Origin of the sequence: Streptomyces sp. MUM 203J (assembly GCF_022414595.1) — a bacterium.
In the GTDB taxonomy this organism is placed as follows: domain Bacteria; phylum Actinomycetota; class Actinomycetes; order Streptomycetales; family Streptomycetaceae; genus Streptomyces.
This window is the reverse complement of the sequence record NZ_JADWYO010000003.1, coordinates 1-111,530: the sequence shown is the minus strand read 5'-3', so window position 1 is coordinate 111,530 and position 111,530 is coordinate 1. Positions and strand designations below refer to the sequence as shown.

112 protein-coding genes, 1 rRNA gene and 6 pseudogenes (1 of these 119 running past the window's edge) are annotated in these 111,530 nt (G+C 71.5%); 79 read left to right on the top strand and 40 right to left on the bottom strand.

Annotation, left to right across the window (positions count from 1 at the left end; genetic code table 11):
• Nucleotides 1-9: the beginning of a hypothetical protein gene (locus tag I3F58_RS03285; RefSeq protein WP_240106630.1), read on the bottom strand. Its footprint begins 495 nt before the window's first position; 9 of the gene's 504 nt are visible here — the first part of the coding sequence; the start codon lies at nt 7-9; the stop codon falls past the left edge of the window.
• Between the two features lie 292 nt (nt 10-301).
• Here I3F58_RS03285 and I3F58_RS03280 point away from each other — a divergent pair, with 292 nt between their 5' ends.
• Together I3F58_RS03280 and I3F58_RS03275 are read left to right on the top strand one after the other, a co-directional pair.
• Nucleotides 302-628 carry a carboxymuconolactone decarboxylase family protein gene (locus I3F58_RS03280; protein WP_240106629.1) on the top strand — a complete coding sequence of 109 codons (327 nt, stop codon included), beginning with the start codon at nt 302-304 and terminating at the stop codon, nt 626-628.
• Nucleotides 629-1,293: 665 nt separating this feature from the next.
• Nucleotides 1,294-2,016, top strand: coding sequence for a hypothetical protein (locus I3F58_RS03275; RefSeq protein WP_240106628.1), 723 nt, complete (start codon nt 1,294-1,296; stop codon nt 2,014-2,016).
• Between the two features lie 185 nt (nt 2,017-2,201).
• On the opposite strand, the gene I3F58_RS03270 is transcribed toward I3F58_RS03275, so the two are convergent.
• Both I3F58_RS03270 and I3F58_RS03265 read right to left on the bottom strand, forming a co-directional pair.
• On the bottom strand, nt 2,202-3,011 hold the full coding sequence (locus I3F58_RS03270; protein WP_240106627.1) for a class I SAM-dependent methyltransferase: 810 nt from the start codon (nt 3,009-3,011) through the stop codon (nt 2,202-2,204).
• Nucleotides 3,008-4,318 (bottom strand): helix-turn-helix transcriptional regulator, encoded by a 1,311-nt coding sequence (locus I3F58_RS03265; RefSeq protein WP_240106626.1) that lies wholly within the window; start codon nt 4,316-4,318, stop codon nt 3,008-3,010. The genes I3F58_RS03270 and I3F58_RS03265 overlap by 4 nt, the downstream gene beginning before the upstream one ends.
• Nucleotides 4,319-4,477: 159 nt before the next feature.
• Here I3F58_RS03265 and I3F58_RS03260 point away from each other — a divergent pair, with 159 nt between their 5' ends.
• The 8 genes and pseudogenes from I3F58_RS03260 (at nt 4,478) to I3F58_RS03225 (ending at nt 10,496) form a co-directional block, all read left to right on the top strand.
• Nucleotides 4,478-4,684 (top strand): hypothetical protein, encoded by a 207-nt coding sequence (locus I3F58_RS03260; RefSeq protein ID WP_240106625.1) that lies wholly within the window; start codon nt 4,478-4,480, stop codon nt 4,682-4,684.
• 507 nt (nt 4,685-5,191) lie between these two features.
• A complete protein-coding gene (locus tag I3F58_RS29265) occupies nt 5,192-5,326 on the top strand; it encodes a hypothetical protein (protein WP_275678050.1) in 135 nt (44 codons plus the stop codon).
• 95 nt (nt 5,327-5,421) lie between these two features.
• Nucleotides 5,422-6,921, top strand: coding sequence for an MBL fold metallo-hydrolase (locus tag I3F58_RS03255; RefSeq protein ID WP_240106624.1), 1,500 nt, complete (start codon nt 5,422-5,424; stop codon nt 6,919-6,921).
• Nucleotides 6,918-7,787 carry a hypothetical protein gene (locus I3F58_RS03250; RefSeq protein WP_240106623.1) on the top strand — a complete coding sequence of 290 codons (870 nt, stop codon included), beginning with the start codon at nt 6,918-6,920 and terminating at the stop codon, nt 7,785-7,787. The genes I3F58_RS03255 and I3F58_RS03250 overlap by 4 nt, the downstream gene beginning before the upstream one ends.
• A gap of 47 nt (nt 7,788-7,834) precedes the next feature.
• Nucleotides 7,835-8,188 (top strand): VOC family protein, encoded by a 354-nt coding sequence (locus tag I3F58_RS03245; protein ID WP_240106622.1) that lies wholly within the window; start codon nt 7,835-7,837, stop codon nt 8,186-8,188.
• A 15-nt stretch (nt 8,189-8,203) separates the two neighbouring features.
• Nucleotides 8,204-8,839: a GNAT family N-acetyltransferase gene (locus I3F58_RS03240; RefSeq protein WP_240106621.1), complete on the top strand. Its 636-nt coding sequence runs from the start codon at nt 8,204-8,206 to the stop codon at nt 8,837-8,839.
• 1,004 nt (nt 8,840-9,843) lie between these two features.
• Nucleotides 9,844-10,185, top strand: a pseudogene (locus I3F58_RS03230) (site-specific integrase); the annotation flags it as partial.
• Between the two features lie 14 nt (nt 10,186-10,199).
• Entirely contained in the window at nt 10,200-10,496 is a 297-nt protein-coding gene (locus I3F58_RS03225; RefSeq protein WP_240106620.1) for a ribosomal protein L7/L12, read from the top strand.
• 80 nt (nt 10,497-10,576) lie between these two features.
• Here I3F58_RS03225 and I3F58_RS03220 read toward each other — a convergent pair whose 3' ends face one another.
• Nucleotides 10,577-11,338, bottom strand: a complete 762-nt coding sequence (locus tag I3F58_RS03220; RefSeq protein ID WP_240106619.1) for a phosphoglyceromutase — start codon at nt 11,336-11,338, stop codon at nt 10,577-10,579.
• 264 nt (nt 11,339-11,602) lie between these two features.
• Between I3F58_RS03220 and I3F58_RS03215 the strand changes: the two genes are divergently transcribed.
• The 3 genes from I3F58_RS03215 (at nt 11,603) to I3F58_RS03210 (ending at nt 13,744) form a co-directional block, all read left to right on the top strand.
• Nucleotides 11,603-12,886, top strand: coding sequence for an MFS transporter (locus I3F58_RS03215; protein ID WP_240106618.1), 1,284 nt, complete (start codon nt 11,603-11,605; stop codon nt 12,884-12,886).
• A 295-nt stretch (nt 12,887-13,181) separates the two neighbouring features.
• A complete protein-coding gene (locus I3F58_RS29260; protein WP_275678049.1) occupies nt 13,182-13,304 on the top strand; it encodes a hypothetical protein in 123 nt (40 codons plus the stop codon).
• Nucleotides 13,301-13,744 (top strand): NUDIX domain-containing protein, encoded by a 444-nt coding sequence (locus tag I3F58_RS03210; RefSeq protein ID WP_240106617.1) that lies wholly within the window; start codon nt 13,301-13,303, stop codon nt 13,742-13,744. The genes I3F58_RS29260 and I3F58_RS03210 overlap by 4 nt, the downstream gene beginning before the upstream one ends.
• Before the next feature lie 67 nt (nt 13,745-13,811).
• Here I3F58_RS03210 and I3F58_RS03205 read toward each other — a convergent pair whose 3' ends face one another.
• The gene (locus tag I3F58_RS03205) at nt 13,812-14,300 is read right to left on the bottom strand and encodes a YbjN domain-containing protein (protein WP_240106616.1); all 489 of its coding nucleotides are present in this window, start codon (nt 14,298-14,300) and stop codon (nt 13,812-13,814) included.
• Nucleotides 14,293-15,654, bottom strand: a complete 1,362-nt coding sequence (mshA, locus tag I3F58_RS03200; protein ID WP_240106615.1) for a D-inositol-3-phosphate glycosyltransferase — start codon at nt 15,652-15,654, stop codon at nt 14,293-14,295. Before mshA ends, I3F58_RS03205 begins: the two co-directional genes overlap by 8 nt.
• A gap of 379 nt (nt 15,655-16,033) precedes the next feature.
• Between mshA and I3F58_RS03195 the strand changes: the two genes are divergently transcribed.
• The 3 genes from I3F58_RS03195 (at nt 16,034) to I3F58_RS03185 (ending at nt 19,608) form a co-directional block, all read left to right on the top strand.
• Nucleotides 16,034-16,864: a trans-aconitate 2-methyltransferase gene (locus I3F58_RS03195; RefSeq protein WP_240106614.1), complete on the top strand. Its 831-nt coding sequence runs from the start codon at nt 16,034-16,036 to the stop codon at nt 16,862-16,864.
• Nucleotides 16,865-17,041: 177 nt separating this feature from the next.
• Nucleotides 17,042-18,142 (top strand): C40 family peptidase, encoded by a 1,101-nt coding sequence (locus I3F58_RS03190; protein ID WP_240106727.1) that lies wholly within the window; start codon nt 17,042-17,044, stop codon nt 18,140-18,142.
• A gap of 176 nt (nt 18,143-18,318) precedes the next feature.
• Complete coding sequence (locus I3F58_RS03185) at nt 18,319-19,608, top strand: PP2C family protein-serine/threonine phosphatase (protein ID WP_374207897.1); 1,290 nt, start codon at nt 18,319-18,321, stop codon at nt 19,606-19,608.
• 27 nt (nt 19,609-19,635) lie between these two features.
• Here the strand turns inward: I3F58_RS03185 and I3F58_RS03180 are convergent, their stop codons facing one another.
• The 4 genes and pseudogenes from I3F58_RS03180 to I3F58_RS03165 form a co-directional block, all read right to left on the bottom strand.
• A complete protein-coding gene (locus I3F58_RS03180) occupies nt 19,636-19,971 on the bottom strand; it encodes a DUF2516 family protein (protein WP_240106612.1) in 336 nt (111 codons plus the stop codon).
• 137 nt (nt 19,972-20,108) lie between these two features.
• Nucleotides 20,109-20,594 (bottom strand): annotated as a pseudogene (locus I3F58_RS03175) (hypothetical protein); the annotation flags it as partial.
• Nucleotides 20,595-20,643: 49 nt separating this feature from the next.
• Nucleotides 20,644-21,012 (bottom strand): annotated as a pseudogene (locus I3F58_RS03170) (helix-turn-helix domain-containing protein); the annotation flags it as partial.
• 460 nt (nt 21,013-21,472) lie between these two features.
• Nucleotides 21,473-21,826, bottom strand: a complete 354-nt coding sequence (locus I3F58_RS03165; RefSeq protein ID WP_240106610.1) for a helix-turn-helix domain-containing protein — start codon at nt 21,824-21,826, stop codon at nt 21,473-21,475.
• Between the two features lie 85 nt (nt 21,827-21,911).
• On the opposite strand from I3F58_RS03165, the gene I3F58_RS03160 reads away from it, so the two are divergent.
• The gene (locus I3F58_RS03160) at nt 21,912-22,799 is read left to right on the top strand and encodes an NAD(P)-dependent oxidoreductase (protein ID WP_240106609.1); all 888 of its coding nucleotides are present in this window, start codon (nt 21,912-21,914) and stop codon (nt 22,797-22,799) included.
• Nucleotides 22,800-22,888: 89 nt separating this feature from the next.
• Here I3F58_RS03160 and I3F58_RS03155 read toward each other — a convergent pair whose 3' ends face one another.
• From I3F58_RS03155 to I3F58_RS03145, 3 genes are all read right to left on the bottom strand, one after another.
• Nucleotides 22,889-24,058: an ATP-grasp domain-containing protein gene (locus I3F58_RS03155; RefSeq protein ID WP_240106608.1), complete on the bottom strand. Its 1,170-nt coding sequence runs from the start codon at nt 24,056-24,058 to the stop codon at nt 22,889-22,891.
• 216 nt (nt 24,059-24,274) lie between these two features.
• Nucleotides 24,275-25,537 (bottom strand): GNAT family N-acetyltransferase, encoded by a 1,263-nt coding sequence (locus tag I3F58_RS03150; RefSeq protein ID WP_240106607.1) that lies wholly within the window; start codon nt 25,535-25,537, stop codon nt 24,275-24,277.
• Between the two features lie 63 nt (nt 25,538-25,600).
• Complete coding sequence (locus I3F58_RS03145; RefSeq protein ID WP_240106606.1) at nt 25,601-26,263, bottom strand: ABC transporter substrate-binding protein; 663 nt, start codon at nt 26,261-26,263, stop codon at nt 25,601-25,603.
• A gap of 119 nt (nt 26,264-26,382) precedes the next feature.
• Here I3F58_RS03145 and dtd point away from each other — a divergent pair, with 119 nt between their 5' ends.
• On the top strand, nt 26,383-26,808 hold the full coding sequence (gene dtd, locus I3F58_RS03140; RefSeq protein ID WP_240106605.1) for a D-aminoacyl-tRNA deacylase: 426 nt from the start codon (nt 26,383-26,385) through the stop codon (nt 26,806-26,808).
• 9 nt (nt 26,809-26,817) lie between these two features.
• Here the strand turns inward: dtd and I3F58_RS03135 are convergent, their stop codons facing one another.
• From I3F58_RS03135 to I3F58_RS03125, 3 genes are all read right to left on the bottom strand, one after another.
• Nucleotides 26,818-27,798, bottom strand: coding sequence for a folate-binding protein YgfZ (locus I3F58_RS03135; protein ID WP_240106604.1), 981 nt, complete (start codon nt 27,796-27,798; stop codon nt 26,818-26,820).
• Between the two features lie 10 nt (nt 27,799-27,808).
• Nucleotides 27,809-28,291: a Fur family transcriptional regulator gene (locus I3F58_RS03130; RefSeq protein WP_240106603.1), complete on the bottom strand. Its 483-nt coding sequence runs from the start codon at nt 28,289-28,291 to the stop codon at nt 27,809-27,811.
• 80 nt (nt 28,292-28,371) lie between these two features.
• Complete coding sequence (locus I3F58_RS03125) at nt 28,372-28,944, bottom strand: FABP family protein (protein WP_240106602.1); 573 nt, start codon at nt 28,942-28,944, stop codon at nt 28,372-28,374.
• A gap of 246 nt (nt 28,945-29,190) precedes the next feature.
• Between I3F58_RS03125 and I3F58_RS03120 the strand changes: the two genes are divergently transcribed.
• Together I3F58_RS03120 and I3F58_RS29560 are read left to right on the top strand one after the other, a co-directional pair.
• The gene (locus I3F58_RS03120) at nt 29,191-29,556 is read left to right on the top strand and encodes a DsrE family protein (RefSeq protein ID WP_240106601.1); all 366 of its coding nucleotides are present in this window, start codon (nt 29,191-29,193) and stop codon (nt 29,554-29,556) included.
• A 237-nt stretch (nt 29,557-29,793) separates the two neighbouring features.
• Nucleotides 29,794-29,937, top strand: a pseudogene (locus I3F58_RS29560) (oxidoreductase); the annotation flags it as partial.
• Between the two features lie 87 nt (nt 29,938-30,024).
• Here I3F58_RS29560 and I3F58_RS03110 read toward each other — a convergent pair.
• From I3F58_RS03110 to I3F58_RS03080, 8 genes and pseudogenes are all read right to left on the bottom strand, one after another.
• Nucleotides 30,025-30,309, bottom strand: coding sequence for a DUF3099 domain-containing protein (locus tag I3F58_RS03110; RefSeq protein ID WP_240106600.1), 285 nt, complete (start codon nt 30,307-30,309; stop codon nt 30,025-30,027).
• Nucleotides 30,310-30,428: 119 nt separating this feature from the next.
• A complete protein-coding gene (locus I3F58_RS03105) occupies nt 30,429-30,716 on the bottom strand; it encodes a DUF1416 domain-containing protein (RefSeq protein WP_149181326.1) in 288 nt (95 codons plus the stop codon).
• 39 nt (nt 30,717-30,755) lie between these two features.
• Complete coding sequence (locus tag I3F58_RS03100) at nt 30,756-31,601, bottom strand: sulfurtransferase (RefSeq protein WP_240106599.1); 846 nt, start codon at nt 31,599-31,601, stop codon at nt 30,756-30,758.
• 184 nt (nt 31,602-31,785) lie between these two features.
• Entirely contained in the window at nt 31,786-31,866 is an 81-nt protein-coding gene (locus tag I3F58_RS29730; RefSeq protein WP_350203226.1) for a putative leader peptide, read from the bottom strand.
• Between the two features lie 199 nt (nt 31,867-32,065).
• A complete protein-coding gene (locus tag I3F58_RS03095) occupies nt 32,066-32,755 on the bottom strand; it encodes a DUF2993 domain-containing protein (RefSeq protein ID WP_240106598.1) in 690 nt (229 codons plus the stop codon).
• A 170-nt stretch (nt 32,756-32,925) separates the two neighbouring features.
• Nucleotides 32,926-34,026, bottom strand: coding sequence for a hypothetical protein (locus tag I3F58_RS03090; protein ID WP_240106597.1), 1,101 nt, complete (start codon nt 34,024-34,026; stop codon nt 32,926-32,928).
• Between the two features lie 10 nt (nt 34,027-34,036).
• Nucleotides 34,037-34,291 (bottom strand): MoaD/ThiS family protein, encoded by a 255-nt coding sequence (locus tag I3F58_RS03085; RefSeq protein ID WP_240106596.1) that lies wholly within the window; start codon nt 34,289-34,291, stop codon nt 34,037-34,039.
• 15 nt (nt 34,292-34,306) lie between these two features.
• A pseudogene (locus tag I3F58_RS03080) lies at nt 34,307-35,205 on the bottom strand (alpha/beta hydrolase family protein).
• A gap of 360 nt (nt 35,206-35,565) precedes the next feature.
• Between I3F58_RS03080 and I3F58_RS03075 the strand changes: the two are divergent.
• Nucleotides 35,566-36,384, top strand: coding sequence for a response regulator transcription factor (locus I3F58_RS03075; RefSeq protein WP_240106595.1), 819 nt, complete (start codon nt 35,566-35,568; stop codon nt 36,382-36,384).
• Nucleotides 36,385-36,408: 24 nt separating this feature from the next.
• Nucleotides 36,409-37,437 carry a LacI family DNA-binding transcriptional regulator gene (locus tag I3F58_RS03070; protein WP_240106594.1) on the top strand — a complete coding sequence of 343 codons (1,029 nt, stop codon included), beginning with the start codon at nt 36,409-36,411 and terminating at the stop codon, nt 37,435-37,437.
• 88 nt (nt 37,438-37,525) lie between these two features.
• On the opposite strand, the gene I3F58_RS03065 is transcribed toward I3F58_RS03070, so the two are convergent.
• Entirely contained in the window at nt 37,526-37,942 is a 417-nt protein-coding gene (locus I3F58_RS03065) for a hypothetical protein (protein WP_240106593.1), read from the bottom strand.
• Nucleotides 37,943-38,155: 213 nt separating this feature from the next.
• Here I3F58_RS03065 and I3F58_RS03060 point away from each other — a divergent pair, with 213 nt between their 5' ends.
• The 3 genes from I3F58_RS03060 to I3F58_RS03050 are packed head-to-tail and all read left to right on the top strand — an operon-like array spanning nt 38,156 to nt 41,409.
• On the top strand, nt 38,156-39,205 hold the full coding sequence (locus I3F58_RS03060; protein ID WP_240106592.1) for a S1C family serine protease: 1,050 nt from the start codon (nt 38,156-38,158) through the stop codon (nt 39,203-39,205).
• A 21-nt stretch (nt 39,206-39,226) separates the two neighbouring features.
• Nucleotides 39,227-39,967 (top strand): response regulator transcription factor, encoded by a 741-nt coding sequence (locus tag I3F58_RS03055; protein WP_240106591.1) that lies wholly within the window; start codon nt 39,227-39,229, stop codon nt 39,965-39,967.
• A gap of 38 nt (nt 39,968-40,005) precedes the next feature.
• Complete coding sequence (locus I3F58_RS03050) at nt 40,006-41,409, top strand: HAMP domain-containing sensor histidine kinase (protein ID WP_240106590.1); 1,404 nt, start codon at nt 40,006-40,008, stop codon at nt 41,407-41,409.
• A gap of 74 nt (nt 41,410-41,483) precedes the next feature.
• Here I3F58_RS03050 and I3F58_RS03045 read toward each other — a convergent pair whose 3' ends face one another.
• A complete protein-coding gene (locus I3F58_RS03045) occupies nt 41,484-43,322 on the bottom strand; it encodes a bifunctional UDP-sugar hydrolase/5'-nucleotidase (protein WP_240106589.1) in 1,839 nt (612 codons plus the stop codon).
• Between the two features lie 318 nt (nt 43,323-43,640).
• Between I3F58_RS03045 and mshD the strand changes: the two genes are divergently transcribed.
• Nucleotides 43,641-44,576: a mycothiol synthase gene (gene mshD, locus I3F58_RS03040; RefSeq protein WP_240106588.1), complete on the top strand. Its 936-nt coding sequence runs from the start codon at nt 43,641-43,643 to the stop codon at nt 44,574-44,576.
• Nucleotides 44,577-44,944: 368 nt separating this feature from the next.
• On the opposite strand, the gene I3F58_RS03035 is transcribed toward mshD, so the two are convergent.
• Nucleotides 44,945-45,457: a hypothetical protein gene (locus I3F58_RS03035; RefSeq protein ID WP_240106587.1), complete on the bottom strand. Its 513-nt coding sequence runs from the start codon at nt 45,455-45,457 to the stop codon at nt 44,945-44,947.
• A 47-nt stretch (nt 45,458-45,504) separates the two neighbouring features.
• Between I3F58_RS03035 and I3F58_RS03030 the strand changes: the two genes are divergently transcribed.
• The 4 genes from I3F58_RS03030 to I3F58_RS03015 all read left to right on the top strand — a co-directional run bounded on the left by I3F58_RS03030 (nt 45,505) and on the right by I3F58_RS03015 (nt 48,821).
• On the top strand, nt 45,505-46,434 hold the full coding sequence (locus I3F58_RS03030) for an oxidoreductase (protein WP_240106586.1): 930 nt from the start codon (nt 45,505-45,507) through the stop codon (nt 46,432-46,434).
• A gap of 88 nt (nt 46,435-46,522) precedes the next feature.
• Nucleotides 46,523-46,945, top strand: coding sequence for a GntR family transcriptional regulator (locus tag I3F58_RS03025; protein ID WP_240106585.1), 423 nt, complete (start codon nt 46,523-46,525; stop codon nt 46,943-46,945).
• On the top strand, nt 46,942-47,850 hold the full coding sequence (locus tag I3F58_RS03020) for an ABC transporter ATP-binding protein (RefSeq protein ID WP_240106584.1): 909 nt from the start codon (nt 46,942-46,944) through the stop codon (nt 47,848-47,850). The genes I3F58_RS03025 and I3F58_RS03020 overlap by 4 nt, the downstream gene beginning before the upstream one ends.
• Nucleotides 47,847-48,821 carry an ABC transporter permease gene (locus I3F58_RS03015; protein ID WP_240106583.1) on the top strand — a complete coding sequence of 325 codons (975 nt, stop codon included), beginning with the start codon at nt 47,847-47,849 and terminating at the stop codon, nt 48,819-48,821. The genes I3F58_RS03020 and I3F58_RS03015 overlap by 4 nt, the downstream gene beginning before the upstream one ends.
• Before the next feature lie 53 nt (nt 48,822-48,874).
• Here the strand turns inward: I3F58_RS03015 and I3F58_RS29555 are convergent, their stop codons facing one another.
• On the bottom strand, nt 48,875-49,894 hold the full coding sequence (locus I3F58_RS29555) for a helix-turn-helix transcriptional regulator (RefSeq protein WP_240106582.1): 1,020 nt from the start codon (nt 49,892-49,894) through the stop codon (nt 48,875-48,877).
• Nucleotides 49,895-50,163: 269 nt separating this feature from the next.
• Here I3F58_RS29555 and I3F58_RS03005 point away from each other — a divergent pair, with 269 nt between their 5' ends.
• The 14 genes from I3F58_RS03005 (at nt 50,164) to I3F58_RS02940 (ending at nt 67,781) form a co-directional block, all read left to right on the top strand.
• A complete protein-coding gene (locus I3F58_RS03005) occupies nt 50,164-50,967 on the top strand; it encodes a hypothetical protein (RefSeq protein ID WP_240106581.1) in 804 nt (267 codons plus the stop codon).
• Nucleotides 50,968-51,105: 138 nt separating this feature from the next.
• The gene (locus I3F58_RS03000) at nt 51,106-51,693 is read left to right on the top strand and encodes a GNAT family N-acetyltransferase (protein WP_240106580.1); all 588 of its coding nucleotides are present in this window, start codon (nt 51,106-51,108) and stop codon (nt 51,691-51,693) included.
• 240 nt (nt 51,694-51,933) lie between these two features.
• Nucleotides 51,934-52,518: a cysteine hydrolase family protein gene (locus tag I3F58_RS02995; RefSeq protein WP_240106579.1), complete on the top strand. Its 585-nt coding sequence runs from the start codon at nt 51,934-51,936 to the stop codon at nt 52,516-52,518.
• Nucleotides 52,519-52,547: 29 nt separating this feature from the next.
• Complete coding sequence (gene hypE / locus I3F58_RS02990) at nt 52,548-53,576, top strand: hydrogenase expression/formation protein HypE (RefSeq protein WP_240106578.1); 1,029 nt, start codon at nt 52,548-52,550, stop codon at nt 53,574-53,576.
• Between the two features lie 30 nt (nt 53,577-53,606).
• Entirely contained in the window at nt 53,607-55,988 is a 2,382-nt protein-coding gene (gene hypF, locus I3F58_RS02985; RefSeq protein ID WP_240106577.1) for a carbamoyltransferase HypF, read from the top strand.
• 4 nt (nt 55,989-55,992) lie between these two features.
• A complete protein-coding gene (locus I3F58_RS02980) occupies nt 55,993-57,345 on the top strand; it encodes a diaminobutyrate--2-oxoglutarate transaminase family protein (RefSeq protein WP_240106576.1) in 1,353 nt (450 codons plus the stop codon).
• 33 nt (nt 57,346-57,378) lie between these two features.
• Nucleotides 57,379-58,068 carry a hypothetical protein gene (locus tag I3F58_RS02975; RefSeq protein ID WP_240106575.1) on the top strand — a complete coding sequence of 230 codons (690 nt, stop codon included), beginning with the start codon at nt 57,379-57,381 and terminating at the stop codon, nt 58,066-58,068.
• A complete protein-coding gene (locus tag I3F58_RS02970; RefSeq protein WP_240106574.1) occupies nt 58,065-59,420 on the top strand; it encodes an MFS transporter in 1,356 nt (451 codons plus the stop codon). Before I3F58_RS02975 ends, I3F58_RS02970 begins: the two co-directional genes overlap by 4 nt.
• Nucleotides 59,389-60,696 (top strand): amidohydrolase, encoded by a 1,308-nt coding sequence (locus I3F58_RS02965; RefSeq protein WP_308354943.1) that lies wholly within the window; start codon nt 59,389-59,391, stop codon nt 60,694-60,696. The genes I3F58_RS02970 and I3F58_RS02965 overlap by 32 nt, the downstream gene beginning before the upstream one ends.
• Nucleotides 60,693-61,955 (top strand): acetyl-CoA carboxylase biotin carboxylase subunit family protein, encoded by a 1,263-nt coding sequence (locus tag I3F58_RS02960; RefSeq protein WP_240106573.1) that lies wholly within the window; start codon nt 60,693-60,695, stop codon nt 61,953-61,955. The genes I3F58_RS02965 and I3F58_RS02960 overlap by 4 nt, the downstream gene beginning before the upstream one ends.
• Before the next feature lie 71 nt (nt 61,956-62,026).
• Entirely contained in the window at nt 62,027-64,651 is a 2,625-nt protein-coding gene (locus I3F58_RS02955; protein WP_240106572.1) for an ATP-grasp domain-containing protein, read from the top strand.
• On the top strand, nt 64,648-65,997 hold the full coding sequence (locus I3F58_RS02950; RefSeq protein ID WP_240106571.1) for an MFS transporter: 1,350 nt from the start codon (nt 64,648-64,650) through the stop codon (nt 65,995-65,997). Before I3F58_RS02955 ends, I3F58_RS02950 begins: the two co-directional genes overlap by 4 nt.
• Nucleotides 65,994-67,352 (top strand): PLP-dependent aminotransferase family protein, encoded by a 1,359-nt coding sequence (locus I3F58_RS02945; protein ID WP_240106570.1) that lies wholly within the window; start codon nt 65,994-65,996, stop codon nt 67,350-67,352. Before I3F58_RS02950 ends, I3F58_RS02945 begins: the two co-directional genes overlap by 4 nt.
• 60 nt (nt 67,353-67,412) lie before the next feature.
• Nucleotides 67,413-67,781, top strand: coding sequence for a nuclear transport factor 2 family protein (locus tag I3F58_RS02940; RefSeq protein WP_240106725.1), 369 nt, complete (start codon nt 67,413-67,415; stop codon nt 67,779-67,781).
• A gap of 77 nt (nt 67,782-67,858) precedes the next feature.
• On the opposite strand, the gene I3F58_RS02935 is transcribed toward I3F58_RS02940, so the two are convergent.
• Nucleotides 67,859-68,080, bottom strand: coding sequence for a hypothetical protein (locus I3F58_RS02935; protein WP_240106569.1), 222 nt, complete (start codon nt 68,078-68,080; stop codon nt 67,859-67,861).
• 502 nt (nt 68,081-68,582) lie between these two features.
• Here I3F58_RS02935 and I3F58_RS02925 point away from each other — a divergent pair.
• Genes I3F58_RS02925 through I3F58_RS02915 form a run of 3 tightly spaced genes read left to right on the top strand, consistent with a single transcriptional unit; the run spans nt 68,583 to nt 72,374 of the window.
• Nucleotides 68,583-70,970 (top strand): RNA degradosome polyphosphate kinase, encoded by a 2,388-nt coding sequence (locus I3F58_RS02925; RefSeq protein ID WP_240106568.1) that lies wholly within the window; start codon nt 68,583-68,585, stop codon nt 70,968-70,970.
• Nucleotides 70,957-71,961: a CHAD domain-containing protein gene (locus I3F58_RS02920; protein WP_240106567.1), complete on the top strand. Its 1,005-nt coding sequence runs from the start codon at nt 70,957-70,959 to the stop codon at nt 71,959-71,961. The genes I3F58_RS02925 and I3F58_RS02920 overlap by 14 nt, the downstream gene beginning before the upstream one ends.
• On the top strand, nt 71,958-72,374 hold the full coding sequence (locus I3F58_RS02915) for an NUDIX hydrolase (RefSeq protein WP_240106566.1): 417 nt from the start codon (nt 71,958-71,960) through the stop codon (nt 72,372-72,374). The genes I3F58_RS02920 and I3F58_RS02915 overlap by 4 nt, the downstream gene beginning before the upstream one ends.
• On the opposite strand, the gene I3F58_RS02910 is transcribed toward I3F58_RS02915, so the two are convergent.
• Nucleotides 72,349-72,759 carry a PIN domain-containing protein gene (locus tag I3F58_RS02910; protein WP_240106565.1) on the bottom strand — a complete coding sequence of 137 codons (411 nt, stop codon included), beginning with the start codon at nt 72,757-72,759 and terminating at the stop codon, nt 72,349-72,351. The two genes, I3F58_RS02915 and I3F58_RS02910, sit on opposite strands and share 26 nt — an antisense overlap.
• Nucleotides 72,747-73,007, bottom strand: a complete 261-nt coding sequence (locus I3F58_RS02905; RefSeq protein WP_240106564.1) for a type II toxin-antitoxin system prevent-host-death family antitoxin — start codon at nt 73,005-73,007, stop codon at nt 72,747-72,749. The genes I3F58_RS02910 and I3F58_RS02905 overlap by 13 nt, the downstream gene beginning before the upstream one ends.
• Before the next feature lie 371 nt (nt 73,008-73,378).
• On the opposite strand from I3F58_RS02905, the gene pstS reads away from it, so the two are divergent.
• The 4 genes from pstS (at nt 73,379) to pstB (ending at nt 77,641) form a co-directional block, all read left to right on the top strand.
• Entirely contained in the window at nt 73,379-74,515 is a 1,137-nt protein-coding gene (pstS, locus tag I3F58_RS02900) for a phosphate ABC transporter substrate-binding protein PstS (protein WP_240106563.1), read from the top strand.
• Nucleotides 74,516-74,645: 130 nt separating this feature from the next.
• Nucleotides 74,646-75,644: a phosphate ABC transporter permease subunit PstC gene (gene pstC / locus I3F58_RS02895; RefSeq protein ID WP_240106562.1), complete on the top strand. Its 999-nt coding sequence runs from the start codon at nt 74,646-74,648 to the stop codon at nt 75,642-75,644.
• Between the two features lie 88 nt (nt 75,645-75,732).
• Complete coding sequence (pstA, locus tag I3F58_RS02890) at nt 75,733-76,809, top strand: phosphate ABC transporter permease PstA (protein ID WP_240106561.1); 1,077 nt, start codon at nt 75,733-75,735, stop codon at nt 76,807-76,809.
• A gap of 55 nt (nt 76,810-76,864) precedes the next feature.
• A complete protein-coding gene (gene pstB / locus I3F58_RS02885) occupies nt 76,865-77,641 on the top strand; it encodes a phosphate ABC transporter ATP-binding protein PstB (protein WP_240106560.1) in 777 nt (258 codons plus the stop codon).
• Between the two features lie 156 nt (nt 77,642-77,797).
• Here the strand turns inward: pstB and I3F58_RS02880 are convergent, their stop codons facing one another.
• Together I3F58_RS02880 and I3F58_RS02875 are read right to left on the bottom strand one after the other, a co-directional pair.
• Entirely contained in the window at nt 77,798-78,793 is a 996-nt protein-coding gene (locus tag I3F58_RS02880) for an inorganic phosphate transporter (RefSeq protein ID WP_240106559.1), read from the bottom strand.
• A 7-nt stretch (nt 78,794-78,800) separates the two neighbouring features.
• Nucleotides 78,801-79,421, bottom strand: a complete 621-nt coding sequence (locus I3F58_RS02875) for a DUF47 domain-containing protein (protein WP_240106558.1) — start codon at nt 79,419-79,421, stop codon at nt 78,801-78,803.
• A gap of 191 nt (nt 79,422-79,612) precedes the next feature.
• On the opposite strand from I3F58_RS02875, the gene I3F58_RS02870 reads away from it, so the two are divergent.
• Nucleotides 79,613-79,966 carry a metal-sensitive transcriptional regulator gene (locus I3F58_RS02870; protein WP_240106557.1) on the top strand — a complete coding sequence of 118 codons (354 nt, stop codon included), beginning with the start codon at nt 79,613-79,615 and terminating at the stop codon, nt 79,964-79,966.
• 46 nt (nt 79,967-80,012) lie between these two features.
• On the opposite strand, the gene I3F58_RS02865 is transcribed toward I3F58_RS02870, so the two are convergent.
• Both I3F58_RS02865 and I3F58_RS02860 read right to left on the bottom strand, forming a co-directional pair.
• Nucleotides 80,013-80,189: a hypothetical protein gene (locus I3F58_RS02865; protein ID WP_240106556.1), complete on the bottom strand. Its 177-nt coding sequence runs from the start codon at nt 80,187-80,189 to the stop codon at nt 80,013-80,015.
• Between the two features lie 113 nt (nt 80,190-80,302).
• Nucleotides 80,303-81,205, bottom strand: a complete 903-nt coding sequence (locus tag I3F58_RS02860) for a hypothetical protein (protein ID WP_240106555.1) — start codon at nt 81,203-81,205, stop codon at nt 80,303-80,305.
• Nucleotides 81,206-81,318: 113 nt separating this feature from the next.
• Between I3F58_RS02860 and I3F58_RS02855 the strand changes: the two genes are divergently transcribed.
• Nucleotides 81,319-81,486 carry a hypothetical protein gene (locus tag I3F58_RS02855; protein WP_240106554.1) on the top strand — a complete coding sequence of 56 codons (168 nt, stop codon included), beginning with the start codon at nt 81,319-81,321 and terminating at the stop codon, nt 81,484-81,486.
• A 38-nt stretch (nt 81,487-81,524) separates the two neighbouring features.
• Here I3F58_RS02855 and I3F58_RS02850 read toward each other — a convergent pair whose 3' ends face one another.
• A complete protein-coding gene (locus I3F58_RS02850; protein ID WP_240106724.1) occupies nt 81,525-82,193 on the bottom strand; it encodes a phosphatase PAP2 family protein in 669 nt (222 codons plus the stop codon).
• 136 nt (nt 82,194-82,329) lie between these two features.
• Complete coding sequence (locus I3F58_RS02845) at nt 82,330-83,331, bottom strand: bifunctional lytic transglycosylase/C40 family peptidase (RefSeq protein ID WP_275678056.1); 1,002 nt, start codon at nt 83,329-83,331, stop codon at nt 82,330-82,332.
• Nucleotides 83,332-83,506: 175 nt separating this feature from the next.
• Here I3F58_RS02845 and I3F58_RS02840 point away from each other — a divergent pair, with 175 nt between their 5' ends.
• The 11 genes and pseudogenes from I3F58_RS02840 to I3F58_RS02790 all read left to right on the top strand — a co-directional run bounded on the left by I3F58_RS02840 (nt 83,507) and on the right by I3F58_RS02790 (nt 94,937).
• Nucleotides 83,507-84,061 carry an SseB family protein gene (locus tag I3F58_RS02840; protein WP_240106552.1) on the top strand — a complete coding sequence of 185 codons (555 nt, stop codon included), beginning with the start codon at nt 83,507-83,509 and terminating at the stop codon, nt 84,059-84,061.
• Nucleotides 84,054-84,698, top strand: coding sequence for a hypothetical protein (locus tag I3F58_RS02835; protein WP_240106551.1), 645 nt, complete (start codon nt 84,054-84,056; stop codon nt 84,696-84,698). The genes I3F58_RS02840 and I3F58_RS02835 overlap by 8 nt, the downstream gene beginning before the upstream one ends.
• Complete coding sequence (locus I3F58_RS02830) at nt 84,695-89,359, top strand: putative T7SS-secreted protein (RefSeq protein ID WP_308354942.1); 4,665 nt, start codon at nt 84,695-84,697, stop codon at nt 89,357-89,359. The genes I3F58_RS02835 and I3F58_RS02830 overlap by 4 nt, the downstream gene beginning before the upstream one ends.
• A 35-nt stretch (nt 89,360-89,394) precedes the next feature.
• Entirely contained in the window at nt 89,395-89,745 is a 351-nt protein-coding gene (locus tag I3F58_RS02825; protein WP_240106550.1) for a hypothetical protein, read from the top strand.
• A gap of 121 nt (nt 89,746-89,866) precedes the next feature.
• Nucleotides 89,867-90,593 (top strand): annotated as a pseudogene (locus I3F58_RS02820) (RHS repeat-associated core domain-containing protein); the annotation flags it as partial.
• Between the two features lie 431 nt (nt 90,594-91,024).
• Nucleotides 91,025-91,468 carry a hypothetical protein gene (locus tag I3F58_RS02815; RefSeq protein WP_240106549.1) on the top strand — a complete coding sequence of 148 codons (444 nt, stop codon included), beginning with the start codon at nt 91,025-91,027 and terminating at the stop codon, nt 91,466-91,468.
• Nucleotides 91,469-91,732: 264 nt separating this feature from the next.
• Nucleotides 91,733-92,566 carry a hypothetical protein gene (locus tag I3F58_RS02810; RefSeq protein WP_240106548.1) on the top strand — a complete coding sequence of 278 codons (834 nt, stop codon included), beginning with the start codon at nt 91,733-91,735 and terminating at the stop codon, nt 92,564-92,566.
• Nucleotides 92,567-92,610: 44 nt separating this feature from the next.
• Nucleotides 92,611-93,021: a hypothetical protein gene (locus tag I3F58_RS02805; protein ID WP_240106547.1), complete on the top strand. Its 411-nt coding sequence runs from the start codon at nt 92,611-92,613 to the stop codon at nt 93,019-93,021.
• A gap of 202 nt (nt 93,022-93,223) precedes the next feature.
• Complete coding sequence (locus tag I3F58_RS02800; RefSeq protein ID WP_240106734.1) at nt 93,224-93,700, top strand: hypothetical protein; 477 nt, start codon at nt 93,224-93,226, stop codon at nt 93,698-93,700.
• Nucleotides 93,631-93,864, top strand: coding sequence for an HAD family phosphatase (locus I3F58_RS02795; protein WP_240106722.1), 234 nt, complete (start codon nt 93,631-93,633; stop codon nt 93,862-93,864). Before I3F58_RS02800 ends, I3F58_RS02795 begins: the two co-directional genes overlap by 70 nt.
• A gap of 41 nt (nt 93,865-93,905) precedes the next feature.
• A complete protein-coding gene (locus I3F58_RS02790; protein ID WP_240106546.1) occupies nt 93,906-94,937 on the top strand; it encodes a helix-turn-helix domain-containing protein in 1,032 nt (343 codons plus the stop codon).
• A gap of 266 nt (nt 94,938-95,203) precedes the next feature.
• Here I3F58_RS02790 and I3F58_RS02785 read toward each other — a convergent pair whose 3' ends face one another.
• Nucleotides 95,204-95,644: an ATP-binding protein gene (locus I3F58_RS02785; protein ID WP_240106545.1), complete on the bottom strand. Its 441-nt coding sequence runs from the start codon at nt 95,642-95,644 to the stop codon at nt 95,204-95,206.
• A 198-nt stretch (nt 95,645-95,842) separates the two neighbouring features.
• On the opposite strand from I3F58_RS02785, the gene I3F58_RS02780 reads away from it, so the two are divergent.
• The 11 genes from I3F58_RS02780 to cpt all read left to right on the top strand — a co-directional run bounded on the left by I3F58_RS02780 (nt 95,843) and on the right by cpt (nt 106,449).
• Complete coding sequence (locus I3F58_RS02780) at nt 95,843-96,697, top strand: helix-turn-helix transcriptional regulator (RefSeq protein ID WP_240106721.1); 855 nt, start codon at nt 95,843-95,845, stop codon at nt 96,695-96,697.
• Between the two features lie 11 nt (nt 96,698-96,708).
• Entirely contained in the window at nt 96,709-97,035 is a 327-nt protein-coding gene (locus I3F58_RS02775) for a DUF397 domain-containing protein (protein ID WP_240106544.1), read from the top strand.
• A gap of 53 nt (nt 97,036-97,088) precedes the next feature.
• Nucleotides 97,089-97,232, top strand: coding sequence for a hypothetical protein (locus I3F58_RS02770; protein ID WP_240106543.1), 144 nt, complete (start codon nt 97,089-97,091; stop codon nt 97,230-97,232).
• A gap of 281 nt (nt 97,233-97,513) precedes the next feature.
• On the top strand, nt 97,514-97,648 hold the full coding sequence (locus I3F58_RS29250) for a hypothetical protein (protein ID WP_275678047.1): 135 nt from the start codon (nt 97,514-97,516) through the stop codon (nt 97,646-97,648).
• A gap of 343 nt (nt 97,649-97,991) precedes the next feature.
• A complete protein-coding gene (locus tag I3F58_RS02765; protein ID WP_149179851.1) occupies nt 97,992-98,300 on the top strand; it encodes a hypothetical protein in 309 nt (102 codons plus the stop codon).
• 114 nt (nt 98,301-98,414) lie between these two features.
• On the top strand, nt 98,415-99,227 hold the full coding sequence (locus tag I3F58_RS02760) for a hypothetical protein (protein ID WP_240106542.1): 813 nt from the start codon (nt 98,415-98,417) through the stop codon (nt 99,225-99,227).
• Nucleotides 99,217-100,608 (top strand): hypothetical protein, encoded by a 1,392-nt coding sequence (locus I3F58_RS02755; protein ID WP_240106541.1) that lies wholly within the window; start codon nt 99,217-99,219, stop codon nt 100,606-100,608. Before I3F58_RS02760 ends, I3F58_RS02755 begins: the two co-directional genes overlap by 11 nt.
• On the top strand, nt 100,605-102,173 hold the full coding sequence (locus I3F58_RS02750) for an SCO6880 family protein (RefSeq protein ID WP_240106540.1): 1,569 nt from the start codon (nt 100,605-100,607) through the stop codon (nt 102,171-102,173). The genes I3F58_RS02755 and I3F58_RS02750 overlap by 4 nt, the downstream gene beginning before the upstream one ends.
• Before the next feature lie 45 nt (nt 102,174-102,218).
• Nucleotides 102,219-103,631: an ATP-binding protein gene (locus tag I3F58_RS02745; RefSeq protein WP_240106539.1), complete on the top strand. Its 1,413-nt coding sequence runs from the start codon at nt 102,219-102,221 to the stop codon at nt 103,629-103,631.
• Between the two features lies 1 nt (nt 103,632).
• Nucleotides 103,633-105,198 carry a type IV secretory system conjugative DNA transfer family protein gene (locus I3F58_RS02740; protein WP_240106538.1) on the top strand — a complete coding sequence of 522 codons (1,566 nt, stop codon included), beginning with the start codon at nt 103,633-103,635 and terminating at the stop codon, nt 105,196-105,198.
• A 648-nt stretch (nt 105,199-105,846) separates the two neighbouring features.
• Nucleotides 105,847-106,449, top strand: coding sequence for a chloramphenicol phosphotransferase CPT (gene cpt, locus I3F58_RS02735; RefSeq protein WP_374207896.1), 603 nt, complete (start codon nt 105,847-105,849; stop codon nt 106,447-106,449).
• A 262-nt stretch (nt 106,450-106,711) separates the two neighbouring features.
• Here cpt and I3F58_RS02730 read toward each other — a convergent pair whose 3' ends face one another.
• Nucleotides 106,712-107,284, bottom strand: a complete 573-nt coding sequence (locus I3F58_RS02730; RefSeq protein ID WP_240106536.1) for a GNAT family N-acetyltransferase — start codon at nt 107,282-107,284, stop codon at nt 106,712-106,714.
• A gap of 238 nt (nt 107,285-107,522) precedes the next feature.
• Here I3F58_RS02730 and I3F58_RS02725 point away from each other — a divergent pair, with 238 nt between their 5' ends.
• The 4 genes from I3F58_RS02725 to I3F58_RS02710 are packed head-to-tail and all read left to right on the top strand — an operon-like array spanning nt 107,523 to nt 111,207.
• A complete protein-coding gene (locus tag I3F58_RS02725) occupies nt 107,523-108,437 on the top strand; it encodes an ABC transporter ATP-binding protein (protein WP_240106535.1) in 915 nt (304 codons plus the stop codon).
• Nucleotides 108,434-109,255, top strand: a complete 822-nt coding sequence (locus tag I3F58_RS02720) for an ABC transporter permease (protein ID WP_240106534.1) — start codon at nt 108,434-108,436, stop codon at nt 109,253-109,255. The genes I3F58_RS02725 and I3F58_RS02720 overlap by 4 nt, the downstream gene beginning before the upstream one ends.
• Before the next feature lie 48 nt (nt 109,256-109,303).
• Nucleotides 109,304-110,548, top strand: a complete 1,245-nt coding sequence (locus I3F58_RS02715; protein WP_240106533.1) for a sensor histidine kinase — start codon at nt 109,304-109,306, stop codon at nt 110,546-110,548.
• Nucleotides 110,545-111,207 (top strand): response regulator transcription factor, encoded by a 663-nt coding sequence (locus I3F58_RS02710; protein WP_240106532.1) that lies wholly within the window; start codon nt 110,545-110,547, stop codon nt 111,205-111,207. The genes I3F58_RS02715 and I3F58_RS02710 overlap by 4 nt, the downstream gene beginning before the upstream one ends.
• A gap of 77 nt (nt 111,208-111,284) precedes the next feature.
• On the opposite strand, the gene rrf is transcribed toward I3F58_RS02710, so the two are convergent.
• Nucleotides 111,285-111,401, bottom strand: a 5S ribosomal RNA gene (gene rrf, locus I3F58_RS02705).
• Nucleotides 111,402-111,530 lie beyond the last annotated feature (129 nt).

Sequence of the window (111,530 nt, the reverse complement as noted above, 5' to 3'; positions counted from 1 at the left end):
GGTCTTCATCGAGTACCTCCATGACGTGGTCGGCCAGATGCCCCGACGATCGCCGGTGAACCTTTCCCGGAAGTGAGAGCGAGCTGAGAATCACCTGTGAAACCGGGACGGCCGTCCGGCTCGGACGGCCGTCCCGGCCCCTCGTGGCGTGGCCGTACGGCCTCTTCCCCGGACGGTCCACCCGACGGGCGACGTGCGGGAAACGGACTTACGGTCGAGCGGGGCGCCGCAGCGCATGAGGAGCCGCGCCTTCCGACGCACCTCGATACCCCCGTCGGTTACCGACAGGAGACCACCTGCCATGGCCACAACATCTGAAACTCCGGTACTGGACACCCTCGCCGCGATGACGGTCGACTCGGTCGAGCGGTGCGGGCTGGCCCCGGAGACGTTCATGCTCACACGCATCGCGGCCCTTGCGGCCTCGGATGCCCCGCCGATCTCCTACATCGCCCATATCGACCCCGCCGTCCAGGCCGGTCTGACCGCCGAGCAGGTGCAGGACGTCCTGGTCGCCATCGCCCCGGTCGTGGGCACGGCCCGCGTCATGACGGCAGCCGGCAACATCGCCAAGGCCCTCGGCATCACGATCGCCGTCGCCGACGCCGAGGCCCAGGGCCGGGCGTAGACACCGCGCCGCCGAGGGCCCGGCAAGGGCCCCGAGCAGCGAAATGCCCCTGATCCGCACCGTGAGTGCAGATCAGGGGCATGTTCACTGTCTCTACTTCTTCTTGCCCTGGTTCTTGCCGGGGAGCTTGGTGAGCTGGGTTTTTGCTGGTCAGGAGTGGCGGGTTCATGCGCCTGGTGGTCGTCGTTGGTCGTCATCGGCCACGGTTGAGCGACGTCGGACGGCCCAGGGACGGCCCAGCTTTGGCACGTTTGGCTGACGCCGGCACCTTCGAGCCGACCAGTCTGAACCTCAGCCGACGACAGGCAGCCACGACGGCGGGTGCGCCGACCGACCACGCACGCGTATGCCTCGTTGCACCCCCACCGGCCTCAACCACGCTGCCGATGCCGTCGACCAGAGCAAGCGACGCCGACCGGGCCGTGGGACACCTCGGGGTCCGCCGACTCAAGGCCCTCAGCTCGGGAAGCTGCGGCAGTTTGCGGACGGCTCGGGTGCTGACCTGGGCGGATGCTCGGGGCACGGCTCTGTCCAAGCCGGTTGCCTTCCCGGTGATTCCCCGCTGTTTCCCCCTCGATCTGGTGCGCTTGTGGTGCTGTGCCGCATGCGCATCCTGTCGAAAGCACAGGGGCATGAGGGCCCGCGCCTCGTGCCATGATCCTCGGGTGCCGCAGATCCCGGGACACGAAGGCGGCCCTCTGATCGAGGGGAACGCGTATCTGGACCACCCCTTGTTCTGGCCGGTACACCTCGGTAGCTGTTTGCGCGGTGAGGACGCGCAACGAGCCGCGTTCGGTGCTGACTGGGATGCCGCCATGGAGCTGTACCGCGCGCTCTCCGCCGACCGCGAGTGGCCGGTGTTCAGCGTGCCCCTGCGCTCCGGCCACACCATCTACGTCGTCTACCGCAACCTCGGCGGAGACCAAGGAGTGGACTACCTGATAAGTCACCCAACTTGGCCCGTAGCGGAAACCCTCGCAGTGGACGACGGCCATTTCATGGGGCCCGGCGCGGCCTGGCCGGAACTGCTGTCCGCTGCTCGACAGCCGGCACAAGAGGGCGTGGGCGATACCGACGCTCGCCTCCTGCTTCTCTTTCCGACACTTGGCGATGCGCGGCTCCCCGACGACGCGGCGGTTCCTCTCACCGCCGCGCTTGCCGCTCTTACCTTGATCGAAGAGCCTGCCGAAGTAGCGGGGATGCTCCTTGAGAACCAGGGCCAATGGGAGCCTGCCCACTGGCGGTTGGCAGACGGTGTCTGGATCAACGACGGCGGACACTCCTACCGAAATCCTCGCAATGCCTTCGCCCTGTCCGCGGGGCGCCTGCGGGAGATCAGCAACGCTTTGAACGGCGAGGAGGGACAGCCGCACAGGGCATCCCGCTGAAGCTCTGAGCTTGGGAATCACCCTGAACTTGAACGCTTGCACCTCGTCTGACCTGCGGAAACGCCTTGGAGAAGGAGTGCTTCCTGGGGTGCGGAAGTAGCCTCTACTGACAGCTGTCTACCACCCCTACCGGCACGTTATGGCACGGCGTACACGGTCCCTCCCACGCCAGACGAGATCGCTGCTCATCGGCAGACGAGGATGCCGCCGAGGCAGGTGACGCGGAATGTACCTTCCGCCTGGATGGTCGCCTGCACTCGTTCTCGGGCGCGGTCGATCGTCTCCTTAAACGGCACGCCCATCTGGTCGGCCCATGCCTCGTACGAGGCCAGGTGGGCGACCACCGGCGTGGCGTCGGTCACGTCGATCACTCCCGGGAGGGGGATCGTCCGGACTTCGTCGAAGACGGTGCCCAGAATGGCCGGGGCGTCTTCCAGGGTGAAGCGGGCAGAGAGCTGGACGCGTGCGGGGCCCTCAGCGACGCCGAGGACGTCGCCAGAGGCTCGCCGCCAGAGGTCCTCCAGTTCCCGCTTGTCGGTCCTGCTGTTGGTGGACGCGATGGCGATACCGTCCTTGGCCAGGACACGGCCCAGCTCCTGGGCGGCTTGGGTCTGGTCCTCGACGTGGTAGAGCATGTGCATGGCCAGCGCTGCGCCCAGGGCCCCGTCCGCGATCGGGAGTCTCTGGGCGTCGGCGGCCACGGCGCCGGCGATGCCTGCCACGATGCCGGGCGAGATGTCCATGGGGAGCACGGTCAGGTCCGGCCGGTCGGCGCGAACCCGCTGTACGAACTTTCCGTTGCCGCAGCCCACGTCCGCCACTGCCCTGCGGACGCCGGCCAGCTCGCCCACGACGATGCCGGGGAGGTCGTGGCGCGGGGTCTGCCATTGGTAGAGGGACTGGCGGGCTGCGAGGTGTTGGCCGGTGCCGTAAGCCTGGGTGGAGAGCAGGCGTCGGTCGGTCACCGAAGGGTCGTTCGTGGGCTGGGTGGTCATCGCGGCTCCGTGGGTGTGCTGACGAGAGCGGGCCGGGCGGTCACCTCGTGGATGTGCTCGCGAAGATCGACCACCGGCCGTGAGTCACGGTACGGCCCGCTACCGATGAGCGTGTCCAGTTTGCGAAGCCTGATGGTGATGCTCGCGGTGTACTGGTCCGCGCCGAGGACCGCAGCGAGTTCCGTACTGGCTCCTTCCACTTCGCCGCTCGCCAGGTATGCGGTGGCCAGGTCCAGATGCGCGGCGTGCAAGTCCCCGGAGGACCGGTCGCCTTCCGGCCCGGACTGGTACAGCTCCACCGCACGGTTGGACGCGGCTATCGCCCGCTGGATCTGTTCGTCGCCGCCGACGGCCAGCAGCGTGGTGCCCGTGTAGGCCCACTGCTTCGCCTCAGGGAAAGCAAAGACGCCGGGCAGTTCGTCTCGTTCCGCGCTGCTGCGGGCTTCGTGGGCCAGGGCGAGGGAGCGCAACGCGCTGCGGCCCTCGCCGCCAGCTGCGAGGGCACGAGCCTCCAGGTTCAGCAATCGGGCTGCGATCGTCCCTGAGCCCGGCCCTCGGCCGTCCTCGCGTCCGGCCCGTGCCAGATCTGCGGCCTGCCGGTAGTCGCCCGTCCAGTAGGCGGCCAGCGATTGGAACGAGCGGGCCCAGGCTCGCAGCCTCGGGTGCTCCGCGATCTCCGCGCACTGCACCACGGTCCGCGCATGGGCGGAAGCGGAGGGCTGGTGGCCGAGGTCGAGGGATACGTGCGCCGCGAGGCCGGACAACCATCCTGCGAGCACGTACAGGTGCCGCGTCTGACCGGGGTACTGGCGGCCCTCGAGTAACCGGAACACGTCCGTGCGCAGGGTGCGGATCTCCGGGACCAGCAGGGGCAGAGGCCGGCTGACGAAGTCTCTGGCGAGCCGTTCCAGGTCGGCGTCGAACTGCTCCAGCACCAAGCCATTGACGTTGGTCGCGGCAACATGCCGGGCGAGCCGGACCGACAGCTCGGTGTCGGCGTGGAGACTGCTCACGTCGTCGGCGGGCGCCGAGGAGGCGTCCTGGGTGGAAGCTGCGCCCGTTGACTCTCCCTTCGGGTGCAAGCCCAGCTCTGCCTCGCTGCCGACTCGGAACACCGCACACAGTGACGCCCTGTAGTCGCCCGAGGGCCAGGTGATCGCTCCGCGTTCCAGCCGGGAGATCCAGTTCGCATCGAGCTCGGGGTCACGGCCCGTGGCCGCCTGGACCTGTGCGCATACCCGTTGGGCGGCCTGGGCCTGTGTCCATCGCTGCTCGCGCCTGAGTCGGCGCAGGATCTCGTTCGCCATCATCCCGCCGTCCGCTGGTCGAGTTGGGCGCCCGGAAGCCTAGCGGGATTCTGCCTAGTCCGTGCCCACAACGTGCCTAGCGGAATGCCCTGTTAAGGGCTCTGGCTGCGGAGTTGACTGAACTCCAGCCCCCGCTCAGACAGCCCCGGGAGAACCCTCGTGATCACCCATGCAACTCCGGTCCGGCGCGACATCACGTACAACCACGACGAGCAGCAGGCCACCCTGCCGATCGCGCTGCATCGACTCGACGGCACCACCGAGACCACGACCTTGGTCCTCGACCCCGCCCGGCTGGAGGTCCTGTACGCGCAGATGGACCGGGCGATCGGGATGCGGGAGGCGGCTGCGGGGCACCCGGCATGACTACCAGGCCCGCCGCCCAGGAGCCGGTGCCCACGGACACCGTGCACGCTCTGTGCACCCGTGTCCTCACGCCCAACACCTACCGGATACCGGTGGTGAAGTGCGGGAGACCACGGCCCTGCTGCGCAGCTACGTCCGGCTCCTGCTCGGCGAGACGGTCGATGTCAGCCAAGCCTGCACGGATACTGAGCGCTCCTGCCGCACGGGCCATGCGAGGGGCGGCTCGGGGCCTGGATCCACATGCGGGCCCTCGCCCGCGTTTGCCGTGTCCTGCTGATTGAGCGCCAGGTGAGACGGCAGCGCAACAGGGCAGCCGCCGACCAGGCTTCGAGGGAACCGGACTTGGTGGTGAGGCAGCGGATCGCTGTGATCGCCTACGTGATCCTCTGCGGCGCCGTCGTCAGCAGTCTCCTGTCCGCCACTGAACACTGACCACCCGCCGCTTGCGGCGGCGGGAAAGGGCGGCTGCATCCGCACCGCTCAAGACCGAAGTGATGGAGGCACGTCATGAACCGACCCAAGCCCCAGACGAAGCCGAGCGCGCCCGTGACCGCCGAGACGGTCCGCCGGCTCCAGCAGCGCGTGACGGCGTTCGCCGCCACCGGCACCACCCACAACTCCCCGACCACCTACCACCGGTAGGCCCTGCCGGTCCGCACACAGGCGCGGAGGGAGACGTCCGCTGTCCCCCTCCGCGCCACCCCCGCCCCCTTCCTGACCGCGCAAAGGAGTTCGTCATGGCAGCAGCCCCCGTCGGCCTGGAACTGACCTTCCTCGGCCACCAGACCTGGCACATCACCGACGGTCTCTCCTCCGTCCTCCTCGACCCGATCCTCGCGCCGGCCTTCGGGGCCGGGAGCCTGGAGTTCGAGATCTGGCCACCCCGCGCCGTGGACACCGAGGGCATGCCCGGCCCGGACGCCGTGATCCTCAGCCACGAGCACCTGGACCACTTCCACCTCCCCTCGCTCGACCTCCTCGCCCGCACGGTGCCCGTCTACACCGGCACCACCACCCCGGTCGCCGTCACCGAGGCCATCGAAGCCCTGGGCTTCACCGTGCACCGCGTGGACCACACCCAGCCGCTGAACGTCGGCGACATCGAGATCACCCTCTACCCCGCCGGCGCCCGCACCCTCTTCTGGGAGAAGCGCGTCTCCCAGCCCCTGGTCCGCCTGTCCGGCACCACCGGGAACGACGTCTTCATCGGCGTCGACGCCGACGTCTCGGACCTCTACATCGAGCAGCTGGCCCAGGGCGTCCTCGCCCCGCCCCGGCTCGCCGTGGTCTCCAACAACGCCCAGACCGTTCCGTACGGCGCGCTCGGCGCGGACAACAACCTGCTGCCCGGCATGGACGGCCCCCGCAACCGCACCACCGGTCTCCAGATCCTCAACGGCCTGCTCATCGACTACCTCAAGCCCCTGGACGGCGTGCGGGACGTCGCCCTGTGCGGCAACGGCTTCACCGCGCCCCGCAGCCCCCACGGCCCGTTCCTCTACGCCGACCACAAGGCCCTGGCCGCCACCGCCAACGAGCTCCAGCACCTCTTCCGCGTCCACGGCGCCCGCCCCGGCGACCGCCTCACCGTCCCGGCAGGCGACGGGCCGATCGCCGCCTCCCGCGTCCCCTGGGTCACCCCCGACCCCGTGGCGGAGGAGTCCGCGCTCGCCGCACTGGCCGACTTCCTCGACTCCCCGCAGCACGTCGAGCCCACACCGATCACCCCGGCCCTGACCGAGGAGGAGTGGGAGAAGGCCAGTGCCCTGGTGGCCGAGGAGCTGCCCCGGCTCGCCCGTGAACTCATCGCCACCCGCACCGGTGCCCTGGCCACCAGCATCCACGACTACCTGGCCGGCCCTCTCGGAGCACACCGCGCCGTCCTGCGCCTCCTCGACCCGCCCGGCCGCCCTGGCGAGATCGACTCCCACGCCTGGAACATCACCGGCCCCACCTGGGACAGGATCGCCACGACCAGCCGGGAGGAGGCCATGGCCACCCACCCCTTCGGCATCGAGATCTACTTCCAGGACTTCGCCGCCGTCTTCCTCGGCCGCGCCCAGATCTGGGACGTCGTCGGCGGCTCGTACCAGGGCTGGCACATCGGCGAGAACCTCGACTCCCCGGTCTACGCCCTCTTCGCGATCTACGGTGAGCACCAGCGGCCCGACCTCGCCGCCCGCTGCTACGCCCACAGCCTCGCCGCGCTCGGTATCCCACAGGAGACCGCGGCATGACCGCCGCCCCCGACGGGCCGCTGGACGGCGCCGCCCGTACGCGGCCCGACGGGTGGCTGGCCAACCCGCTCACCACCGACCCCGCCACCGCCGAGCGCCAGGCGTACGTGCTCCTCGCTCGCCACCACGCGGGCGAGCCGGGACCGGTGCGCTGCCTGACATCCCGCTACCGCACAGCCGTCTTCGCCCTCGGCGCCCCTCCCCGGCGGGTCCTGAAGAGGCACGCGGACGAGGCCGGCTACCTCGGCGAAGTCCTCGCCTACGAGCTCCTGGCCGACGAGCACGTCCTGCCGGGCCTCCACCGCGCCTGCGACACCTCCCGCACACTGCTGGTCGAACACCTCGACGAGGAGGTCACCCTCTCGGGCACCGACGCCTTCGACGAGCTGGTCCGGTCGGTCGCCCTCATCCACACCGCCTCCGCCCGCTGGCAGCCCGAGGTCACCGAAACCATGGCCCTCTGGCACACCACAGCCGCCCTGGATGCCCCGTCCCCGGACTGGATCACCCGACCCGACGACTGGCACCGGCTCCTCCGACTCGTCACAGACGCCCACGGACCCGGCCACGTACCGCTCGGCCATCTGGACCTCAAGCCGGAGCACGTCCGCCGCCGCGCCGACGGGCACCTCGCCCTCATCGACGCAGAAACCCTCCGCCCGGACATCACCGGGCTGCCCGACCTGATCACCCTTGCCCACATGGCGGCCCAGCAAGGGCGTCCCTCCCCGCGCTGGGTACGCCACGCCTACCTGCATCACGTCCGCGAACTCGGCGCCCACTGGAACGACCACGACCTCATACGCGCCCTGGCAGCGTTCACCGCTGCCACCGGCCTCCGATCCCTGCACGGCGCCCACGAATAACCATCTCAGCGGTACCGTGCCGCTTCCCGACGCAAGGAGAATCCCAAGTGCGCGGTATCCGAACCGTCATGGTCTTCGTCGACGACCCCGAAGCCGCAGCCCGCTGGTGGGGCGAGATCTTCGAAGCCGAGGTCAAGCTCGACATCAACGGCACCGCCGTTTACGCCTGGCTCGACCTCGACGGACTCGAGTTCGGCTTTCACCAGGCGTCCCCCAAGGCCAACGCCCACGGGCGAAGCACCGTCCCGTACTGGTCCGTCAAGGACCTCGACACCGAACGCAAGCGTCTCCTGGAAGCGGGCTGCACTCACCACCGCGGCCCCCTCGACGTGGAGCCCGGTCGGCGGATCTGCCAGCTCATCGACCCGTTCGGCACCGTCTTCGGACTCGACGGGCCCTGACCCCTCGGAGCCCCAATGCGCCACTGGCCCCTCACCGCCCTCGAGCTCACCACCGCCGAGCTCGTCCTACGCCTCCCCTCAGACGACGAGCTCGACAGCCTCGCCCAGGTGGCGGCCGACGGAGTCGTGCCCGACGGCGCCGTGTACTTCCCGCAGCCCTGGGCCTCGGCACCGCCGGCCGAGCGGGCCAGGAGCGTCCTGCAGAACCACTGGTGGGCGCGAGGCGACTGGACCAGCGAGAACTGGCGTCTCCTCCTCGCCGTCTTCCACGACGGCCAGGTCATCGGCCAGCAGAACCTCTCCGCCCGCGGCTTCGCCGCCACCGGCGAGGCCCGCACCGGCTTCTGGCTCGGCCGCCGTTTCCAGGGCCAGGGCTACGGCACCCAGATGCGTGCCGCGGCTCTGGCCCTCGCCTTCGACGGCCTTGGTGCCGCCCGCGTCACCTCCACTGCCTTCGCCGACAACGCCGCCTCCCGGGCGGTATCCCGCAAGTTCGGCTACCGCCCGAACGGCGTCCACCGCGTCGCCGTGGACAGCCACCCCTACGACGTCCACGAGGAGGTCATAGAGGCGGCCGGCTGGCACGGCCACACCAAGACGATTCCCGTCGACACGGCTGGACTCTCCGGTTGCATCTCCTTCTTCCGTTGACGGGAGCCCGTCCGGAAGGACGTGAGGGAGCGGGCCGACGGCGGCCATTGTGCACACCCCCTTCTGGGAGCACCACGCTCGGCGTTGACCCGAAGGGGTCAGGGTCGCGATATCAGCCGAAAGACTCACTCGCCCGGTTCATCTCCGTCGATACGCAACACCCTGACCGCCGACACCGGCGCCAAGCTGAAGGACCTCATGGTCCGAGCGGGCCAGTCGTCCGAGCGGGCACAGCTGATCTACCAGCACTCCGCCGAGGAGCATCAGCGCAAGCTCGCCGACGACATCGACGCCAACTTCCGCAGCCAGCGCACATCGACGGACCGGGAGGCGGGCGCTGCGCGACCGCCTCCGTTCACAGGATCGTTCCGCCCCTCCGGCTCCCACAGGAGCGGCCCGGCGGAGGTGACGCACGGGGGTGCGGTTCCGGTAGCCAGCCGGGCCGCACCTCTGTGGCATGTGGCGCAGGTCACCCGAAACGCGTCTCGGGGTTCGAGACGGTTCGGCGCGCGGTGGCCGCGAGCGACGAATTGGGGCCCAATCTGACGCCCCGTTACGGCACTTATGGCAAGCGAATGGCACGCGGGTCTTTATAGGTCTAGACAATAAACAAGCCCCAGTTCGCTGACCCGGGGGCTTTGCCGTGGAGCGGATGACGGGAATCGAACCCGCGCTCTGAGCTTGGGAAGCTCGGTTTTCTTGACGGCGGTTGTGGCGCTGACCTGTGGCGGAGCGGTGTTGCAGCCCTGGTCGCACCCGGCGGCCAGTCCCCGCTTTTCCCCGTGGGTTCCCGTAGGATCTGGCGCGCGAACGGCACGGCCCCTTCGCCTCGAACTCCCTTGGCGCTGGGCCCCGGAGCGTCTGAGCCTCAGCCAACGACAGTCAGCCACGACGGCGGGTCAGCCGACCGTACAGGCGCGCGCGTGTCTCGCCGCACCCACACCGGTCTCAGCCACCATGCCTGTGCCGTGAACAGAGCAAGCCAAGGCGGCCGGCCCGTGACGGACGGACCTCCGGTGACGAAACAGCTGATCTTCACCAGGCCGCGCGGCGGGCATGTGTGGCGCACGTCTCTGAACGAGGAGGTGTGGAAGCGAGCGCCGGCGTGATCCCCGGGCGGTTAGTACGCCGAGTCACGCGAGAACGGCATGCGCGCCCTCCGCCACTTCTACGCCTCGGTACTCCTGGATGCGGTCGAGAACATCAAATCCCTCGCCGAGTACCTCGGTCACTCGGACCCGGGTCTGCCCCTCCGCGTGTACGCAAACCTCATGCCGTCCAGCCAGGAGCGCACCCGAAAAGCCGTGGCTGCCGTCTTCGAGGGCGCATACGCTCCCGTTCGCTGAGGCAGGAGGGCGAGATGTCCGACGAGGAGTCCACCGAGTACTACACGCTGCTCTGCGACGACCCGTCCCACGAGGCGGTGCTCATCGACTGCGGGGCCCGCGAGTTGGATGTGATCCGAGCCGTGCGCAAAGTGACCGGGCTAAGCTTGTGGCACAGCCGGGTACTGGCACGCCAAGCGCCCGTCGCCCTCCTTGAGGGCCTGTCTGCGTACAGGGCCCAGTCCGCTGTCGCTGTGCTCCAGAGCGCCGGTGCCAGAGCGGAGTGGAGACAGGAGCCAGAGCCCGGAGAGCGCGCGACTCCATCGCCCTGACGGCCCAGAGACGGCCCAGAGGCAGCGAAAAGCCCCCTCCCAGCGGAGAAACCGCAGGCAGGGGGCTTACGCGTGGGCGCTTACTTCTTCTTGCCCTGGTTCTTGACCGCCTCGATGGCCGCCGCCGCGGCCTGCGGGTCGAGGTACCGGCCGCCGGGGGTGACCGGGCGGAAGTCGGCGTCCAGCTCGTAGTACAGCGGGATGCCCGTCGGGATGTTCAGGCCCGCGATGTCGGCGTCGGAGATGCCGTCCAGGTGCTTGACCAGCGCGCGCAGGCTGTTGCCGTGGGCGGCGATCAGGACCGTGCGGCCGGCCAGCAGGTCAGGGACGATGCCGTCGTACCAGTACGGCAGCATCCGCTGGACGACGTCCTTCAGGCACTCGGTGCGCGGGCGCAGCTCGCTCGGGATCGAGGCGTAGCGCGGGTCGTGGGCCTGCGAGAACTCGTTGTCGTCGGCCAGAGCCGGCGGCGGTGTGTCGTAGGAGCGGCGCCACAGCATGAACTGCTCCTCGCCGAACTCCGCGAGCGTCTGCGCCTTGTCCTTGCCCTGCAGGGCGCCGTAGTGGCGCTCGTTCAGCCGCCAGGAGCGGTGCACCGGGATCCAGTGGCGGTCGGCGGCCTCCAGGGCGAGCTGCGCGGTGCGGATCGCGCGCTTCTGGAGGGAGGTGTGCAGGACGTCGGGGAGCAGTCCGGCGTCCGTCATCAGCTCACCGCCCCGGACCGCCTCCTTCTCGCCCTTCTCGGTGAGGTTGACGTCCACCCAGCCGGTGAACAGGTTCTTCGCGTTCCACTCGCTCTCGCCGTGGCGGAGCAGGATCAGCTTGTACGGTGCGTCGGCCATGCGTACGAGCCTAATGGACGCGTCCTACGGGTGACGGCGGCGCTCACAGGCCGGACGGGCCGGGCGCACACGGGGCGGGACCGCTCGCGGACTGTTGACGGTCGCCGTCAATTCGGTGGCAGGACGGTGGGTACGCCCCGTAAGTTCCAGGCGTCCGGACAGCCACTTACTGCCACTTACCGCCACTCACAGCCGCTGAGATGCCGCCGCCGCAGGGGAGCCCGCGTGTTTCTCGTCCCGCTCATACGATCCGCACGCGCCACCGTGTCCGGCCTGCCCCCCGGCTTCTGGTGGCTGTGGCTGTCGACGCTGGTGAACCGTACGGGCGCGTTCGTCCTCACCTTCCTGTCCCTCTTCCTCACCCAGGAGCTGGGCTTCTCGGGCTGGTACGCGGGGCTCGTCATCGCCCTGCACGGGCTCGGCGGCATCGCCGGGTCGCCGCTTGGCGGCATCCTGAGCGACCGGTGGGGACGGCGGCCCACGATGGTGGCCGGGCAGCTCGGCGGGGCTGCCGGCGCGCTGGCCCTGGCGGTGGTGACCAGCCCCTGGGCGGTCGCGGCGGTCGTGCTGCTGATGGGCGTGGCCATGCAGGCGGTGCGGCCGGCGATCAGCGCGACCATCGCGGACCAGGTGCCTGAACCGGACCGGCGGCGCGCGTACGCGCTGAACTACTGGGCGCTGAACCTGGGCTTCGCCATCGCGGCGACGGGCGGCGGCGCGGCGCTGGTCTTCGGCTACCGGACGCTGTTCGTGGTGGAGGCGTGCGCGGTGGTGCTGTGCGCGCTGATCGTGTTCCTGAAACTGCCGGAGACGCGGCCGGAGACCGGTGAGGGCGAGCACGGCGAACCGGATGCCGGGGCCGCCGCACAGCAGAAGCTGTCGACGCTGGACATCCTCCGGGACGGCCCGTTCCGGACACTCGTCCTGCTGAGCCTGCTGGTCTGCACGCTGTTCATCACGCCGTGGGTGGGACTGCCGCTGACGATGACGGGCGCGGGCCTGCCGCCGGAGTCGTACGGTCCGGTGATCGCCGTCAACGGTGTGGCGATCGTCGCGCTGCAGCTGCTGGTCAACAGGGTGACCGAGCGGCGGAAGCCGGTGACGCTGCTGGTGGTGTCCTCGCTGCTGTTCGCGGTGGGACTGGGCGCGACGGCGCTGGCGGCGACGCCGCTGATGTTCGCGGCGACGGTGGTGGTGTGGACGCTGGGCGAGATGGTGTTCGTCCCGGTCAACGCCGCCGCGACCGCCCGGCTGGCACCGGTCCACGCCCGGGGCCGCTACCAGGGTGTGATGGGCATGGCGTGGTCGGTGGGCGGCTTCGTCGCGCCCGTCTCGGCCGGCTGGATCGTGGAGGGCCCGGGACCGGTCGTCCTGTGGCTGTCCTGCGCGTTCATCGGCGCGGCAGCCGCGGCCGGCTACGGCCTGCTGCTGCGCCGCGCCCTGTCGGAGGAGGCACCGCGGGACACGGAGACGGTGGCGGTGGCCCCGAAGTCCCCGCAGCCGCCGGTACGGCATGCCGGTGAGACGCGCGAGAAGCAGCCCTCATAGCGGGGACGGGGCATCGGCCTCGTACGGACCGGACCGGGGCGTACGGACACCCGGGTGCCGTACACCCGGTCACTCCCCGCGTCCGGCCGCTCTGCCAGGCCGCCTGCGCGCTCGCCCTGAACCGGCATGTCCTGCTGCCCGGCCCGGCCGTGATCCCCACCGCGCGACCGGAGACCGTCGCGGCCCGCCTCGCCGAGCGCGGAAGGCGCCACCGCTTCCACGACGCCCCGACCCGGGAGGTCGAGCTCTGCCGCGATGCTGACAGAGGCTGACGACCCTCGGCGTCGAGGTGCTCGTGCTCGACTCGACCGACGCCACCCCTACGGATGTGGCGAAGCGAATCGCCGACGCCCTGTCCCCTCCCGGAGGTGGCGTCGACAACCACACCAAGCACGACGACCCCACGGTGAACTCATGAACGCATCACCCGCGACCCCCGTGATCGACACGCATGTGATCCTGCGCGACGGCGACAAGATCCTGTTGTCACAGCGCGGGGGCCCGTACGGCTACGGCCAGTGGCACGCCCCCTCGGGCAAGCTCGACGCCGGCGAGCCGCTCACCATCGGCGCCGCACGCGAGCTGCGGGAAGAGACCGGCGTCGAGGTCGACCCCGAGCGCCTGCGGCTTGTGCACGTCGTGCACCACAAGCAGAGTCCCGAGGTTGAGCGAATCGGCCTGTTCTTCCTGGCCACGACGTGGCAGGGCGAGCCGGTCAACCGCGAGCCCGAGAAGTGTCTCGACCTGCGCTGGTGGTCCGTGCACGAGCTGCCCGAGGACATCATCGAGTACCCCGCCGCCGGGCTGCTCGGCTACCTCGAAGGGGGCGAGCCGCTCACCGAACACGGTTGGTCGTAAGGCACGGCCGACGCTTCGGCCTCGTGCAGACCCGCCCGGGGCCGTCAGGCGGCGTCCCGTCCGCAGGTCACCCCGACGGCTGCGTCAGGTGGGCGAAGGCCTCCAGGTTGCGGGTCGATTCGCCGCGGGAGACCCGCCACTCGTACTCCTTGCGGATGGCGGACGCGAAGCCCAGCTCCAGGAGGGTGTTGAAGGCACCGTCCGCCGCCTCCAGGACGGAGCCCATCAGGCGGTCCAGCTCCTCCGGGGTGACGGCGGACAGGGGGAGCTTGCCGGTCAGGTAGACGTCCCCGAGCGGGTCGACGGCGAAGCCGACGCCGTACAGCTTCAGGTTGCGCTCCAGCAGCCAGCGGTGGACGCCGGACTCGTTCTCGTCCGGGTGGCGGATCACGAAGGCGTTCAGGGACAGGGAGTGGTTGCCGAGGCGCAGGGAGAGGGTGGTCGACAGCTTGTTGGTGCCGGGGAGGGTGACCACGTACGCGCCCTGCTCGGGTGACTCCCAGGTCAGGTCGGCGTCCTGCAGGGTCCGCTCGATGATCTGCTGTGCGTCAGCCATGGGGCGAGCGTACGCGACGGCGGTGCTCGTGCATCGCAGCCGCGTACACCTCGGCCGTGGCCGACGCCGCACGCTCCCAGCCGAACGAGCGGGCGTGCCGTGCCGCCGCCTCGCCCATGCGGGGCACCCGGGTCGGGTCGTCGACGAAACGGCGCAGCACGCGCGCGTAGTCGGCCGGGTCGTGGCCGTCCACCAGATAGCCGGTCTCGTCGTGCCGGACCGCCACCGGCAGGCCCCCCACGGACGCCGCGACGACCGGCGTGCCGGTGGCCTGCGCCTCGATGGCGACCAGGCCGAAGGACTCGCTGTGCGAGGGCATGACCAGCACGCTGGCCGCGCGGAACCAGTCGGCCAGCCCCTGCTGGGCCACCGGCGGGTGGAAGCGCACCACGTCCGCGACGCCCAGCCGGGCTGCCAGCTTCTGCAGGCCCTCCGGTTTGGCCAGGCCGCTGCCGCTGGGCCCGCCGACGACGGGGACGACCATCCGGCCCCGCAGCGACGGGTCCTCGTCGAGCAGCCGCGCCGCCGCGTGCAGCAGCACGTCCGGAGCCTTCAGGGGCTGTATGCGGCCCGCGAACAGAGGGATGAACGCCTCCTGGGGCAGGCCCAGCCGGGCGCGGGCCGCGGCCCGGCCGTCGGCCGGGCGGAACCGGTCCAGGTTCACCCCCGGGTGGACCACCGCCACCCGCGCGGGGTCCGCCTCGTAGTGGTGGACCAGCTCCTCCGCCTCGCCGTCCGTGTTGGCGATGAGCCGGTCGGAGGCCCGTACGATCTGGGTCTCCCCGATCACCCGGGACTCGGGCTCCGGGGTGTCGCCCGCGGCGAGCGCCGCGTTCTTGACCTTGGCCATCGTGTGCATCGCGTGCACCAGCGGGGCGCCCCACCGCTCGGCCGCCAGCCAGCCGACGTGCCCGCTGAGCCAGTAGTGGGAGTGCACCAGGTCGTAGTGCCCGGGCCGGTGCCCGGCCCAGGCGCGCATGACGCCGTGGGTGAAGGCGCACAGCTGGGCCGGCAGGTCCTCCTTGCTCAGCCCCCCGTACGGTCCCGCTTCGACATGCCGTACGAGCACGCCCGGCGCCAGCTCCACCGACGGGGGCAGCCCGGCCGCCGTGGTGCGGGTGAAGATCTCGACCTCGACGTCGATCGCGGCGAGGCGCCTGGCCAGCTCCACGATGTACACGTTCATGCCCCCCGCGTCGCCCGTGCCGGGCTGGTGCAGCGGGGACGTGTGCACGCTGAGCATGGCGACCCGGCGGGGGGCGCGGTGCCCGCGGATCGCCCGGGGGCGTCCGGGCATCCGGAGCCGGGGCGGCGGTACCAGGGTGCCGGCGAGCCGGGACACGTACTGGCTCACGTCGTCGGTCCTTCCGATCAGGGCGCGTCTACCAGGTTCATCGGGCTGAGCGGGCACAGCGACGGAGAGGGTGGACGGCGGCGTCCGGTCCCCTCTCCGCAGGGGGAGAACACCGAGACGTCCCGCTTCATTTCCGCTTTGCCAATTCATTACGGGGTGGAAGCGGCGGGGCGGGCCCGGGCCGGGCGGCCGGGACGGTCCCCGGCGCCTCCCACGCAGGCCACTCCCTGCCCTCGTGTGCGAGCGGCCGGGCAGCGGGATCCTCGCGGCAGTGCGCGCCCCGTCGCGAGACCGTGGGCGCGGCCCGGCGTCCCGGGCCCGCCGCCTGCGCGCCTCCACGCGCGGGGCGGGCGGTTCTCGAGCGTCTACGCTCGTCGTCATGGCCCCGCGCAGTTCCCGTTCCCCCGGCAGCCGTCCCGTCGGCGCGCCCACCCGCGGGACCACCAACCCGAACCGGCTGCGCCGCATGGACCGCTGGATCGCCGCGGCGCACGGACCCGCCCTGCGCCGCGGCGCCGCCCCGCCGGTCGCCGTGGACCTGGGGTACGGGGCCGCGCCCTGGACCGCCGTCGAGCTGCTGGCGCGGCTGCGCGCGGACGCCGACCCGCGCGCGCGGGTGGTGGGCGTCGAGATCGACCCGGGGCGGGTGGCCGCCGCCGCTCCCTACGCGTGCGAGGGCCTGGACTTCCGGCACGGCGGCTTCGAGGTGCCGGTGGACGGGCCGGTCGCGCTGATCCGCGCGGCGAACGTGCTGCGCCAGTACGACGAGGACGCCGTCGCCGCCGTGTGGGCCCGGCTGTGCGCGCGGCTGGCACCGGACGGGCTGCTGGTGGAGGGCACCTGCGACGAGATCGGCCGCCGCCATGTGTGGGTGGCGCTGGGGCCCGAGGGGCCGCGCACGGTGACGTTCGCCACCCGGCTCGGCTCGCTGGAGCGGCCGTCGGACCTGGCGGAGCGGCTTCCGAAGGCGCTGATCCACCGGAACGTGCCGGGCGAGCCGGTGCACACGTTCCTGCGCGACTTCGACCGGGCGTGGGCCGCGGCGGCCCCGTACGCCTCGCTCGGCGCCCGGCAGCGCTGGATCGCCGCGGCGGGGGCGCTGGCGGCCGACTGGCCCCTGGCGGACGGGCGGAGGCGGCTGCGGCAGGGGGAGCTGACGGTGCGGTGGGAGGCGCTGGCGCCCAGGGGGTGGGCGGGGCAGGGAGTTTGAGGACGCCGCCCGGCGCGGCAGGTCGTCCGCAGGGCCACGCCCCGCACCCTCTCGCCGTCACCGCGGCCTGTTACTTTCGCGGGTGACATGGCACGATCGCCTGGGCACACATGTTACTGACGGTAAGTCAGCCCGCGTTCGCCGCCAGGTATGCCAGGAGGGGGACCTGTGAAGCCTGTGGACCGACGCCGCCGCGCGGCGAGCGCGCTCGCCGCGGCCTGTGCGCTGACCTGCGCCCTGACCGTCCTCGCGACCACGGCCGCGAACGTCGCCGTCGCCCCTCCCGCCCACGCTGCGCCGAGCCCCGCCCCCGGCGGCCCCCGGGAGGCGGACGGCACCCGCAAGAAGAGCCTGGAGGACGTCCGCGCCGAGATCGAGGGCCTGTACCGCCAGGCCGGCGCCGCCACGGACGCGTACAACCTCGCGGAGGAGCAGGCCGAGAAGCAGTCCGCCGAGATCGCGCGGCTCTCCCGGGCCATCGCGGACGGCCGGACCCGCATCGACCGGCTGCGGCAGCGCGCGGGTGCGGCGGCCCGCGCCCAGTACCGCAGCGGCGGCATACCGGAAGAGGCCAGGCTGGTGCTCACCGACGACCCGCAGCTCTTCCTGGACGGCGCCGGACGCCTCGTACAGGGACAGAAGGCGACGCGGGACCTGCTCGCGGAGCTGGAGCGGCGCCAGCAGGACCTGGAGACGTACACGCAGGACGCCGGCACCGAGTGGAACAGGCTGGAGCAGCACCGGTCCGCGCAGCAGGAGGCCCGGAAGCACATCGACGAGAAGATCGCCGCCGCGGAGAAGCTGGAGTCGCGGCTGGCGGCCGAGGAGCGGACGCGGCTGCGCGAGCTGGAGCAGCGGGACCGGCAGCGGCAGCAGACGGCCTGGCTGGAGTCGGGCGCGCTGAAGGAGATCAACCGCGCGGCGAGCCCGCAGGGCAGGGACGCGATCGCGTTCGCGACGGCCCAGATCGGCAAGCCGTACGTGTGGGGGGCGGAAGGCCCGGACTCGTACGACTGCTCGGGGCTGACGCAGCGCGCGTGGGGCACCGCGGGCCGGGGCATACCGCGCACGTCGCAGGAACAGTGGCGGCTGCTGCCGCGCGTGGCGGTGAAGGACATGCGGCCGGGCGACCTGATCATCTACTACGCGGACGCGACGCACGTGGGGATGTACATAGGCGACGGCTCGATGGTCCACGCCCCGCGTCCCGGCCGGGACGTGACGGTGGCGGGCGCGGGCTCGATGCCGATCCTCGGCGTGGTCCGCCCGGACAAATAGGGCCGTACGGCAACAAGGCGCTCCGCTTCGGCAGCTCCCCGACCCGGCGTGATGTTCCTCATGGGAACGTGCCCGACTACCTCCCGCTTGCGGGTCATATGCCGCCGGCTCTTCGGTGATCACCATTCCGTTCGGGCCCCGTGTGCCGCTATGGTCCGGGGCGGCGGGACGTCGACCTGACACCCCGCCCGCGGCCCTCGGGGGGAGGGAAGGAAACCGAACCGATGCCCGTACCCGCGCCCGCGCCCGTACAGCGACAGAGGGTGCAACCGCCCGGCGTACCGAGCGGGGACCTGACCCTGCTGCTGGTCGAGGACGACCCCGCGGGAACGTTCACCGTGCCCGAGCTGGTCGACGCGGCCGGCGGCCGGGTCCGTATCCGCACGGCCCGCAACCTCACCGAGGCCGAGCGGCTGCTCACCGACGACGTGCACTGTGTGCTGCTCGACCTGGACCTCGCGGCCGACACCCGCCGTGAGGCCGACGACCCGCTCGCGGCGCTGCGCCGCGTCCTGGAAGTCGCCCCACGCCACGCCGTGCTCGTCCTGGCCACGTCCGAGCGGGCCGAACTCGCCGCGGAGGCCGTACGGGCCGGGGCGCAGGACCGGCTGTTCCGGGAGGAGCTGGACGGGCCGCTGCTCAGCCGGGCCATCCGGTACGCGGTGGAGCGCAAACGGGCCGACTCGGTGCAGGTGAAACTGGCCGAGTCCCGGCTGCGGGCCCAGGAGAACGCCCGCCTGGAGCGGGGCCTGCTGCCGACGCCGCTGCTCCAGGGCTCGGACCTGCGGTTCGCCGCCCGGTACCGGCCGGGCCGCCAGCGCGCTCTGCTGGGCGGCGACTTCTACGACACGGTCCGCACCCCGGACGGCACCGTGCACGCCATGATCGGTGACGTGTGCGGGCACGGCCCGGACGAGGCGGCGCTGGGCGTGGAGCTGCGCATCGCGTGGCGGGCCCTGACCTTCGCGGGGCTGTGCGGCGACGAGCTGCTGTCGACCCTCCAGCAGGTGCTGGAGCACGAGCGGGAGAGCGAGGAGATCTTCGCGACCCTGTGCACTGTGGACATCGCCCCGGACGGGCGCCGCGCCGGGCTGTGCCTGGCCGGGCACCCGGCGCCGCTGGTCGCCCGCCCCGGACAGGGGGCGCGGCTCCTCCCGTACGAGGACGGGGGCCCCGCACTGGGCCTGCTGCCGCGCGCCCGCTGGCCGCGCCGCCAGGTCGAGCTGGGCGGCGCGTGGAGCCTGATGATGTACACGGACGGCCTGATCGAGGGCCGCTCGGCGGGGCCCGGGTCACCGCGGCTGGGCCAGGAGGGCATGGTCGCGATGGTCGACGCGCTGCTGGGACGCGAGCTGGGCGGCGAGGAGCTGCTGGAGGCGGCCGTGGCGGAGGTGCGCACGCTGAACGGCGGCGAGCTGACGGACGATGTGGCGGTACTGCTGCTGGACCGGGCGGGCCGGGCCTGACCTCGGACGGCCCCTGGGGGCAGGCGCCTACCGGCCGCCGTTGTAGGGGCCGTACGGCCCGTCGCTGCTGGAGCCGCCGCGGCGGGGACCGCCGCCGGAGACCTGCCGGAGCGCGGGGCGGACGTCCACCATGAAGACGATCGAAGCGATGAGACCGGCGATCTGGAGGAACAGGATCGGCAGGAACAGGTCGATCACGACCGTGATGCCCAGGATGATCAGCCAGAACTTCTTGGTCTGCTTGTCGGCGGCGCGGTAGGCGTCCTCACGCGCGAGGACGGCGAAGACCAGCGCCACCACCGCCAAGACGGCCATGGCGAGGAAGAGCAGCCCCATCAGGGACTGGAACCCGGACATCAGCATCGTGAGCACCGCCTAGGAAGTGGTTGAAGCGCCTCGCTGCCACGGTACCCGTACAACGCCCCGGGTCCCGTGAATGTGCCCGGCCGACAGAGGTTCCCCACCGCCGACCGGGCGTACACCTGCGACCCCTACTTCCCGGGCTCGGCCTTGGCCCCGGGCTCGGTCCTGTCCTCGGGCCCGGCCTTCGCCTCGGGCTCGACGGCGACGGCGATCTCGGTGACCGTGCCGCGCTCCGCGCCCCCCTCGGCGTCCTCGCCGCGCCACACCTTCACGGTCTGCTCGCCGTGCTCCGCGACCTTCTCGTACGTCTCGCGCGCCCTGACCGCGTACTCGGCGGCGACGCCGACTCCGCGCAGGGCGAGCCCCTGGGCGCTCTCCCCGAGCTTCTTCAGCTGCTCGGCGTCGAAGCCGCCCACCAGCTCGGTGAACTTGGCCTGGACGACCGCCTGCGCCTCCTTGGCCTGGGCGGTCACCTTCTCCTGCACGGCCTTCGGGTCGGTCTGACGGACCTGGTCGATGCGGGCCGGCGCCTCGGCGGCGATCCTGCGCGCCTGCTGGACGGCGAGGTCGGCCGTGCCGGCGGCGAAGTAGAGGGGGGTGCGCAGCTCGTCGATGATGGCCATGGATTCGGTTCCTCCCGTGTTGCGCGGGTCAGGCTTCGGTCGTGGCACCGCTCGCACCGCTCTCGGCGGCCTCGGCCGCGTTCTCCTTGCGGAACGAGTCGTAGATCTGGAGGAGCACCTGCTTCTGCCGCTCGCTGATCGCCGGGTCCGCGAGGATGGCGGCCCGCGTCTCCAGGTCCTCCCGGCCCTGCTCGTCCAGGATCCCGGCGCGCACGTACAGCGTCTCGGCGGAGATCCGCAGCGCCTTGGCGACCTGCTGGAGCACCTCCGCGCTGGGCTTCCGCAGCCCGCGCTCGATCTGGCTCAGGTACGGGTTCGACACCCCGGCCGCCTCCGCGAGCTGCCGCAACGAGAGCTGCGCGCTGCGCCGCTGCTCGCGGAGGAACTCGCCGAGACTGCCGACATTGAGCGATGCCATGCCCCGATCGTGCAGCATCCCGCTAACTATTGCAAGCAGATGCTTGCTGTCGAGCAGGCGAGTGCGGGGCTTTCCGGCCGTCGGGAAGCGCGGGCGACAGCCCGGAACCGGACGGACGGCGGGGCAGGGGCGGCCCCGAGGAGACCGCCGGACTCCCCGGCGCACGAGGGCCCCGGCACGCCCGGAGCCCTCACCGGACAACACGCCGCGGGGCGTCGCCCGTCCGCGTCCGCGCGTCGGCCGCGGGCCCCCGCCCCGCCCCGGGGCAGGGGTGCCCGGGAGGGCGGGCCGATCAGTGAGCCGACGGGCTTCGCGAGCGATGTCACCCACACCGGCACGTGGGTCCGTAGCCACTTTTTTGTGGGTACTTGTCCACGCCCGCCGGGCGGAGCGAACCTGGTGATCAGCCGCCCCGCGCACCGCCCGAGGGAAGGAGGATCCCCCGCACACACCCAGCAGGTCACAAGGCCTGCCGCTCGGCTTCCACCAGGCGCTCCAGGCGGCGGTGCCCCCATGCGGCCAGCGGTTCCAGCGCCTCGGCCAGGTCCCGCCCGAACGGCGTCAGCGAGTACACGGTCTTCAGCGGCAGTTCGTCGTACGCCTCCCGGTGCACGAGGCCGTCGGCCTCCATCTCGCGGAGGGCCTGAGTCAACACCTTCTCGCTGAGGCCCGGCGCGCGCCGGCGCAGCTCACCGGGCCGGTGCGGCCCGGATTCGAGCAGCCACAGCAGCAGCGTCTTCCACTTGCCGTCGATCACGGCGATCGCGGCGGTCACCCCGCACACATCGGTGTCCCGGGCCCGGCTGCGCGTCATCGTCGGTTCCCCCGCTTCCTCCCGTGCGACCGCTTCCGTCCGGCCGCACTCTCTCTCCTGACCCTTCCTGTAACGGAGTTACCCGATGTCTTCGTCCCCCGTCCCCTCCACCGTCACCGTGCTCGGCCTCGGGCCCATGGGCCGCGCCCTGGCCGGGGCCTTCCTGGACGCCGGGCTGCGCACCACCGTCTGGAACCGTACGCCCGGCAAGGACCGCGAGCCGGTCGCGCGTGGCGCGGTGAGTGCCCCGTCCGCCGAGGCTGCGGTCGCCGCGAGCGACGTGACCGTGGTGTGCGTGGTCGACTACACGGCGGCCGACGCCGTCCTGCGGCCCGCCCCGGTGGCCGCCGCGCTTCACGGCCGCACGCTCGTGAACCTCACCGCCGACACACCCGACCGGGCCCGCCGTTCGGCCGCTTGGGCCGCCGGGCACGGCATCCGCTACCTGGACGGCGCGATCATGACTCCGGCCACGACGATCGGCACTCCGGCGGCAGTGTTCATCCACAGCGGCCCGAAGGACCTGTACGAGGGAGCGCGGCCCGTACTGGAGGCGCTGCCGGGCACGCACACGCACCTCGGGGAGGACGTCGGGCGGGCAGCGGCGTACGACATCGCACTGCTCGACATCTTCTGGACCTCGATGGCGGGATACGCCCACGCGCTCGCGGTGGCCGGTGCGGAGGGTGTCACGCCCGGAGAGCTGGCACCGTTCGCGAAGGGGATCGCCGCGATTCTGCCGCCGCTGATGGACGAGGTCGCGGGGGACGTGGAGAACGGCACGTTCTCGGGCGAGCTCAACCCGATGACCTCGGCGGTGTCGTCCATGGCCCATGTCGTGGAGACGTCCGAGGACCACGGCATCGACGCGGGCGTGATGCGCGCGGCCGAGGGGATGGCGCGGCGCGCGATAGGGCTGGGGCACGGGACGGACGGCTTCGTGCGGATCGCGGAGGTGCTCGGGCGGCGGTGAGGGGCTGCCCCCGTCTCCCGGAGACCCCGGCCCCCGGGGAGCGGCGCGGCGGGTCGGCGCGCACCGGCGTGCCGCGGGAGGTCCCGGGCTCAGGGCTCAGGCTCGGTCACGACGACGGGCCGGGCCAGCAGCCCGTCGACGGCGGCGGCGCAGGCCGCAGGGCCGTCTCCGCTGGTCAGCAGGGCCATACCGAGCCGGTCCGCGGAGGACCGCAGGGGCTGCACGGGGTCGCCCGGCTCGACGTACACCTCCCAGGCGGCAAGGTCCACGTGCGGCGGCGCGGGCGCCGGGTGCACGAGGGCCACTCGCCCGGGCGGCGCGGTCAGGAACACGCTCGCGGCGGCCTTCGCGGCCGGCTCCCCTCGACGGGGTTCCTCCCCGAGGGCCCACCCGAGCGCGGCCCGCCGCCAGTCGACCCCGGTGGTGAGCCGTACGAGGTCGGGGATCCCGTCACCACCGGGCCGCGTGTGGGTCTCGATGACGGTGACCCGGCCGTCGCCCCCCAGCTTGACCTCGGTGTGACTGGGCCCGTCGGCAAGCCCCACCGCGTCCAGCAGCTCCTCCACCGCCCCCACGACACGCCCCTCGGCCCCCGCCTCCAGTTCAGGCGGCGGCATCACATGGGCCACCTCGACGAACCCGCCCGGCCCGACCCGCTTCTCCGCCACTCCCATGATCCGGTGCCGCCCGCCCGAGGACAGCGCCTCCACACTGAACTCCCGTCCCTCCACGTACCGTTCCAGCACGACCCCGGGACACCGGAGCTCCTCCCCCAGCTCCGCCATCTCCCTCAGCAACCGCACACCATGGCTCCCGGTTCCGCCCGCGGGCTTGGCGACGACAGCACACCCGTCCCCGAACACCCTCTCCACCAGGCCCCGTTCGTCGTCCCCCGCCGCGAACGGCGGATTCAGCTGAGGCGCCGTCCGCTCCAGCGCGCGCCGCATCCGCACCTTGTCCCGCGTGTCCCGTACGGCCTCCGGGGCCACGCCGACCGCACCCAGCCGCCGGGCGGCAGCGGCAGCGGGCTCGAGCCCCAGCTCGGTCAGCGAGAGGACGGCCACGGGCGCGATCCGCCGGAGCACCCCGTCGACGAAGTCACGGAAACTGGGCCCGTGCTGATAGTCCACAGCGAACTCCCGTACGGAGGCGCCCTTCAGCCGCGGCGCCCCGGGCATCCGTACGAGAACGACGTCCCCCGGCAGTCCCGCGGCGGCCTGTGCGACCTCACCGCTCGCCCCCACCACCACCAGCGTCACCGGCCCACACCCCCGCGTCCCCAGCTCCCCCGATCCTAGCCCGGCCCTCCACGCCGGTCCGCCCCTCCGAGGCCCCGGCCCGGGGCGCCCGCCCCGCCCCGCTCCCCCGCAGAGCGGTCACTCCACGGCGGCGTCGGCACGGCGGTCTCCGGCGCGGCTCCGGCCCGGTGGTGGCGAAGCCCGCGGTGGCGAACCGTGCGAACCCGTCGCCCGGTTCTAGAAGACGTCCGGGCACCACGCCCGCCGCGCCGCCCGCAGCAGCAGGTCCGCCCGAGCCGCCGCCCCCGCCCGGGTCTCCTCGGCACGGCCCAGGACCACCAGCCGCGCCACCGACGACTCCCCCAGCCACAGTGCGCCCAACTCGGCGACATCCACGATCAGTTCTGGCGTCTCGGTGGTGGGCCCGCACGCCGCCCCCTCCGGTGAGGCCTCCAGCCGGAACCGGCCCTCCGCCAGCCCCGCCCTGTCCCGCACCTCAAGCACCAGCGAACCCGCCGTTTCGTACGTCCGCGACTCCAGCGCCCGTACGACGTCGAGGACCCGCACCCACAGCAGGTCCACGTGCGACACCACCCGCGCCGCCCGCGGATCCGGCAGCAGCTCCGGCAGCAGGTCGTCGGGGGCCCGGCGGCCGCTGCGCACCCGGGTCACCCGGTCGATCGCGCACAGGTACCGCCACAGTGCCCGCTCGGCCGCCGGGGTGGCCGCCATCAGCTCCCGGACGCCGGCCGTGCCGATCGGCTGGGCACCGCCGTCCCGCTCCCTTTCGACGGTGTACGCGGCGTGGCCGGCCGGCTCCCCCGACGCGTCGCGGTAGACGACGTAGAACGGCTCGGTCCACGGTTCGCCGGGCGCCAGGTCCACCCCCGTGTCGCGCTGCCAGACCCGCTCCGAACGGCTCACCACGCCATGCCGCACCGCGCGCACCCGGTCGTGCACGGCGGGAGCGGTCTCCCGGATCGCCGCGCCGTCGACGAGGTCGACACGGCCGCCGTCCTCCGGACCCGACCAGCGCGGGTCGAGCCCGGCGCGGGTCACGTCGACGTCCCACACGGTCGTCCACGCGGCCGGGCCGAACCCGTACCGCCCGTAGATCGGGTACTCGGTGGGGCACAGCGTGGAGACGACGTCCCCGCGCTCCTTCGCCTCCGCCAGCTCGGCGTTCATCATCCGGCTCAGCACGCCGCGGCGGCGGTGCGTGGGGGACACCGTCACGCCCGTCACCGCGCCCGCGGGGACCGCCGTCCCGCCGACCGCCGTCAGCTCCTGGGCGAACGACAGGAATGTGCCCACGCACCGGGCGCCGTCGAAGGCGCCCCGCGTCCGCTCCGGGTCGAGGACCTTCCGCCTGAGGGCCACTTCCTCGTCCGTCACGACCGGCGGCCTGAGGAAGCCGACCTTGTGTGCAAGCAGCCAGTCGGGGAAGTCGTCCTCGGTGACGTGGCGGACGACGACACCGGAAGCGGCGGGGGAAGTCATGGGCGTCACGCTAGGCAGCAGCCCGGCCCGCCGCACCCGGGTTTCCGTGAGCGCGGGCCCCGTTCAGGCCAGCAGGTCGTCCACCTGCGCCTCGCCCTCCCGGTACCGGCGGGCGATCTCCGCGCTGCACTCGTCGGCCGTACGCTGCAACTCCTGGCGCCGCCGGGAGACCTGCTGCTCGCACCGGGCCAGCCGGCCCATGGCCTCGCGCAGTTCGTCGTCCGTGCGGGCGTCCAGGTCGGACAGCTCCACCTCGGCCAGCATCTCCGCCGCCAGCAGCCGGATCTCCTCGCTGCGCGGCGTCGACAGCGTCACGTGCCGCGCCGAGCTGCGCCTCCCGACACCCCCCGGTGACGGGGTGTCCGCCAGGATCTCCGACAGCCGGTCGACCACCGGCACCTCGGGGCCGGCCCGCCGCGACAGCTCGGCCCGGAGGATGTCGATCCGGCCCTGGAGCAGCCGCCGCACATAGCTGAGGTCCGCCTCGTCGGTGTGCGCGTCCCGCCGCAGTGTGCGCAGCTCGGCCAGCCGCAGCGGCCGCAGCGACGCGGGCACCCGCGAGGGCCCGGCGGCCCCGAGGGTCCCGAGCGCCACGGCAGGACCGGTCACCGGGCCCGCCAGGTCGGCGGGCGGGGTCCGCTGGGCCGGTGGACGGGCCCGGTCGCCCTGCTCGGCGCGGCTCATCGGCAGGAAGCCGGGACGCTGCCCGGCACCAGGTGTGCTCATGTGATGTCGTCCGTCCCCTCGACCGGTGCTCAGGGGCACCGCCTGACACGCATGGTGCCACTCCCGCATGCGATGTGCAGGTGCTCTGCACCCGTTCGGCCGTCGGTAAGTTGGGGTGTATGCGAGCAGTGGTACAGAGGGTCGACGGCGCACGGGTCGAGGTCGCGGGCGAGACGGTCGGGGAGATCGTCGGGGAGGGCCTGTGCGTCCTCGTCGGCGTCACCCACGAGGACACACCGGAGAAGGCGGCGCAGCTCGCCCGCAAGCTGTGGAGTGTCCGCATCCTGGACGGGGAGAAGTCCTGCTCGGACGTGAATGCACCCTTGCTGGTGATTTCGCAGTTCACCCTCTACGGGGACGCCCGGAAGGGGCGCCGCCCCACCTGGAACGCCGCCGCGCCGGGCCCGGTGGCCGAGCCGCTGGTGGACGAGGTGACCGCGCGACTGCGGGAGCTGGGCGCGACCGTGGCGACGGGCCGTTTCGGCGCGGAGATGCGGGTCTCGCTCACCAACCACGGCCCGTTCACGGTGCTGCTGGAGGTCTGAGCCGCGGGCTCAGGGCTCGACGACCGTCTCCTGCGCCGCCGCCGTGCCGCCCGCCAGCAGCGGGGCGTCCACCGGGACGTTCCGCTTCACCAGCGCCAGCGCGATGGGCCCCAGCTCGTGGTGCCGTACCGCGGTCGTGACGAAGCCGAGCTGGCGGCCGTCCGGCCCGTCCGAGGCCAGCCGCACGGGCGCGCCGTGCGCGGGCAGGAGCACCTCGCTCCCGTCCAGGTGCAGGAAGACCAGCCTGCGCGGCGGCTTCCCCAGGTTGTGGACGCGGGCGACGGTCTCCTGCCCCCGGTAGCAGCCCTTCTGGAGGTGCACGGCGCTGCCGATCAGCCCGATCTCGTGCGGGATGGTCCGGTGGTCGGTCTCGAAGCCGAGCCGGGGCCGGTGCGCCTCGACGCGCAGCGCCTCGTACGCGAGGACGCCCGCGGGCGGTCCGTTCTCCTCCGCGTACGCGGCCAGCTCCCCGCGGGGCAGGAACAGGTCGCGGCCGTGCGCGGCCTCCCTTACGACGACGCCGTCGGGCGCTTTGGCGAGGGATCCGGCCGGGAGGTGGACCACGGCGAACTCGTCGGTGCGGTCCGCGATCTCCACCCGGTAGAAGAACTTCATCGACTCCAGGTACGCGAGGAGCGGCTCACGGGTGCCCGGTTCGACGTGCGCCCAGACCGTGTGGCCGTCGTCGACGAGATGGAGCGCGTGCTCGATGTGCCCGTTCGCGGACAGGATCAGGGCGTCGGCCGCCTGGCCGGGCGGAAGCTCGCTGACGTGCTGGGTGAGCAGCAGGTGCAGCCAGCTCAGCCGGTCGTCGCCGGTGACGGCGATGACGCCGCGGTGGGACAGGTCGACGAGACCGGAGCCGGCGGCGAGGGCGCGCTGCTCGCGGAACGGGTCACCGTAGTGTGCGGCGACGCCTTCGTCCTGCCCCTCGGCGGGGACCGCGCCGGGCAGGGACAGCAGAGGGCTGGTCGGTGATGGTCGCTGCATGCCGTCCAGCCTACGACCCGGCCGCCGCGTCCTCTTCGGCCGCGTCGTCTCCTTCGGCCGCCGCGGCCGCCCGGGCGGCCGCGGCGCAGCGCTCACAGCGTCCGAAGATCGCGAAGTGCTTCATGTCGGTGTCGAACCCGAACACGGCCCGCAGCTTGCCGGTGAACTCGGCGGCGACCTCCACATCCGCCTCGATCACGTCGCCGCAGTCCCGGCACACCAGGTGGAGGTGGTGGTGGCGGGCGGCGAGGTGGTACGTGGGGGCGCCGTGCCCGAGGTGGGCGTGGCTGACCAGCCCCAGCTCCTCCAGCAGCTCCAGCGTCCGGTAGACGGTGGAGATGTTGACCCCGGAGGCGGTCTTGCGCACCTCGGTGAGGATGTCGTCGGGCGTCGCGTGCTCCAGCACGTCGACCGCCTCGAGAACAAGCTGGCGCTGCGGCGTCAGCCGGTAACCGCGCTGCCGGAGATCACTCTTCCAGTCGGTGCTCACCACGCGCTCCAGTGTAGGAGGCGCGCCGGGAGCACCGGCCGGAAGTCGCGGGCCCACCGGAACCGGGCCTGCGGGAACCGGGCCTACTTGAAGAAGGCGATGCCGTCGTCCGGCAGGTCGCCGAGGCTCTTGGCCATGGCCTCGACCTCCTCCGGGGTGACGACCTTCTTCAGGTGCGCCGACATGTAGGGGCGGAGCGGCACCTCGGGGGTGGCCTTCTCCCCGACCCACATGAGGTCGCTCTTGACGTAGCCGTAGAGCCGCTTGCCTCCGCTGTACGGGCCGGAGGCCTCGGTGCGGGCGACGGCGTCGGTGGCCAGGTCGATCTGCGGCTTGTTCTTCGCCAGTTCGCCGTACCAGACCTCGACGACGCCCTGGTCGCGGACCATCACGACCTCGACCCGGCGCCGGTCGTCGATGCGCCAGTAGCCGCTCTCGCTCTCCAGCGGGCGCACCATGGTGCCCTCGGCGTCCAGGACCCAGGAGCGCGAGTGGTACTCGATGAAGTCCCGGCCGTCGTGGCTGAAGGTGACCGACTGGCCGAAGTTGCACTTCTCGTCACCGGGGAAGTCGAAGACTCCGGCACCCTCCCACGTACCCAGCAGGAACGCGAGCGGAACGAGGTTCGGGTGCAGGTCGGACGGGATCTGGATCATGATGCCTGACTGTTCTGGATGAGGGGGGAGACCACGCTCAGCGCTGGCCCTGGTACAGCTTCTTCACGGCCAGCCCGGCGAAGGCGAGAACGCCGACGCAGACCAGGACCAGCAGGGCGGAGAAGAATGCCTCAAGCACGGGGTGCTCCTCGATGAGCGGTGGGCGACAGGAACGGGGCCGCGTCCCAGCCTAATGGGTGGGCCCCGTCCCCTCTGTGTGAGGTTCGCCCGGCATACAGTTCCGTCATGGCGAAGAAGCTCGTGATCAAGGTGACCGCCGGGGCCGACGCCCCCGAGCGCTGCTCGCAGGCATTCACGGTGGCGGCGGTCGCCGCGGCCAGCGGGGTGGAGGTGTCGCTCTGGCTGACCGGCGAGTCGTCCTGGTTCGCCCTTCCGGGGCGCGCCGCCGAGTTCGCGCTGCCGCACGCGGCGCCGCTGCCGGACCTGATCGACGGCATCCGGGCGGCCGGGGGGCGGATCACGCTGTGCACCCAGTGCGCGGCACGACGCGAGATCACCGAGAAGGACGTCCTCGGCGGCGTGCGGATCGCGGGCGCGCAGGTCTTCGTCAGCGAGATCATGACGGACGGCGTGCAGGCGGTCGTGTACTGACACGGGACCGCGTGACGCGGGGGCACCCGCACCGCGCCGCGGTCACCCTCCCGACGGGCACGCCGCGCCCGCGCGCCGCCTGACGCACCGGCCCACCGCGGCGAGGGCGGCGGTGAGCGCGGCGGAGACCAGCACCTGGGTACGGGTGGCGGTGCCCGCCGCCATGAGCGCCGTGATCCCCACCAGGGCGGCCACCACGGCCCAGGCGCCGTACGGGACTCCCTGACCGACGTCCCCGTGGACGTGACCGACCGGACCCTGCGGGTCAACGCAAGGGCCGCGTTGCTCACGTCCCAGGCCGCCGCCCGCCATCTGCCGCGCGGCGGACGGATCGTCACCATCGGCTCGTGCCTGGGCGAACGCGTACCGGGGCCGGGCATGACCCCGTACGCGGTGAGCAAGGCCGCCGTCCTGGGGCTGCCCCGGGGGCTCGCCCGGGATCCGGACGGCCGGGGCAATCTTCACCGGTCACTCGTCCCACTTCCGCCGCTCCCGCCGCGGCCGTGCCTTCCCGTCCAGCTCGTCCCACCACTCGTCCGACTTCGGGTCCCCCGTCGGGTCGTCCCACCACCGGTCGTCCGGCCCCCGCCGGTTCGCGACCCAGGCGGCGATCGGCGGCAGCACCGCCGCGGCGAAGGCCATACCGACCGCGACCGGCACGGACCACAGGCGCACGAAGGCGAACGCGCTCACGAAGAGTGCGAGGCAGGTCCCCATGATCGCGAAGTAGGCACGCCTGCGCCTCTCGTACATACCTCCAGGCTACGACCACAGCCCCGGGCTCCGGGCATGACCGAAGGGCCGTGCCTCAAGTCCCGGAAAGCGTCCAACCCCCAGGAGGCACGGCCCTTCGGCCGATCAGGGTGCGGTCCTCAGACCGCGATCGCGACCTCTGCCAGGCCGCCCGTCTGCACGACGACCGTACGGTCGGCCGTGCCGCCCGGCACCAGGGCACGGACGGTCCAGGTGCCCTCGGCCGCGTAGAAGCGGAACTGTCCGGTCGCGGAGGTCGGGACCTCGGCGGTGAACTCGCCGGTCGAGTCCAGCAGCCGGACGTAGCCGGTCACGGGCTCGCCCTCGCGGGTCACCTGGCCCTGGATCGTGGTCTCACCGGGCTTGATCGCGGAGGCGTCGGGGCCGCCGGCCTGTGCTCCACACATGTCGTTACCTGTCCTCTTGCGCGGGTGGCTGGTGGGGTCTTACTTGTTGGCGCCGAGCTCGATCGGCACACCGACGAGGGAGCCGTACTCGGTCCACGAACCGTCGTAGTTCTTGACGTTCTCCTGGCCGAGCAGCTCGTGCAGCACGAACCAGGTGTGGGCGGAGCGCTCACCGATGCGGCAGTACGCGATGGTGTCCTTCGCCAGGTCGACGCCCTCGGCCTGGTACAGCTCCGTGAGCTCCTCGTCGGACTTGAAGGTGCCGTCGTCGTTGGCCGACTTGGACCACGGGATGTTGCGCGCGCTCGGCACGTGACCGGGGCGCTGCGACTGCTCCTGCGGAAGGTGGGCCGGGGCGAGCAGCTTGCCGCTGAACTCGTCGGGGGAGCGGACGTCGACCAGGTTCAGGCTGCCGATCGCGGCCACGACGTCGTCGCGGAAGGCGCGGATCGAGGAGTCCTGGGCCTTGGCCCGGTACTGGGTGGCCGGGCGGTCGGGCACCTCGGCGCCGTCGACCAGGTCGCGGGAGTCCAGCTCCCACTTCTTGCGACCGCCGTCGAGGAGCTTCACGCTCTCGTGGCCGTAGAGCTTGAAGTACCAGTAGGCGTAGGACGCGAACCAGTTGTTGTTGCCGCCGTAGAGGACGACCGTGTCGTCGTTGGCGATGCCCTTCGCGGAGAGCAGCTTCTCGAAGCCCTCCTGGTCGACGAAGTCACGGCGGACCGGGTCCTGGAGGTCCTGCTTCCAGTCGATGCGAACGGCGTTCCTGATGTGGTTCTTGTCGTACGCGGACGTGTCCTCGTCGACCTCCACGATCACGACCTTGGGGTCGTCGATGCGGGCCTCGACCCAGTCGGCGTCTACCAGGACGTCACTGCGGCTCATGCTGTCTTCTCCTCCGGGGCAGTCTGCGGCGGGATGTGATCGGCAGGATGGGTGGGTGCGGTGGGCCGCGCCGAGCGCTCTACGCGTGCGTCTTCCCCTCGGGTACGAGGGTGCGGGGCGGCTGCGGCACAGGGAAGGCCCCCCAGGGCGGAAGGGCCGAAAGACGCGGGGTTGCGGATCCCGCTCAGACAGTGCGACAGAGCATGGCGGCGACGCGGCACAGGTCTACTGCCCGCCGCTTCGTGAGGTCCGCCTGTCGCTTCATCATGGCCCCGATCGTAGGGAGGGATGGGCGACCGTGTCACCGGCGTGTCATATGTCGAGACTGGATCATCCACATGGCGAGATCCTCGACGGTTCCGGGGGCCCCGCCGTCCGGCCGCGCCGAGGCCGTCCCCGCACTTCGTCTGGCCTGCGGACGGTCTCGTCTCACCATGTGGCCATGAAGCCCGTCCGGTGGGAGGTCAGCCCGTCAGGACGACGTCCTTGCCGCCCACCGTCACCATCAGCCCGTCCGCGGTCGCCTCGACCTCGCGGATCTCCAGACCCGCCGGGAAGCCGCCCACCTCGCGGTCGAAGTCGGTGCGCTGCCGGACGAGTTCCTCCAGCATGGGGATGCCCTCCCCCGGCACCTGGTCGGCCCGCACCCTGATCGTGGAGCCGTCCACGACGCTCACCGTCGACAGCACGCTGCGGGTGAGCTTCCGGCCCAGGATCTCCACCGTCCCGGTGACCTTGATCTTGCCGTCGCCGCCGTACTCCAGGGTGACGTCGCTGTCAGAGATCTTGCGCAGTTCCCCGTACGAGATGCGTGCCGTGCCGCTCGCGGTGGCGGCGACCGCCCGGGTGTAGTCCCCCTCCACCCGCACGTCCCGCAGTTCGGCCGTCAGCTCGCCCACCCGCACCTGCCTGTCGCCCACGGTCGCGGCGACCCCCGCCATGCTCAGATCGACCTGTTCGAACCGCTTGTCCAGCACCTGCGTCAGAAACGGGAAGCCGTGAATCGACACGGCCGGGTCCGAGGACAGGCCCTGGGAGACCCGGATGCGCGAGGCGGCCTCGGACTCGGCCTCGCGCAGCGCCAGCCGGTCCCCGATGGCGAACAGGCCACCGAGGACGACGGCCAGGACCAGCAGTATCCGCAGTGCTCGCATGCGTCGGCGCTCCCCCGCTTTTCGGTGTGCCCGTCCGGTCGGGACGGGCCGGTCCGTTACTCCCCACCCGCGTATACGGACCTGGGTTACCGATTGGTTCCCCCACCGCACACGACGTCACACACGCCACACCCGCACCGTGCGCCAACCGGCGGCGCCCCGGCGCGGCCTCATCCCAGCGCACGCCCCAGCAGGTACACCACAGGGGCGGCCAGGGCGAGCGGCAGCGCGACGCCCGCGGTCATGTGGACGAACCGGGACGGGTAGTCGTAGCTGGCCACCCGCAGGCCGATCACCCCGCAGGCCCCGGCCACCAGCCCGAACACGGCGCTGACCAGCCCGCCGCCCCCACCGGTCGCCGCGCCGGCCGCGATCCCCGCGCCCGCGGCCGCGAGCAGCGCCACGACCGGGGAAGCGGCCCCGGGCAGCGGCAGGGCGCGGGCGACCACGGCCGCGCCGACCGCGAGGGCGCCCACCAGGGCCGCGTTCTGCTCGGCCGCCAGGAAGCCCGCCGCCACGATCGCCAGGGCGGAGGACACGACCGTCGCCATCAGCCCGTACATCCGCTCCTCCGCCGCCGCGTGGCTGCGCAGCTGGAGGACCAGGACGAGCAGCACCCACGCGCCGAGCGTGCCGAGGATCGCGGCGGGCGCGTTCTCCCGGCCCGCGGCCAGCAGCGCGCCGTCCGCGACGACCCCGCCCAGGAAGGCCAGCGCGATGCCCTGGCGGGCGGGCCACATGCCGTTCAGCCGGAACCACCCGGCGGCGGTGACCGCCTGGAGCAGCACCACGGGCACCAGCAGCGCGTACGGGCCGATGCCCGCGCCCACGGCGAGCAGGACGCCGAGCAGTGCGGTGAGCCCGGCGGGCTGGATGCCGGGCGGAATGATCGGTGACCGGCCCTCGGCGCGGGCCCGCTGGGCGTCCGTCATCCGGGCGCTGCCCCGGGTGGTGGGCGCGCCGTAGGCCGGTTCGGCGGAGGCGGCGGGCGGGGCGGGGGGCTGCTGGTCCGTCACCGGCGGCACGTACGCCCCCAAGCTCTCCGGGCCGGGGGTACCCCCGATGGGCGCGTCGTACCCGGAGGGCCCGGCGGCCGGAGCGGCCGCCTGCTGGGGGAACGCGTAGGGCTCGGTCGCCCCGACCACGGGCTGGTGCCGGGTGTCCCAGGTCTGCCCCTCCCAGGTCTGCGCGACGTCCGGGTCCGCGGCGGGGTCGGCGTACGTCCCGGGAGCCGGGTACGGCTCGTACGGGTACTGCTGGTCACTGCTCATGCTCTGGGGTTCACCCTCCTGCGAACGGCGGGAGCACCTCGACCGTGCCGCCCTCGGCCAGCCGTACCGTCTCATGCCCGCGGGTGCCCACGGGATCGCCGTCCACCAGGAACGAGCACCGCTGCAACACCCGGACCAGCTCCCCGGGGTGCCGCTCGCGGGCGGCGGCCAGTGCCTCGGCGAGGGTCTCCGCGGCGTACGGCTCCTCGCCGGTACCGGCGGCGGCCTTGGCCGCGGCCCAGTAGCGGATGGTTCCCGCTGCCATAGGGCGCTCCTTTCGTCAGGCTTCCATGATGGGCCACGCCGCCGGCACCCCGGCCGACGCCTCCGCCGCTCCGTCGGCCGGCGCCTCGGCCGCCGCCGGCCGGCCGCCGAGCCGCCCGGGCAGTGCGTCGGCGGCGGCGTTCTCGGCGTGCCCCATGCCGTGCTCCGGCCACAGGTCCGCCGGCCCGCCCGCCGCCTCGGCCGGCATCCGCGGGTCATCCAGAGGGAAGTACGGGTCCCGGTCCCCGTGGACCACGAGCAGCGGGGTCGGTGCGATCAGCGGCACGGCCTCCACCGGGGACAGCGGTACCGGATCCCCCTCCCGGTCGTCGATCCGCGTACCGAACCCGTAGCGGCCCTCCGGCCGCCCCTCCGGCCGGGTGATCAGCCGGTGGACGCGGCGCATCGGATCCGTACCCCGGTAATGCCAGCGCGCGGGCGCACTGACGGATGCGACGGCATCGATGCGCGCTTCCGTGCGCCCCCCGTGCTCCTGCCCGTACAGCTCCGCGTGCCGCAGCACCACCGAACCTCCTCCGAGTTCTCGGCGTCGCCCGGACAGGGGGACCCCCACCCGAGAAACCGGCCGTCGCCACGCGCGCCTGCCCCAGGGCGCGAGCCCAGGCCACATCGCGGACCTCCCGGTCCCCGGGCGTGGACCGGCCACCCGGCCGGCCGCGCCCCGGAGCGACAAGGTCACGGCCGCCGCGTGCCGTGCGAGCACCCGTGCCGCGCGGCGCACGGCGGGGCGGTCCACGGAGCCGCCGAGCCGTGCGCGAGGACCGTCTAGGTCCCGGCCGGACCGGTGGCGCAGGGCTCGTACCGGGCTTCCGGCCGCACCCCGTCGGAGATGCGCAAAAAGGTCGTCAAGGTGTCGCGTGGCCGACCACGCGTGAGCGAGGAGACATCCACCATGTGAAATGAACCCTCTGTTCCGGAACGCATGTGGGCTATTCTGGCGCCAGAGGATCCGGGCAAAGCAGCCCCCGGGTCCTTTTGTGTTTTCCGGCCGTTGTTACAGGCGGGTGAACAAAGGCTCTCAGGGCGCGGGAGCCGCAGTACCAACCGCAGAAGCAGTGCCGCAGACTCCCCCGGGCTCCCGGCTCCGTTCGGGCAAGGGGGTACCCCCCTCCGCAGGGACCGAGGAGGAAACGACGTTATGGGCCAGCTGACCGTGCACGACCACAGGGCCTCAGGGCGAGCCGATCGAACGACCCGGGGATGGAGGTCCCCCCTGCCCGAGCGGGGCCGGGGGCTCGGGGGAGGGACGACGCGATGAGTTCTCTGCTGCTCCTCACGAACGCCCTCCAGCCGTCGACCGAGGTACTTCCGGCGCTCGGCCTGCTGCTGCACAACGTGCGCGTGGCACCCGCCGAGGGCCCCGCGCTGGTGGACACCCCCGGGGCGGACGTCATCCTGGTCGACGGCCGCCGCGACCTGCCGCAGGTGCGGTCGCTGTGCCAGCTGCTCCGCTCCACGGGTCCCGGCTGCCCGCTGCTGCTCGTGGTGACCGAGGGCGGCCTCGCCGCCGTCACCGCCGACTGGGGCGTGGACGACGTCCTGCTGGACACCGCGGGCCCCGCCGAGGTGGAGGCGCGGCTGCGGCTGGCGACCGGCCGCCAGCAGCTGACCACGGACGACTCGCCCATGGAGATCCGCAACGGCGACCTGTCGGTGGACGAGGCCACGTACAGCGCGAAGCTGAAGGGACGGGTCCTGGACCTGACCTTCAAGGAGTTCGAGCTGCTGAAGTACCTGGCGCAGCACCCCGGCCGGGTCTTCACCCGCGCCCAGCTGCTCCAGGAGGTGTGGGGTTACGACTACTTCGGCGGTACGCGGACGGTCGACGTCCACGTACGGCGGCTGCGGGCGAAGCTGGGCCCGGAGCACGAGTCGCTGATCGGCACGGTCCGGAACGTGGGCTACCGGTTCGTGGCGCCCGAGAAGGTGGAGCGCGCGGCCGAGGAGGCCAGGGCGGCGGGTGCACAGAAGGCGGCGCGCACCAAGAAGGACACGCCGGACATCCTCCGTATGGGCGACACGGAGAACCCGAAGGAAGCACAGGAAGCAGCCGTGCGACCTGCCCAGAGGTAGGTCACCCCGCGTAGACTGCCGCGCGTGGCCAAGGTGACGCGGGACGATGTGGCACGACTGGCGGGTACGTCGACCGCGGTCGTGAGCTACGTCATCAACAACGGACCCCGGCCGGTCGCCCCGGCCACGCGCGAGCGTGTCCTCGCAGCGATCAGGGAGCTGGGCTACCGGCCCGACCGGGTCGCCCAGGCGATGGCGTCGCGGCGCACGGACCTCATAGGCATGATCGTGCCGGACGCGCGGCAGCCGTTCTTCGCGGAGATGGCGCACGCGGTGGAGCGGGCGGCGGCGGACCGCGGAAAGATGGTCCTGGTCGGCAACTCCGACTACCGGAACGAACGGGAGCTGCACTATCTGCGGGCGTTCCTCGGGATGCGGGTCGCCGGGCTGATCCTGGTCAGCCAGGGCCTGAGCGAGCGGGCGGCGGCGGAGATCGAGGCGTGGGACGCGCGGCTGGTGCTGCTGCACGAGCGGCCCGAGGCCATCGACGACATCGCGGTCGTGACGGACGACATCGGCGGCGCCCAGCTGGCGACCCGGCATCTGCTGGAGCACGGGCACGCGTACGTGGCCTGTATGGGCGGCGTCGAGGGCACACCCGCGGTGGGCGACCCGGTGACCGACCACGTCGAGGGCTGGCGCCGCGCCATGGTCGAGTCCGGCCGGTCGACCGAGGGCCGCCTCTTCCACGCGCCCTTCAACCGGTACGACGCCTACGAGGTGGCCCTGAAGGTCCTGTCGGGCCCGGACCGGCCGCCCGCGATCTTCTGCTCGACCGACGACCAGGCCATCGGTGTCCTGCGCGCCGCCCGCGAGCTGCGGCTGGACGTGCCGGGGGACCTGGCGGTCGCGGGCTTCGACGACGTCAAGGAGGCGGCCCTGACGGACCCGCCGCTGACGACGGTCTCCTCCGACCGCCCCGCGATGGGCCGCGCGGCGGTGGACCTGGTCCTCGACGACGGACTCCGCGTGGCCGGCTCCCGCCGGGAGCGGGTGAAGCAGTTCCCGTCGGCGCTGGTGGTACGCCGGAGCTGCGGCTGCGACGGCACCTGACGCGCGGGTGAGGGACCTGGCCCCGCACGGTGCGGGGCCAGGGGCCTTCAGCGCTGTCGCGTCGGTGGCCGACGGCTGTCGGTCAGAATCAGAAGTAGAACGTCTTGCTGGCCGAGTCGCCGCAGCCCCAGGTGCTGCACGCCTTGACCGTCACGGTGACCTTGCTGGTCTGTGACGGCAGCGCGGTGCTGTAGGACATGGACGTGCCGGAACCCTTGCTGTTCCTGATGCTGACGACGCCGTAGCCGCGGGTGTCGAAGATCGCGTACGCGGAGCGGCTGTCGGCCTTCTTGTCCCAGACCGTGCCCCAGGCCTTCTTCCTTCCGTCGCTGCACTTGGTGAACCACACGGTGGCCTTCACGGCGGCGCTCTCGACGGTCCCCTTGTACCTGCTGTCGCACGTCGTCGCGGCATGTGCGGCGGGGCTCGCCGTCAGGGCGACGCCCAGACCGATCGCCGCCGCGCTGACGACGGACAGTGTTCTGCTGGCCCGCTTCGTACGCATGGTGACCCCCTGTGAAGATGCGTCCCGGTCACGGTGACCGCCCCGGAGTCTAGGTGGGCCCTTTCTGGCCATGCAAGGGAATGAACGCCAACTGACCTTTAAATCAAAGGAGTTGACGGCCTTCCGGAAGCGGAACTTCAGGATCACCACTTCTGTCGGGCTTCTCACCGCGTCCTCAGACGGCTCTCATCTCCGTGCCCCACAGTCATAGCCATGACGGACTACCACCGCCGCCACGGCGACGACGACCCGCAGCAGTACGGATCCGGCTCTCCGCCGCCGCCCCCGTACGCCCCGGCCCGGCCGGTCGGCGGTGAGCCCGGCGTCGCCGTCCGGCCCGGAGGCCACGGGGGTGAGCCCCCGGGAGCCGATGCCCCGGCGGGGCCCGCCGGGCACCGGCGCCGCGCCCGGCGCCCCGTCGCACTGGTCGCCGCCGTCGCGGTCGCCGCCGCCGTCCTCGGCGGGGGCGCGGGCGCGCTGGCCCAGCGCCTGGCCGCGGGCGAGCGGGTCACCCCCACCGGCGCCTCCCCCGTCACCGGCACCAACGTCTCCGCGTCCGGCAAGAGCACCGTCGCGGGCGTGGCCGAAGCGGTGTCCCCCAGCATCGTGGAGATCAGGGCGGACGGAGGCGAGGGCCAGTCCACCGGCTCCGGCGTCGTCATCACCGCCGACGGCGAGATCGTCACCAACAACCACGTCGTCTCCGGCGCCTCCCGGATCCAGGTCCGGCTCAGCGACGGCACCGCCTACACCGCCGACGTCCTCGGCACCGACCCCGACAAGGACCTGGCCCTCATCAAGCTCCGGGGCGCCGAGGGCCTGAAGGCGGCCACGCTCGGTGACTCCGACGCGCTCCGGGTCGGAGACGAGGTCGTCGCCATCGGCTCCCCCGAGGGCCTGACCGGCACGGTCACCAGCGGCATCGTGTCCGCCCTGGACCGCGACGTCACCGTTCCCAGGGACGGCGAGGACGGCGGCAGCCGCCAAGGCTGGCCCTTCGAGTTCGGCGGGCAGCAGTTCAACGGCGACACCGGCTCCTCCACCACCACCTACCAGGCCATCCAGACCGACGCGTCCCTCAACCCCGGCAACTCCGGCGGCGCCCTGATCGACATGAACGGCGAGATCATCGGCATCAACTCCGCCATGTACTCCCCGGCCGGCGCCGACAGCGGCTCCACCGCCGGAAGCGTCGGTCTCGGCTTCGCCATCCCGGTCGACACCGTGAAGGCGGACCTGGACAGGCTCCGCTCCGGCGACTGACCCCGTGCCACGCTGAGGACCATGAACACCACCGGTGAGCCGCAGCCCGACCGCATCCTCGTCGTCGACGACGAGCCCGCCGTCCGCGAGGCCCTCCGCCGCAGCCTCGCCTTCGAGGGATACGGCACGGAGGTCGCCGTCGACGGCCTGGACGCCCTCGCGAAGGCGGAGTCGTACGCACCCGATCTGATCGTCCTGGACGTGCAGATGCCCCGCATGGACGGCCTCACCGCCGCCCGCCGCGTCCGGGCGTCCGGCTCGACCGTGCCGATCCTGATGCTCACCGCCCGCGACACCGTCGGGGACCGGGTCACCGGCCTGGACGCGGGCGCGGACGACTACCTGGTGAAGCCGTTCGAGCTGGACGAGCTGTTCGCCCGCATCCGCGCGCTGCTGCGCCGCAGCTCGTACGCGACGACGGCCCCCGACGACGGCACCGGGGGCCCCGCCGACGACACCCTCACCTTCGCGGACCTCCGTATGAACCTCGCCACCCGCGAGGTCACCCGGGGCGGGCGCCGGGTCGGTCTGACCCGGACCGAGTTCACGCTGCTGGAGATGTTCCTGGCCCACCCCCGGCAGGTGCTGACCCGGGAGCAGATCCTGAAGGCGGTCTGGGGCTTCGACTTCGAACCGACCTCGAACTCGCTCGACGTGTACGTGATGTACCTGCGCCGCAAGACGGAGGCCGGCGGCGAGCCGCGCCTGGTGCACACGGTGCGCGGGGTCGGGTACGTGCTCCGCGACGGGGGCGGCGAGTGAACGACAGGTCCGGCGGCCCCCTGAGGCGCCTCCGGAGCATGCCCCTGCGCTCCCGCCTCGCGCTGCTGACGGCGACCGCGGTCGCGCTGGCCGTCGCCGCCGTGTCGGTGGCCGCCTGGCTGCTGACCCGGGCGCAGCTGCTGGACGAGCTGGACACCTCGCTGCGGAACACCCGCGCGCCCCGGGAGCAGCTGGCGGACGCGCTGGTCGCCTGCCGGACCGGCGCGACGACCGCGGAGGACGCGGCGCGGCCCGGGTTCGCGTACATCCAGCTGGTCGGCACGGACGGCAGCCGCTGTGTGGTGCCGTACTCGCGCGCCGTGCAGGTGCGGGAGGTGGACCTCGCCGTCGCGGCCGGCACCCGGGAGGACGCGCTGCACACCTCCCGTACCGACAGCGGCGAGGCGGTCCGGGTCCGCACCGTGCAGGAGACCGTCCGCGTGCCCGGCAGGGGCCGCCCGGTCACCGTGGCCGTCTCGATCGCCCGTCCGCTCACCGAGATCGACGCGTCGCTCGACCGCCTCGCCCTGCTGCTGGCCGCGCTCGCCGGGATCGGTGTCATCGGCGCCGGGGCGGCGGGGCTGTGGGTGGCGCGGGCCGGGCTGAAGCCGGTGGACCGGCTGACGGAGGCGGTGGAGCACGTGGCCCGTACGGAGGACCTGACCGTACGGATCCCGGCGGAGGGCGAGGACGAGATCGCCCGCCTGTCCCGTTCGTTCAACGCGATGACGGCCGCGCTGGCCTCGTCCCGCGACCGGCAGGCGCAGCTGATCGCGGACGCCGGGCACGAGCTGCGTACCCCGCTCACGTCCCTCCGCACCAACATCGATCTGCTCGCGCGCAGCGAGGAGACCGGCCGGGCGATCCCGCCGGAGGACCGGAAGGCCCTGCTGGCCTCCGTGAAGGCGCAGATGACGGAGCTGGCGGCGCTGATCGGGGACCTTCAGGAGCTGTCCCGTCCGGACGCGGCGCCGCCCGGCCGCCTGGAGGTGGTGGGGCTGCACGACATCCTCGGCACGGCCCTGGCCCGGGCCCGGCTGCGCGGTCCGGAGCTGACGTTCACACAGGACATCCGCCCCTGGTACGTACGGGCGGAGCCTGCGGCGCTGGAGCGGGCCCTGGTCAACGTCCTGGACAACGCGGTGAAGTTCTCCCCGCCGGGCGGGGAGGTGGAGGTGGGCCTGCTGGACGGGCGGCTCACGGTACGGGACCACGGGCCGGGCATTCCCGCGGACGAACTCCCGCATGTCTTCGACCGGTTCTGGCGCTCTCCGTCGGCCCGGTCGCTGCCCGGTTCCGGCCTGGGTCTGTCCATCGTGGCCCGTACGGTCGGCCGGGCGGGAGGCGAGGTCGCGCTCACCCCTGCCGACGGCGGCGGCACCCTCGCGGTGATCCGCCTGCCCGGCGCGCCGACGCCGCCCCCGGGCACGGCAGGTGCGTAGGACGGGGCGGGGCGGCGGGTCCGAAGACCCGCCGCCCCGCCCCTGGTACGGGACCCCCTACGGGAGGGGAACCGTTACTGCACGACGTTGATCCGCCCGGTCGCCGGCGGGGCGATCGGGGCGTCGGCCGAGGAGTGCGCGGCCAGGTAGTCCAGCAGGATGTCCAGGTCGGAGCCGCCGACCAGCTTGTTCCCGCCCTGCGCGAGGACCGCGAAGCCGTCGCCGCCGCCGGACAGGAACTCGTTCATGGCGACGCGGTACGTCTGCGCGCGGTCGATCGGCTCGCCGTTCAGCCTGACCGAGCCGGTGTCGATCCGGGCGGCGCCGGTCTTGGTCATGTCGAGGGTGTAGGTGAAGCCCTCGGACACCTGGAGGATCTTCGGGGACTCCTCGTTGCGCCCGCTGACCTGCTGCTGGAGCGCGGTGATCAGCTGCTCACCGGTCAGGTCGACGACGGTCATCATGTTGGTGAACGGCTGGACGGTGTAGGCCTCGCCGTAGGTCACGACACCGTCGCCCTCGCCCGCGTCCGAGCCCTGGTGCACGAAGTCGGAGCGGATGCCGCCCGGGTTCATGAGGGCGAGCTGCGCGCCGCCCTTGTCGGCGGCGGCCGTGCCCTCCAGCTGGGCGTCCGCGATGAGGTTGCCGAGCGGCTTCTCGTACGCGGTGGAGCCGCGGCCGTCGATGTCGGCGGAGATGTGGCCGACGGGCCGGTTGGCGATCGGCGCGGCCAGGGCGCCCCAGCGGTCGATGAGCCGGCTCATGTCGCGGGCCTTGGCGACGTCACGGGTCACGACGTGGTTGGCGGACTTCACGGCCGTGCGGACGATGTCCTTCGTCTTCCGGTCGTAGGTCAGCGTGGTGTCGGTGTAGAGCCGGCCGAAGGACGCCGCGGAGGTCACGGTGCGCGGCTTGCCCGACGGGTCGGGGATGCTGCAGGCGTACGCCTGGTGGGTGTGGCCGGTGACCAGCGCGTCGACCTGCGGGTCGATGTTCTTGGCGATGTCGACGATCGGGCCGGCGATGCCGTCGCCCGGGCCGGGGCTGTCGCAGTCGTAGTTGTACGAGGAGGAGGCCGGGAGCCCGCCCTCGTGGATGAGCGCGACGATCGACTTGACGCCCTTGCGCTCCAGGACCTTCGCGTACTTGTTGATCGTCTCGACCTCGTCGCCGAACTTCAGGCCCTTGATGCCCTCGGCGTTGACGATGTTCGCCGTGCCCTCCAGGGTCACGCCGATGAAGCCGATCTTGACGCCGCCCTTCTTCCAGACGAAGTACGGGTCGAGGACGGGCTTGCCGGTCTTCTCGTCCGTCACGTTGGCGGCGAGGAAGGGGAAGTCGGCGCCCCGGTAGGTCCTGCCCTCCTCCGCGCAGCCGTCCTTGGCGTGGCAGCCGCCGTTCTGGATACGGGCCAGCTCGGCCGCGCCCTCGTCGAACTCGTGGTTGCCGACGGAGGTGACGTCCAGCTTCAGCCTGTTGAGCGCCTCGATGGTGGGCTCGTCGTGGAACAGGCCGGAGATCAGCGGGGAGGCGCCGACCATGTCGCCGGCGGCCGCGGTGACCGAGTACCGCTCGCCCTTGCGGGCCTTGCGCAGGTGGGTGGCGAGGTACTCGACACCGCCCGCGTCGATGGTCTCGGTGGAGCCGTCCTCGTGGGTGTGGGTGACCCGGCCCGAGGAACCGGCCGGCGGCTGCAGGTTGCCGTGCAGGTCGTTGAAGGAGAGCAGCTGCACGTCGACGGTGCGGCCGACCCTCTTGCCGTAGGTCCAGCCGCCGGCGTCGGCCGGCCCCGAGGCCTTCTCCTGTGCGGCACCGGCCGGCATGGCGGCCACCAGCGCGCCGACGGTGGCGAGTCCGGCGGCGGTGGCGAGAATCCGCCGCCCTCCGCGCTTCTTGTGACGAGTGGCTGACATCTGTCCCCTTTTTCCCTACGTGCCCGATGAATCCGGCAGTGGCACAGGATGACGTGATACGCAGTCATGCAAGTGCATTGACTGCGTATGGACATCCGCGAGCCCCGTCCCGCCGCCGCTCTTCCCCTGCAAAGCTCCGGGCGGTGAGGCCATGGCCACTGGTCTGCCGAAGCGCAGCCTAAGGTCAACGCGCGTAGCGCAACAGGGGGGTAAGGGTTACGACCTGATTGCGCGCGGGCGACCATCACCGGACGGCGGCCCCGGGGACACCCCGGGGGACACCCTCCCAACGGCCGATCACCCCCGTAGGCTCGTCCCATGACGACTGACGCTCCCGCAACAGCCTTCGAGTCGGGCCGCCGTATCGACATCGTCGACGCGCTCACCCCGGAGCAGGTCCAGGACGTCCTCGCCCTGATCGCCGACGCCGCCCAGACGGACGGGATGCCGGCGGTCTCCGAGCAGGGACGGCTCCAACTCCGCGGCGGACGACGCGAGGGCGTCCGGCATCTGCTGCTCACCGTGTCCGGCCGGCTCGCCGGGTACGCCCAGCTGGAGGACACCGACCCGGTCGAGGCCCCGGCCGCCGAGCTGGTCGTCGACCCCGCGCAGCGGGGCCGCGGCCACGGCCGGGCACTCGGCTCCGCGCTGCTGGCCCAGTCCGGCAAGCGGCTGCGCGTCTGGGCGCACGGCGGCAAGTCCGCGGCCCGCCACCTGGCGCAGGTGCTGGGCCTGACCCTCTTCCGCGAGCTGCGCCAACTGCGGCGCCCACTGGTCCCGCTGGACATCCCGGAGCCGGAGCTGCCCCCGGGCATCCGCATCCGCACCTTCGCCCCCGGCCAGGACGACGCGGCCTGGCTGGCGCTGAACGCGGCGGCGTTCGCGCACCACCCGGAGCAGGGCGCGCTCACCCAGCGGGACCTGGACGACCGCAAGGCCGAACCGTGGTTCGACCCGAAGGGCTTCTTCCTGGCGGAACGCGAGTCGGACGGCTCACTGGTGGGCTTCCACTGGACGAAGGTCCACGCCGAGGACCAGCTGGGCGAGGTGTACGTACTCGGCATCGCCCCCGACGCCCAGGGCGGCGGCCTCGGCAAGGCCCTGACCGCGATCGGCCTGCGCCACCTGGCGTCCCAGGGCCTCCCGACGGCGATGCTGTACGTCGACGCCGACAACCCGGCGGCGCTCCGCGTGTACGAGGGCATGGGCTTCACGACCCACGAGGTGGACCTGATGTACCGCACGGAGACCTGAGACCCCCGCCCCGGCCCTGGGCCCCGGGAGCAGCGGATCGCAGCGGCGCGGGTGGCCCGCGACTCGGCGGCGGAGCGCGCGGCGCTCCGGCGGGCGGCGCTCTGACGGCACGGCCCGGCGGGTCGGGTACGCCGCGGCACGGCGCGGGCGGGTCCGGCGCGGCACGGTGCGCCTCCGCGCTCAGCGGCCGGACACACGGCGGCGCGGCGCGGCGGCCACGCCCCTGACCGGCGGGGGCGCGGGTACGCCGCGGGCCGGCGAGCGGGACGCCCCGGGGACGGGAGCGGAACAAGAACGCCCGGGGCGCCGGGACACCGCGCTCGGCAGGCGGGCACGCCACGGCGAGGCAGGCGCGGGGCACTGCGTGCTCAGGGGGACATGGTCCCGCGGCTCACCCGTCCCGGCGCGTACCGCGCTCCCCCGGCACGGCCCGCTCCCACCGCGCAGGCCCCGGCCGCCAGTCCCGCCGCGAGCGTGCCGCCGTTGACGTACCCGGGGACGACCTCCGCGTCGTATCCCCCACCGCCCCTGGTCTCGCACACGAAACGCAGGGGAGCGAAGCCCACGCCGTAGTCCACGACCCCCGCCGCCCGCTCCGGCGGCACCGCGCTCCGGCACGGCGGCAGCGGCGAGGACCAGGCCCCGCCGTCCTCGGCATCCAGTACGGCTCCCCCCACGTGCAGCAGCCCCCAGGCGTACAGGCCCACCGCGACACCGCCCAGCACCCCGGCGGCGCCCCGCAGCCCCGCACTCCGCCCCGCCCCGGTCCGCCCCAGCGCCCACAGCAGGTTCCCCACCCCGTACCCGCCCAGCGCCAGGGCCCCGAACGGCAGCGCGACGAGCAGCACCAGCAGCACGGCCCACAAGAACAGACTCCCCATCAGCCCACTCCACCACAGAGCCAGGCGATCAGGGTGACCATTGCGGCATGACAAACCTTGCTGAACGCCCTTCACACACAGTCAGCGCCGCCGCCTCGGGCACATGGCGGCTCGGAGACCTGACGGTGAACCGGATCGGCTTCGGTGCGATGCGGCTGCCGCAGACGGGCGAGGCGCTCATCCCCGACGCCGTCCCCCGCGACCGTGAGCAGGCGATCGGTGTGCTGCGCCGCGCGGTCGAGCTGGGTGTGAACCACATCGACACCGCCGCGTTCTACTTCTCGCCCCTGCGCTCTGCCAACGAGCTGATCAACCGGGCCCTGGCGCCCTACCGGGACGACCTGGTCATCGCCACCAAGGTCGGCCCGGGGCGTGACCGGTCCGGAGAATGGGAGGACCACGCCCGCACCCCGGAGCGGCTGCGCGCACAGGTCGAGGAGAACCTGCGCCAACTCGGGCGCGATCACCTGGACGTGGTGAACCTGCGCATCGTCGGGCCCGACTCCATAGCCGAACGGTTCGGCGCTCTCGCGGAACTCCGCGAGGCCGGCCTGATCCGCCACCTGGGCCTGTCCAACATCACACCCGCGCACCTCGCGGAGGCCCGGGCCATCGCGCCGGTGGTGTGCGTACAGAACATGTACGGGATCGGGATGCGGCCGGACCAGGACGCGTTCGTCCGCGCCTGCGGCGAGCAGGGCATAGCGTTCGTCCCGTTCTACGCGGTCGCCGGGTCCGGCCGCCAGGGGGGAGCGACCGCCTCCGAGCCCGAGGAGATCCTGGCCGTCGCACGCGCCCACAGGGTGGCCCCGGCCCAGGTCCGCATCGCCTGGACCCTCCGCCGCGGCCCGCACGTCCTGGCCATCCCCGGCACCGGCGACCCCGCCCACCTGGAGTCCAACGTCGCCGCGGGCGGCCTGCGTCTGACCGATGACGACCTCACCCTCCTGGAGGCCGCACACCACCGGATGGGCTGAACCGCCGTCCCCAGGGGTGCTGTCAGTTGACAGCACCCCTTCTCATGATCATGCTTTCACTACTCAATTAGTGAAAGGGGGAAATTGCGTGCTCGCCTACCGGATCGACCGGCACAGCGGGGTCGCCACATACCTCCAGATCGTGCAGCAGACCAAACAGGCCCTGCGACTGGGCCTGTTGGAAGCGGGGGACAAGTTGCCGACCGCCCGCGAGGTCGTCGAGGCGACCGCGATCAACCCGAACACCGTGCTCAAGGCCTACCGCGAGCTGGAGCGCGAAGGGCTCGTCGAGGCCCGCCGCGGGCTCGGCACCTTCGTGCGCCGCACGCTCGGCGGCGCCGCGTCCGCGGACTCGCCGCTCCGGGGCGAGCTGGCCGACTGGGCCGCCCGCGCCCGGGCCGCCGGTCTGGAACGGGACGACGTCACCGCGCTGTTCAGCGCCGTGCTGGACCAGCTGTACACCGCCCCCGGGGCTGACGGGGCGGCCGGACACGAGGGGGATTCCATATGAGCTGGTCCGCGCTGGAGGCCGTCGGCCTCGGCAAGGCGTACCGGGGCGGGACGGCGCTGCGCGACTGCTCCTTCCGGCTGCCGACCGGGCGGGTCTGCGCGCTCGTCGGCCCCAACGGTGCGGGCAAGTCCACACTGCTGGGCCTGGCCGCCGGACTGCTGCGGCCGACCGCCGGGGCGGTGCGCGTCCTCGGCGCGGCCCCCGCCGCCGCCCGTGAGCGGATCGCGTTCGTCGCCCAGGCCAAGCCGCTGTACCCGCAGTTGACGGTGGACGAGACCCTCCGGATGGGCCGGGAACTCAACCCGGGGCGCTGGGACGCGGACACCGCCCGGGGCATCGCCGCACCGCTGGATCCCGCCGCACGGGTGCGGTCGCTGTCGGGCGGCCAGCGCACCCGGCTGGCCCTGGCGCTGGCCCTGGGCAAGCGGCCCGAACTGCTGCTGCTGGACGAGCCGATGGCCGACCTGGACCCGCTGGCCCGGCACCAGCTCATGGGCGCGCTCATGGCGGACGCGGCCGAGCGCGGGACGAGTGTCGTCATGTCCTCGCACATCCTCAGCGAACTGGAGGGCGCCTGCGACCACCTGCTCCTGGTGGACGGCGGCCGGGTGCGCCTGGGCGGGCCGGTCGACGACGTCCTGGGCGCCCACGCCCTGCTCACCGGCCCCGCGGCGGACGCCGAGCGGGCCCTCTCCCCGTACGACGTCGTCGTCGAGTCACGGACGACGGGACGCCAGATCAGCGCGCTGGTACGCGCGGAGGACGGGACACGGCCCGGCCCCGCGCCCGGCTGGCAGCTCACCGACCCGAGCCTGGAGGAACTGTTGCTCGCCCATCTGCGGTCACCGGAAGCCCCGGCCCTCCTCGCCCCGGACACGTCGGCGGAAGGGCGGGTGGCGGCATGAGCGCGCTGAAGCCGAGCGGCCCGGGCCGGGTCGCGATACGGCAGCACCGGCGGAGCCTGTGGGTCGCGGGGTGCCTGGTCGCCGCGGCCGTGGCCGTCGTGGCGGGACTCTCCGTGTGGCGGGCCGCCCTGCGTGACGAGGGCGCGTGCGCGGCGGAGGACTGGCTGCACTGCGAGCAGCGGATCTTCGGCGGCCAGGGTTCGGTGTCCGGACTCCTGGGCGTGTTCCTGGAGGGCTCCGCGCACTGGCTGCTGTTCCTCCCGGCCCTGATCGGCGCGTTCGTCGCGGGGCCGCTGATCGCCCGGGAGCTGGAGAGCGGCACCCACCAGCTCGCCTGGACCCAGTCCGTGTCGCCGCGCCGTTGGCTCGCCGCCAAGGCGGGCGGGGCGGCGGTCGTGGCGGCCCTGATCGCGGCGGTCCTCACCGGAACGTTCATGTCCGGATACGCGTCGGTGCACGACCGCGTCCTTCTCCGCTGGCCCGATCGGGGTCTGTACGAGTCCTCGGGCCCCGTCCTCGCCGCGTACTGCCTGCTCGGGGTGGCCGTCGGGGCGCTCGTGGGCCTGCTGGTGCGCCGCACGGTCGCAGCGATGGCGGTGGCCGGGCCGGTGACCGCGGCGGTGCTCCTGGTCTTCGGCTCGTTCCGCTGGGACGTGTGGCCCCACGAGACGCTGAGCGGCACGGGCACGGACCGGGAGCACGGCATGAGCGGCCTGCCTTTCGACACGTTCCTGCTCCGGTCCGGCTACACCACCGAGAGCGGTGAGCGCCTGGCGTACGACGCGTGCTGGTCGCCGGACACCGGCCACGACGTCTGCCCGCCCGAACTCGGCATCACGGGCTGGTTCGCGGAGTACCACCCGAGCTCGGCGTTCTGGCCCGTCCAGTTCACCGAGACCGCCCTGGTCCTCGCTCTCACCGCCCTCGCGGCGCTCGCCGCCTTCCGGGCCCTCCGGCAGCAGCACGCCTGAGCGGCCCGGGGAAAGGGGCGGCCGGGAACGGGGGTTCCGGCCGCCCCACTGCCTCACGGGCAGGGCGGGTCGTCGTAGGCGAACGGGTCCTTGCTGAGCAGGTAGCCCGCGTGCAGGCGGTTACGGGCACCGATGCCCTTCATGATGTTGGAGATGTGCCGCTGGCAGTTGCGCAGCGAAATGCCCATGACCTGGGCGATGCGTTTGTCCGACTCACCCTGGAGCAACAGGGCGACGATCATTCGCCGGACCTCGGACGTGGCCGCCTCCCGGTCCGGCCGCCCGCCCTCGGGTGAGAAGGGGGACGCCGCACCCCAGGCCCGGTTGAAGGCCTCGAGGATGAAGCCGACGACGTGCGCGTCCGCGACGACCACAGCTCCGTCGTTGCTGCCCAGCAGAGGCATGATGGCCGTCGTGCGGTCGAACACGATGCACCGCGGGAACCCTCCCGGGAGGGTCCGCACCTCCGCCCCGAGCGGAGTCACCCGCTCGACGTAGGACGTGGTGACCCCGCTGAACCGCGCGGTGTGCTGGTACAGCGTCCGCATCGCCACCCCTCGTTCGAGGAGTGCGACGGTGCGTTCCATGCTCTCCTCCAGCACCTCCTCCGCGCGGGCACCACCCGGCTGTGAAGCCAGCACCTCCTCCTGGCAGTCCCCGGCGAGTCCGGTGATCAGCCGCCGCACGTCGGACAGTTCGGGAACGACCTGCAGCACCGGGCCGCACGGCGCCCGGGGGGCGCTGTTGTCGAGTTCGGTCAGGTCGGCCCGGAGCCGGTCGATCATGCCCTGTACGCGGTTCAGTTCCTGCTGGAGCGGATTGACGACCTTGAGTCGGGCGAAGTCCACCGGATAGCAGACGAGCGACTCCGCCCCCGACGGGCCGTTGGTCAGCAGGCCCAGTTCGCGCAGGGAACGGACGGCGTCCCCGATGGCGGCCACGGGCAGCCCCAGGGCCCCCGCCGCGCTCTCGGGGGTGGCTCCGGGGTTCTCGGTCAGAAAGCAGTAGAGCCGATCGGCTTCCTCGCCGAGCTGCGGCGGAGTGAAGTTGCGGCGTATGGCAGCAGTGTCCACTTTGTCCCCCTGTCGTTTTTCCGCCAAGCGCAACATGATCGCAGAGGAGTCTGGCCCAGAACCCGGACGGCGTGAAGCATGAGGGCGGCGCTCGCGAACCAAAGACATCAGCTCACGAGAGGTGAGACCCATGGCAGGCCCTGCGAGACTCATTCTCGCCACAGTCGCTACCGCGGCACTCTCCTTCTTCCTCACACCGGGCGCAAGCATTCCAACGGACTTCACGGCCGCGTCAAGCGCCGTGACCAACGACCTCGGGTGGGGATGACATGCCTCGCAGCAAGTCGTACAACACGTACTCCAACCTTCAGCGCCCCGAGTTCCGCAAGCGCGTGGACGAACTGCTCCTGAAGTTCGAGCGGGACTTCTACGAGAAGAGCAAGGGCGCGGAGGGCATGCTGGACGCCTCCAGGTTCGACATGGACCTCTACAAGCGGCACAACGTCGAGACCATGATCCGCATCGGTCTCAAGCGCGCCGTGGACCCTCTGGTCGCGAACTACTGGGCCACCAGGGACCCCCAGCTGTGCAAGGAATGGGGGCTGTACGGCGCCGAGGAGGGCCGCCACGACCGCATGTTCGCGGGCGACCTCCACAAGGTCGGTATGACGGACGAGGAGATCTACGCGATCCGTCCGACCTTCGCGACGGAGCTGCTCAACGGCTACTTCTACTACACGCTGGCGACCGAGGGCCCGCTCGCCTCGATGATCAGCGGCTTCTATCTCGAGTACATCGCCGGCAAGACCCAGCCGGACTGGCTCGACATCATGGAGCAGCACGTCGGAGCGGGCAACACCAAGGGGGCTCGCGCCCACCTCGCCCTCGACGAGGACGACGACCACGTCGACATGGTCTGGAACATGATCATGCGAGTGATCAAGGACGAGGCCGACGAGGAGCGCTTCGTCGAACACCTCACGAAGATCAACGCGCTCTTCGTCTCCTACTTCGTCGAGGTGTACGCCTCCACGATCCTGGGCGCCGGCAAGGATCCGTCCCAGCTCGCCCAGGTCGCACCGGCCTCCTCGGTCCAGACCAACCTGGAGTCCCGGGTCTCCGCCACCGCCTGATCCCGTTCCCGCGCCACCCGGCGCCCACCCCGATCCCTGTCGTCCGCACGGCCGTCGGCCCTGTGGACGACAGGGAGAACCAGCGCGCCGGGTGTCCCGTCGGGCTGCCCACCGTCCGGTCCATGACAGGAAGACCCGATGCGATACGAATGGCCGCTTGAGCTGTCCGAGCAGGACATGCGCGAAATGATCGAACTGATGGACGCCGTCGCGGTCAAGGAGCAGACGCTCGGCTTCTACGAGCCGGTCGGCGTGGAGAGGGGGCTCCCGCTGATGCGGGCCTTCGACGCCGAGCTGCGTAAGGGCGCCCTCAGCGTGCTGACCGTCCGCACGGAGGACGACAACCGGATCGTCGGCATGGTCACCCTCGCCCGCGCCCCGCTGCCCGCCCGCCGGCACATCGTCGACATGCGCCGCTGTGTCATCGCCCCCGACCACCGCGGACAGTTCCTGCTGGAGGGCTGGTCCGAGGCGCTGCGCAAGGCGAGCGAGATGGGCTGCGAGGTCATCACCCTCGAAGTCCGCGGCGACGGTCCGGTGGGCCTCTGGCAGCGCCTCGGCTTCCACGAGTACGGCCGACTGCCCGACTACGCCCGTGTCGACGGCCTGGAGCCGGTCACCGGCCACTACCTGTACGCCCGCATCGCCGACATCCTGGCCCACTTCGAGGCCAACGGCACCTGGCTGCACGAGCCCGCGCAGGAGAGCCTCGCCGTCGTGCGCTGACCTCCCGTCACACGGGTCGGGGGCCGCACGCCGCCCGCCCGTCCGTGCACCTGACCGGTGCACCTCGCCTCCCACCAGGCACTCTCCGACGCCGCCCTCGTGCCTCCGGGACCTCCGCAGGATCCTCCCGGGGCACCCCGCGCCGGCGCGGTACCTCCGTGTGCCCGCCCGCCGTCGGCACGGCACGCCGCGCGTGTCCGTCACCTCCCACCCCCCAGCGTCACGCCGAAGGGAACACCCATGTCCAAGATCGCCGTACTGACCAACGATCTGCAGTACGAACTCGTCGAGAAGAACCCCGAGCGTGTCGAGGCGGTCGCCGCCGCCACCCCGCATTTCACGTCCTTCCTGGAGGAGATGCGCAAGCGCGGCCACCACGTCTTCCACCTCCAGCTCGTCAACGACCCCGACGACCCGAACGCCGAGCGCTACGACGGCCACCTCCCCGTGCAGCGCGGCTCCAGGGGTGCCGAGATCATCGAGGCGTTCCTCGCCCCCGAGGACGTCGTCATGGAGAAGAACAAGGACTCCGGCTTCTACGAGACCGACCTGCACGAGCGTCTCCAGGCCCTCGGCGTCGACACCGTCCTGGTGACCGGCATGCAGACCCAGATCTGCGTCCAGACCACCGCCGCGGACGCCTTCTTCCGCGGCTACAACATCTGGGTCCCCTCCGACTGCGTCGTCTCCGCCCGCCAGGACGACAAGGACCGCGCTCTGGAGTGGCTGGCCGGCTACTGCGCCACCGTCTCCGACTCCGCCGAGGTGCTGCGCGTCCTCGACGCCGAGGGCTCCCTGCCCCGCAAGGACATCAAGACCCCGTGACCGTGACGCCTCCCGCGGAAGGAACAGCCATGGCTGCGAACACGGCCACCAGCAGTGAAGAGATCGTCCTCGACCACGGCACCGGAGCGAAGCTGAGCCAGGAACTGGTCCAGCTGATCGCCGAGACCCTCGGTGACGTCTACGTGGGCATCATGGAGGACAGCGCGGTCCTCAAGGTCGACTCCGACCGGATCGCCATGACCACGGACTCCTTCGTCGTGGACCCCCCGTTCTTCGGCAACGGGGACATCGGCAAGATCGCCGTGTGCGGCACGGTCAACGACCTGGCCGTGGCGGGCGCCCGGCCCCGGTACCTCACCCTCGGCATGATCCTGGAGACGGGCCTGCCCATCGAGCGGCTCAAGCAGGTCCTGGTGTCGATCCGGGAGACCGCCCGCGAGGCCGGTGTGCAGATCGTCGGCGGCGACACCAAGGTCGTCCGCAAGGGCGAGGCCGACCAGATCTACCTCAACACAGCGGGTGTGGGCGTGTTCGAGCGGGAGCCGCTGTCCATGACCGACGTACGCGTCGGCGACAAGGTGATCCTCAGCGGCCCCATCGGCAACCACACCGTGCACCTGCTCTCCATCCGTGAGGGACTCGGGTTCGAACAGCGGGTCGACAGCGACTGCGCGCCGCTGAACAACCTCGTCGAGAACGTCCTCGACCGGACGCCGGCCGGTGCCGTGCGCTCGATGCGTGATGTCACGCGCGGCGGGCTCTCCGCCGTCCTCCACGAGTACGCCGGCCGGCTCGGCCGCACCGTACGCGTAGAGCGGGCCGACCTGCCCGTCCAGCACGAGACGGCCATGGCCGCGGACATGCTCGGCATCAACCCGCTGCACTGCGCCAATGAGGGCTGCCTCGCCCTCTTCGTCGACCCGGCCGCCGAGCCCGCCGTGCTCGACGCCCTGCGCTCCGGCCCCTACGGAGAGCACGCGGTGACCATCGGGGAGATCACCGAGGACACCGGGGGACTCGTGCTGCTGCGGGAGACGGACGGCCGCGAGACGCAGCTCGAAGAGCTGCTCGGTGCCGAGCTGCCACGGCTCTGCTGACACACCCGCCGAGGAGTTGAGGAGACCGCCATGAGCACCGTGAGTTCACCGCAGGCCGTCGGACAGTGGCGGCTGCGGGTGACCGGCGTGGTCCAGGGTGTGGGCTACCGGCCGTTCGTCTACCGGCTCGCCCACGGGCTGGGCCTGTCCGGCTGGGTCCGCAACGACCCCGAAGGGGTGCTGGTGGAGGTCTCCGGCCCTGCCGCCGACCTCGCCGTGTTCGCGGCCGCGCTCCGGGACCGCGCTCCGGCACTCGCGAAGGTCGACGGGGTCCAGGTGACCGAGGGGCTGCCCGCGGGCAGCGTGCCCGCGGGCCCCTTCACGATCGTCCACAGTGAGCACTCCGGGGCCCGCTCCGCGCTGATCCCCGCCGACACCCACGTCTGCGCCGACTGCCAGGCCGAACTGCGCGACCCCGGGGACCGCCGCCACCGCTATCCGTTCATCAACTGCACCAACTGCGGACCGCGTTACTCCATCATCAGGGACCTGCCCTACGACCGGCCGATGACCACGATGGCCACCTTCACCATGTGCGCCGCCTGCAAGGCCGAGTACGAGGACCCGCTGGACCGGCGCTACCACGCACAGCCGAACGCCTGCCCCGACTGCGGACCCCGGCTGCTGCTCACCGACCGCGGGGGAACGACCGTCGAGGGCGACACGGCTCTGCGGCGGGCCGCCGAGGTCCTCGCGAACGGAGGGATCGCGGCGATCAAGAGCGTCGGCGGCTTCCATCTCGCGGTGGACGCCGGCCGGGAGGAGGCCGTGTCCCTGCTGCGGCGCCGCAAGCGCCGCGACTCCAAGCCCTTCGCGGTGATGGTCCGGGACCTGGCCACCGCGCAGCGCCTCACGGTGCTGTCGGAGGACGAGATCGACGTCCTGCGTTCACCGGCCCGGCCGATCCTGCTCGCCCGCAAGCGGCCCGGCGCCCTCCCGGAGTCCGTGGCACCCCGCAACCCCAACCTGGGGATCATGCTGCCGTCGGCGCCGCACCACCACCTGCTGCTCGACGAACCCGGCCTGGAGACGCTGGTGATGACCAGCGGCAACATCTCCGGCTATCCGATCGCCTACCGCAACGAGGAGGCGCTGGCGCAGCTCTTCGGCATCGCTGACGTCATCCTCTACCACGACCGGGACATCGAGATCCGGGTGGACGACTCGGTGGTGCGCCTCTCCGTCCACGAGCGACTCGACCGGCCACTGCTCCAGTTCGTCCGCCGGGCCCGCGGTTACGCCCCGTACCCGGTGCAGGTGGGCCGGGAGGTGGCGCCCGTCGTCGCCCTCGGCGCGGAGCTGAAGACGACGGTGGCGCTGACCAACGGCTCCCAGGTCTTCCTCAGCCAGCACATCGGCGACCTGAAGAACGACGAGACCTTCGCCTCGCACCGCCGCACCGCCCGCCACCTCGCCCGGCTCTACTCCCTCACTCCCCGGATCACCGCCCACGACCTGCACCCGCAGTTCCGCTCCACCCGGGCGGCGGTCACGGAGGACGGCGAAGGTCTGACCGTCGAGGTGCAGCACCACCACGCCCACATGGCCTCCTGCATGGCCGAGAACCAGGTCACCGGCACCACACTCGGCGTGGTCTTCGACGGCTTCGGCTTCGGTGAGGACGGCACCGTGTGGGGCGGGGAGTTCCTGCTCGGGGACTTCGCCTCCTACCGGCGCGTGGCCCGGCTGCGCCGACTGCCGCTGATCGGCGGCGACCAGGCCGTGCGCGAACCCCTTCGTACGGGCTACGCCCTGGCCCTGGACGCCTTCGACGGCGACCGGGAACAGGCCGTGGCGGCCTTCCCCGCTCTCACCGCACTCGACGAGCAGCGGCGGCATGTGTACGCCACGATGGCCGAGCGGTCGGTCAACTCCCCGCTCACCTCCAGCATGGGCCGGCTGTTCGACGGCGCCGCCGCGCTGGCCGGCGTGTGCTCGACTGCCGAGTACGAGGCCCAGGGCCCGATCGAGCTGGAGGGCCTGCTGGAACGGGACCCGGCTCAGGACCCGGCGTACCGCTTCGCGAGCCGCGTCCTCCAGGCGGCGGACGCCGCCGGTCCCACGGACGCGCCCGACGGGATGACCGAGGCGGACCCGCGGCCGGTGATCCGGGCCATGGCCGCGGACCTCGCCGCGGGCGTGCCGGTCACGACGGTCAGCCGGCGCTTCCACACCGCCGTGGTGGACATGGTCCGCGAACACTGCGCGGCGGTCCGCGAGCGGACCGGGGTGAACCAGGTGGTGCTCTCCGGCGGCGTGTTCCTCAACGAGTTCCTGCTGCTCAACTGTCTGACCGGGCTGACCGCCGACGGTTTCGACACCTACGTCCACCGGCAGGTCCCGACCAACGACGGGGGCATCGCCCTCGGTCAGGTGATGGTCGCGGACGCCCGTACCCCTTCCGGGAAGTGATGACGTGACCACCCCTCTCGTGAACGCCGCGCCCACAGCGGATGAGATGTACGCGTACGTCCGGGACCGCGAATCCGGTGCCCGGACCTACGCGACCGCCTTCGGGCAGGTCCTGGAGGAGGGACGGGGCGCCCGCGTCCGCGACGGCCACGGACGCTGGTACCTGGACTGCCTGGCTGCGGCGGGCACCCTGGCTCTCGGCCACAACCACCCCGAAGTGCTCCGACGGGTGCGCGCGTATCTGGAGTCCGGCCAGGTACAGCAGGCGCTGGACCTGACCACGCCCGCGAAGTACGGGTTCCTCTCGGCGCTCTACCGGCACCTGCCCGGCACGATGGCGGACACCTTCAGGACGCAGTTCTGCGGCCCGGCGGGCGCGGACGCCACCGAGGCCGCGGTGAAGCTGTTCAAGACCGCGACCGGCCGCCGCACGGTCCTCTCCTTCCACGGCGCCTACCACGGGATGACCTCGGGAGCCCTGGCCCTGACGGGCAATCTGAGCGCCAAGGAACCGGTGCCGTCGCTCATGCCGGACGTGCACCACCTGCCGTACCCCTACGACTACCGCTGCCCGTTCGGACTCGGCGGGGAGCAGGGTGTGGACGTCGGTCTGGCCTACCTGGAACGCCTGCTCACCGACCCGGAGAGCGGCATCACCCGGCCGGCGGCCGTCTTCGTGGAGGCCGTGCAGGGCGAGGGCGGGGTGATCCCGGCACCGGCGCGCTGGCTGCGCGGGCTGCGGGAGATCACCGCGCGTCTGGACATCCCCCTGGTGCTCGACGAGATCCAGGCCGGGTTCGGCCGCACCGGGACCATGTGGGCCTTCGAGGAGGCCGGTATCGAGCCCGACGCGGTCCTGGTCTCCAAGGCCGTCGGCGGCGGATTCCCCCTGTCGCTGCTCCTGTACCACTCGCGGTACGACGCCTGGCGGCCGGGCGCCCACGCGGGCACCTTCCGCGGCAACCAGATCGCCCTGGTCGCGGGCGCGGCCGGGCTCGGCGTCATGGACTCCGAGGGCCTGGTCGAGAAGGCCGCCGCCAAGGGCCGGCTGCTCGGCGGCCTGCTGGGCGAGCTGGCGGCGCGCCGCCCGGAGATCGGTCAGGTCCGCGGACGCGGCCTGATGTGGGGCATCGAGATCGTCGACCCGGACGCGCCCGCGGACTCCCTGGGGGCGAGGCCCGCCGACGGCGACCGGGCCCGGCGGATCAAGCGGGCCTGTCTGGACCACGGGCTGCTGCTGGAGTCCGGTGGGCGGCACGGTGCGGTACTGCGGCTGCTGCCGCCCCTGGTCGTCTCCGAGGACGAGCTGCGGGACGTGGCCACCGCCCTGGAGAAGGCCCTGTCCGACTGCGCGTGACCGGCGCGCGACACAGACACATGAGGACGAGAGATGACGACGGGTCAGGAACCGGCCCAGTGGCGGGTCGACTTCGACGCGCGGGTGGAGTTCGCCAACGGCGGTTCGCTCAGCACGGAGGGCTTCCGCCTGGACATCCCCGGTGACCACATCGATGACGCCGAGCTGGGTGAACTGCTCGTGCGCCACCTGGGTCTGCTGATGGCCGGGAGCACGTCCGTCACGCGCAAGGAGCTGATCCGGGAACCGCACAAGGGGTCGAGGAACACGGGAACGGGCGGCTCCGGCCCGTGCACGGTCGACCTGACCGGCCCGGCGACCCGTGCGGCCTGGCCGGGCGCGGCGCCCCCGGCCCTGTCCGCGCTGGTCGGCCTGCCCGTCGCCCTCGTCCGCCTGCTCGGTTCCGCCGAGCCGGTGGCCGACCGCCTGGCACTCGCCCCGTTCGACCTGAGCGGCCACGCCGTGGTGGTCCACACCGGCCGCCCCGGAAGTGGCTGCCTCACCGAAGACGCGGTCGCCCTCCTGGCGGACCGGGGCGCGGCCCTGCTGGCCACGGACGGCACCCGGTCCTCCGGTCCGGCGGCCGAGGCTCTGTCGAAGGCCGGACTACCCGAACTGACCGGCCTCACCGCCCTGGACGCCCTGCCCGCCACGGGGACCCGCCTGCATGCGGTGCCGTCCTCCGACGGACAGCTGCTGCGGGTGTACGGGGTGACCGGATGACCGCCACCGAACCCCGTGCCGCCGGCACGGACACGGGCGCGGAGCCGGCGCGGCATTCGCGGCGGGAGCTTGCCGCGGCGAGTGTCGGGTCGGTCGTGGAGGCGTACGACTGGACCGTCTACGGCATCCTCGCCCCGTACTTCGCGGAGCAGCTGTTCCCCGGCTCCTCCCCCACCGCGAAACTGATCGCCGCCTACCTGGGGTTCGCGCTCGGCTTCCTGGTGCGTCCGCTCGGCAGCGTGCTGATCGGCAGGCTCACCGACACCCGGGGCCGCCGGTACGGGCTGACCCTGACCGTCGGGCTCATCGCGGCCGGTTCACTGCTGGTGGCGGTGGTGCCCGGCTACGCCACGATCGGTCTGGCCGCCCCGCTGCTCGTGGTCGCCGCCCGTCTGGTGCAGGGCCTCTCGGTGGGGGCGGAGAATCCCACGGCCGCCGCCTACGTGACCGAGACCGCCCCGGAGAGCCGCCGCTACTTCTACAGCGCGGTCTCCTACGGCGGCGTGGTACTGGGCAGCGCCCTGTCCTTCGTGGTCCTCACCGTGCTGCTGGGCGTGTTCGGTGAGGCGGGCGTGGAAGGCGGCGCCTGGCGGTGGGCGTTCGTCTTCGGGGCGCTGCTGGGACTGACGGCGCTGTGGATCCGGCGCGGTGCGGCCGAGAGCGAGGTGTTCACCGCCTCCAGCCGGAAGGCCGGGGGAACGGCGCCACGCCCGTGGCCTGTGCTGCGGGCTCATCTGGGCCGCCTCACCGTGGTGTTCGCGATCACCTCGGGCGCGACCACCGTCTTCTACTTCGTCACCGTCGACTTCCCGGCCTACGCCGAGGGAACGGGAGCAGCCTCCAAGGCGGAGGCGTCCGGGGCGCTGTTGTCCGGGATGGTGGCGCTGCTCGTCGGGATGCTCGCGGCGGGCAGAGCGGCCGACCGCTTCGGGGCGCTGCCGGTGCTGCGTACCGGTTTCGCCGGCCTGGCGTTCGGCTCCCTGCCGCTGCTGTACGGGATGGCGGCCGGCCGGGTGCCGGTGGTCCTGGTGACGGTGGCCCTGCTGTTCCTGCTGGGCCTGCCGCTGGCGGTGAGCAACGTCTTCGCCGGGCGGCTCTTCCCGCCCGCGGTACGGGCCGTCGCGGTGGGGCTGCCCGCCGCCCTCGCGATCAGCCTGTTCGGCGGGACCTTCCCCATGCTCGCGGAGCTGCTGCGTTCGGCCGGCCACGGTCACTGGGTCCCCTGGTGGCCGGCGCTGGCCTGTGCCGGGGCGCTGCTCGCCTCGTGGGGTGTGGACGAGCACCCCGTTCCCGTAACCCCTCACCCTGGAGAAGAACACCATGACGTCGATGCCAACGCCGCTGTTCGATGACCTCGGCTCGCTGCTGCCGGGGCTGGAGGCCGACTACCGCGACCTGCACGCCCATCCCGAACTCGCCTTCCAGGAGAAGCGGACTGCGGCGCTGGTGGCGGAGCGGCTCGCCGCGCAGGGCGGCTGGGAGGTCACGACCGGGGTCGGGCGGACCGGCGTGGTCGGTGTACTGCGCAACGGCGACGGCCCCGTGGTGATGCTGCGCGCCGACATGGACGCCCTGCCGGTGAAGGAGGCCACGGGCCTGCCGTACGCGAGTGAGGTGACCGCCACCGACGACGCGGGCGCCGAGGTGCCGGTGATGCACGCCTGCGGCCACGATCTGCACGTGGCGGCGCTGCTCGGCGCGTGTGCGCTGTTCGCCGCGCGCACCGACGCCTGGCGCGGCACGGTGGTCGCCGTCTTCCAGCCGGGGGAGGAGAGCGGCTACGGGGCCCGGGCCATGGTCGACGACGGCCTCTTCGAGCGGTTCCCGCGCCCGGACGTGCTGCTGGGGCAGCACGTGGGGCCCGGCCCGGTGGGGCTGATCGCCACCTGCCCGGGCACGGTGATGGGCGCCACCGACTCCATCACCGTGCGGCTCTTCGGCCGGGGCGGGCACGGCTCCAAGCCCGAGGCGACGGTGGACCCGGTGGTCATGGCGGCCTCTCTCGTGATGCGGCTCCAGACGGTCGTCTCGCGGGAGACCTCCGCGCAGGAGCCGGTCGTGGTGACCGTGGGGAAGCTGCACGCGGGCACGACGGCCGCGGTCATCCCGGACACGGCGGAGCTGGGCATCAACGTCCGCACCGGCTCCGAGCCGGTACGCCGCAAGGTGGTCTCGGCTATCGAGCGCCTGGCGAAGGCGGAGTCGGCCGCGGCGGGCGCGACCGCGGACCCGGAGATCACTTCCGTGTACCACCTGCCGATGACGGTCAACGACACCGAGGCGGCGCGCCGGGTGGCCGACGCGCACCGCCGGGCCTTCGGTGAGGGCGCGGTGATGGAGATGGGCCCGACGACCGCCAGCGAGGACTTCGGCATCCTCGCCACGGCCGCACAGGTGCCGTCGGTGTACTGGTTCTGGGGCGGGCTGGACCCGGAGGTGTTCACCGCCGCGTTCGCGGCCGGCCGACTGGACGAGGACGTCCCTCAGAACCACTCGTCCTCGTTCGCGCCGCTCGCCGGCCCCGCCCTGGACACGGGCATCCGGTCGATGACGGCCGCCGCCCTGTCCTGGCTGTCCGCCGAAGCGGCGGAGGGCGCGACCGGTACGGCGGGGGACGCCACGGCATGACCTCCGAACTGCCGCATGTGACGGTCCTGCACCGGTGGCGGGACACCCACGCCCGGTACGCCGAGTACCTCGACCACCGGACCCACCGGGTCAGCTACGTCTCCACGGAGCTGGGGCTCGCCTCCGTCCCCGCGGACGCGGCTGCCGTCGTCACCGTCGGTTCCACCGAGGACCTGACCGTGGTGCGCTCGGCCGTCGCCTCGCTCACCACCCGGTTCGGCGCCCCGCAGCGGCTGATCGCGCTCAACGAGGGCGACCTGGACACGGCGGCCCTGCTCCGCGAGGAGTTCGGCGTCCCCGGGCAGACCCCCGAGGAGCTGGCGGTCTTCCGCGACAAGCTGCTGATGTGCCGGACCGCCGCCGCGGCCGGGCTGGCCGTGCCCGGCTTCGCACCCGCTCCCTCCCCCGAGGCGGTCAGGGAGTTCGGCCGCGCCCACGGCTGGCCCCTGGTCGTCAAACCGCGCCGGGGGACGGCGAGCCGTGGCGTCGTACGGCTGGACTCGGAGGCCGACCTGGACCGGTCGCCCTCCCTGGCCGCGGACCTGGCGGCGGAGCCGCACCTCGTCCAGTCGTACGTCGACGCGCCGATCCTGCACATCGACGGTCTCTGGGAGGGCGGCACGCTCGGCGGTTGGACCGCCTCCCGCTATGTGGGCGGCACCTGCGCCGACTTCACCCAGGGCAGCTGGCTGGGCTCGGTCGAGGAGGACGACCCCGCGTTGCTGGCGGCCGTGGAGAGGTTCGCGACCGCCGTCGGGCCCGCGCTGGGCGGCAGGCGCCCGTGGGTGTTCCACCTGGAGGCCTTCGTCACCGACGGCCCGGACGGTGGTCCCTCCCTGGTCTTCCTGGAGTGCGGAGCCCGGGTGGGCGGCGGGGAGATCCCCTTCACCTGGCGCGATGTGCACGGCGTCGACCTCATGGCGGCGGCGGCCGACATCCAGCTCGGCCGCGCGCCGGTGCTGCCCGCGCCGAAGACCGGCGAGGTCGGCGGCTATCTGCTGCTGCCACTGCCGCTGCCCGCTCCCTGCCTGGTGGAGAGCGCCGGGTGGACGGTGCCACCGCCCGAGGGTCTGGCGCCGTACGCGGTCCTGCACGTCCCCGTGGGCGAGAAGGTGCCGCAGGCCGGCGGCTACGAGCACGTGGGCACCCGGTTCCGGTTCCGCGGCCCGTCCACCGCCGCCGTGGAGCAGGCCGTCAGGGCCGCCGCCGACGGTTTCCGGCTGACCTGCGCACCGCTGGACCCGCACGACGAGGCATGACCGCGCACCGCCCGAACCACCTGTCTTCACGGGGCCGGCCACAGAGGCCCCGATCCGGAAAGGAACCCACCGTGTCCGTCAACACCCCCGAACGCCCGCGCGTCATCCTGGTCGGCAGCCGCATACGCCAGTACCGCGAGTACGCCCTCGCCTCGCTCGCCGCGCGGTACGAGGTCACGCTCGTCGCCCCCGAGGCGCCCACCTGGCAGGCCCGGTACGTCGAGACCCATCGGATCGCTGACACCACGGACGCCGCCAAGCTGTTCCCCGCCGTCGCGGACCTGCGCGGCGAGGTGGCCGAAGCGGCCGTGCTCACCTGGGACGAATGGTCGCTCACCGCCGTCTCCGCGGTGGCCGCCAAGCTGCGGCTGCGGGCCATGGACCCGGCCGCGGCCCGGATCTGCCGGGACAAGTACGCCGCCCGCCAGGCGTTCGAGGCCGCGGGAATGGCCGCCGTCCGGCACGCTCCCGCGACCAGCGAGGACGAGGCGCTGGCCGCCGCGGAGTCCATCGGGTTCCCCGTCGTCGTCAAGCCCCGCACTCTCGGCGGCAGCTTCGGCGTCATGATCGCGCGGGATGCCGACGAGCTGCGCAGGGCCTACCAGCTCGCGCACGGCAGCCGGCTCCAGGGCGCCGGAACGGCCGACACCGTTCTGGTCGAGGAGTTCGTCGAGGGGCCGGAACTGAGCATCGACAGCGTCGTGGTGGACGGCACCGCCACCCCGGTGTGCGTGGCCCGCAAGCGACTCGGCCCCCACCCGTATTTCGAGGAGGTCGGCCACCTCGTCACCGCCTGGCAGCACGAGCCGTGGGCGGACGCGGTCACCGAACTCGTCCGGAGCGCCCACCGGGCGGTCGGCGTCGACTACGGCGTCACCCACACCGAGGTGCGCCTCAGCCCTGACGGCCCGCGCCTGATCGAGCTGAACGGACGGCTCGGCGGCGACCTCATCCCGCATCTGCACCAGCTCGCCACCGGCGTCGACCTCGCCCGCGCCGCTGCCGAGATCGCCTTCGAACGCACCCCCGACCTCACCCCCACCCGCTCCCTGAGCGCCGAGATCCGCTTCCTGTACCCGGCCCACGACGGCACCGTCGACCGGGTCGTGCTGCCCGAGCCGAGCGAGGCCGACGGCCTGGCCGAGTCGTTCGCGCTGGCCGCGCCCGGCGACGAGCTCCAGCTCCCGCCGCGCGGCCTGACACCGCGCTACGGGGCGCTCCTCGCTGTGGGGGACACCCCGGCCGACACCCGCGGGACCCTGGACCGGGCGGAGGGCCGCTCCCGCGTCGAGGTGACCGGGGCGGAGGCGCACAGGCTGGGCGCCCGTGTGGAGAACCCCGTCACCCGGCGCTTCTTCGACCACGAGCGCACGGCCCGTCGCATGACGGTCTCGGGGGTGCGCGGGGTGGAGTGGTTCCGCTACGGCGCCGGCGGCGGCGAGGGCCTCAACCGGCCCGTGTTCCTCAGTGCCGAGGACGTGGCCGGACTGGAGCGCGATCTGAACGGCCTGTTCGAGCTGCTGAAGGCCGTGCCGCACCGGCTCTTCGACGGCGACCTGCGGGCCTTCGCCCGTGCGGTGGGCATGAGCGGGACCCAGACCGAACTGGTGCTGCGCGGCGCCTCCCCGGAGCTGGCACCGCTCTCCCGCGCCGACCTGTACCGCGAGACCGGCGGGTTCCGGGTGATGGAACTCAACACCGGTTCCTCACTGGGCGGCTGGCAGATGGGCGAGTTCGCTCGCGCGCTGGTCGGGGACGAGGAGTTCGCGGCGTTCGCGGCCGAGGAGAACCTCGTCCATCCCGACCCGCTCGCCCGCATCACGGACGTGCTGCGCCGTCAGGCTCCGTCACTGGCCGGGATCGAGCGCCCGCTGCTCGCGATCACCGACTGGCCCGACGGCTTCGAGAACTCCAGGTGCTGGATGGAGTTCGTGGTTCCCGCCTTCGAGGCGCTCGGCTTCGAGCCGGTCGTCTGCCACCTGGGCGACTTCACGTACGAGGACGGCCGGGTCCTGTACCAGGGCCGCCGGGTGGACGTCGTGTACCGGATGTTCCTGCCCGGGGAGATGCCGGACGAGCCCCGCACGTACGAGCTGGTCAACCCGCTCCTGGACGCCGTCGAGGCGGGCGGCGTCGAGCTGTTCGCGCCGCTCGACTGCGAGCTGTACGGCAACAAGGGCAGCCTGGCCATGCTGAGTGACGAGCGCAACCGCGCGTCCCTCACCGAGGAGGAGCGCGCCCTCGTCGACCGCATCCTGCCCTGGACCCGCTTCGTACGTGACGAGAAGGTCACCATGGACGGCGAGCGGATCGACCTGCTGCCGTACGCGGTCGCCAACAAGGACCGGCTCGTCCTCAAGCCCACGCTGCTCTACGGCGGGGTCGGCGTCACCCCCGGCTGGACCACCGGCCAGAAGGAGTGGGTGGAGCGGCTGCAGCAGGCGGTCGACGGCCCGTTCGTGCTCCAGCAGCGGCTGCTGCCGACCGTCGAGCGCTTCCTGTCCGACGACGGCGTCACCACCGAGGACATGGCCGTCGCCTACGGCACGCTGATGGTCGACGGCCGGTACGCGGGCACCCTGGCCCGCGGGGTCACCGACCCGGCGGTGGGCATCGTCTCCATGCTGCGCGGTGCCCAGATCGGCTGTGCCTTCCACGTTGCCGAGGCCGCCGACGGAGAGGCGGAGGCCCGGTGAGCGGCTCCGGCACCAAGGAGACCCCGGACGAGGCGGCACCCGCGGCGGGCGCGCCGGGGACGCGGAGGGGCGGCGCGCTCTGGCGGGACGCCGAGTTCATGAAGTTCTGGACCGGGGAGGCGATCTCCCAGGTAGGCGCCCAGGTCACCCTGCTGGCCCTGCCGCTGACCGCCGTGCTCGCCCTGGAGGCCAGCTCCTCGCAGGTGGGTCTGGTCAACGCCGCCTCCTACGCCCCGTTCCTGCTGGTCACCCTGCTCGTCGGCGTATGGGTGGACCGGGTCCGGCGGCGCCCGCTGATGATCATGGCCAACGCGGTGCGGGCACTGCTTGTCACCGCGGTGCCGCTGCTCGCCGTCCTGGACCTGCTGCGCATCGAGTTCGTGTACGTGGCCGCGCTGTTCATCGGAGCGCTCACCGTCGTCTTCGACGTGGCCTACCAGTCCTATCTGCCGACCCTCATCGGCAAAGAACACCTGGTGGAGGGCAACAGCAAGCTGCAGGGCACCAGTTCACTGGCCCAGATCGGCGGGCCGGGGCTGGCGGGCCTGCTGATCGGCTGGGTCACCGCGCCGTTCGCGCTGCTCATCAACGGCGTGTCCTACCTGGTTTCCGTGATCACCCTCGTGACGATCCGGCGGCCCGAGCCGCAGCCTGCCCCGCCCGAGCGGCAGACCGGGCTGTGGAAGAGCGTCGGGGACGGCGTGCGGATCATCTGGGACAGCGCGCACCTGCGCGCCTGCGCGCTCCAGTCGGGGCTGTACAACCTGTGCTGGATGTCGCTGCAGACGGTGTTCGTGCTGTACGCGGCCCGGCGCCTTGAGCTGTCTCCCGGCATGATCGGGCTGCTGCTGGGCACCGGAGCGGTCGGTTCGCTGGCCGGCTCGCTGGTGGCCCGGCAGCTGAAGCAGGTTCTCGGTCTCGGTGCGGCCATCCTGACCGCACTGCTGCTGTGCTGCCTTGCACCCGTGATCATTCCGCTCGCCCCGGCGAACGGCTCGCCGGGTTCGCTGGCGCTGTTCGTGCTCGCGTTCGCCATGATCGGGGCGGGCGGCACGATCGCCAACATCCACGTCATCAGCCTCCGCCAGTCGATCACCCCGGACGAGCTGCTCGGCCGGATGAACGCGGGATACCGCTTCGTCTCCTGGGGCACCCTGCCGCTCGGCGCACTGATCGGCGGCTGGCTCGGGGACGTGATCGGTCTGCGCGAGACCCTGTTCGTCACCGCGGGAGCCTTCCTGTCGGCCGTGCTGGTGGTGCTCGCCTCCCCGGTGTGGCGGCTGAAGGACTTCCCCCCGCAGATCGGCGCACGGCCCGCGACGGCCGAGGCGAGGGCGGAGATGTGACAGACGGCGGCGGAGGCGCGACGAACGGCTTCGGCCCGGAACGGCCCACAGCCGACGCGGGCGGAGCCCGAGGCACGACGGACAGCACCGGCAAAGGCGCCCCGGACGGCTGCGAGGCAGCTCCGCACGCGGCGGACGGCGGGGGCGGGGGCACGGCAGCCGGCTTCGGCGGGCTGCTGGCGCGGCGGACGGCTTGGGGCCGGTCCGACGCGATCGGCCGGATCCTGGCGGCGGCGAACACTCCCGGCGTCCTGTCCATGGCCGGGGGCATTCCGGCACCGGACAGCTTCCCCACGGACCGGCTCTCCGCGGCGGCCGAGCGTGTGTTCGCCCGTTCCGCCACCGCCGCCCTCCAGTACGCCCCGAGCGAGGGCGTCCCGCAGATGCGGCGCGCCCTGGCGGTCCGGGCCGGGGAGACGGGCGCACCGGTGGGGCCGGAACGGGTGCTGATCACCTCGGGCAGCCAGCAGGGGCTCGACCTGCTGGCCAGGACGGTGCTCGACGAGGGCGACGCGGTGGCCCTGGACGACCCCGGATACCTGGGCGCGGTACAGCTCTTCCGCCGCGCCGGGGCCCGGCTGCTGCCCGTCCCCACCGACCGGGAGGGGATGCGCGTCGACGTGCTCGAAGAGCGGCTCGCCGCGGGCGAGCGGCCGAAACTGGTCTATGTGGTTCCCCAGTTCCACAACCCGACGGGGGGCGTCCTCTCCGAGGAACGGCGGCGGCGCCTCGCCGCGCTGGCAGAGCGGTACGGGTTCCTGGTGGCCGAGGACGACCCGTACGGCGATCTGGCCTTCACCGGCGGGCGACTGCCGTCGGTGGACGTCCACAGCGGCCGGGTGGTGCGGCTCATGAGCCTCTCGAAGACGCTCTGCCCGGGGCTGCGGGTGGCCGGGCTGGTCGCCCCCGAGGGGCTGTTCGGTGAACTGTCGGCCGCCAAGCAGTCCTGCGACCTGCAGACCAACAGCCTCGGCCAGTACGTGGTGGCCGAGCTGCTGTCCGACCCGGCCTTCCTCCCCGCCCACCTGGACCGGCTGCGGTCCCTGTACGGGCACAGGGCCCGGACGACGGCGTCGCTGCTGCGCCGGCGGCTGCCGTGGATCGCCTTCGACGAGCCGCGCGGCGGCCTGTTCTTCTGGTGTTCCGTCGACGATCCCCGCGTGACCTCGGACCGCCTTCACGCCCACGCCCGCGCGGAGGGAGTGGCGATCGTGCCGGGCACGCCCTTCTGCATCGAACAGGACGGCACCCGCTCCCTGCGGCTGTCCTTCGCCACGCTCGACGAGGAGCAGCGCCACGAGGCCGTGGCCCGCCTGGCCGTGGCCTTCGAGAAGGCACGGGCGGAGGCCTCCTGAAGAGAGGCGCCTCCGCCTCCCCTTCCCCCCCGACGACCAAGGAGCAAGGACGACGTGACCATGCCGACATACACCCCGGTGACCGCCGACTCCCTGGTGGCCCGGCTGTTCCAGGTGATCGACTCGCGCTCGTGGGACGAGCTGGGTGACGTGCTCACGGAGGACGCCGTCTACGAACGCCCCGGATATCCGGCGCTGGAGGGTCTGGACAGGATCCGCACGTTCTACGAGCACGAGCGGATCATCACCGAGGGGCGCCACGAGGTGGACCAGGTGACGGGCAGCCTCGGCGCCGCCGCCTGCTGGGGCCGCTTCCAGGGCGTCAGCAGGGACGGCACGTCGCTGGACGAGGGTTTCGCGGACACGTACCTGGTACGTGACGGAAAGATCGAACGCCGCAAGACCTTCTTCTACCGACCGGCCATCTGACGGCCCGCCGGCCCCGCCACGCCGCTCTCTCCGCTCCTGGTGGCGGAGAGAGCGGCGTCGCGGTGCGGGGCGCCGCCTCAGACCCGCTGGAACTCGATCTGCGCCCCCAGGAACATCTCGATCCGCCCGCACTGGGCGCAGACCAGACCGGTCGCGGACTTGTTGGCCCAGTCCAGCCCCAGAAACGACATCCCGGCCGTGTTGAGCTTGATCTCCCGCTCCCAGAACTGGTCGAAACGGCAGAACGGGCAGACGACCTGCTGGTCGCTCACCCACACCCGCATGGCTTCGTCACGCACGAACCCTCGCCCCCCGCGTCTCGTCGCACCGCCCCGGGTCCGGCCCCCAGACCCACCGGCCGCACCGGGCTTCAGTCTGCCGGCCGGACGGCTACCACCCGGACACGGGTCCGCGAAACACGGCGTCGGACCGGACGCCCGGAGGACACGGCCGTCGCGGGCCCGATGAGCTGACTGCCCAGGGACGTGAGCCCGACCGTGCGGCCGGTGCGCTCGAACAGCGGGGCGCCGACCGCCGCTCCGGCTTCCGGACCGGCTGGCCGATCCGGGCGGCCCGGGAGACGAACAGGCGCTCGGCGGTACGCCCGAAGTGCAGTTCTCCGGCGAGGACGAGGAAGCTTTCGATCTCCAGCCTCTCCACCACACCAGCCCCCTGGACGTCATGTCCTCGTTACCGATCATTCAGACGCGCTTGCGACGCTCGGCCAATGAAGCCGCCGTGTCCGCACTCACGGCCCGCTCCGACGCGCCTGACCAGCCCTCCGCGCGGAAGAATGGTGCCATGAGCCAGCAGCCCGCCGAGGTCCCGGTCGCCGCCCAGCACCACCCGTCGTCCGCCACCGCCCAGTCCGCCGAGCCGGGGCGGTCCGCCGCGTCCGGGAAGACCGGCAAGACCGCCAAGAGCGGCAAGACCGGCACGTCCGGGTCCGGCGCGCCCGCCGCGACCGGCGACAGCACCGCATCCGGCCGTTCGGTCGAGCACCCCGTCGGGGCCATCGCCGCACACCGGCCGCGCACCCTCTCCGCGCCGGAGCTTCCCGAGCTGGAACCCGACCTGGCCGCGGACATGGAGGACGCCTACGCGGCCGAGAGCGCCACCCACACCGAACTGCCCCAGGGCCGGTTCCTGGACCGGGAGCGCAGCTGGCTGGCGTTCAACGAGCGCGTCCTGGAGCTGGCCGAGGACCCGACGACCCCGCTCCTCGAACGGGCGAACTTCCTGGCGATCTTCGCCTCCAACCTGGACGAGTTCTTCATGGTCCGGGTCGCCGGCCTGAAGCGCCGCATCGCGACCGGCGTGGCGACCCGCTCCGCGTCCGGGCTCCAGCCGCGCGAGGTGCTGGAGCTGATCTGGACCCGGTCCCGGGAACTCATGGCCCGGCACGCCGCCTGCTTCCAGCAGGACGTGGCCCCGGCACTGGCCGACGAGGGCATCCACCTGGTCCGCTGGCCCGATCTGACCGAGAAGGAGCAGGCGCGGCTCTTCACCCTGTTCCGGCAGCAGATCTTCCCGGTCCTGACACCGCTGGCCGTCGACCCGGCCCACCCCTTCCCGTACATCTCCGGGCTCTCCCTCAACCTCGCCGTCGTCGTGCGCAACCCGGTCTCCGGACACCGCCACTTCGCACGCGTGAAGGTTCCCCCGCTGCTGTCCCGCTTCCTGGAGGCCTCGCCGCAGCGGTACGTCCCGCTGGAGGACGTCATCGCGGCGCACCTGGAGGAGCTGTTCCCGGGCATGGAGGTGCTGGCCACCCACATGTTCCGGGTGACCAGGAACGAGGACCTGGAAGTCGAGGAGGACGACGCCGAGAACCTGCTCCAGGCCCTGGAGAAGGAGCTGATGCGGCGCCGCTTCGGCCCGCCCGTACGGCTGGAGGTGGAGGAGTCCATCGACCCGTACGTCCTCGACCTGCTGGTCAGAGAGCTGAAGGTGTCCGACGCCGAGGTCTACCCGCTGCCCGGGCCGCTGGACCTGACCGGGCTGTTCGGGATAGCCGGGCAGGACCGGCCGGAGCTGAAGTACCCGAAGTTCGTGGCCGGCACCCACCGGGACCTCGCGGAGGTCGAGTCCGCCTCCGCGCCCGACATCTTCGCGGCGCTGCGCGAGCGGGACGTGCTGCTGCACCACCCGTACGACTCCTTCTCGACGTCGGTCCAGGCCTTCCTGGAGCAGGCCGCGGCGGACCCCGACGTCCTCGCGATCAAGCAGACGCTGTACCGCACCTCCGGCGACTCCCCGATAGTGGACGCACTGATCGACGCCGCCGAGTCCGGCAAGCAGGTCCTCGTCCTCGTCGAGATCAAGGCCCGCTTCGACGAGCAGGCCAACATCAAGTGGGCGCGCAAGCTGGAGGAGGCCGGCTGCCACGTGGTGTACGGCCTGGTCGGCCTGAAGACCCACTGCAAGCTCTCCCTCGTCGTGCGGCAGGAGGGCGAGCTGCTGCGCCGGTACAGCCACGTGGGCACCGGCAACTACCACCCGAAGACGGCCCGCCTGTACGAGGACCTGGGCCTGCTGACCGCCGACCCACAGGTGGGCGCGGACCTGTCCGACCTGTTCAACCGGCTGTCCGGCTACTCGCGCCGCGAGACGTACCGGCGACTGCTGGTCGCCCCGAAGTCGCTGCGCGACGGGCTGGTGTCCCGCATCAACCGGGAGATCACCCACCACAAGGCCGGGCGCCCCTCCTCCGTCCGGATCAAGGTCAACTCGATGGTCGACGAGGCGGTCATCGACGCCTGCTACCGCGCCTCGCAGGCGGGCGTGCCGGTCGACATCTGGGTGCGCGGCATCTGCGCGCTGCGCCCCGGCGTCGTCGGGCTGTCCGAGAACGTCCGGGTCCGTTCGGTGCTCGGCCGCTTCCTCGAACACTCCCGGGTCTTCGCGTTCGCGAACGGCGGTGAGCCGGAGGTGTGGCTGGGCAGCGCGGACATGATGCACCGCAACCTCGACCGCCGGATAGAAGCGCTCGTACGGGTCGTCGACCCGGCGCACCGCGCGGCCCTCAACCGCCTGCTGGAAACCGGCATGGCCGACACCACGTCCTCCTGGCATCTCGGCCCGGACGGCAACTGGACCCGGCACGCGACGGACGGGGAGGGCCAGCCGCTGCGACATGTCCAGGAGATGCTCATAGACGCCCGGAGGCGCCGACGTGCCAAACCATGACGACGAGGTCGTCATCGCCCCAGCTCCGGCACCGCCCGCGGGCGAGGTGGTGGCGCCCTACCTCCACGCCCGCGCCAACGACTTCCTGCGCGCCCTCCGCCTGCACACGGAGAGCAACGGAACGGACATGTCCGGCATGGAGGAGGCGACCCGGGCGCTGCGGGCCGCCGCCCGCCGCATCAGTGCGACGCTGCACACCTTCCGGCCGCTGCTGGACGGGGCGTGGGCGGACGGGCTGCGCGCGGAGCTGGCCTGGCTGTCCGGGACGCTGGCGCAGGAGCAGGCCTGCACGTCACGGCTCGTCCGGCTGATGGACGCGCTGTCCCGGCTGACCGGCGCGGACGAGCCCCGGACGGTGCCGCCGCCCCGGGCCGCGGGCGGGACCGCCGGGACCGCCGGGGCCGCGGGCGGGGGCGGTGAGGCGCTGCGGCTCGGCGCGGCGAAGGCGGGCGCGCTGCTGGAGCGGCAGCTGACCCTGGCCCGTACGAGGGCCCACTCCGCGGCGCTCCAGGCCCTCGGCTCGGCGCGGTTCCACGCGGTGGCGGACGCGGTGGCGCTGCTGGCGTCTGAGGTACCGCTGGGCCCGGCGGCGACGTCGCGGGACCCGGAGGTGCTGGCCGCGCCCGCGGAGGTGGTGGAGCGGCGTCTGCTGGAGGCGGTCCGGGCGCTGCCGATGGCACCCGCGGTGGGGGGCGAGCACCAGGACGGCCCGTGGCACCAGACACGGCTGCTGCTGCGGCTGCACCGGTACGCCCAGGAGGTGCGGTCCGCCCCGGCGCCCGAGCTGTACGAGGCGGGGGCGGCGCTGGACCGGCACCGGGACGCGGCGGAGGCGGCGGCAGCCGCGGGGACTGCGGCCCGCACGCCCCGGATCGCCCCGGCCACGGCGTACGCCCTGGGGGTGCTCCACGCGGACCAGCGCCACGAGGTGGAGGCGGCCCGCCACGCCTTCCACCGCGCCTGGGTCCGGACGGCGGTGACGACGAGGTGACCGGCGAGCCGGTGCGGGCGGCGGGCTGCGTGCTGTGGCGGAGGAACAAGGACGACGGGACCGTGGAGATCTGCCTGGTCCACAGACCGCGGTACGACGACTGGTCACTGCCGAAAGGCAAGCTCAAACAGGGCGAAAGCCTCCTGGAGGCGGCCCTCCGCGAGGTCCTGGAGGAGACCGGCCACACCTGCGCCCCGGGGCCCCGCCTGGCCACCACCCACTACACGGCGAAGGGCCGCCCCAAGGAGGTCACATACTGGTCGGCCGAGGCCACGGGCGGCACGTTCACCCGGAACAAGGAGGTGGACCGGGTGGCATGGCTTCCCCCGGACCAGGCCGAGTCCCGCCTGAGCCACCCCCAGGACAGGCCGCTGATCCGGGCCCTTGTCACCGCCTCGGGCCAGGGCCGCTGAACAGCCGCACCCCGGGGAGCTCCCCGAACCCGGCCTCGCCGTCCAGGCTGTGGACGGACCTGGCGGTCGCGACGGCGGTCGCCGCGATCATCAGGTCATGAGCCCCGCGCGGCTCGCCGAGCCGCCGGGTGTGCGCGAGCATCCGGGCGTGTACGCGGGCCACTTCGAGCGTGTAGTCCTCCACCGGCACCGTGGCGAACACCAGGTCCGCGAACCCCTGGCGGCGTTCGCGCCGCTCGCGGGTGTCGGCACGCTCCACTCCGGTCAGCAGCTCCGCCGCCGTGACGGCCGCGATGACCATGTCGTGGTCGCGGAGAGGAGCGAGGTCGAGCTTTCCGCGTTCGGCGGCGACGAGGACACCGGTGTCGAGGATCAGTCGCGCCACGGGTCCTCCTCGGCCAGCAGGTCCCGCGCACCGAGGACGTCGGCTTCGAAGGCGGGGTCGTCGCCGGGATGACGCTCGCGCCACGCGGCCAGGGCATCCGCGAGGTCGCCGCCATTGGCGACGGGCGCAGGCCCTATGAGCGCCAGCCGTCGCCCACCGCGCGTGATCACGATGGTCTCGCCGTGCTCGGCCATGTCCAGTACGGACGCGAAGTTCCGGGATGCCTCGGAGGCCGTCATCAGCTTCATGAGTTCAGACTATCTGATCTGCTCCGAATATCTGATCCGCCGCGGCCTCGTCCGGACCCCGCCCCTTCCCGTCCGGACCCCGCCCCACGGGCCCGCGCCTCTCGGCGCCGGGGGCGCCGTCGCGCACCCCCGCAGGTCACGGGCCGTCCCGCGGACAGACCACGCCGCACCACACCGCGCCTTCCGGCATGGTTCACCTGCCGTTCACTTCCCCCCGTCGACGGCTTCACCTGATCTGCCTAATTTCGGCCGTGCACGGTGACCCGGCCCACGGGTCTCCACCCACCCCGACACACGCCGTCGTACAAACGGCCCGCAGGCATCGGCTCGCGGGCTCCCAGGCCGGCGGCTACTGGAAGGAACACCCGAAAGTGAAGCTTCACCGAAAGACTGGGCTTCGCGCCACCGCGCTCGGTGCCCTCGTTGTGTCCGGCGCCCTGGTCCTCACGGCGTGTGGCTCGGACGACAACACCGCCAACCCCGAAGGCGAGCGGAAGAGCGCCGCCGCCGCGTCGGACATCGACTGCGGCGACGCCAAGGGCCAGCTCCTCGCGGCGGGCTCCTCCGCGCAGAAGAACGCCATGGACCTGTGGGTGAAGAACTTCCAGGCCGCGTGCGAGGGCGTGGAGATCAACTACCAGTCGATCGGCTCCGGCGGCGGCATCACCAAGTTCACCCAGGGCCAGGTCGCCTTCGCGGGCTCCGACTCCGCCCTGAAGGAGGACGAGGTCGCCGCGTCGCAGAAGATCTGCAAGGACGGCGGCAAGGGCATCAACCTCCCGATGGTCGGCGGCCCCGTCGCCATCGGCTACAAGCTGGACGGCGTCGACAGCCTCGTCCTGGACGCCCCGACCCTCGCCAAGATCTTCGACTCGAAGATCACCAAGTGGAACGACGAGGCGATCGCCAAGCTGAACCCGGGCGTCAAGCTCCCGGACGTCGCGATCCAGGCCTTCCACCGCTCCGACGAGTCGGGCACCACCCAGAACTTCGCCAAGTACCTCAAGGCCGCCACTCCGGAGGAGTGGAAGTACGAGGCTGAGAAGTCCTGGCTGGCCAAGGGCGGCCAGGCCGCGAACGGCTCCTCCGGTGTCGCGACCGCCGTCAAGGACACCAACGGCGCCATCGGCTACTTCGAGCTGTCCTACGCCGACGCCAACAAGATCAGCACCGTCAAGCTGAACACCGGCGCCGCCCAGCCGGTCGAGGCCACCACGGACAACGCCTCCAAGGCCATCGCCGCCGCCAAGGTCAAGGGCACCGGCAACGACCTGGCCCTGGAGCTGGACTACGCGACGAAGGCCGAGGGTGCCTACCCGATCGTCCTCGTCACGTACGAGATCCCCTGCGACAAGGGCAACAAGGCGGAGACCCTGCCGACCCTGAAGGCGTTCCTCAACTACACGATCAGCGAGGACGGCCAGAAGGTCCTCGCCGACGCCGGCTACGCCCCGATCCCGGCCGAGATCGCGACCAAGATCCGCGAGATCGTCCCGACCCTCTCGTAGCGAACCCCGACGGGGCCGGACCACCGCCGCACCAGAGCGAACCGGTCCGGCCCCGCATCCGGTGCACCGCCGCCAGGAGCAGCCCCGCCTCAGCGCGCAAGGCCGCTCCGCAGACCGGAGAAGACACACGATGGCCACAGCCACACCCACCCGCTCCACACCGCCCCCCGGGGGCGAACCGACAGCCCTCAAGAGCAGCACTGCCGCCCGCGCCGGCGACAAGGTCTTCCTCGGCCTGTCCCGCGGCTCCGGCATCACCCTGCTGGTGATCATGGCCGCGATCGCGGCCTTCCTCGCCTACCGCACGGTCCTCGCGCTCTCCCGGAACGAGGGGAACTTCCTCACCACCTCCGAGTGGAACCCGGCCGGCGACCCGCCGGTCTTCGGCATCGCCGTCCTCGCCTTCGGCACGATCGTCAGCTCGGTCATCGCCATGGCCCTCGCCGTGCCGGTCGCCATCGGCATCGCGCTGTTCATCTCGCACTACGCGCCCCGCAAGCTCGCCGCGCCCCTCGCGTACGTGGTCGACCTGCTCGCCGCCGTGCCGAGCATCATCTACGGCCTCTGGGGCGCGATCTTCCTCGTTCCCTACCTGGACGGCCTCAACAAGTGGCTCGACCAGTACATGGGCTGGACGTACATCTTCGACAAGTCCGGTGAGGGCCTCGCCCGGAACATGTTCACCGTCGGCATCCTGCTGGCGATCATGATCCTGCCGATCATCACCAACGTCACCCGCGAGATCTTCAAGCAGGTCCCGCGCATGCACGAGGAGGCCGCACTGGCCCTCGGCGCGACCCGCTGGGAGACCATCCGCATGTCGGTGCTGCCGTACGGCCGCTCCGGCATCATCAGCGCCTCCATGCTGGGCCTCGGCCGTGCGCTCGGCGAGACGATGGCCGTCGCGGTCGTCCTCTCGCCCAGCTTCATCATCTCCGGCCACCTGCTGGACCCGGGCGGCGGCACGTTCGCCCAGAACATCGCCGCGAAGTTCAACGAGGCCGACGAGTTCGGCCGGGACGCGCTGATCGCCTCCGGTCTCGTCCTCTTCGTCATCACGCTGCTGGTCAACGGCGCCGCCCGGTGGATCATCGCGCGCCGCAAGGAGTACTCGGGGGCCAACTCGTGAGCGGCGTACGCACGGCCACGGGGCCGCAGACCACGGAAGCCGGACAGGCGCGCCGCGAGGGCGGAGAAGCGAAGAAGAGGGGCGCAGCATGAGCAGCCAGACCATCCAGCGTGAGGCGCCCTCCTCCGTGCACCCCGTCTCCCCCCTCTCCCACGCCCGCATGCCGCGCTGGGCCCCGGCCGTGATCGCCGTGGGCTCCGTCGCCGCCGGCTGCGGCATCGGCCTGGCCGCCGGCTGGGAGAGCCGCGTCCAGTGGGGCCTGCTGTCCGCCCTGCTCTTCGTCGCCGCGACGTACGCGATCACGGCCAGGGTGGAGAACTCCCGCCAGGCCAAGGACCGCGTCGCCACCAGCGTCGTCTGGGTCTGCTTCATCCTCGCGGTCGTCCCGCTGGCCTCCCTCGCCTGGGTGACGGTCAGCAAGGGCGTGGTGGTCCTCGACGGCTACTTCCTCACCCACTCGATGAACGGCGTCCTCGACGCCGAGACCGGCGGCGGCGTCTACCACGCCCTGCTCGGCACCATCGAGCAGGTGCTCATCGCGGCCGTCATCGCCGCCCCGATCGGTCTGCTGACCGCGATCTACCTGGTCGAGTACGGCAAGGGCAGGCTCGCCCAGGCCGTCACCTTCTTCGTCGACGTCATGACGGGCATCCCGTCCATCGTCGCGGGTCTGTTCATCCTGGCCACCTGGAACCTGCTGCTGGGCTTCGGGCCCTCCGGCTTCGCCGGCTCGATGGCGCTGGCCATCCTGATGATGCCGGTCGTCGTCCGCTCCACCGAGGAGATGCTGAAGCTCGTCCCGAACGAGCTGCGCGAGGCCTCCCTCGCGCTCGGCGTCCCCAAGTGGAAGACGATCATCAAGGTGGTTCTGCCGACCGCGATCGGCGGCATCACCACCGGCGTCATGCTCGCGGTCGCCCGTATCACCGGCGAGACGGCCCCCGTGCTGCTCCTCGTCTTCGGTACGAAGCTGATCAACCCGAACCCGTTCGAAGGCGCTCAGGCGTCGCTCCCGCTCTATGTGTACGAGCAGTACGCCGTCGGCACCGACGCCGCCGTGGCCCGCGCCTGGGCCGCCGCACTGGTGCTGATCGCCTTCGTCATGATCCTCAACCTGGTGGCCCGCGGCATCGCCCGCTGGAAGGCCCCGAAGACCGGCCGCTAAGGCATCAATTTTCGGCTGCCGCCGAGTGGCGGCAGCAACCCTGGAAGTGATTCAGATGGCCAAGCGAATCGACGTCAGCGGCCTCTCCGCGTACTACGGCACCCACAAGGCTATCGACGACATCTCGATGACCGTCGAGCCCCGCTCCGTCACGGCGTTCATCGGCCCGTCCGGCTGCGGCAAGTCCACCTTCCTGCGCACCCTGAACCGGATGCACGAGGTCACCCCCGGTGGCCGCGTCGAGGGCAAGGTGCTGCTCGACGACCAGAACCTGTACGGCAAGGACGTCGACCCGGTCGCCGTGCGCCGCACGGTCGGCATGGTGTTCCAGCGCCCGAACCCGTTCCCCACCATGTCGATCTTCGACAACGTGGCGGCGGGCCTGCGGCTGAACGGCCGCTACAAGAAGGCCGAGCTGAACGAGATCGTCGAGCGCTCGCTCAAGGGCGCGAACCTCTGGAACGAGGTCAAGGACCGCCTCAACAAGCCGGGCGCCGGCCTCTCCGGCGGCCAGCAGCAGCGCCTGTGCATCGCGCGGGCGATCGCGGTGGAGCCGGACGTCCTGCTGATGGACGAGCCGTGCTCCGCCCTGGACCCGATCTCCACGCTGGCGATCGAGGACCTGATCGGTGAGCTGAAGGAGCGCTTCACGATCGTGATCGTGACGCACAACATGCAGCAGGCGGCCCGCGTCTCGGACCGTACCGCCTTCTTCAACCTGGCGGCCGTGGGCCAGCCCGGCAAGCTCATCGAGATCGACGAGACGGAGCGCATCTTCTCCAACCCGTCCGTCCAGGCGACCGAGGACTACATCTCGGGCCGCTTCGGATAACCGGCACATGCGGCCTCCGCCGCGTAGACGTCTGCGGTGCTGCATGGCGGTGCCACCGTAAGACGAAGGGCCCGCCCCCTGTCGAGGGGGGCGGGCCCTTTTGCTGTGCCGCGGCATCAGCCGAAGCCTCCGCGCATCAGCCGAACCCGTCAGGCATCAGCCGAACAGCAGATTCACCACATAGAAACTCAGGGCCGCGACGGCAGCGGCCGCGGGCATCGTGATGAACCAGCCGAGAACGATGTTCTTGGCCACTCCCCACCGCACCGCGTTGACCCGCTTCGTCGCCCCGACACCCATGATCGCGGACGTGATGACATGCGTCGTGGAAATGGGCGCCTGGAACATGAAGGACGCCGTGTACATCACGGAGGCCGCGGTGGTCTCCGCGGCGAATCCCTGCGGCGGGTCCAGCTCGATGATCCGCCGTCCGAGCGTGCGCATGATCCGCCACCCGCCCGCGTACGTACCGAGCGACAGCATCACCGCGCTCGCGATCTTCACCCACAGCGGGATCTCGTCCCCGGTCTCGACATCCGCGATGACCAGCGCCATCACCACGATGCCCATGGTCTTCTGCGCGTCCTGGAGCCCGTGTCCCAGCGCCATGCCGGCCGCGGAGACGGTCTGCGCGATACGGAATCCCCGCTTGGTCCGGTGCGGCCCCGACTTCCGGAAGATCCACATGATCGCGGCCATCACCAGATAGCCGACCAGCAGACCGACGAGCGGGGACAGGAACATCGGGATGACGATCTTCTCCAGGACACCGCCCCAGATGACCTCGGTCCCTCCGGCCAGCGCGGCCCCCACCATGCCGCCGAAAAGCGCATGGGAAGAGGAGGAGGGCAACCCGAAGTACCAGGTGACGAGGTTCCAGGCGATCGCCCCGACCAGCGCGGCGAACAGGATCCCCATGCCCTTGTCGCCCTGCGGGGTCTCGATGACCCCCTCGCTCACGGTCTTGGCGACCCCGCTCCCGAGGAACGCGCCGGCGAGGTTCATGACGGCGGCCATCAGCAGGGCCGCGCGCGGCGTCAGCGCACGGGTCGACACCGAGGTGGCGATCGCGTTCGCGGAGTCGTGGAAGCCGTTGGTGTACGTGAAGAAGAGCGCGACCCCGACGGTCACGACCAGCGCAAACGTATCCACAGCAGGCTCAGGACTCCTTGACGGCGATGGTCTCCACCGTGTTCGCCACGTGCTCGAAGGCGTCCGCCGCCTCTTCCAGGACATCCACGATCTGCTTCAGCTTCAGCACCTCGATGGCGTCGTACTTGCCGTTGAAGAGGTGGGCGAGCAGTTTGCGGTGGATCTGGTCGGCCTGGTTCTCCAGCCGGTTGACCTCGATCCAGTACTCGGTGAGGTCCGTCATGGTCCGCAGGTGCGGCATGGCCTCGGCGGTCAGCTCCGCCGCCCGTGCGAGGACCTCGATCTGCTGCTCGACGCCCTTCGGCAGTTCCTCGATGTTGTAGAGGACGACGAGGTCGACGGCCTCCTCCATGAAGTCCATGATGTCGTCGAGCGAGGAGGCGAGGGCATAGATGTCCTCACGGTCGAACGGCGTGATGAAGGAGGAGTTCAGCTGGTGGAAGATCGCGTGGGTGGCGTCGTCCCCCGCGTGCTCGGCCGCCCGCATCCGCTCGGCGATCTCGGTCCGCGCCGAGGTGTCGGCTCCGAGCAGCTCCATGAGGAGCTTCGCACCGGTGACGATGTTGTCCGCGGATGCGGCGAACATGTCGTAGAAGCTCGTCTCCCTGGGGGTCAGACGGAAGCGCACGTGGGATCCCTCGGGTGCGTGGAATTCGGTCAGGCTGATGCTAGGCGCATCGTCCGGCCACGACTAAGCGGCGTTCTTCAGTGTCGCCCATCGGGCACAGTGAACTGAACCGGCCCCGCAGCATCCTGCGGGGATCGGTACCATATACCCACGAGGGGTATATGCCCCTTTGTGGACAACGGGAGGACGAGATGACGACCACCGAGGCGGCCGGCCTTCCGGTCCCGGAGCACACCGCGGCCCAGAGTGACCACGATCACGGGGTGCACGGCTACCACCACCAGAAGGACGAGCACGTCAAGCGCCTCCGCCGGATCGAGGGCCAGATCAGGGGGCTCCAGCGGATGGTCGACGAGGACGTCTACTGCATCGACATACTGACCCAGGTCTCCGCCTCCACGAAGGCCCTGCAGTCCTTCGCCCTCCAGCTCCTGGAGGAGCACCTGCGGCACTGCGTCGCGTCCGCGGCGGTCAAGGGGGGCGACGAGATCGACGCGAAGGTGGAGGAGGCCACCAAGGCGATCGCCCGCATGATGCGCACCTGAGCCTCCCGCCCCGCGAGCGCCCGCCCGCCCGCACTCCGCTGCCGGACTACTGGGCCCCTGCCCCGCCCTCACCCGGCGTCACGTTCAGCACCTCGTCGATCAGGTCGACGCTCAGCCGCTCCCCCTCCGCCGCCGAAGCGGCGATGATCAGCTCCCCGCACAGCTCGATCTCGGCCAACGCCACGTGGTCCTGGACGGTCGTCGTACAGAGCGTCTTCGCCACGTGCGTTCACCTCTTCCAGCCGATGTCGGCTTCCTAGAGTAGGAAGCGGACCACGCACCGCGCATGACACGTCCGGGCCATTCCACAACCATCCCAGAGGCCCACAGCCGTGTTCAGCCCTGGACCGTCCCCGTATAGATGTCCTTCTTCGGCGGCAGCCGTACGGCGACGGGGGCGCCGAACCCGTGCAGCACCGTCGTCGACGCCACGTCCACCTCGCGCCCCTCGTTCGCGTAGCTGAACCGGTGGCGCACCTTCCGCAGCCGCCCCGCGTCGTCGAGGTACGCGTCGAACGGCACGGTGGGCGTGGCGAACCCTTTCGCCGCCGCGGCGAGGGCGCCGCGCACCGGGGGTGCGGCGCCCCGGGCGGCGTCCCCGAGGTGGGTGGTGCCGCGGTAGTGGCTGACGGGGACGCCCGCGACCTCGGCCTGGCCGACGTACGTGACGGCCCGGGCGGCCCGCAGCAGCTCGGCGGCGGCGGCGGGATCGGTGGCACCGCCGGTCACGAGGTTGCCGTCCCGGGCGGTGCCCGTGTCGATCCGCACCCACTTGTCTGCGGGAACACCGGCGCCCCGGTTCTTCATGTACAGCGCGCCCGGCGTGAACAGCTCGGTGATCGGCCTCGGCCTCCCGTCAGCCGAGCCCTCCCCGGGCAGGACGACCCGAAGCTCCCCCTGCCTGGTGCGGAAGTCGTAGCGCCCGGTGCCCTTGATGGCCAGCCGTGTCCCGCCCGCGGCCATCTCCACGGCCGTCTCGGCCCTGGCCGTCCCGGCCCGTACGAGCGCGTCCGGCACGCCCCGTACCGCGTCCCGGGCGGCGTCACCGTCGACGGTCACGGCCCGGGCGGCGACTCCCCGCGAGGCGCCGCCGGAGGCGGGGCCCGCGCCCGGCGCGGTGATGGCGTCGGCCGCCGCGGAGCACCCGGCGAGCCCCGCGGTGACCGCGAGTCCCAGGGCGGCCGCGCACGCGCGCTCCCCGAACGTCCTGAGCTGCCGTACCCGCTTCCACACCGCCATCGCCTGCCTGCCTGCCCCACGCTTCGCCGTACCCTGCCGAGACCCCCACCCGCCCCGGTTAACGACGTTCACGGCGCCCCGTCACGCGCGCGGATTCCCGGTACCGTTGACACGTGCACCCGCAGGACGCGCCCTCCGCGCACCGGACGACCACCACCGAACGCGGCGCCTTCGCCCTGGCCCGCTGCACCTGCGGCTGGACGGGCCCGGCCAGACGCTCCAGAGAACGGGCCCGCACGGACGCCACGGCCCACGAGACGGCCGCCGCCTCGACGGCCTGAGACCCCGGCCTCAGCGGCCTGAGGCACCGCGCCGTTCCCTACGCGGCCAGGTCGTGAGGCCCCGCCTCCACCGCCCCCGCCCGCCGCGACCGCACGATCCGCCCTCCGCGCCCGGACATTCCCACCGCCGTGAACAACCGCGTCAGCAGCGCCAACGCGACCGGCGCCAGCAGCAGTGCGACCGCCGTACCGAGCGCGAACCCACCCACCACGTCGGTCGGGTAGTGCACCCCCATGTACACCCGGCAGAAGCCCTCCACGAACGCCAGCCCGATCGCCGCCAGCCCGGCCCGCTTGTGCGCCACGAACAGCCCGACTCCCAGTGCCATCGCCACGGTCGCGTGATCGCTCACGAACGAGAAGTCGGTCTTGCCGTCCACGAGGACCTCGATCCGGTCATGCTCCAGAAAGGGACGCGGCCGCTCCACGAACCCCCGGATCGGCACGTTCACCAGCACCGCGATCCCCGCGGCCAGCGGCGCCCAGGCCACCGCGGCCACACCTCCCGCCGCCTCCTCCAGCGTCCCGCGCCGCCGCACGCTCCACCAGCACCACACCACCACCAGCACGAGCCCGAGCAGGATGCCGTACTCCCCGACGAACTCCATGACGCGGTCGAACCAGGCCGGGGCCGACCTGGCGAGCCCGTTGATGTCGTGGAGCAGGCCGACGTCGGGGTTCGAGCCGTTCGAAGCGAGTCCAGCCACCATCTCCTGCGGCCCCTTGCCTTGTGCTGCTACTGCGGTGCGAGCGGTCAGTGTCAGTCCTGGGAACGCCGCGCCTGAGCAGGACGTTCCGCTCTCCACGGAATGATCACCATGACGTTATCGAAGAGTGACGACGTCAGGTGTCCCGCCGGGGCAGGGCTTTGGCGCCGTCCTCGGTGACCCGGGTGGCCCCGAAATAGTCAGGGGTGTCGATCTTGTCGAAGCGGATGACGGCGCCAGTGTAGGGGGCGTTGATCATGTAGCCGCCGCCCACGTAGACGCCCACGTGGCGGATGGCCCGAGAGTCCGTCAGGTCATCGGAGAAGAAGACCAGATCTCCCGGCAGCAGCTCGTCCCGCCCCGGATGGGGCCCGGCGTTGTACTGGTCGTTGGCGACCCGCGGCAGCTCGATCCCGACCGTGCGGTACGCGGCCTGGGTGAGCCCCGAGCAGTCGAACCGCCCCCCGTGCGCGGCCGTCCCCTCGCCGCCCCACAGGTACGGCGTGCCGAGCTTCTGCTGGGCGTAGTGGATGGCCCCGGCGGCCTGCCGCGAGGGCGCGACCCGGCCGACCGGCCGGGCGAAGCTCTTCTCCAGCGACCGGATGATCCGCACGTAGTTCTGCGTCTCGCTGATCGCGGGCACGCCGCCGCTCCTGATCACCCGATAGGCCCCGGCGTTGTAGGCGGCGAGCATGTTGTTCGTGGGGTCCCCGGGAACCTTCCGCACGTATCCGGCCAGCTCGCAGTCGTAGGAGGCAGCAGACGGAATGGCATCGGCCGGATCCCAGATGTCCCGGTCCCCGTCCCCGTCCCCGTCGATCCCGTGACTGGCCCAGGTGCCCGGGATGAACTGGGCGATCCCCCGGGCGTCGGCATGGCTGACGGCCCGCGGATTCCACCCGCTCTCCTGGTACAGCTGCGCGGCGAGCAGGGCGGGGTTGATGGCCGGACACAGGTTCCCCCACCGCTGCACCAGCCCCTGGTACGCCGCCGGCACGGCCCCCTTGGCCAGCCCCACGGACCCGCCCGCCCCGGCGGGCCCGCCCCCGCCGAACATCCCGGCCGCGGCCGAGTAGGTCCCCACCACCAGCAAGGCGACGAAACTCAGACAGGCCCCGAAGACCACCCCACCGGCCATCCACACCTTACGCACCGTCAACCACCCTCCACCGAGGCCACCCTTCGTCAGTCTAGGCAGCATCCATGCCCACCATCAGATGACCTCACCGGCACGCCCATGACCGCCGTTGCACCTGAAAACTCACACATGTGATGATCCGACAGACACTCAGCACGGGGAGGGTGCAAGGGTCATGGGAGACAAGCCACCCATACGCTCGAAGCTCGCGGACCTGGACACACAGCCGCAGCCGCAGCAGCCTGCGATCACACCGCAGCAGGAGCCGCAACCGACAGGCGCGCCGGAGCCGCAGCCGCAACCACCAGGCCCGCCCACGCCCACAGCACCTGCCACAGACCAGCCCGCACCACACGACCTGAGCGCCGCCCGGCGCGAGTTCGCCGCCCTCCTGGGCGAGTTCCGCCGCACTCCGGTCCTCGTCCCGCTCACCCCGGACGGCGGCCTGTGGACGGCGGACCAGAACGGCGTCCGCTGGATCTGCGCCTTCTCCCACGAGGAGGCCCTGGCCCGCTTCGCCCACGCACGCGGGGAGGCGTCCCGCGAGTGGCAGTACCGCACGGTGCTGGGCGCCCGGCTGCTGGACGCCATGGTGCCGCTGCTGGACGTCCCGGCAGGCGTGGCGCTGGACGCGGGCAGCGAGGACGGCGCCCTGTTCCCGCCCGTCGAGGGCGTCGTACCGGATTCGGCAGTCGTACCGACCGACAACCCGGGGGACCGGCATGACTAGTACGGAACCGGACCTCGCCCTGCCCCCGGCGGTGGTCAGAGCGCTCACCGACGGCATCAACAAGGCGCACCAGGAACTCAAGGACCTCGGCATGATCGGCGAGGCCTCGACCGGCCGGGGCTTCGCCGACCTGGCGCTGTCCGGCCTGGAGCTGGGACACGACGGGCTGGCCGCCGAGTTCAGGACCTTCTGCCGGCGCTGGGACTGGGGCGTACGGGCCCTGACGCACCGCGGCAACTGGATCGCGACGGCCATCGGCCTGAGCGCCGGCGGGCTGCACGAGCAGGACCAGTACGTGAAGGGCACGTTCAAGATCGTCGTGAACGGCCTCAACGGCAACCCGAACGCCGGCGAGGACGAGGTGACGGCGAAGAGCTGGGACCAGATCCGCACGCAGAACCCGTACGACGGAGCGGACTGGAGCGCCGACTCGTTCCGCGAGGCGCACACCGAGGTGAAGCAGACGTGGAACGACACGACGTACGACGTCAACCACCAGCTGTACGACTCCCTCAACCGCGCCGGCATCGTCGACGACCGTGAGAGGGAGGCACTCGACCTGGCCCAGCGCGGGGTTCTGAAGCCGTCGGACGAAGCAGTGGAACGAGCGAAGCGCCCAGCCTGGGAGACCGAGTGACAGACGCGCTGGACGGCCTGATCACAGGCCTCGGGAACATCGCCTCCGGCGCGAAGCGCAAGGCAGGCGAGGGCATCGACTACGTCACCGACAAGGTCGGCGGCGGCCTGGAGCGGCTCGGCGCGGACGACCTCGCGGACAAGGTCGAGGACTGGGGCGACGCGACGGCGTCGTCGCTCGGCGCGAAGGTGGACGAGCAGCAGCTCGGCCAGACCGAGCAGCCCGACGAGCTGATCCACGGCAGACCCGCCAGGATCACTGACACGACGAAGAACCTCCGCGACTTCGAGAGCGCCTTCGACATGGTCGGCCAGGCGCTGAAGAGCCTGGACTCCTCGCACTGGCAGGGCGAGGCGGGTGAGGCGTTCCGCAAGAAGTTCGCGCTGCTGCCCAAGGACTGGCTGCACGCGGCCGACGCGTTCGGAGACGCGGCGGCGGCCCTGGACACGTACGCGAAGACCCTGACGTCGGCCCAGGGCAAGGCGAAGGAGGCGATCGACCTCTACAAGGAGGGCGACCAGGACTCCAAGAAGGCGGTGGACGCGTACAACGAGAAGGTCGACGCCTACAACGCGGCCCGCACAACGGACGACCCACTCCCGAAGCCGCCGCCCTTCGAGGACCCGGGCGACGGGAAGCGCGACCAGGCCCAGGAGATCCTGAAGTCCGCCCGCAAGACCCGCGACGAGGCGGCGAAGAAGGCGGCCGAGTCGGTCAAGGCGGCCCTCCGCCACGCCCCCGACCCGTCGGCCACGGAACGCGCCTTCAACAACATCCTGGACCACGGCATGGCGCAGGGTGTCGAGGCCATGCACCTCGCGGGCGGCGTCGCCAAGGGCACGATCGGCATCACCAACTTCCTCCGCTCGATGAACCCGGTCGACGCGTACAACCTCACGCACCCCGCCGAGTACTACAAGAACATCAACATGACCCTGTCGGGCCTGGTCACCACGGTCGCCCACCCCGACCAGGCCCTGAAGTCCGCCTGGGAGGCGGCCAAGAAGGACCCGAGCGAGTTCTTCGGCCGCCTGCTCCCCGAACTCATCGGCACCAAGGGCGCGGGCGGGATCAAGACCATCGCCAAGGCAGGCGCGAAGGGCGCCGCGAAGCGGGGCGCCGAGTCCGCGGCCAAGGGCGCGGCCCGCGAAAGCGTGGACGGTCCAAGGACGTCACGCACCGGCGACGCGGTCAACAAGGGCAACACAGACCCCGTGGACATGGCGACCGGCGCCATGTTCCTGCCCCAGACCGATGTCACCCTCCCCGGCGTGCTGCCACTGGTCTTCCGACGCCGTGTGGCGTCGGACTACCGCGTGGGCCGCTGGTTCGGCCCGTCCTGGTCGTCCACGGTGGACCAGCGCCTGGAGATCGACGCGGAGGGCGTGGTGTTCGTCGCCGAGGACGGCCTCCTCCTGGCATACCCCCACCCCGCCCCCGGGATCCCGACCCTCCCGAGCCACGGCCCGCGCTGGCCACTGACCCGCGACGCCGACGACGGCTACACGATCACGGACCCGGACACGGCACAGGTCCGGCACTTCGCGGACGTGGACGACACCCGCGCGCTCCTCACACAGATCGACGACCGCAACGGCAACTGGATCACCTTCGAGTACGGCTCCGAGGGCACCCCCCAGTCCATCGTGCACAGCGGCGGCTACCACTTGAAGCTCACCGCACAGGACGGCCGCATCACCGCCCTCCACCTGGACGGCGGCGCACCGGACGGGCAGGACCAGGAGATCCTCCGCTACGCCTACACGGACGGCCGCCTCACCGAGGTCGTCAACTCCTCTGGCCTGCCCTTGCGCTTCGCCTACGACGACCGCGGCCGCGTCACGTCCTGGACGGACCGGAACGGCAGTCGCTACGACTACGCGTACGACGATCAGGACAGGTGCGTCGCGGAAGGCGGCGAGGCCGGTCACGTGGCCCTGCGGCTGACGTACGACGAGACAGACCCGGAAACCGGCCACCGTGTCACCACCACGACTACGTCCTCGGGCGACACCCGCCGCTTCCTGATCGACGAAGCCCACCAGGTGGTGGCCGAGATCGATCCGCTCGGCGCGGTCACCCGCTACGAACGAGACCGCCGCAACCGCCTCCTCGCGCACACAGACCCGCTGGGCCGGACGACCCGCTTCGAGTACGACGAGGAAGGCAACCTCACCACGGCCGTCCGTCCCGACGGCCGCCGCTCGACGGCCCAGCACAACGCCCAGGGCCAACCCCTCAGGGCAGTGCTCCCGGACGGCAGGGTGATCCGCCAGTCGTACGACGAGAAGGGCAACCGCACAGCCGTCACGGACCCGACGGGCACAACGACCCACTTCACGTACGACGAAAGGGGCGCCGTCACCTCGGTCACAGACGCCCTGGGCCACACCACGACCATCCACTGCGACACCAAGGGCCTCCCCCTCACCATCACGGACCCCCTGGGCGGGACAACTCGCTACGCCCGGGATGCCTTCGGCCGCCCGACGGCCATCACCGACGCACTCGGTGCTACGACGCTCCTGGAATGGACCCCCGAGGGCCGCCTGTCCCGCAGAACGGCCCCCGACGGAACCACGGAGTCCTGGACGTACGACGGCGAGGGCAACTGCCTGACGCACACGAACGCGGCGGGCGGGGTGACCCTGCACGAGTACACCCACTTCGACCTGCTGAAGGCCCGCACGGGCCCGGACGGAGTGCGCTACGAGTTCACCCACGACACCGAACTCCGACTGACGGAGGTCCTGAACCCCCAGGGCCTGACCTGGACGTACTCCTACGACGCCGCAGGCAACCTCACCTCGGAAACGGACTTCGACGACCGCACTCTGACCTACGAGCACGACCGGGCGGGCACCCTCAAGTCCCGGACGAACGGCCTGGGCGAAACGATCCTCTACGAGCGCAACGAGCTGGGCCAGATCATCCGCAAGGACGTAGCGGGCCAAGTCACCACCTACGAGTACGACGTATTCGACGAACTGGCGGTGGCTGCCTCCCCGGACGCCACGCTCACCCTCCTACGAGACCGCCACGGCCGACTCCTGTCGGAGAAGGTGAACGACAGGGAACTCACCTACACGTACGACCAACTGGGTCGCCGCACAGGCCGCACCACGCCCACGGGCGCGACGAGCATGTGGACGTACGACGCGGCAGGCAATCGCACGGAACTGCAGACCTCCGGACGCAGGCTCACGTTCGCCCATGACGCGGCGGGCAGGGAACTGTCCCGGCACATAGGCGACACGCTCACGCTGACCCACGCATACGACGCGGCAGGCCGACTGGCGAGCCAGCAGACAGCAACCCCGACCACCCCCATCCAACAACGCTCCTACACCTACAGCCCCGAAGGAAACCTCACCTCGATCGAGGACCGCCTCTCGGGCACCCGTCGCTTCACCCTGGATGCGGCGGGCCGCGTCACAACGGTGACCGCGGCGAACTGGACGGAACGCTATGCCTACGACGAGGCCGGCAACCAGATACAGGCGTCCTGGCCCGAGTCCCACCCCGGCCAGGAGTCCACAGGCCCCCGCACCTACACCGGCACCCGCATCACCCGCGCGGGCCGGATCCGCTACGAACACGACGCGCAGGGCCGAGTGGTCCTCCGCCAGAAGCCCCGCCTGTCCCGCAAGCCGGACACGTGGCACTACGAGTGGGACCCAGAAGACCGCCTGACCCAGGTCGCCACCCCCGACGGCACGGTCTGGCGCTACGCATACGACCCCCTGGGCCGCCGAATATCAAAAGAACGCCTGTCCCCAGACAAGAAGACAACCGAGGAGCAGACGACCTTCACCTGGGACGGCACAACCCTCTGCGAGCAGACGACAGAGTCACCGAACTTCCCCCACCCGATAGCGCTGACCTGGGATCACAAGGGCCTACACCCCCTGACCCAGACAGAACGCCTCCTGAGCAAAGACACCCCACAAGAGGCAATAGACACCCGCTTCTTCACGATCATCACCGACCTCGTAGGCACCCCCACAGAGCTGGTAGACGAGTCAGGCACCCTCGCCTGGCACACCCGAACCACCCTCTGGGGCATCACAACCTGGGCGTCCTCCAGCACCACCTACACCCCCCTCCGCTTCCCCGGCCAGTACTTCGACCCCGAAACCGGCCTCCACTACAACTACTTCCGCCACTACGACCCCGAATCCGCCCGCTACCTCTCCCCCGACCCCCTGGGCCTCACACCGGCTCCCAACCCGGCCACGTATGTCCACAACCCACACGTGTGGTCAGACCCCTTGGGCCTTTCCCCCTACGTTGACGAAGGGAAGCTTAACTACCTCTTCAACAAGGGCATAAAGGCAGATGAGCACAACTCGGCAAGGGCAAGACAGAATGCAGACCAGCTGAAGAGCATTGGGTTCGACGACACGCCAGCCTCTCGTCAATACGTCCGTCAACATCTACAGGAAGCCGCAAAGAACGGATTCACCAAGACCTTCAGCAATCAATGGGGAAACTACGGCGAGACACATTCCGTCATAACGGGCAGATGGGGCATGCGAGAGGCAGAGGCGACATGGCAGATCACGCCCGACGGCACACTACGTCTTACAACGGTGATTTTCAAGGGAGGAAAGTGGTGGACTAACATAACCGAGGAGCCCACCAAAGCCAACCCCCAATAAATCTGACCAAAGATCCCGCAAGACAAAGGAGAGCCATGGCCGAAGAGTTCGTGGCACCGAGCCCTCAGGAATTCGTGAACGCATTCGGAGTCGAGCCAGTGACCACTGGGGAAACCGAATGCAGAATCGACTTTTTCGAAGTAACCGGAGAGAATTTTCAGTTCTCGTACGACACGGTCGGCAAGTCCGTCTCTGTCACCTGGCACCCAGCATCGCGAGGTTCCACATTCGCATCGTTCCGGGAGGGCGCAACACTCCTCCGAATCATCGATACTCGCGAATCAACCAAGCTGGCAATCGATTTCAACACACAGGACACGACCGGACGGATGGAGATCCAGATCTTTCCGCACATCACCATCTCGGACCAAACCCTGCTGCGCTGAACAGATATGAGGAGCGATGTCAGGTGACTCGAGGCTGGATCGATTGAGCAGACATCACGACAAGAAGACGCACTTCACGCTGCCAACACAAGCTCCGATCGCCATTGAATATCGGCAACAAGCAACCCGACCGGCGAGGCACCCCGGCCAGGAGGCGGTGGGCCCCCGCACCTACGCAGGCACCCGCCTGACCCGCGCGGGCCGGGTCCGCTACCAGCACGACGGGCTGGGTCGCATCACCCTGCGTCAGAAGACCTATCTCTCCCGCAAGCCGGACACCTGGCGCTACACGTACGACCCGCCGGGACGCCGCACCGGGAAGCACCACCTATCGGAAGGCGGCGAAACGGTCGTCGAGAGGGTCGCCTTCACCTGGGACGGTACGACCCTCTGCGAGCAGACCACCACTTCCACCGCCCTGCCGAATCCGGTCACCCTGACCTGGGACCACCAGGGCCTGCGCCCGGTCGCCCAGACGGACCGAATCACCGCGAGAGGCGCGCCCCAGGAAGAGATCGACTCCCGCTCCTTCGCCGTGGTCACCGACCTCGTCGGTACGCCCAGCGAACTCGTCGGACAGGACAGCGAGACAGCCTGGCGCGCCCACCGCACCTCTGGGGCACAGCCGCCTGGGCCAGGAGAAGCTCCGCGCACACACCACTCCGTATCCCGGGTCAGTACTACGACCCCGAAACCGGTCTGCACCACAACTACTTCCAGCACTACTACCCGGGACCGCCCATCAACTGACCCCTGACCCGCTCGGGCTCACCCCCGCACCCAATCCGGGCACCTATGTCCACAACCCGCGCACCTGGTCCGACCCGTACGGACTCAACCCGTGCCCACCAAGCGAGAAAGGCAACCCCTTCAAAGCCCGGGACAACGCGGAACGAGCGCGGCGTTTGACCTCGCCAGCGTCCCCTATGGAGAGGAGCCCCTCGGTCGATGGGTCGTCAGCGGGGACAAGGACATGCAGCACATGCCCGGATACACCTACTTGCCAGGCCTCGCGCACTGGGACAGCTTCCGCCGGTTCGAGACGGAGAGCGGCTCGCGAGTGGTCGTCGAACACACCCATGCCCCGGCAGGACCCTCCTTCCACACCGGAAAGCCGGAGATCGACGGCACACGCAGCCTCGTCAACTTCGGCTGGGACAACGCGCGTCCGGTTCGACGATGCCTGGGGCTACCCGGAGGACATGGAGCGGCATGCCAAGATCAACAAACCGGGTGGTGCTCACCACCTCTTCTACGAGGTCTGCTGAAAGGGTCAGGGGTGTCGACGGAGCAGCAGAGGCCCGAGTGGCGGGACGTCCTGGAGCGCTGCGGCCTCCATGTGCTGGAGAGCACGTCGCAGGACGGGCCCCCGGTGCGATCCGCCATCTACGCCGTCACCGGATTCGAGGTCGAGCCGGTCGCCTCGATTCCGACCTCATCCCCCGGTGCCATCGCCGAACTGGACGAGAAATGGCACTTCCACGCGTCACGTGTCTCGCTCTATGACGACAACGGCGAGTTCCTCGTCCTCCCGCCCGTGTCGGGAGGCAGTGAGATCGGCTGGGTAAGGGTCCGGGACACCATCGGCAGGAACCTGCCCTCACGCATCGCCGGTGTGACGGGTTCCCCCGAGTTCCTTGCCGTGTCGATCAACGGCAGCCACCTTTGCGCCGCCTCGGTGGAGGAGTACGACTACTGGGTGGTGCTGCACGAGTTTTCCTGACGCACAACACGCTGCCCACCCAGGTCCTCGTCAGCGCCGGTGGCGCCGATGCCAGGCCGACCGGGTCGACCAGGCGGGTGTCGGCATCGATGACGACCTGGTGGTTGGTGGAGTAGTAGATCCGAAGAAGCCTCGCAAACATTCTCTCGTGGCGAGTTGCCCCGACAGTGCTGACGGGCCGGAGGTACGCCAGCCCGCCTGCGCGGTGAGGCGGCTGGCCGAGCAGCGCCGTCAGGCAAGACCCGGTTGGCGTACCGTACCGGCATGTCCATGCCGCCGTATCAGGGCCAACAGCAGCCCCAGGGCCAACAGCCTCACCCGGGCGGCCCCCAGTCCCCGTACCCCCCGCAGCCATACGCGGGCCAGCCGCCCCAGGGCGGTTACCCCCAGCACTACGGCCAGCACCCGTACGGCCACCCATACGGGCCGGCCTACGGGCAGCCGCCCTTCCCGCCGCCCCCGCGCAAGAAGCGGACCGGCCTGGTCCTGGGCATCATCGCCGCCTCCGTCGCCTTCCTGCTGCTGCTCGGCTGGCTCGGCAGCAACCTCATCCGCTCCGACTCCGGCTACCCGGCCGCCACGCACCGGCTGGAGCTGCCCCCAACGCTGCTCGACGGCCGGTACACACTCGCCGACGACCTCTCAGACACGGTGAACCGCGACCTCAAGGACATGAGCGAGGCGAACATCCGCGGTACGAAGGCTGCGGTGGGTCAGTACGCAGCCACCGGCGAGGACGGGACCGGGGTCCTGGTCGTCTCCGGCCTCTACGGCCGGATCAAGAATCCGGACACCGCCCGCACCGAAACGCTCAAGGGCGCGGCGGACGCGCCCGGCGCCCAGGTGCTTGTGCCTCCGCAGGACATCACCCCGCCTGGCTCGACCATCACCGTGACCTGCCAGGTTCTCTCCAAGAAGGACCCGGGCAGCGGCCGGGCTGTCTTCCCCATGTGCGCCTGGGCCGATGACAACACCAACGGATCCGTTGCCGAGTTCACCGCGAAGACCGCCACCGCGAGCCCGGAATCACTCGACCTTGCCTCGGCTGCCCGCACCACACTTGCGGTCCGCGAGGAGATGCGCCGCCCGATCGAGTAGGCCCCCCACTCCAGTGTCCCCGGCAGACAAGCGCGCTGCCTCCCATGCCTGCCCCGAAGCCTCCCGGGTCCGCCCACGACCGGCTGGTCCGGCTCGCGCTACCGCCGACCTCCCCCACGGACGCCCAGGGGCGCTGGAGAGCGGCGGAGACCGCGCTCGGTACCCGGATGCCGGGCGACCACAGGCAACTCGTCGAAGCCTACGCATGGAGCGAGTTCTGCGACTTCCGCTACCTCCGGACACCGTTCGGCACGCACCAGCACCACACCCCCGCATGGCAATCCGGCCACGACCGGGCCCGCGAGCGCTACCCGCACCCCCTGCACCCGTCCCCCGGCGGCCCACTCATCGGGGCCACGCTGCGCCAGACATCGGCCCCCACCGCGAACCACCGACGCGGGATCGTGGCACTCCGGACACGACGGCACGGGACAAGACCACCTCGCGACCACTGACACCGACCAACTGCTCACCGACGACATGTTCCGCGCCCACCAGATCCGGGTCGCCTACCCGTCCGAGGACGGCGAGCGCGCCCGGCGACAACTCTGCGCCGCGTCCAGCTCATGGGGGTGCGAGGTCCACCAGATCACGACCGCATCCGGAACATCCCTGCCGACCTGGAACACGCCACAGACGAAGACAGGTGACCCCTCCATGACGACGATCTCCGCCGTGCTCCTCGACGTCGACGGCGTCCTGCTGGACTCCACAGCCGCCCACCGCAGAGTCTGGTCCGCCTGGTCACTCACGCACGGCCTCGACCCTGAGAAGGCATGGCGGCTCACCTTCGGCCGCCGCCCCGAGGACACCGTCAAGGACGCCGCCCCGCACCTGAACCCGTCCACCGAGCGCCGAACACTCGACGCCCTCCTGGCCCAGGAGCAGGACCGCATCCCCCCGATCACCGGAGCCGCCGCCCTCCTGCGCTCCCTCGCCCACACCCCCCACGCCCTCGTGGCCTCAACGACCGCGCCTTCGCCGCAGCCGCCCTCCCCCTCCCGCCCGTCGGCGTGTACGGCTCCGACGTCACCCACGCCAAACCCGCCCCCGACTGCTTCCTCCTGGCCGCCGACCGCCTCGGCGTCCCCCCGCAGGCCTGCCTGGTCGTGGAGGACGCCCCCGCGGGCGTAGAGGCCGCGGCGACCGCGGGCTGCCGGGTCGTCGGCCTGACGACCACCCACCCCGCAACCGCCCTCCACCAGGCCCACCTGCACGCCACCAGCCTCTCCGAGGTGCGGCACCACCTCACCGCAGCAGGCGTCCCCGCCGCCGCACACACCCCACATGGCCGGTGAACGGCCTTCCGGCCAGGGCCCCTCCGTCCCCACCATGAGGTGTGCACCACCTGACGCCGACACCCCCCGCGACCACCGCGACCATCACCAGCTCCACCACCGCGCTCCCCGCCCGGGACCGCTTCGACTGGTACACCGACATGGTCAGCCAGAGCCTCGCCCCCATCACCCTCACCAGCCCGCACGCCCCCGACTTCGACGCGACCGCGACAACCGTCGACCTGGGTGGACAGCCCCAGGTCATGTCCTTCTCCCTCCCCTCCCACACCGCCGTACGCACACCGCGCCACATCCGCCGCGGCGACCCCGAGACCTACCAGCTCTGCCTGCTGACCGAACGCCCCATACGCGTCGAACAGCTCCGCACCGACACCCTGGTCCGCACCGGTGACTTCGTCCTCTTCGACACCTCCCACCCCCTGCGCACCCGCTTCACCGACGACCAAGGCCGTGGCCGGACCATCATGCTCCGGGTGCCCAAGAGCGCCTTCCCGCTCCCCGCGCACACGGCCGACCGCCTCCTCGCCCAGCGCCTCTCCCCCACCGGGGTGAGCGGCACGCTCCTCACCCAGTACCTGCGGACCCTGATCGAGCGCGCCGCCGACCTGGCCCCCGCCGAGAGCCACCGTCTCGGCACCATCGCGCTCGACCTCGCCGCCGCGTTCCTCGCCGAGTACGCGGACGCCGCGCCCCTCCTCCCCGCCGAGACGCGCCGCCGGGAACTGCTGGCCCGCATCAACGCGTTCATCGACGCCAACCTCGCGGACCCCGCCCTCACCCCCGCCCACATCGCGGCGCACCACCACATCTCCCTCCGCACCCTGCACCAGCTCTTCCGCACCGAGCCCGAGACCGTCGCCGCCACCATCCGACGCCGCCGCCTCGAACGCTGCCGCGCCGACCTGGCCGACCCCCGGCTGCGCGGCCGGCCCATCGGCGCGCTCGCCGCCCGGTGGGGCTTCCTGGCCCCGCCCGAGTTCAGCCGCGTCTTCCGCGCCGCGTACGGGCTGACGCCCAGCGACTTCCGCCGACAGGCGACCGGCAGGGCCACCTCTGCACGCGACCACAACTGATGTCGCGCGCATCCACAACCCGCCCCGCCTCTCCCGTACCACCATGGGAAGCACACCGCCCGACCCCCCGCTGAAGCGTGACGGCGCTCGGCAGGGGCCCCAGGGCATCGGGCGGTTCGTGCAAGCAGGGTCTCCCGCCGCGACGGGTGGAGGGAAGGACGGGGGAGCTGTCGGCCTTCCCGGCGCCGGGAGACCCTGCGGATGCGGTACGAGCACGGGTTCACGTACGGGTACGTGCCCGGTCGCGCCCCTGGACCAGCGCGGACTCACGCCACAGCCGCTCCCGCGGCGGGCTCCGTGCACTCCACCCACAGCAGCTTCCCGCCGCCTGTATCGAGCGGGTACGCCCCGAAGTCGTCGGCACACAGTTCCACGAGCAGCAACCCGCGCCCCTGTTCGTCCTGGTCCCCCGCCGGGGTGACACCCGTGCCCCGGAACGGCGCCGGGATCCGGGGGTTGCTGTCCCTGACACCGAGCCGCAACCGCCCGGTCCCCGTCGACCGGAGGGTGAGCGTGTAGGGGGCGTCCGAGTACAGGTACGCATTGGTGGCCAGCTCACTGACCAGCAGCTCCGCGACCGCGGTGAGCCGCCGCATCCCGTGCGCGGCGAGGACGGTGCGGAGGGTGCTGCGCGCGATCCCGGGGCCGCGCGGGTCCTGCGGAAGCTGGAGGGTGTACGCCCACGGCGGCGTTACGGTGAACGGCATGGAAGTCTCCAAGAGGTGTGGAGAGTTGCGGAGTCCGTACGGGATGCCTGGTGGCTCTGTCGGCTCGTCAGCCGGTGCGCTTCCAGGCGAGTGGCCTGAGTCACAGGCTAGCGCCACACATGGAATAGATTCCATGAACTTCGAGGACTAAACGCCATGAACCCTCGTGTGGGTGACGGCAGACAGAACGAGGTGACCATGCCCCCGAACGCACCTCCGACCGCCCGACGCCGGCGCCTCGGAACGGAGCTGCGGCGGTTGCGTGAGCGCGCAGGCATGACGGCCACCAACGCCGCCGCGCTGATCAGCGCCAACCAGTCACGCATCAGCAACATCGAGGCCGGCCGGTACGGCGTGAGCGCCGAGCGCGTACGGGCCCTGGCGGCGAACTACGAGTGCGTGGACAAGGCACTTGTCGAAGCCTTGGCCGGGATGACCGGCGAGCGCGGCAGGCGCGGCTGGTGGGAGGAGTACCGGGATCGCCTGCCCGCCCGGATGCTCGACCTGGCCGAACTCGAACATCACGGCCACCGGCTCCGTACCGCGCACATTGCGAACCTGCCCGGCCTCCTCCAGACCTTCGAGCACGCCCGCGCGGTGTGCCGCCAGGTCGTCCCGGAGCTGTCACCTCCCGAGGTGGAGCACCGCGCGTCCTTCCGCATCAAGCGGCAGACCGTCCTCTTCCGCGAGGACCCGGTCCCGTACCAGGCGGTCCTTCACGAGGCGGGGCTTCGCATGCAGTTCGGCGGCCGGGCCACTGCCCGCGCGCAGCTGAAGCACCTTCTGGCCATGAGCGAGCGCGAGCACATCACCCTGCTCGTCATTCCGTTCGCCGCCGGTGCCTTCGCCGGATCGACCCAGCCGCTCTATTACGTGCACGGCGCCGTCCCACAACTGGACACCGTGCAGCTGGACCAGTCCCACGGGCCCGTATTCCTCGACGCCGAGGCACAGCTCGACAAGTACCGGCTCGTCCTGGAACGGCTCACGGCCACCGCCCTCGACCCGAAGAAGTCGCAGGACTTCATTCACAGCATCGTCCGAGACCTGTGAGGTACACACCCATGTCAGAGGCCACCTGGAAGAAGTCGTCGTTCTGCGGCGAAGGCGAATCCTGCATACACCTCGCCGCAGGCGACCGCGGCACCATCAGACTCACCGAGACCAGCGACCCCTCGGGCGCCGTCCTCACCCTTGCCCCCACCACGTGGCGGGCCTGGCAGGAGGACATACGGCTCGGGCGCGTGCCCGACGGCGGCGAGACGGGCCCCGACGGCACCCTCCGCCTGCGGACGCACCCGCAGGGGCCCGTCGTCACGACGACCACCCCCCAGTGGGAGGCCTTCGCCGCCGGCGTCCGCGCAGGGGAGTTCGACAGGCTCGCGGGCTGACCCGGAATCACCGCCGGGCGGTGCGCCCGTTCACGTACACGGGGTGTGCGCATATGTACATCGCGCTAACACTCAGCAGCATCGCACCCCAGAACGGAGCGCCGCCCGGCATCGAGCCGACCAACGCGACCAGCGCGGCGAGCAGCAGCATCAACCCGGCGGTGATCCGGCTGGGCACACTCCGGTCCACCAAGTGATCCACAACACGCGATGGCCAGATTGCCCGCGCTGACCTGCAGGAACTGCACGCAGACCGGTCGCCGCCCAACATCCCGTACAAAGAAGACGATCAGAAGACCCCTCAGGTTCCACACTCCGGCGACACTCCCCCAACCGACCCCCTCCGCTCCCGTGGAACCTCCACCCGACCCCCGCCAACTGGTCTGGACCACTGCGCTACTCTGTGGCATGCAGCCGCAAACGGCTGCATCACGCCCCGGCCGGTGACCACGGCGGGCAAGCACCACAGGAGAAACACATGGGGAACAAGGTGGGCCGTCTCGGGGACGCCGGAGGAACGGTCGCCGCCGTCACGGTCATCGCACTGACGGCCATCGCCGTCGTCGTGCTGGGCTACTTCCTCTTCACCCAGACGGGTCAGACCAAGTTCTGACACGCGGTCACCGAAGAAGCGCCGCCGCCGGACTCACCCCGTCCGGCGGCGGCTTCGTGTTTGGGCGGGGACGCAAGATGGGACACAAGGGCCCAAAGAAGGGTCAACGACGGTAATTGCCCGGGGTCACGCCCCGTGATACACAGAGTGACCGGACGCGTATCCGTGCAGTTCAGCCCCTCACAGGCGTGCAGGTCAGAGGGGCCGACTCGGTCAAACGTGCGGTGATCGGGTAAAGAGACCCGCCAAGTCGTCGTGCGGTGGCGGTTCCATCAGCGAAGATAGTTGATGACCCATGCCAAGGGGCGGGGCATCGAACTACCGAACAGGGGCGGTGAGTTACATGTACCTGGCGGCCGAGAAGGGCGACATCACCACCATCATTGGCGGAATCGCCCCGAACTGGGGGCCCTTCGGGAGCCTGGGCAACCAGGCCCGTGTGATGATCGAGATCGTGATGGCGGTGGCCATCCTGCTCTGTCTGGGCATCGCGATCTGGGGCGCGGCCAAGCAGCGCATCGGCGCGACGGCACTGCGGGACACGTTCAGCGCCGAGCAGGGCAAGGGCCTGATCGTGGCGGGGCTGACCGGTGTGTTCATCATCGGATCGCTCGGAACACTGTTCACCATCGTGTACGGGATGGCCGTCTAACCCGGCCGCCCGGCCTTTCATCCGCCGGCCCGGCCCGCAGAGGATGCGTCTCCTGATGTCCAGTCACCATCTCACAGCAGCACGACAGTCGTCGTACGAGGAGGCGTGCCCGTCATGAGTGACGCCGACGAGTACGCGGGCGGCGGGGGCGCAGGCGGGACCCGAACCCGGCTCCCGGAGCGCGACCCCGCGCGTCGGCCCGCACGGCCGTCACGGTCCCTGGTCACGGTGGTGGGCGTGGTCGTGCTGCTGCTGGCAGCGATCGCCTTCGCGAACCGGGGCGGCGACGGGGACGGCGGGGGCAGCGCGAAGGGCGCCGCCACGGGCGGCGCGGCCGCGGCACCGACGGCCCCGACAGGCGTCCGCCCCGTCACCGGCAAGGCGGGCACGATCCCCACGGGATACGCCCAGGACGACCAGGGGGCGCAGAGCGCGGCGGCGAACTATGCGGTGGCACTCGTCTCGGCCGAGATCCTTCAGGAGGACCGGCGCCCTGAGATCCTGAAGCAGATCTTCGTTCCCGACAAGGTCCCTTCGCTGGAAGCCAGCTTCGACAAGGCGTACACACCGGAGTTCCTCGCCAAGATCGGCCTCGATGCCAAGGGCAAAGCCGCCTCCGGCATGACGTACGTGTCCCGCACGGCTCCCATGGGGACTAAGGTCACCCAGCTCGACAGCACATCCGCGACCGTGGACGTCTGGTGCACTGGCGTGTTCGGTACCGCTGGCGCGGACTCGACCATTCCGGTGACGGCCGACTGGTTCACCATGACCATCAAGCTGCAGTGGTCGGGTGACGACTGGAAGGTCGAGAGCTTTGTCCAGAGGGACGGCCCTACCCCGGTCAATGCCGACCGCAAGGCATCCACCGCCGATGAAATCGCGGCGGCAGTAGATGAGTTCGGAGGGTTCACCTATGCCCGGTAGGCCTCACTGGGCACTACGCGCCGCCTCCGCCTTCGCCCTGGCCAAGGCTTCGGTCGTCATGCTGGCAGCACAGGCCTGGGCCGAACCGAGCCCGTCGACATCACCCTCGGTGTCACCGTCGCCATCCGGCAACAGTGACTGCGACATGATTGTGGGTCCCGCCCGCGACTACTGCGAGAACAACCCCGGAACCACCCCCACAACCCCCACCCCCACCGACGCCCTCGACCCCCTCACCTCCCTCGCGCGCGGATGCGCCGACGCCGCCGCCTGGACCGTCGACAAGCTCAGCGCGGCCGTCGAGAACACCGCCGCCGTCGACTTCACCAACGACAACTTCCTCAAGCAGTACGCCGTGGTCTTCGCGGCCTCCACCATCCTCACGCTCATCCTCTGGCTCCTGGCCGTGGCCAAGCGGGCCATCCGCGGCGTGCCCTTCACCACGGCCATGTCGGAGGCGGTCGGGTTCCTCTGGCTCACCGTCCTGGCGTCGGCCTTCACCCCGCTCATCCTGCACACGATCGTCTCCGCGACCGACAGCGTCACCGAGGTGATCGCCGCGGGCACCGGCGGCCAGACGGACATGTTCTTCGGGTCGTTCGCCGAAGCCCTCAAGAAGGGCGACGACATCGGCGGCGGACCGATCATGCTGATCATCGTCGCGCTGGTCTCGATCCTCGCCGCCGGAATCCTCTGGCTGGAGCTGGTCATCCGCGCGGCGCTCCTCTACGTCGGCGCTCTCCTCGGCACCGTCGTGTACGCGGGGCTCGTGGACCGCAACCTGTGGGGCCACGTGCGCCGCTGGGCAGGCATCATGATCGCGATCATCATGATCAAACCGGTCATCGTGATCGTGCTCGGCCTGGCCGGGGCGCTCTCCTCCGGCGACGGGCCGAACGCCTTCTCCGCAGTCGTGTCCGGCCTCGCCATCATCCTGCTGGCCATCTTCGCGTCCGCCGCGATCTACCGCTTCGTCCCCGGCTTCGGCGACGAGATCGCCGCCGCCCGTACGAACCGGAAGCAGGCCACCGACGGGGCACAGGCCGCCGCCGTCATCTCCTCCCCGGCCGCCCTCGTCTCCCAGGGCATCAAGGCCCACAGCAGCCGCGGCCACCAGCAGCCCGCACCGGCGGGCGCGGTCAGCGGCGGCGTGTCCGCCCACAGCAGCCGCGGCTCCAGCACCCCGGCCACCACCCCGGGGGGCGGGGCCGGCGGCGGAAGCGTCCCCTCCGCCGCGCCTGCGCCCCGCAGCGCCCCCGGCGCCGCGAGCCCGGCGACCAGCACCCCGCACAGCAGCCGCATCCCCGGCCGTAACACCCCAGGCAACACCGGAAACACCGGAAACACCGGCACCACAGGATCAGGAGGTGGAGGGCGGTGACGACCCAGTCCCATCCGATCACGCCCCGCCGCGCGTATCTCATCGGCCGCGCCCGCCCCAACGCCGTCATCGGCAAGAACCGTGAGACCGGCGAGATCGCCCTGATCGTCTTCGGCGCGTTCCTGGGCATGATGAGCGGCCTGCTGATCCCGTTCCTCCCGCTCCGCATCGGCCTGCTCACCGGCTTCCCCGCGATCGCGCTCGCGGCCGTCTACGTCCCGTACCGCGGCCGTACGTTCTACCGCTGGTACGAGGTCAACCGCAGCTACAAGCGGGTCCTCCGCCAGGGCACCACGTACCGCTCCGGAGCCGTCGAGGCCGGTACCCGCCTCGACGGGCGCGAGGTCGAGATCGGCGCCCCGCCCGGCATCGGGCGTATCAACTGGCTGTCCGCGCCCTTCGGCCCCGACGAGATCGCCGTCCTCCTGCACGCCGACCGCCGCACCGTCACCGCCGCCATCGAGATCGAAGGCCCCGGCGTCGGACTGCGGGACAGCGAGGACCAAGAAGCTCTGGTGGACCGTTTCGGCACCCTCCTCAAGCACGTCGCCAACGGCGACGGCTTCGTGACCCGCCTCCAGATGCTGGCCCGCACCCTGCCCGCGGACCCCGACGCCCACGCCAAGGACGTCGCCCAGCGCGGCGACCCGCACGCCCCCGGCTGGCTCCTGGAGTCGTACGACCAGCTCCAGTCCATGGTGTCCACCTCCAGCGAGCAGCACCGCGCCTACCTGATCGCCTGCATGCACTACAGCCGCGACCTCGCCGCCGAGGCCGAGGCCATCGCCCGCGCCGCCAAGGCCGCCCGCAAGGCATCCGGCGTCAAACAGCGCAAACTCGACAAGGACGCCGGACTCGCCGTCGTCATGGCCCGCGAACTCACCGACATCTGCGCCCGCCTCGCGGAAGCCGACATCCGCGTACGGCAGCCCCTCGGCAGGTCCCGGCTCGCCTCGCTCATCCACTCCATGTACGACCCGGACCACCCCATCGACCACATCCAGGCCATGACGCAGCGCAACGCCTGGCCCGCCGAACTCGACGCCGTCGAGGCCACCTACCTCCAGGCCAAGACCCGAGAGTCCGCCACCCGCGCCCCCTGGTGCCATGCCACCGCATGGGTCAAGGAATGGCCGATGACCCCCGTCGGCGTGAACTTCCTCGCCCCGCTGCTCGTCCACACCCCGGACGTCATCCGCACCGTCGCCGTCACGATGGACCTCGAACCCACCGAGATCGCCATCGAGCGCATGCTCACCGAGAAGACCAACGACGAGGCCGAAGCCAGCCGCGCCGCCAAGATGAACCGCACCGTCGACCCCCGCGACATCGCCGCCCACGGACGCCTCGACCAGCGGGGTGAAGATCTCGCCAGCGGCGCGGCAGGAGTCAACCTCGTCGGGTACATCACCGTGTCGTCCCGCTCACCCGAGGCACTGGCCCGGGACAAACGGACGATCAGGGCGTCGGCCGGCAAGTCCTATCTGAAGCTGGAGTGGTGCGACCGCGAGCACCACCGGGCCTTCGTGAACACCTTGCCGTTCGCCACAGGCATCCGCCGCTAGCCGATGGCCCATGGGCCGACAGCCACAGCCGATAGGGGCCTGATGATGCGCGATCCGCTGTCCGTTCTCACCGACGCCTTCACCTCCTTCCTGTTCGGGAAGGTGGAGACGACCCGCCTGCCCGTCCGCACCTCCACGGGCCAGGCCCAGGCCGTCTACCTGCCCACCGCCGCCCCCGGACTCGGCGACTCCGGCGTGATCATCGGCCGTGAGGTCTACAGCGGCAAGGGCTACATCTACGACCCCTTCCAGCTGTACGGGCAGCAGCTCCCCGCTCCGCACTGGCTGGTCCTGGGCGAGTCCGGCAACGGCAAGTCGGCGCTGGAGAAGACGTACGTGCTCCGCCAGCTCCGCTTCCGCGACCGCCAGGTCGTCGTCCTGGACGCCCAGGGAGAGGACGGCGTGGGCGAATGGAACCTCATCGCGCAGCAGCTGGGAATAACTCCCATCCGGCTCGACCCCATGGCCGCCCTCGACGACGGCATCCGCCTCAACCCGCTCGACCCGTCCATCACCACCACGGGCCAGCTCGCGCTGCTGCGCACCATCATCGAGGTGGCCATGGGCCACGGCCTGGACGAACGCTCCGGCTTCGCCCTGAAGGTCGCCCACGCCTACGTCAACGCGACCATCACCGACCGCCAGCCCGTACTCACCGACATCGTCGAGCAGCTCCGCCACCCGAAACCCGAGTCGGCGGAGGCCATGAACGTCGACATAGACGATGTACGGGCCTGGGGCCTCGATGTCGCCCTCGTCCTGGACCGGCTGGTGGACGGCGACCTGCGCGGCATGTTCGACGGCCCCACGACGGTCGGCATCGACCTCGACGCTCCCCTGATCGTGTTCGACCTGTCCCACATCGACCGCAACTCCATCGCCATGCCCATCCTCATGGCGATCGTCGGCGTGTGGCTCGAACACACCTGGATCCGCCCCGACCGGAAGAAGCGCATCTTCCTGGTCGAGGAGGCCTGGCACATCATCAACAGCCCTTTCGTGGCGCAGCTGTTCCAGCGCCTGCTGAAGTTCGGCCGCCGCCTGGGCCTGTCCTTCGTGGCGGTAGTCCACCACCTCAGCGACGTCGTCGACGGCGCGGCCGCCCGCGAGGCCGCCGCCATCCTCAAAATGGCCTCCACCCGCACGATCTACGCCCAGAAGGCCGACGAGGCCCGGGCCACAGGCCGTGTCCTGGGCCTACCCCGCTGGGCGGTGGAGATCATCCCCACCCTCACCCCCGGCATCGCGGTCTGGGACGTCAACGGCAACGTCCAGGTCGTCAAACACCTGATCACCGAGGCCGAACGCCCCCTCGTCTACACCGACCGCGCCATGACCGAGTCCTCGGCCGCGGACGACGACATGAGCGACATGAAGGCCGCCGAATGGGAAACCGAACAACGCGCCGCCCTCATGGAACAGCACATGCACAGCTCCCCCGAGTCCACGGTGGCCTGACATGCCCCGCACGCTCCACACCCCGGCGGAAAGCTCGGGAGGCCCCGGAGGCCGCGGCGGACACCACGGCCCTCCCGGCGGCGGCCGGCAGCGGGGCGTCCCGGACGGTCTCCTGGTCGGCGTCCTGGCCTTCCTGCTCGGCACGACCCTCCTGGTCTGGACGTCCACCGGCCTCGGCGGCCTCCTGACCCACGGTTCCTGGCCCAGCGCCGTCACCTTCACCCGCACCCCCCTCGCGATGCGGTCCCTCCTCTCCGACCCCCGCGCCCTCCCCGCCGCCTGGCCCGCCACCCCGCCCGCGGAGCTCTCCGGCCACGGCGTCTTCTGGGGCCTCCTGATCAGCCAACTCCTGATCCTGGCCGTCCTCGCCTTCTTCGCCCTCAGCGCCTACGCCCGCTGGCGCACCCCGAGCCCCGGACCCGCGGCCCCCAAGACGACACCCGCCGCCATTCATCCCCCCACCACGGCCACGGCCACACTCACGGCCACGGCCACGGCCACCACACCCTCCGGGCCCTCCCCTCCTCCCGTCCCCTCCCCTCGCGCCCACCCCGGTCCCACACCCGCGCCCCCATCCCCACCCACGCACCCACACCTCCCCCACCACCACCTCCTCCACGGCGACCGCGCCACCCTCCGCCCCCACGCCCTCCAGGCGGTCCTCGACGCCGAAGGCCCCGCGCTGGTCGTCACCTCCGACCCCACCCTGTGGTCCGACACGAAGGACACCCGCGCCAAACTCGGCCCCGTCCTCCTGTACGACCCCGGCCACCTCTGCGACACTCCGGCCCGCCTCCACTGGTCGCCCACCGACGGCTGCGAGGACCCGTCCACAGCCGCCGCCCGCGCCGCCGCCCTCCTCGCGCCGGTACGCCCCCGGGCCCGCATCGACGCGGCCCTGGCCGACACCGCCGAGACCCTGCTGCGCTGCTGGCTGCACGCCGCCGCGGTCGACGGCCGCCCCTTCAAGCAGGTGCACCGCTGGGCCCAGCACCACGGCACCGCCCACGAAGCCGTACGCATCCTCCGCACCCACCCCAGGGCGACCAACAGCCAGGCCGGCCTCCTGGAATCGGCGCTGACCGCCTACCCGGAGCGCCGCGACGCCGCCCGCGAACTGACGGTCCGCGCGCTCACCGCGCTCTCCTCCGTCCACATCCGCGAAGCCTGCACCCCCCATCGAACAGATTCGCTGACCTTGGAATCTTTCATCGAGGAGACGGGCACCCTTTACATGGTGGGCGAACCCATCGAGGACCCCCGTACAGACCCGGGAGCGATGCCTCTCCTCACGGCGCTCACCTCGCACGTGGTCGAGCACGGCCGCCGCATGGCCGCACGGTCATCCGACGGTCGGCTCGACCCACCACTCACCCTGGTGCTCGACGACATCGCCGCCGTCGCCCCGCTCCCCCACCTCCCGTCCCTTCTGGCCACCGGCCACCACGAGGGCCTTCCCACCCATGCCCTCCTCCGCTCCCGGGAGCAGGCCCGCACCCACTGGCCGGACACGTCGCTCACCACCCGTTCCCCCAGCACCTCCGGCGGGCCGACGGGGTCTGTGTAGGGCCGGCCGACCCGACGACCCGGGAGGTCCACCGAGCGAGCCATCTGACGCAGCCGTCCAGGCCGCGGTCCCGGCCCTTGGCGACGCGTGGCGTCTCCCGCAACCACGGCACCCAAGCCGACACCCCGCCGACGGCCCGGCCTCCACTTCACCGGACGAGATCAACACGCCGACGGGCGAGACCGTCACCGCCCCCCGGCATCCGACGAGGCGCCCCCTCCGGCACTGAACCACCCTCGGCACCGGCCTCCACACCAGCGGCCTCCCACCGGGCCCCGATGCCCCCGATGAGGTCCGCAGGCCTTCGCCGGCCTCCGGGCGCCCCTGAACGACTCGTGCACGCGGGCGCCCACTCCTCCTTCCTCCGGCGGGCCACCACGAACTCGACGGCCTGGGCCGGGCCATGAAGCCCGGCCCGTAGGACGCAGACCGCCTTCCCGAGCTTCTCGATCGGCCCGGTCGAGAAGCTCGCCCCGGGCCCGGCGGCGACCGTTCCTCCAAGCATCCGAGGAAGCACGAGGATCCGCAGAACGGCACCCGCGACAAGCGCGACCTCTGAGCACAGGCCCCCGACACCCCGCCGCCGACCCCGGAATCCGTTTCGCGCCGTACCGGACCGGCTCATAGCCTGCCCCCGTGCCCACTCACGTGATCGTGCTCAACGGCGGCTCCAGTTCAGGCAAGTCCGGGATCGTCCGGTGTCTCCAGGCGGTTCTGCCGGACCCGTGGCTCGCCCTCGGGGTCGACACCCTGGTCGACGCGATGCCCGCCTCCATGCAGGCCTCCGGCGCGGGCATCGAGTTCGCCTCCGACGGCGGGGTGGCCGTCGGGCCGGAGTTCCGGTCGCTGGAAGCTGCCTGGATGGAGGGCGTCGCCGCGATGGTCCGTGCCGGCGCCCGGGTCATCGTCGACGAGGTCTTCCTCGGCGGAGCCGCCTCCCAGCAACACTGGCAGAAGGCCCTCGCGGGGACCGACACCCTGTGGGTCGGCGTCCACTGCGACAGCGACGTCGCCGCGGGCCGCGAGATCGCCCGTGGGGACCGCATCCGGGGCATGGCCGCGTCACAGGCGGACCTGGTCCACCAGGGCGTGACCTACGACCTGGAGGTCGACACCACCCACACCGAGTCCCTCACCTGCGCCCGAACCATCGCCTCCCGTCTCAACGGACCACGCCTCGCCGGCATGCAGGCGGCGCCGCCCGAGCCCGCCCCGCCCGCCCGGCGGCTCGGCCGACCGCCCCACAGCTGACCGCACGCCCGGCACCGCAGCGGACGCGGACGCCCATCCGCCCCGCAGCGCCCGACCGGTCCACGGCGTCACCGACACCCACCACACGGTCGCCCCCACCGGGCAGCGGCCCGCCCTCACACTCCCGCAGCAGCACCCCCGTCACCCCACCACCACACACCGCTCCCGCACGCCGCCCGAAGCCGTCACCCGCGCAACGCCCTCACTCGGCCCCACCCACAGCACCCGCAGCACCGTCGCCGCCCACAGCCACCACAGCCGCTCACCCCGGCGTCGCCCCCGGCCGCCGCATCTCGTACTCCAGCTCCCGCGCCTCCGGGTCACCCTCCATCGCCATGGTCGCCCCGCTCGGTGTGAACCCGGCCCGCCGGTAGAACGCCGCTGCCCGCCCGTTCCGCTCGTGCACATACAGCCGCACCCGCCGCACCTCCGGCTCCCGCAGCGCCCAGGACCACTCCACCGCCGCCCGGAACAGCGCGTCCGCCACCCCACGACCCCGCGCCTCGGGCCGTACATACACGCCCACGAGATGCGTCTGGTCCTCCTCCGCCGCCGCCCCGAACCGCACACCGCCCGACGCCCGTTCCACGAGCACCGTCACCGTCCCCAGCCACCGGCCGTCCGTGCCGGCCGCGACGAACTGGCGGACATCACCGCCGCCACCCTCCGCGGCCCGTTCGGCCCGTCCCTGCCAGAACACATCCGGCTGGGCCACAGCATCCTCGTACTTCTCCAGGAACGCGATGCCCGCGACCGGATCCCGCAGCGCCTCCAGCCGCAACTCCCGCACCTCAGGCCACTCCTCGGCCCGCACCTGCCTGACCACGAACCCCATCCCGTGCTTCCTCCCACCACAACCAGTACAAGAACAAGAACGCCGACAAGGCCCGGAGGACCGAGAAGCCCCACCGCCGCCGGCCTCTTTCTCTCCAGCTCACTCGCCCCTCGCCGAGTTCCAGATCCCCCCGAAACCCGGGAAGTTCACCCGGCTAGTACCCCGGTACTACACCCCATCCCCGACTGCGGTCCCAGGTCCGACGCGCCGACCGGCCCCGCTCCCTAGCGTCGAACCCATGATCCGCGCACACCGACTCACCAAACGCTACGGCGACAAGACCGCAGTCGACGACCTCACCTTCACCGTACGCCCCGGCACTGTCACCGGCTTCCTCGGACCGAACGGAGCGGGCAAGTCCACCACCCTGCGCATGCTCCTCGGCCTGGACGCCCCCACCCACGGCCGTGCCACCCTCAACGACCGCTCCTACGCCGCCCATCCCGCACCGCTCACCCAGGTCGGCGCCCTCCTCGACACCCGCGCCGCCCACCCCGGCCGCACGGCTCACGCGCACCTCATGGCCCTCGCCCACACACACGGCCTGCCCCGCCGACGCGTCACCGAGGTCCTGGAGCTCACCGGCCTCGCCGACGTCGCCCACCGCCGCGTCAAAGGCTTCAGCCTCGGCATGGGCCAACGCCTGGGCATCGCCGCCGCCCTCCTCGGAAACCCGTCCACCCTCATCCTCGACGAACCCGTCAACGGCCTCGACCCCCAGGGCGTCCTCTGGATCCGCACCCTCCTCAAGTCCCTCGCCGCCGAAGGCCGCACCGTCCTCGTCGCGTCCCACCTCATGTCCGAGATGGCTCTGACCGCCGACCACCTCGTCGTCATCGGGCGCGGGCGCCTCCTCGCGGACACCACGGTCACCGACCTCGTACGCCGCTCAGGCGGATCCTCCGTCAGAGTCGTCACCCCCCTCGCCGACGACCTGCGTCGCGCCCTTCTCGCCGAACAGCCCGGCGCCGAGGTCACCGCCACCGCCTCCGACACCCTCGAAGTCCGCGGCACGGACGCCCCGCGCATCGGCCGCACCGCTGCCGCCCACACGATCCCCCTCCACGAACTCACCCCCCAGGAAGCCTCCCTGGAACAGGCCTTCATGAACCTCACCCATGACACCGTCGAGTACCGGGGAGCCACCGCATGAACCCCACCGCCACCCGCACCCCCGCGCCTGCTCAGCCCCCGGCTCCGGCTTCCCTCCACGCCGTCACCCCGGTCCGCCTCCTGCGCTCCGAGTGGCACAAACTCCGGTCCCTCCGCTCCACCTGGGTCACCCTGCTCACCGCGGTGTCGCTGGTCCTCGGCGTCGGCCTCCTCATGGGCACCACCTACACCTCCGGCGGCGGGGACTCCGACATCGACACCGTCGTGCTCGTCCTCTACGGCACGCTGCTCTCCCAGATCTGCCTCGCCGTCCTCGGCATCCTCGTCACCGCGGGCGAGTACGGGACGGGCCTGATCCGCACGACCCTCACCGCCGTCCCGCACCGGCTGCCCGTGCTGTGGGCAAAGGCCGCCGTCCTCTCCGCGACAGCCTTCACCGTCAGCCTCGTCACCGCTCTGCTCACCTTCCTCACCGCGCAGCACTTCCTCTCCGACACGGATCAGGCCGCTTCCCTCACCGACGACGGCGTCCTCCGCGCCATCGCGGGCAACTCCACCGGCCTCACCCTGCTCGCGCTCATAGCCCTCGGCCTGGGCGCCCTGCTCCGCTCGGTGCCCGGCGCCCTGGGCGCGTTCGTCGGGGGCGTCGTGATCCTCCCGGAGATCCTCTCCGCCCTCCCGTACGAGACCGTGCACACCGCCCTGCGCTACTCCCCCACTCAGGCCGCGGCAGCCCTCGGCTCCGCGACCCCGCTCCCGAACGCCGTTCCTCCGGCACAGGCCCTCCTCGCCCTGCTCCTCTGGACAGCGGCGACGCTCGCCGTGTCCGCCGCACTCCTCAAGCACCGTGACGCATGAACGCAGGACGACATGACGTTCCGCCACGTCGCATACGAAGATGACGACATGTCCTCCCAGGAAGGCGGTGCCCGCTCGATGACCGTGCACCTGCACGCGGTTCTGCACCGCGTACGGGACTTCGACCGGCGCCGCCCCCTGGTCTGGGACATCCTGCTCACCGGCCTGTTCGTGACCGCGGCGCTCACCGACGCGCGCGGCGGCTGGCGCAACGTCGCCGCCGACCCGCACGTGCCGCCCCTCCTGATCGCGGCCCTCAGTCTGGGGTTGTCCCTGCCGCTCCTGTGGCGCCGCCGGCACCCGCTCGCAGTCCTGACGGCCATGGCACCGTGCGCCCTGGTCAGCCACTGGACGGGGGCCATGCTCCAGGCCACGTTCATCCAGTACGTCGCCGTCTACAACATCGCCGTCCGCCTACCGCTCCGGCATCTGTGGTGGACGGCCGCCCTGCTCGCCGGACCGTTGGCGGTGGGCGCGGCCCGCCATCCTCGCGTCAGCTGGGACCAGCAGCTCGTTCCGCCGCTCTTGGCGTTCGCCCTGGTCGCCCTCGCGGCCATCGCCGTCCGCACCCGCCGGGACTACACTGCCTCCCTGGTCGAGCGGGCCCGCCGCCTGGAGGTCGAACGCGATCAGCAGGCCCGCCTCGCCGCCGCCGCCGAACGCACCCGCATAGCCCGCGAGATGCACGACATCATCGGCCACAACCTGTCCGTCATCACCGGTCTGGCCGACGGCGGCCGGTACGCCGCGGCCAAGTCCCCCGAGCGGGCCGCCCAGGCTCTCGAAGCCATCTCGACGACCAGCCGCCAGGCTCTCACGGAACTCCGCCACCTCCTCGGCGTCCTCCGCGAACACGACCGGCCTCCGACCCCTGCCGCCACCCCCGCCGAACTCTCCCCGCAGCCCGCGCTCACCGACCTGGACGTCCTCGTCGACGGCGTACGCGCCGCGGGCCTCCCTGTCGACGTCGCTGTCCACGGCACGCCCGTGCCCCTCTCACAGGGCCGCCAGCTGGCCGTCTACCGCGTCATCCAGGAAGCACTCACCAACACCCTCAAACACGCGGGCCCCCACGCAACAGCCGACGTCGACCTCACCTACACCGACAGGTTCACGGTCACCATCACCGACACCGGTACCGCCCGACCCGTCGGCACCACCGTCGGCCGCGGCCTCACCGGCATGCGCGAACGCGCCGCCCTCTACGGCGGCACCGTCGAAGCCGGTCCCCAACAGCCTCCGGCCACCGGGTGGCGCGTCCAACTGCTCCTTCCGAAGGAAAACCCTCAGTGACCACCGTCCTCATCGTCGACGACCAGCCCCTCCAGCGCCTCGGCTTTCGCATGCTGCTGGAGAGCCAGGACGATCTTTCCATCACCGGTGAAGCCGCCAACGGATCCGATGCTGTCCGCCTCGCCTCCGCTCTGCGCCCGGATGTCGTGCTGATGGACATCCGCATGCCCGGAATGGACGGCATCGAGGCGACGCGCCGCATCACCGCCACCGGCGACCGCACGCGGATCCTCATCCTCACCACGTTCGATCTGGACGAGTACGCGTACGGAGGGCTGCGCGCCGGCGCCAGCGGCTTCCTCGTCAAGGACGCCCAGCCGGAGGAGGTCCTGGCCGGTATCCGCGCCGTCGCGAGCGGCGACGCGGTCGTGGCACCCACCCTGACCCGCCGCCTCCTGGACGCGTACGTGCAGCTTCTCCCCGCCTCCCCGGGTGGCGTGCCCGACCTGGACCCCCGACTGGTTTCCCTCACCGACCGGGAACGGGAGATCCTCACGGTCATCGGCCACGGCTGGACGAACACGGAAATCGCCGAACGGCTCCATCTGGCCGAGTCCACGGTGAAGACCCATGTCGGCCGCATCCTGGCCAAGACCGGCTCACGTGACCGGGTCCAGGCTGTGATCCTGGCATACGAAACCCGCCTGGTCACTCCGTGAAACCCTGGTCACTCCGCAAAACAAAAAAGGCCTCAGCCCCGAGACTAAAGACGTCTCGGGGCTGAGGCTCAAAATTAGTTCGGCGGCGTCCTACTCTCCCACAGGGTCCCCCCTGCAGTACCATCGGCGCTGAAAGGCTTAGCTTCCGGGTTCGGAATGTAACCGGGCGTTTCCCTAACGCTATGACCACCGAAACACTATGAAGAAAACAAACTCAACCAGCCCACAAAAGCGGGAGTTCGTTACTTCAGAACAAACACAGTGGACGCGAGCAACTGAGGACAAGCCCTCGGCCTATTAGTACCGGTCAACTCCACACCTCA

What these genes read in the sequence shown, in the direction of transcription:
- I3F58_RS03280 (WP_240106629.1), top strand. Translation starts at nt 302, where the DNA reads ATGGCCACAACATCTGAAACTCCGGTACTGGACACCCTCGCCGCGATG.
- I3F58_RS03270 (WP_240106627.1), bottom strand. Translation starts at nt 3,011, where the DNA reads ATGACCACCCAGCCCACGAACGACCCTTCGGTGACCGACCGACGCCTG.
- I3F58_RS03265 (WP_240106626.1), bottom strand. Translation starts at nt 4,318, where the DNA reads ATGGCGAACGAGATCCTGCGCCGACTCAGGCGCGAGCAGCGATGGACA.
- I3F58_RS29265 (WP_275678050.1), top strand. Translation starts at nt 5,192, where the DNA reads ATGAACCGACCCAAGCCCCAGACGAAGCCGAGCGCGCCCGTGACCGCC.
- I3F58_RS03255 (WP_240106624.1), top strand. Translation starts at nt 5,422, where the DNA reads ATGGCAGCAGCCCCCGTCGGCCTGGAACTGACCTTCCTCGGCCACCAG.
- I3F58_RS03250 (WP_240106623.1), top strand. Translation starts at nt 6,918, where the DNA reads ATGACCGCCGCCCCCGACGGGCCGCTGGACGGCGCCGCCCGTACGCGG.
- I3F58_RS03240 (WP_240106621.1), top strand. Translation starts at nt 8,204, where the DNA reads ATGCGCCACTGGCCCCTCACCGCCCTCGAGCTCACCACCGCCGAGCTC.
- I3F58_RS03225 (WP_240106620.1), top strand. Translation starts at nt 10,200, where the DNA reads ATGTCCGACGAGGAGTCCACCGAGTACTACACGCTGCTCTGCGACGAC.
- I3F58_RS03220 (WP_240106619.1), bottom strand. Translation starts at nt 11,338, where the DNA reads ATGGCCGACGCACCGTACAAGCTGATCCTGCTCCGCCACGGCGAGAGC.
- I3F58_RS03210 (WP_240106617.1), top strand. Translation starts at nt 13,301, where the DNA reads ATGAACGCATCACCCGCGACCCCCGTGATCGACACGCATGTGATCCTG.
- I3F58_RS03205 (WP_240106616.1), bottom strand. Translation starts at nt 14,300, where the DNA reads ATGGCTGACGCACAGCAGATCATCGAGCGGACCCTGCAGGACGCCGAC.
- I3F58_RS03195 (WP_240106614.1), top strand. Translation starts at nt 16,034, where the DNA reads ATGGCCCCGCGCAGTTCCCGTTCCCCCGGCAGCCGTCCCGTCGGCGCG.
- I3F58_RS03180 (WP_240106612.1), bottom strand. Translation starts at nt 19,971, where the DNA reads ATGCTGATGTCCGGGTTCCAGTCCCTGATGGGGCTGCTCTTCCTCGCC.
- I3F58_RS03165 (WP_240106610.1), bottom strand. Translation starts at nt 21,826, where the DNA reads ATGACGCGCAGCCGGGCCCGGGACACCGATGTGTGCGGGGTGACCGCC.
- I3F58_RS03160 (WP_240106609.1), top strand. Translation starts at nt 21,912, where the DNA reads ATGTCTTCGTCCCCCGTCCCCTCCACCGTCACCGTGCTCGGCCTCGGG.
- I3F58_RS03150 (WP_240106607.1), bottom strand. Translation starts at nt 25,537, where the DNA reads ATGACTTCCCCCGCCGCTTCCGGTGTCGTCGTCCGCCACGTCACCGAG.
- I3F58_RS03145 (WP_240106606.1), bottom strand. Translation starts at nt 26,263, where the DNA reads ATGAGCACACCTGGTGCCGGGCAGCGTCCCGGCTTCCTGCCGATGAGC.
- dtd (WP_240106605.1), top strand. Translation starts at nt 26,383, where the DNA reads ATGCGAGCAGTGGTACAGAGGGTCGACGGCGCACGGGTCGAGGTCGCG.
- I3F58_RS03135 (WP_240106604.1), bottom strand. Translation starts at nt 27,798, where the DNA reads ATGCAGCGACCATCACCGACCAGCCCTCTGCTGTCCCTGCCCGGCGCG.
- I3F58_RS03125 (WP_240106602.1), bottom strand. Translation starts at nt 28,944, where the DNA reads ATGATCCAGATCCCGTCCGACCTGCACCCGAACCTCGTTCCGCTCGCG.
- I3F58_RS03120 (WP_240106601.1), top strand. Translation starts at nt 29,191, where the DNA reads ATGGCGAAGAAGCTCGTGATCAAGGTGACCGCCGGGGCCGACGCCCCC.
- I3F58_RS03110 (WP_240106600.1), bottom strand. Translation starts at nt 30,309, where the DNA reads ATGTACGAGAGGCGCAGGCGTGCCTACTTCGCGATCATGGGGACCTGC.
- I3F58_RS03105 (WP_149181326.1), bottom strand. Translation starts at nt 30,716, where the DNA reads ATGTGTGGAGCACAGGCCGGCGGCCCCGACGCCTCCGCGATCAAGCCC.
- I3F58_RS03100 (WP_240106599.1), bottom strand. Translation starts at nt 31,601, where the DNA reads ATGAGCCGCAGTGACGTCCTGGTAGACGCCGACTGGGTCGAGGCCCGC.
- I3F58_RS29730 (WP_350203226.1), bottom strand. Translation starts at nt 31,866, where the DNA reads ATGAAGCGACAGGCGGACCTCACGAAGCGGCGGGCAGTAGACCTGTGC.
- I3F58_RS03095 (WP_240106598.1), bottom strand. Translation starts at nt 32,755, where the DNA reads ATGCGAGCACTGCGGATACTGCTGGTCCTGGCCGTCGTCCTCGGTGGC.
- I3F58_RS03090 (WP_240106597.1), bottom strand. Translation starts at nt 34,026, where the DNA reads ATGAGCAGTGACCAGCAGTACCCGTACGAGCCGTACCCGGCTCCCGGG.
- I3F58_RS03085 (WP_240106596.1), bottom strand. Translation starts at nt 34,291, where the DNA reads ATGGCAGCGGGAACCATCCGCTACTGGGCCGCGGCCAAGGCCGCCGCC.
- I3F58_RS03075 (WP_240106595.1), top strand. Translation starts at nt 35,566, where the DNA reads ATGAGTTCTCTGCTGCTCCTCACGAACGCCCTCCAGCCGTCGACCGAG.
- I3F58_RS03065 (WP_240106593.1), bottom strand. Translation starts at nt 37,942, where the DNA reads ATGCGTACGAAGCGGGCCAGCAGAACACTGTCCGTCGTCAGCGCGGCG.
- I3F58_RS03060 (WP_240106592.1), top strand. Translation starts at nt 38,156, where the DNA reads ATGACGGACTACCACCGCCGCCACGGCGACGACGACCCGCAGCAGTAC.
- I3F58_RS03055 (WP_240106591.1), top strand. Translation starts at nt 39,227, where the DNA reads ATGAACACCACCGGTGAGCCGCAGCCCGACCGCATCCTCGTCGTCGAC.
- I3F58_RS03050 (WP_240106590.1), top strand. Translation starts at nt 40,006, where the DNA reads ATGCCCCTGCGCTCCCGCCTCGCGCTGCTGACGGCGACCGCGGTCGCG.
- I3F58_RS03045 (WP_240106589.1), bottom strand. Translation starts at nt 43,322, where the DNA reads ATGTCAGCCACTCGTCACAAGAAGCGCGGAGGGCGGCGGATTCTCGCC.
- mshD (WP_240106588.1), top strand. Translation starts at nt 43,641, where the DNA reads ATGACGACTGACGCTCCCGCAACAGCCTTCGAGTCGGGCCGCCGTATC.
- I3F58_RS03035 (WP_240106587.1), bottom strand. Translation starts at nt 45,457, where the DNA reads ATGGGGAGTCTGTTCTTGTGGGCCGTGCTGCTGGTGCTGCTCGTCGCG.
- I3F58_RS03030 (WP_240106586.1), top strand. Translation starts at nt 45,505, where the DNA reads ATGACAAACCTTGCTGAACGCCCTTCACACACAGTCAGCGCCGCCGCC.
- I3F58_RS03020 (WP_240106584.1), top strand. Translation starts at nt 46,942, where the DNA reads ATGAGCTGGTCCGCGCTGGAGGCCGTCGGCCTCGGCAAGGCGTACCGG.
- I3F58_RS03015 (WP_240106583.1), top strand. Translation starts at nt 47,847, where the DNA reads ATGAGCGCGCTGAAGCCGAGCGGCCCGGGCCGGGTCGCGATACGGCAG.
- I3F58_RS03005 (WP_240106581.1), top strand. Translation starts at nt 50,164, where the DNA reads ATGCCTCGCAGCAAGTCGTACAACACGTACTCCAACCTTCAGCGCCCC.
- I3F58_RS03000 (WP_240106580.1), top strand. Translation starts at nt 51,106, where the DNA reads ATGCGATACGAATGGCCGCTTGAGCTGTCCGAGCAGGACATGCGCGAA.
- I3F58_RS02995 (WP_240106579.1), top strand. Translation starts at nt 51,934, where the DNA reads ATGTCCAAGATCGCCGTACTGACCAACGATCTGCAGTACGAACTCGTC.
- hypE (WP_240106578.1), top strand. Translation starts at nt 52,548, where the DNA reads ATGGCTGCGAACACGGCCACCAGCAGTGAAGAGATCGTCCTCGACCAC.
- hypF (WP_240106577.1), top strand. Translation starts at nt 53,607, where the DNA reads ATGAGCACCGTGAGTTCACCGCAGGCCGTCGGACAGTGGCGGCTGCGG.
- I3F58_RS02975 (WP_240106575.1), top strand. Translation starts at nt 57,379, where the DNA reads ATGACGACGGGTCAGGAACCGGCCCAGTGGCGGGTCGACTTCGACGCG.
- I3F58_RS02970 (WP_240106574.1), top strand. Translation starts at nt 58,065, where the DNA reads ATGACCGCCACCGAACCCCGTGCCGCCGGCACGGACACGGGCGCGGAG.
- I3F58_RS02965 (WP_308354943.1), top strand. Translation starts at nt 59,389, where the DNA reads ATGACGTCGATGCCAACGCCGCTGTTCGATGACCTCGGCTCGCTGCTG.
- I3F58_RS02960 (WP_240106573.1), top strand. Translation starts at nt 60,693, where the DNA reads ATGACCTCCGAACTGCCGCATGTGACGGTCCTGCACCGGTGGCGGGAC.
- I3F58_RS02940 (WP_240106725.1), top strand. Translation starts at nt 67,413, where the DNA reads ATGCCGACATACACCCCGGTGACCGCCGACTCCCTGGTGGCCCGGCTG.
- I3F58_RS02925 (WP_240106568.1), top strand. Translation starts at nt 68,583, where the DNA reads ATGAGCCAGCAGCCCGCCGAGGTCCCGGTCGCCGCCCAGCACCACCCG.
- I3F58_RS02905 (WP_240106564.1), bottom strand. Translation starts at nt 73,007, where the DNA reads ATGAAGCTGATGACGGCCTCCGAGGCATCCCGGAACTTCGCGTCCGTA.
- pstC (WP_240106562.1), top strand. Translation starts at nt 74,646, where the DNA reads ATGGCCACAGCCACACCCACCCGCTCCACACCGCCCCCCGGGGGCGAA.
- pstA (WP_240106561.1), top strand. Translation starts at nt 75,733, where the DNA reads ATGAGCAGCCAGACCATCCAGCGTGAGGCGCCCTCCTCCGTGCACCCC.
- pstB (WP_240106560.1), top strand. Translation starts at nt 76,865, where the DNA reads ATGGCCAAGCGAATCGACGTCAGCGGCCTCTCCGCGTACTACGGCACC.
- I3F58_RS02870 (WP_240106557.1), top strand. Translation starts at nt 79,613, where the DNA reads ATGACGACCACCGAGGCGGCCGGCCTTCCGGTCCCGGAGCACACCGCG.
- I3F58_RS02860 (WP_240106555.1), bottom strand. Translation starts at nt 81,205, where the DNA reads ATGGCGGTGTGGAAGCGGGTACGGCAGCTCAGGACGTTCGGGGAGCGC.
- I3F58_RS02845 (WP_275678056.1), bottom strand. Translation starts at nt 83,331, where the DNA reads ATGGCCGGTGGGGTGGTCTTCGGGGCCTGTCTGAGTTTCGTCGCCTTG.
- I3F58_RS02840 (WP_240106552.1), top strand. Translation starts at nt 83,507, where the DNA reads ATGGGAGACAAGCCACCCATACGCTCGAAGCTCGCGGACCTGGACACA.
- I3F58_RS02835 (WP_240106551.1), top strand. Translation starts at nt 84,054, where the DNA reads ATGACTAGTACGGAACCGGACCTCGCCCTGCCCCCGGCGGTGGTCAGA.
- I3F58_RS02825 (WP_240106550.1), top strand. Translation starts at nt 89,395, where the DNA reads ATGGCCGAAGAGTTCGTGGCACCGAGCCCTCAGGAATTCGTGAACGCA.
- I3F58_RS02810 (WP_240106548.1), top strand. Translation starts at nt 91,733, where the DNA reads ATGTCCATGCCGCCGTATCAGGGCCAACAGCAGCCCCAGGGCCAACAG.
- I3F58_RS02805 (WP_240106547.1), top strand. Translation starts at nt 92,611, where the DNA reads ATGCCTGCCCCGAAGCCTCCCGGGTCCGCCCACGACCGGCTGGTCCGG.
- I3F58_RS02800 (WP_240106734.1), top strand. Translation starts at nt 93,224, where the DNA reads ATGACGACGATCTCCGCCGTGCTCCTCGACGTCGACGGCGTCCTGCTG.
- I3F58_RS02785 (WP_240106545.1), bottom strand. Translation starts at nt 95,644, where the DNA reads ATGCCGTTCACCGTAACGCCGCCGTGGGCGTACACCCTCCAGCTTCCG.
- I3F58_RS02780 (WP_240106721.1), top strand. Translation starts at nt 95,843, where the DNA reads ATGCCCCCGAACGCACCTCCGACCGCCCGACGCCGGCGCCTCGGAACG.
- I3F58_RS02775 (WP_240106544.1), top strand. Translation starts at nt 96,709, where the DNA reads ATGTCAGAGGCCACCTGGAAGAAGTCGTCGTTCTGCGGCGAAGGCGAA.
- I3F58_RS02770 (WP_240106543.1), top strand. Translation starts at nt 97,089, where the DNA reads ATGTACATCGCGCTAACACTCAGCAGCATCGCACCCCAGAACGGAGCG.
- I3F58_RS29250 (WP_275678047.1), top strand. Translation starts at nt 97,514, where the DNA reads ATGGGGAACAAGGTGGGCCGTCTCGGGGACGCCGGAGGAACGGTCGCC.
- I3F58_RS02765 (WP_149179851.1), top strand. Translation starts at nt 97,992, where the DNA reads ATGTACCTGGCGGCCGAGAAGGGCGACATCACCACCATCATTGGCGGA.
- I3F58_RS02760 (WP_240106542.1), top strand. Translation starts at nt 98,415, where the DNA reads ATGAGTGACGCCGACGAGTACGCGGGCGGCGGGGGCGCAGGCGGGACC.
- I3F58_RS02755 (WP_240106541.1), top strand. Translation starts at nt 99,217, where the DNA reads ATGCCCGGTAGGCCTCACTGGGCACTACGCGCCGCCTCCGCCTTCGCC.
- I3F58_RS02745 (WP_240106539.1), top strand. Translation starts at nt 102,219, where the DNA reads ATGCGCGATCCGCTGTCCGTTCTCACCGACGCCTTCACCTCCTTCCTG.
- I3F58_RS02740 (WP_240106538.1), top strand. Translation starts at nt 103,633, where the DNA reads ATGCCCCGCACGCTCCACACCCCGGCGGAAAGCTCGGGAGGCCCCGGA.
- I3F58_RS02730 (WP_240106536.1), bottom strand. Translation starts at nt 107,284, where the DNA reads ATGGGGTTCGTGGTCAGGCAGGTGCGGGCCGAGGAGTGGCCTGAGGTG.
- I3F58_RS02725 (WP_240106535.1), top strand. Translation starts at nt 107,523, where the DNA reads ATGATCCGCGCACACCGACTCACCAAACGCTACGGCGACAAGACCGCA.
- I3F58_RS02720 (WP_240106534.1), top strand. Translation starts at nt 108,434, where the DNA reads ATGAACCCCACCGCCACCCGCACCCCCGCGCCTGCTCAGCCCCCGGCT.
- I3F58_RS02715 (WP_240106533.1), top strand. Translation starts at nt 109,304, where the DNA reads ATGTCCTCCCAGGAAGGCGGTGCCCGCTCGATGACCGTGCACCTGCAC.